This is a genomic window from Saccharopolyspora sp. MMCC62 (assembly GCF_057736575.1).
In genome coordinates this window covers 223362-336804 of sequence record NZ_JBYKCM010000001.1, presented here as the reverse complement: position 1 = coordinate 336804, position 113443 = coordinate 223362, and the positions used below count along the sequence as shown (strand labels likewise).

Genomic DNA, 113443 nt, shown 5'->3' with positions numbered 1-113443 from the left:
TGGGAGCCACGGCGATCCTTCCGGCCCGACTGAACTGTCCGGGCGAAAACCTACCCCAGCACCCCGACACACACCCCGCACCACCACGAACCCCGTGACGATAATGCCGCCCACACAGGTGTTTCCACCGATCACACGCGCCATGTGAGTGACGAAAGACCCTGCGATCTGCGCGCGGCGCCCCGTAGCCTCACCCACGGCGGCCCCGGCCGGGAACACCGGCCGCACGGTGCAGGGGGCACCACCCGCCGCCGAACCGGGGACACCAGCGGACACGGCCACCGGCCACCCGCACCGCACGCGCGCCGCACCTCCCACCGGCCCGCGGAACCGGGGGACGACCTTGCCCAGAACCGACGCGGTCGCACGCGAATTCCTGCGCTACCTCTACGCCGAAGACCACTTCCGCCCCGAGGTCGCCGCCTTCCTGCACAGCCCGCACGCCCACACCCTCACCCCACCACCCGAGCACCACGAACTCGCCGCCGCCATCGACGCCCTGCGCCACCACCAACTCGTCGCCACCGGCCACGAACACGCCGACGGACTCCCCCTCCGCGCCGGCCTCACCGGCACCGGACTCATCTGCGTCAGCGAACACGACGGCGACCTGCACACCTGGCAACGCACCGGCACCACCGTGCTCACCGCACCACCACCCACACCCCACGTCATCCACCCGCGCCCCGCCACCGAACCCACCACCGTCCCCCGCGACTCCCTCCACGGCATCGCCCGCGTCGCCCGCGTCTGCCTGCTCGCCCTCCCCACCGTCCACGCCCGCTACGGCGAAGACGAACTCGTCCACCGCACCGCCCGACAACTCTTCGACGCCACCCGCACCACCCACCCCGACCCCCGCCGCATCCGCCACCTCACCACCCGGCTGCGCACCGAACTCAGCACCGGCACCATCGCCAACACCCTCGGCGTCGTCCTCCTCGACAGCCTCGACGAAGCCGTCCGCGAAGCCCAACTCCCCTGAACCAGCACCAATCCCCCCACCCCGCCGCTACGAACCGGTCACGTGCACCCCGCCCACCCACACCGGATCACCCCGGCCGCCGCCACCTGGTGCGGCCTCGCCGCCACCGCCACCGCCCTCGGCACCGGACACCTCGTCGCCGCCCTCATCGAACCCCGCGCCTCCCCCTTCCTCGCCGTCGGCAACGCCGCCATCGACCGCACCCCCGAACCCGTCAAGCACTTCGCCATCACCACCTTCGGCCAAGCCGACAAACTCGCCCTGCTCACCGGCATGGCCCTCGTGCTCACCGCCCTCGCCGCCACCGCAGGACTCCTCTCCCGCCGCGCCCCCCTCCCCGGCACCGCCCTCATCACCGCCGCCGGACTCCTCGGCACCGCCGCCGTGCTCACCCGCCCCGACACCGGCACCGCAGGCATCCTCGCCCCACTCACCGCCACCCTCGCCGGCATCGCCGCCTTCCGCGCCCTGCACCGCACCGCACCCACCACCACGACCCCACCACCGCCACCCACCCACGACCCGCACGACACCCTCGAAGAACCACTCGACCCCGCACTCCTGCCCGGCACCACCCACCCCGACCGGCGCCGCTTCCTCGCCACCTCCGCCGCCATCACCGCCACCGCAGGACTCACCGCCACCACCGGCGCACTCCTCTCCGGCGGCCGCGACACCGAAACCGCCCGCCGCACCATCGCCCGCACCCTCCCACCCGCCAGCACACCCACCCCCGGCACCGACTTCGCCGACGCAGGCACACCCACCTTCATCACCCCCAACGACGACTTCTACCGAGTCGACACCGCGCTGAGCATCCCCCGCATCGACCTCACCGACTGGCGACTGCGCGTCCACGGCATGGTCGACCGCGAACTCGACCTCGACTTCACCGCACTGCGCCGCTTCCCCCAGACCACCCGCACCATCACCATGACCTGCGTCTCCAACGAAATCGGCGGCCCCTACACCTCCACCGCCGAATTCACCGGCGTCCCCATCCGCGACGTCCTCCTCGCCGCCGGAATCCGACCCGGCGCCGAGCAGGTCTTCAGCACCAGCACCGACGGCTTCACCGCCGGAACCCCCGTCGACGTGCTCCTCGAACCCGACCGCGGCGCCCTGCTCGCCTACGGCATGAACGGCGAACCCCTCCCCGCCGCCCACGGATTCCCCGTCCGCATGGTCACCCCCGGCCTCTACGGCTACGTCTCCGCCACCAAATGGCTCACCGACCTCGAACTCACCACCTTCGACCAACAGGCCTACTGGATCCGGCGCGGCTGGGGACGCCTCGCCCCCATCAAGATCCAATCCCGCATCGACACCCCCGGCGGATTCGGCCGCATCCCCGCCGGACGCACCACCATCGCCGGCACCGCATGGGCCCAACCCATCGGCATCGAACGCGTCGAAGTCCGCGCCGACGGCGGACCCTGGCACACCGCCCGACTGTCCACAGAGGTCAACCCCAACACCTGGCGCATGTGGCGCTGCGAACTCGACCTCCCACCCGGCGGCCACACCATCGAATGCCGCGCCACCGACCACAACGGCACCACCCAAACCCCCCGCCGCGCACCCGTCCTCCCCGACGGCGCCACCGGCTGGCACTCCGTCTTCTGCACCGCCCGCTGACCCCAGCCGCACATTCCGGAAAAAAACCACCGATCCGACCCGTCCAGAACCACCTCCGCACCGAACACACCACGACAACAACCGAAAGCGCCCCGGGCGAAACCCGAGAGGAACACTCCCCCATGACGATCCGCCGCCACGCCGCTGCGATCACCGGCACCACCGCCGCCCTCGCCCTCGCCCTCACCGCCTGCGGACAAGGCCAGCAGGACGACGCCCCCGCCGCCCAGCCGCCCGCACCCGCACCCGCGCCGGCCCCCGCCGCCGACGGCGTCACCACCGCCGACGACGTCTTCGGCCCCGGCTGCTCCCAGGTCCCCACCGACCCCAACGACCCCGGCTCCGTCCAGGGCATGATCGACGACCCGGTCGGCACCGCCGCGAGCAACAACCCCCTGCTCACCAAGCTCACCGCCGCCGTCCAGGCCGCCGGACTCGGCGACACCCTCAACAAGGGCGACGCGAACTACACCGTCTTCGCCCCCGCCGACCCCGCCTTCGACGCCATCCCCGCCGACACCCTCAACGCCATGCTCACCGACCCCGCCCAGAAGCAGCAGCTCACCGACCTGCTCACCTACCACGTCGTCCCCCAGCGCATGGACGCCGACGGCATCGCCCAAGCCGGCAAGCTCCCCACCGCCCAAGGCGACGAACTCACCGTCGAAGGAAGCGGCGACAACCTCAAGATCAACGGCGCCTCCGTGCTGTGCGGCAACGTCCCCACCGCCAACGCCACCGTCTTCGTCGTCGACAAGGTCCTCATGCCCGGCGAATGACACCCACCGGGGTGGCCCGGCCCACGTGCGGGCGGCGCTGACGAGCGCCGCCCGCACCCCGTGTGCTTCGATCTCCACCGTGGACGTGCCGAACCGGGAACACCGGCGCCCCGCCCGAGAAACCTCACCCACGGCGCGGCGCGAACTCGACGCCGCAGGCATCCACGACCCCGCGCTCCGCACCGCCTACCACCGCTGCCGCGCCCTCAACGCCCACCACGGCCGCACCTACTTCCTCGCCACCCGGCTCCTCCCCGCCGCCGACCGGCCCGCCGTGCACGCCCTCTACGGCTTCGCCCGCTGGGCCGACGACATCGTCGACGACACCACCACCCCCACCGACACCCGCGAACGCGAACTCCACCACCTCGACGCCGCCCTCCACCGCGCCCTGCACCACGGCGACACCGAACACCCCGCACTCGCCGCCGTCGCCGACACCGCGCACCGCTACCGGCTCCCCACCGGCCTGTTCACCGACTTCATGCGCTCCATGCGCATGGACCTGCGCATCGCCGAATACCCCACCCGCGCCGCGCTCGACGACTACGTCCACGGCTCCGCAGGCGTCATCGGCCTCCAAGTCCTCCCCGTCCTCGGCACCACCGGACCCCGCGAACACGCCGCACCCCACGCCGCCGCCCTCGGATTCGCCTTCCAGCTCACCAACTTCCTCCGCGACGTCGGCGAAGACCTCGACCGCGGCCGCGTCTACCTCCCCGCCGACGAACTCGCCGCCTTCGGCGTCGACACCGACCGGCTGCACTGGTGCCGCCGCACCGGACGACCCGACCCACCCGTCCGCCGCGCCCTCAGCGACCAGGTCGCCCGCACCCGCGCCCTCTACCGCGACGCCGAACCCGGCATCGCCCTCCTGCACCCCGCCGCCCGCCCCTGCGTGCGCACCGCGCACCTGCTCTACGGCGAAATCCTCGACCTCATCGTCGAATCCGGATACCAGGTCTTCGCCCACCGCCTCGCCGTGCCCACCCACCGGCGACTCGGCGTCGCCGCACCCCGGCTGCTCGGCGCCCTCACCACCCGAGCCCTCCGGCGCCGCCGATGACACCCCAGGTCACCAGCCTCTTCGACCACGGCGGCCGCGACTACGACGCGCTCGTCGCCGCCAACCCCGGCTACCACCGCGACCTGCACCGCGCCGCCCGGCACCTCCACCTCCCCGGCGACGGGCGCGGCCTGCACCTGCTCGACCTCGGCTGCGGCACCGGCGCCTCCACCCGCGCCCTGCACCAAGCCCTGCCCGCCGCCACCATCACCGCCGTCGACGGCTCCGCCCGCATGCTCGCCCGCGCCCGCGAGAAGACCTGGCCCACCACCGTCCGCTTCGTCCACGCCGACGCCCGCCACCTCACCGCCGCCGGCGTGCACGGCCCCTTCGACGGCATCCTCGCCGCCTACCTGCTGCGCAACCTCCCCGACCCGGACGCCGGACTCCACCTGCTGCACGACCTGCTCCGCCCCGGAGCACCCCTGGCCGTGCACGACTACTCGCTGCCCCACCGCCGCGCCGACCGGCTGCTGTGGCACGCCGTGTGCTGGACCGTGATCATCCCCGCCGGACGGTGGGTCACCGGCGACACCGCGCTCTACCGCTACCTGTGGCGCAGCGCCCTCGACTTCGACTCCCCGCCAGAACTCGCCGCCCGAATGCGCCGCACCGGCTTCACCGGCGTGCACGTCGAACACACCGCCGGGTGGCAGCGCACCCTCACCCACACCTTCCTCGGGAGGAGACCCGTTGCGTGACCCGCGCGCCGTCCGCCACCCCGCGCACCCCGGCGCCGAACGGCTCCGCGGCCCCGCACCCCGCGCCGCCGTCATCGGCGGCGGCATCGCCGGACTCGCCGCCGCCGCCTGCCTCGCCGACCGCGGTATCCACGTGCAGCTGCTGGAACGCGAACAGCACCTCGGCGGCCGCGTCGGCGGCTGGGACACCACCCTCACCGACGGGTCCGCGGTCGCCATGAACCGCGGCTTCCACGCCTTCTTCCGCCAGTACTACAACCTGCGCCGCCTGCTGCGCCGCGCCGACCCCGACCTCCGCGGGCTCGTGCCGATCCCCGAATACCCCCTGCTGAGCTCGGACGGCAGCACCGACACCTTCGCCGGACTGCCCCGAACACCACCGTGGAACGCGCTCGGCTTCGTCGCCCGCAGCCCCACCTTCCACTGGCGCGACGTGCCCGCCATGAACCTGCGCGCCGCAGCGACCCTCGCCGACGTGCGAGTGCCCGGCGTCTACGCCCGGCTGGACGGCACCAACGCCGCCGACTACCTGCGCCACATCGGATTCCCGCCCGCCGCGCGGCACCTGGCGTTCGAGGTGTTCTCCCGCAGCTTCTTCGCCCCGCCCACCGAACTCTCCGCAGCCGAACTCGCGCTGATGTTCCACCTGTACTTCCTCGGCTCCAGCGAAGGACTGCTGTTCGACGTGGCCGCCGACTCCTTCCCCACCGCCCTCTGGGAACCGCTGCGCGCCCACCTCGAAGAACGCGGCGTGCGGTTCCGGCTCGGCACCGAAGTCGCGGAGATCTCGCACCGCGGCCCGCGCGAACTGACCGCGCACCCCGTCGACGGCGAACCCGTGCCCGCCGACGCCGTGGTGCTCGCCACCGAACTCGGCGGGGCGCAGCGCATCCTCGACGCCTCCCCCGAACTCGCGCACCGCGGGTGGCGGGACCGGATCGGAGAGCTGCGCAGCGCACCGCCGTTCCTGGTCTCCCGGTTCTGGCTGGACCGGCCGGTGCGCGCCGACCGGCACGCGTTCCTCGGCACCAGCGGCTTCGGACCGGTCGACAACATCAGCGTGCTGGAGCGTTACGAGCGGGACGCCGCCCGGTGGACGCGCGCGCACGGCGGCTCCGTCGTCGAAGTGCACTGCTACGCCCTGCCGCCCGACGCGACCGTCGACGGGATGCGGCCCCGGGTGCTCGACGAACTGCACCGGGTCTACCCGGAGACCGCCGCGGCCGGCATCGTCGACGAACGCCACGAGCTCCGCGCGGACTGCCCGCTGTTCCCGCCCGGCGGATTCGCGCAGCGCCCCGCGATCACCACCCCGGAACTCGGACTGGTGCTGGCCGGTGACCACGTGCGCGTCGACCTGCCGGTGGCGCTGATGGAACGGGCCGCGACCAGCGGGATGCTCGCGGCGAACCGGCTGCTGCGGCAGTGGGGGCTGCGCGGGCACGACGTGTGGACGGTGCCGACAACCGGACGCTCCCCCCTGCTCCGGGTTGCCTCCGGCTACGCCTGAGGCTTCTCCTTCCACTCCTGTTGCTCGGGGAGCCGGTGGCGGAACCTCAGCGCTTTCCTCGCTGCGGGATCGTTTTCACCGGTGGCTCCGCCACAGGAGAAAACGCTGTCCTCGCGAGGAAAGCGCTGAGAACCCGCGGCGGTGCCGGTTGCGTGCGTGGTCGCTGCTCATCGGCTTCGCCGCTGACGAGCGGAAGGCGTTCGGTGTGGTTCCCGGGCTGACGGCTTGGCTTCCGGTGGTCCTGTGCGGGTGTTGGTTTTTGGTGTTCGAGCATTGATTTCAGTTGACACTGAAGACATTGTGCTTAAAGAATGCTTCGGACGGGCGGGTGTGCCCGGCCGAAGATCTTGGGGGCTGACGGGTCAGGCGCCGCCGGCACCGTCGACGGGGACGCTGGCGCCGGAGACCATCGAGGCCCGGTCGCTGAGCAGCCAGCCGGCCACCTCCGCGATCTCGCGCGGTTCCGCCATCCGCCCCAGCGGGGTCGAGGCCGTCACGTGCTCGATCACCCCGGGCGTCGCCGCTTCCCAGGCATCGATCATCTCGGTGGCGGTGCCGCCCGGGGTGATGCCGTTGACGCGGATGCCGTCCCGCGCCCAGCTCACCGCCGCCGTCTCGGTGATGCTATTGAGCGCGCGCTTCATCGCGCCGTAGGCGGGCAGCGCCGGATTCGCGCGGCGGCTGCCGATGCTGGAGGTGTTCACGATCGCCCCTCCCCCACCCCGCCGCATGAGCTCCGCCTCCGCGTTCATCGCGATCCAGTGCGCCCGGAAGTTCACCTCGAACTGCTGCTGGACGTCCTGGTCGCTGGTGGTGTCGAGCGGGCCGGGCCGCTGGATGGCCGCGCCGTTGTTGAACGCGCCGTCGAGGCGGCCGTGCAGCTGTGCGGCGCGGTCCACCGCCGCCCGGATGCTCGTCGGATCGGCCAGGTCCAGGGCGACCGCGTCGGCGATCCCGCCGTCGGCGCGGATCTCGGCGACGATCTTCTCCAGGGCTTCGGTGCCGCGGGACGCCAGCACGACGGCGGCGCCCTCCGCGGCGAAGAGGTGGCCTGCCGCGGCGCCGATGCCGCGGCTCGCGCCGGTGATGAGCACGACCTTGCCGCTGAGCAGGCCGAGGGATGCGTTGTCGTTGGTCATGCCGCAATACCAGCGCGGCCCGCGGACCGGATTCAGGTACAGCCGGTACCAGGATCAGCGGCGGCGCGACGTGCAGACTCGAGGTATGGACAAGCAGGAGCTGGGCGCGTTCCTCCGCAGCCGCCGCGAGCGGATCCGGCCGGAGGACGTCGGGCTCCCGTCCGGACCGCGCCGCCGGACACCGGGACTCCGGCGCGAGGAGGCCGCGGTCCTCGCGCACATCTCCACCGAGTACTACGTCCGGCTGGAGCAGGGCCGCGCACCTCGCCCGTCGGCCGAGGTCCTCGCCGGGATCGCCGGCGCGCTCCGGCTCACCGACGCGGAGGCCGACCACCTGCACGTCCTCGCGGGCACCGCCCCCAGCGGCACCCGGCTGCACCGGCGCGACGTGCGGCCCAGCATCCTCGCGCTGCTCGAACGGCTGCCGCGGACGGCGGGCATCGTCCTCTCCACCGCGTTCGAGGTCCTGGCGTGGAACCCGCTGGCGGCCGCGCTCATGGAGGACTTCGCGAGGGTCGAGCCTGCAGAGCGCAACCTCGCGCGGCGGGCGTTCCTCGACCCCGCCTCGGCCGCACCGTACGGGATCTCCGACGCGACCGAGTTCCAGCACCACGTGGTCATGGAGCTGCGGACCGCCGTCGCCCGCTACCCCGCGGACGCGGCGATCGGCGAGCTGGTGGACGAGCTCCACCGCGGCAGCTCCGAGTTCGCGCGGCTCTGGGCCAGGCACGACGTGCAGCCCGCGCCGGTGCTCACCAAGACCTTCCGGCACCCCGTCGTCGGCGAGGTCACCGTCGACTGCGACGCGCTGGCCCTCACCGACCGGGACCAGCACCTGGTCCTCTACACCGCGCCCCCGGGCTCCCCGGGCGCCGACGCCCTGGCCCTCCTGGACGTCCTGGGCACCGAGCACTTCACCCCGACCGGCCACTGATCCGGCGGAGCAGCGCGAGCGGCGGGACCGCCCGCGGGTTCCTCAGCGGGATCCTCGCGCGGACGGCGCTTCCTCCTGCGGCGGAGCCAGCGGTGACGACGATCCCGCAGCGAGGACCTCGCCGAGCTTCCGCCGCCCCACCCCGCTCACGACCCGCGGGAGCGGAGGTCGTAGCGGCGCTGGGCGTAGGCCAGGTCGTCCTTCCACAACCGCAGCGCCGCCCACCGCACCACCGGCCGCAACCCGCCCGCGGCGGCGCGGGCCAACCGGAACCCGGGCCGCGTGGAGTGCGCCACGACCGCCTCGATCACGGCCGTCGTCGGGCGACCGGCCGAGTTGCGGCCCAACGGGGTCGCGTGCGTTTCGACGACGCTGCCCTCCCCTTCCCCCTCGACGATGTGCATCACGACGGTGCGCGGTTCGGGGGCGGTGAACGTCGCGCGCACCGGCACCCCCACTCCCCCGGCGAGCCGGAACGACACGGCCACCTCGAACTCGTCGCGCTCCGGGTCGGGTTCGCGCAGCACTTCCAGGTTCGCGAACGAGTACGGGTGGAACCACGAGCCGTGCCACGGGTCGAGCCGGTTCGCGATCACGTCGCGCGGTTCGCACACGCCGACCGCGGTGGCCACCGCGTCGACGCTGCCCGCGAGCGGTGGCCTGGCCGGCAGCACGGGCGCGTCCAGCGGTGCTTCGCCGCCGACCGCGTCGAGGCGGACCCAGGCGAGGACGCCGTCGTCGTGCACCGGGAAGGTGCGCCAGCCCGCGGTCCCCTCCCCCAGGCACATGCCGTGCCAGCGGCACACCAGCCGGCCGTCGTGCAGCCGCGCCTCCCGCAGCGGGGCGCCCAGGTGCGGGCACGCCCCGGGGCCGGCGTGCAGCGCCCCGGAACCGTCGCGCCACGCCACCAGCTCGACACCGGCGACGGTGCGGCCGAACGGCCGCGCGGCGGAGATCTCCCGGCCTGCGGCCAGCACGTACCAGTTCCCGGACGGCCGGTCCTGCGCACGCCGCAGCGCGGCCGCGATCAGCTCCGGCCGGGCCTGCCGCCACGTGCCCGGCTGCTCCGCCCAGCGCGGCGCGCGGATCCGGCGCAGCGGGAACCTCGCTCCCGGTCCTCCCATGCGCACCCCCGTTCGTCAGCGGGCAGCGTAGCCGCGAGCACCTGCGCGGACCCGCGCCGCAACGCGGATTCCGTCGAACGCGCAAGGGAATTCAGCCCTCTCCCGCGGGTGTACCACCGCGGCCCCGCGGGTAGGGCTGAACCGGAACACCGCCTCGCCGGAGGAGGAACACCATGCCCGCCGGAGCGAACCGCAAGCAGGAACGCCAGTACGAGCACATCAAGCGCGGCGCCGAACGGCGTGGCAGCAGCGAGGGGCGAGCCGAGGAGATCGCCGCCCGCACGGTGAACAAGAACCGGGCGCAGGAAGGCCAGGCGAAGCAGCGCAGCGCCACCTCCGTGCACGACATCTCCCCGCAGCGCCGCGGCGGGCTGCGTTCCGGCAACAGCACCGGTCCGCTCGGCCGCACCAAGGCGCAGCTCTACGAGGACGCGCGCCGGGCGGGCGTCGACGGACGGTCCAAGATGAACAAGGCCGAGCTGGAGAAAGCGCTGGCGCGCGGCTGAGGTGGTCGCGGTTCCGCCTCACCGCTCCGCATCGTGCTGTTCGGCGATCGCGGCGGCCGCGGCTTGGACGCAGTTGCCGAGGTCCTCGGCGGCCGCGGCGGCTTGGTCGAGCGCCACGTGCGCGTCGGCGGGCCGCGCGGTGCCGGGCGTGGCGTGGCGGCGGGCGAGCCCGTCGAGCAGCAGCGCCAGTCGGTGACCGCGGACGGCCACGTCGAGCAGCGCGTCCCGCTCGGACAGCGCTTGTCCACCGGGTTCGGCGCGGGCGTCGGGGATCGACGCGGGCTCGACCGCCCGGTCGGCGCCGTCCACGGCGGCACCCATCTCCTCGCGCGCGCGGACCGCGTCGTCCACCGCCGCGCGCGATCGCCGCGACGCTCGGCCCCGGCCGCCCTCGGCGGCGTCGCCTCTGCTCATCGGTTCCCGTCCCCCCGGCCGATCACGTGCGGACACCCGCCGCTGATCGTCCGCGGGAGGCGGGGTCGGCGGGTCGGACCGGCTGCGCGCGGATTACCCGGGGCCGAGGAAGAGCACACCTGGCAGGACGCGGCGGCGGGCGCGCCGAGAGCGCACCCGCCGCCTGGGGACCTCGGATCAGGGGGCCTGCACGACGCCCGCACCGATGTCGGTGGACGCCAGCGGGAGCCGCTTGGCGCTCTGCGCGAGGCGCGCCCACAGGCCCCACGCCCGTTCCGGGAACTGCTGGGCGAGCAGCGCCGCGACGCCCGCGACGTGCGGGGTGGCCATGCTGGTGCCGCTGAGCTTCCGGTAGCGCTCCTGCCCCGGCCAGCTGGAGTAGACGTCCACCCCGGGCCCGACGACATCGACCTGTCCGATCTGGTCCACCGTGCCGGAGGAGAAGTCGGCGATCGCGCCCTGCTCGTCGATCGCCCCGACGGCGAGGATCGACGGGCAGTTCGCCGGGTGTCCGACGGGCGCGATGGCCCCGGCGGACCGCTGGCTCTCGTTGCCCGCCGCGGCGACGATCAGGGTGCCGCGTTCGATCGCGCGCTGTGCCACCCGTTCGAAGGCGTCGGAGAACGGCTGGCCCGGTTGGGTGGGCGCGCCCAGCGACATGGAGACCACCGAGCACCCGTTGGAGATCGCCCACTGGATGCCGGAGAGGATGCCGCTGTCCCCGCCGGAGCCGTCGTCGCTCAGCACCTTGCCCGCGTAGATCGACGCTTCGGAGGCGATGCCGTAGCCCGGCCCGGACTGGGTGGTGCGCGGCCCGCAGGCGGTGCCGATGCAGTGCGTGCCGTGCCCGTGCCCGTCGTGGGCGTCCTGGCCCTCCACGAAGGATCCGGTGACGACGTCGCGTCCGGCGAAGTCGGGGTGCTGCTCGTCGAACCCGGTGTCGAGGACGGCGACGCGGATGCCCTTGCCGGTGGGGGCGCTCTGGTCGGCGCGGACCGCGCGCAGCCCCCAGGTGACTTCGGCGTCGGCGACCGGTTGTGGTGATCCGATGGCGAAGACCCGGCGTTCGGGTTCGATGGCGGCCAGCGGGGTGCCGCGTTCGCGCACCGAGCCCTGCAGCGCGGCGATCTGGTCCGGGTCGGCGTCGACGAGCGCGACGCCGAGCTCGTGCAGCACGACGCCGCCCGCGCCGCTGAACAGGGCTCCGGGCGCGGCGCCCGCGGCGTCGGCGGTGCTGGCCGTGCGGATGCCGGCGAGCCGGTTGAGCTCCCTGGCACCGAGCACGGTCGCGTCGTCCTCCAGCAGGACCAGGTAGCGGCCGGTGGTTCCACTCTCGGCTGCGGTCATGATCGCCCCCTTGCTCTCGGTGAAACGTGGCCCCCCGAGGTAACTCCTGTCCCACCCGTCCCGGCAAGACGCCGGTCGTGTGCGGATTCGCGGTGGTTTTTCCCTTGCACAGCAGGAAATTCACCCTCACCCACTAGGCCGGGTGACCCCTGATCGGCGAGCACGCCACGGAGAGTTCCATTCCGAGCCGGAAGGGTTCCGCCCGACCGGGCGCGGCGGGGTTCCGGCGGACCACCGGTTCGTCGCACACTGGAGGGCAGCGGAGCGCGAGTCCCTCCGCCGCCGCGGCGGCGGACCACACCAACGAGGTGGCGCATGGACAGCACGACCGAGAACGTGATCATCGTGGGTGTCGACGGATCCGAACCCTCCCGGTCCGCGCTGCGCTGGGCGCTGCGGCAGGCCGAGCACACCGGCGCCGAGGTCCACGCCGTGGTCGCCTGGGAGTACCCGGCGTTCTACAGCTGGGAAGGCGGACCGATGCCACCCGACGACTTCCAGCAGGCCGCCGAGCGGAACATGAACGACGCGGTGGACGCCGTCGCCGGACCGGGCAGCGCGGTGCAGCGCGTGGTGGTGCACGGGCACTCCGCGCAGGCCCTGCTGGAGGCCGCCGAGGGCGCGCAGCTGCTGGTCGTGGGCAGCCGCGGCCACGGCGGGTTCTACCGGACCCTGCTGGGCTCGGTGAGCCAGCGCTGCGCAGTACACGCGAAGTGCCCAGTGGTCATCGTGCGGGACTGATCTCCACTCGCCTTACGAGGAGGGCGAGTGGCGGAACCTCAGCGGCGCCCTCGCTGCGGGATCGTTCTCACCGGTGGCTCCGCCACAGGCGAGAACGCCGTCCTCGCGAGGACACCGCTGAGAACCCGCTGCGGTGCCGGTGGCTCTGGTGGTCGTTCGCTCAGCGGCTTCGCCGCTGACAGGAAACGGACAGGACGGTCCTAAGTGGACTGCACCCCCTGGTGCGCCGGGTTTCCTCTCTGGCGGGTAAATCGCTTTCCCCGGTGGAGGTGACGCCGTAGCTTCGGCTGGTGTGAGCGATGAGAAGATCCTGGTCACCGGAAGCGCCGGCCACCTCGGGGAGGCACTGGTGCGCGGGCTCCGCGCCGAAGGCCGCGACGTGGTCGGGCTGGACCTGCTGCCGTCCCGGTTCACCACCGCCACCGGTTCCATCACCGACCGGGAGCTGCTGCGCCGCTGCCTGGACGGGGTCACCGGCGTGCTGCACGCGGCGACGCTGCACAAGCCGCACGTCGGCTCGCACGACCGGCAGGCCTTCGTGGACACCAACGTCGGCGGGACGCTCGCGCTGCTGGAGGAATCGGTGGCCGCCGGGGTGCGGAGCTTCGTGTTCACCAGCAGCACCAGCGCGTTCGGCCGCGCGCTGACCCCGGAACCGGGCGAGCCCGCGGCGTGGATCACCGAGGACGTGGTGCCGGTGCCGCGCAACGTCTACGGCGTCACGAAGGTCGCCGCCGAGCAGGTCTGCGAGCTGGTGCACCGCGAACACGGGTTGCCGGTGGTAGTGCTGCGGACCTCCCGGTTCTTCCCGGAGGACGACGACCGGGAGGAGGTCCGCACCGCCTACGACGGGCTGAACGCGAAGGTCAACGAGTACCTGTACCGGCGGGTGGAGCTGCAGGACGCGGTGGACGCGCACCGGCTGGCGCTGGCGCGGGCGCCGCAGCTGGGATTCGGGCGCTACGTCGTCAGCGCCACTCCCCCGTTCTCCCCGCAGGACGCGGCGCTGCTGCGCACCGATGCGCCCGCGGTGGTGCGGCGGCTGTTCCCCGACCAGGAGGCCGAGTACGCGCGGCGCGGCTGGCGGATGTTCCCCTCGCTGGACCGGGTGTACGCCAACGATCGGGCGCGCGCGGACCTCGGCTGGACGCCGCGGTGGGACTTCCGGCACGTGCTGGACCTGCTGCGTGCCGACGAGGACGTGCGCAGCACGCTGACCAGGGCGGTCGGCGCGAAGGGCTACCACGCGTACCCGCACGGGGTCTACACGCCGTCCTGACCAAGGACGGGCTCGGCGGTCAGAGGCCTTTGAACGGGTGTGCGGTCGCGACGAGGACGGCGGTCTCCCCCGACGCGATGCGGCCGGACTCGTGCAGCCGGTACAGCGCGGGGAGCACGATGGCGCTGGCGCCCTCGAGCAGGATTCCGCGGCGCGCCAGCAGGTCCGCCGCCGCGCCCCCGTCCTCGACGACGACCGGGTCCCCGCCGGATTCGGCCAGCACCCGCTGCGCTTGCACCGTGGTGCAGTCGCCGCCGATCGACGGCATGCCGGTGGCCGTCCCGGGGAAGGAGTCGTGCACGCTCGCGCCCGCGCGGACCGCGCTCAGCCGCGGGAACGGTTCGACCAGGTGCACCTGCGGTCCCGGCTCGTCGTGCCGCCGTGCCGCCTCCTGCAACCCGAGGTGCGCGCCGAAGGCGAGGTCGCCGCGCGCGGTCGGCAGCAGCACGTGCTCCGGGACGCGGCCGAGACCGTCCACCACCTCCCAGCCGAGCGGTCGCATCGCGTCCACGCCGAACGGGCTGCTGCCGACGGCGGGCCGCACGTAGTTCGTCACCGCGAGCCGTCCCGGCTCGGTGGCGCGGTCGCGCACGAAGTCCCAGCGCTGTTCGGCGTCGTCGAACACGTGCAGCCGCGCACCGGTGGCCCGGACCGCGTCGAAGATCGGCGCGGGCACGGCGGTGGTGACGGCGAGATCGCACTCCACCCCGTAGAGCGCGGCGTAGGCGGCCAGCGACACCGCGGCGTTGCCGGAGGACGCGGCGACGATCCCCGCGTAGCCCGCCGCGGCGGCCCGGCCGACCGCGCCCCAGCTGAACCGGTCCTTGTGCGAGCCGGTCGGGTTCGCGGCCTCGTTCTTCACCCACACCTCGACACCGTCCGGGGCGAGTTCGGCGGGCAGCGGGAACAGCGGGGTGCCGCCTTCGCCGAGGGTGCGGGCGCCGCGCAGCGGCAGCTGCCCGACCGGGTCTCCGTCGTAGCGGCAGCGCAGGTTCGCCGGCGTGCCGCGCTCCAGGCAGTCCGGGCAGCCCGCGGTCAGGTCGCCGACGGGGTGCGACCGCCCGCAGCCGAGGCAGTCGAGCGCGACCAGGCGTTCGTTCGTGGTGGCCTTCGAGGCGTGCGGCATGACGTGCTCACGATCGTGCGGGCGGACGGTTGACCACCGCGCACCCTAGCCGCCCGCGCGCGCACCCGGCGCCACCGAGGTGAATGGCCCATCGGACCGAGCTGCCTGGTCGAATGGGCCATTCACCTGGGGTGCGGTCAGGCAACCTCGGCGGCCGGGGAGTCGCCGAGGACCTCGCCCTGGGCGTCGAGCGCCTGGACGCCGACGAAGGCGGCGGCACCGGGCACGTCAACCCTGGTCTCGAAACCGGTGCGCGGCACGTCCTGCACCGGCGCGAGGCCCGCCTCGTCCGGCCCGGTCAGCACCCGCCACGCGGCGACCTCGGTGGCCCCGTTCCAGCTGGCGTACACGCTGGTGACGCCGTCCCCGGCCCGCCCGGCCACGGCGGGCCGGTCGAGCGGCCTGCCGACCCACGGGGACCGGAACGCGCGGTACGAGGTGATGGAGTCGACGAACTTGCCGTGGAACAGCACCTCGCCGTCGCCGTCGAACTCGGTGAAGTACGGCTCCCCGCCCCAGCCGACGAACAGGTGGCCCTCGTCGAGCAGCTGGGTGTTGCCCTGGTTCGGCGCCAGCAGCCCCTCCGGGCTCTCGTGGCTGCGCCGCACCGTCGCGGTGCGCGCCTGCTCGTCGACGTCGAGCACCAGCGCCCGCGAGCGCCCGCGACCGGGTGCGGCGGCGGCGTTGTCGAACAAGGTGATCGTGCCGTCCTCGCGGCGCCTGCAGTCGTGCTGCCAGGCGAACGCCGCGTCCGGCCCCATCTCGAAGTCGCTCTTCTTCCCGTTGAGCCGCCAGCCGACCTCGCCGGTGCCGCGGTCGATGCGGTAGACGGTGTGCGTGCAGCGGGCGGAGACGAGCAGCGCGTCGCCGTCCTCGCAGACCGCGTTGAGGTGGATGTAGTCGAACCACTCCTCCGGGTCCGTCGGCACCGGGTAGAAGGACTCCTCGATGGCGACGTGCTCCAGGCTGCGCCACTCGAACAGCAGGTCGCCGCTGGCGATGTCGATCTCCTGCACGACGCCTTCGAGCACCTTCGCGTTCGCCGCGCCACCGACGGGCGTGGTGTCGGCGCGGACCTCGGCGTAGACGATGATCAGCGCGGTGCCGCGCGGGGTGATCACGAACTCGTGCATGTCGCCTTCGAGGCCGTTGGCGGGTCGCACGGTCGCGATGCGCCGGTAGCTCTCGTCGAGGATCGCGAACTGCCCGGTGCCGAAGCCCGGCGGGATGTGGATGGCGCCTTCCCACCAGGTCAGCACCGGCTTGCCCTGGTACTCCTGCACCTGCATGTCGGCGATGACGCCCTCGGCGGGCCGGGAGAACCACACCGGCTGCCCCAGGTCGTCCATGATCAGCGCGCCGGGCTGGAAGTCGGCGCGGGGCGCGGCGGCCTCGGGGTTGAGCTTGTTCGCGCCTGCCGGGGTGAGCAGCACGTGGCCGGGCCGGACGCCCGCGGCGGGGGTGCTGATGTCCACCTGCGGCGGGTTGAGGTCGGGGCGGCTCACGAAGGTGTGGCCCGCTCGCGCCCCGGCGCGGGGCGCGGGGGCGGCCGCCGCGGCGGCGGTCGCGGCGGTGCCGGTGCTCACCAGGGCGGGGACGGCGGAGGCGGCGGCGAACATCCGCAGCACGCTGCGGCGGCCTAACTCGCGCGGGTGGGTCGTCATCGGTCGGCTCCTCGGGGTGGTTCGGGGGACGCGGGCGCGGGGCCGCGGCGCGCCGCCGCGGCACCGCGGGCCGGATCAGGCGTTGCTGAACGGGGAGGGGAATTTTCCTTCGTTCTGGACCTGCTCGGCGAGATCGCGGATGGAGGCGCTGTCGTTGACGTGCGGGAAGTCCTCGGCCGGGACCGGCACCTCGAGGAACTCGCACAGCGGCTCCCAGCCCTGGCCGGGCTGGTACTCCAGCAGCCGGTCGGCGGGGACGGCGGCGCGGACTTCGGCGTTGTGCCGCTCGAACACCTCGATGGCGTGCTCGCGGTCCTCGAAGCGGCCGTCGAAGGTGCCGTTCCAGATCAGCCGCTCGATGGTGGGGCGCAGCTCGGTGGTGAACGGGTCGTCCGAGTCGCCCGGCGGGTCCTGCACGAACTGGTAGATGGTGCCGTAGGTGCTGTCGTACCAGCGCTGCGGGTCGCGGGTGGTGAGCAGGACCTTCGCGTCCGGGTAGGCCTCCATCAGCTCGCGCCAGAACGTACAGCCCGGCCAGTCCACAGTGGACTGATACCCGCCGAGGACCTGGTCCCAGTCCACCGGCCCGTCCAGCGCGCGGGCCCAGTCCTGCATCCGCTCGGGCTCCGCGATGACCTCGAACATGTGGTAGCACGGCCCGAAGCCGAGGTGCTCCAGCGCCGCCTTCATCGACGCGGTCCCGGTGCGGCCGAAACCGGCTCCGATGATCTTCACCATGGTGCTGCTCCTAGTCGTGCTCGCTTCTTTCCGGTGACGCCTCCCGGCGCCGGGTCCTCACCGCGCTTCGGTGATCATCACGGCGCCGACGGTGGCGTGCGTGGCCTCGTCGACCAGCAGGCCGCCGCCGGTGAGCCGATTGCGCTCGTAGGGGTCGCAGAACACCGGCTGCGCCAGCCGCAGACCGACCTCGCCGATGTCGTTGAGGCCCAGCTCCGCGACCGGTTCGCGGTGCAGCGTCGTCACGTCCACCCGGTGGTGCACCTCGGTGACCAGGGCCTTGACGGTGCGCGTGGTGTGCTTGAGCAGCAGCAGCGTCCCGGCCCGCAGCACCGGGCTCGCCGCCATCCAGCACACCCGGGCGGTCAGCTCGGTCGCCGCCGCGGGCGGGGCGTCCGGGGCGCACAGCAGGTCGCCGCGGCCCACGTCGATCTCGTCGGCCAGCCGCACCGACACCGACTGCGGCGCCCTGGCCTCGGCGAGCGCGCCGTCCGCGGTGTCCACCGCGGTCACCCGGGTGCGCAGGCCCGAGGGCAGGTGCAGCACCTCCGCGCCCTCGTGCACCGAACCGCCGCTGATCTGGCCCGCGTAACCCCGGTAGTCCCGCTCGGGGGCGCGGATCACGTACTGCACCGGCAGCCGGAAGTCCCCGGCCGCGCGGTCGTCCTCGATGTGCACCTGCTCCAGGTGCTCCAGCAGCGACGGGCCCTCGTACCACGGCATCCGGTCCGAGCGGTGCACCACGTTGTCACCGCGCAGCGCCGAGATGGGGATGGCGGTGACCTCGGGCAGCTCCAGCTCCGCGGTGAACCGGGCGAACTCCGCGGTGATCGCCGCGAACACCTCCTGGTCGTGGTCGACCAGGTCCATCTTGTTCACCGCCAGCACCAGCCGCGGCACCCGCAGCAGCCCGGCCAGCACCGCGTGCCTGCGGCTCTGCTCGGTGAGCCCGTTGCGGGCGTCGACCAGCACGATCGCCAGGTCCGCGGTGGAGGCGCCGGTGACCATGTTCCGGGTGTACTGGGCGTGCCCGGGCGTGTCGGCGATGATGAACGCGCGATGCGCGGTCTCGAAGTACCGGTGCGCCACGTCGATCGTGATGCCCTGCTCGCGCTCCGCGCGCAGCCCGTCGGTGACCATCGCCAGGTCCAGCCCGTCGTCGCCGCGCTCGCGGCCCACCAGCTCCAGCATCTCCAGCTGGTCGGCCAGCAGCGAGCGGGAGTCGTGCAGCAGCCTGCCGATCAACGTGCTCTTGCCGTCGTCGACGGCCCCGGCGGTGGCGAACCGCAGCAGGCTGTCGGCGGGGGCGAAGGTCCGCTCCTCCGCATCGGTGGGCAGGCTCATCAGAAGTACCCCTCTCGCTTGCGGTCCTCCATGGACGCCGCGCTCGCGCGGTCGTCGGCACGGGTCTGACCGCGTTCGGTGACCTTCGTGGCGGCGATCTCGGCGATCACCTCCGCCACCGTGGACGCGGTGGACAGCACCGCCCCGGTGCAGGTCATGTCGCCGATGGTGCGGAACCGCACGGACTGCTCGGTGAGCACCTCGTCCGGATCGCGGTGCACGAACGGGTTGTCGGCGAGGTACATGCCGTCGCGTTCGAAGACCTTCCGCCGGTGCGCGAAGTACAGCGCGGGCAGCTCCACGCCGTCCTGGTCGATGTAGGTCCAGATGTCGCGCTCGGTCCAGTTCGACAGCGGGAACGCGCGCACGTTCTCGCCGGGGCCGATCAGCCCGTTGTAGAGGTTCCACAGCTCGGGGCGCTGGTTGCGCGGATCCCACTGGCCGAAGGCGTCGCGGAAGGACAGCATCCGCTCCTTGGCGCGGGCCCGTTCCTCGTCGCGGCGGGCGCCGCCGAACAGCGAGTCGAACCGGTGCTCGGCGATCGCGTCCAGCAGCGTCACCGTCTGCGCCCGGTTGCGGCTGGCGCCGCGGCCCTCCTGCTCGACAACGCGGCCCGCGTCGATGGAGTCCTGCACGGACGCCACCACCAGCCGCACGCCGAGCTCGGCGGCGCGGCGGTCCCGGAACTCCAGCACCTCCTCGAAGTTGTGGCCGGTGTCCACGTGCAGCACCGGGAACGGGATCGGGGCGGGCCAGAACGCCTTCTCGGCCAGTCGCAGCAGCACCGCGGAGTCCTTGCCGCCGGAGAACAGCAGCGCGGGCCGGTCGAACTCGGCGGCGACCTCGCGGATCAGGTGCAGCGCCTCGGATTCGAGGACGTCCAGGCGGGACAGGGCACGTCGGGCGGGCATCAGCTGCTCCCCTCGGAGGGTGTTCCGGGTGCGGCGGCCACCGCCGCCAGCAGCGGTTCGGCCAGTTCCGGGCGGCAGACCAGCAGGTCCGGCAGCCACGGGTCGGGTCGGTCGTAGCCGAGCGGGGAGCCGTCGAGTCGGGTGGCGTGCAGCCCGGCGGCCAGGGCCACGCCGATCGGGGCGGCGCTGTCCCACTCGTACTGGCCGCCGGCGTGCAGGTAGGCGTCGACCTCGCCGCGGATCACCGCGCTGATCTTCGCGCCCGCCGAGCCCATCGGGACGGTCTCCGCACCGAGCGTGGTGGCGACGGCGGCGACGAACTCCGGCGGGCGGCTGCGGCTCACGGCGATGCGCGGCGGCCCGCCGTCCGCGGCCGGGACCCGCGGCGGGCTGCCGGTGCCTAGCACCAGGCCAGCGGCGGGCAGCGCGACGGCGGCGGCCCGCACCCGGTGGTCCTCGGCGAGGGCCACGTGCACGGCCCAGTCGGTGCGGTCCGGTTCGGAGAACTCCCTGGTGCCGTCGAGCGGATCCACGATCCACACCCGGCCGCCGCCGGAGCGCTCCGGGCCCGCGGTGCCGTGCTCGGAGAGCACCGCGTCCTGCGGGCGCTGCTCGGCGAGCGCGGCCAGCAGCAGTTCGTGCGCGGCGGTGTCGCCTTCGTCGCCGAGCACCTTGCCGTCCACTTCGGACCGACGCCGCGCGCGCAGCTCCAGCAGGCACCGCCCGGCCTCGTCCGCCAGCCGCGCGGCCAGCTCGTGATCGTCCGCCTTCACCCGGTTCCTCCTTCGGCGCCGGCATCGATCCGCTCCCCCGCCGGGGCCGGCGCCCGACCGCGGGAGAACCGTCCGGACGACACCGCGGCGGCGACGAGCGCGACCAGCACGCCCAGCACCGCCGCCACGGCCGCCCCCGTTCCGGCCAGCATCGCCCCGCTGGCGGCGAGCATGCCGCCCAGCAGCACCCGGACCGGCCGGTCCGGGATGCGCGCCGACAGCAGCGACCCGGCGAGCACCCCGGGCAGCGAACCGGCCAGCAGCGAGCCCACCAGCCCGAGGTCGACCTGGCCGTGCAGAAGATGTCCCAGCGCGGCGACCAGCACCAGCGGCACCGCCTGCACCAGGTCGGTACCGACCAGTCGCGCCGAGCTCATCGCCCGGTCCAGCAGCAGCAGGCACACGATGACGATGGAACCGGAACCGACCGAGGTGGTGCCGACGACGAACCCGGCGGCCGCGCCCAGCAGCACCGCAGGGACCGGCCGGAGGCGGGGTGCCGCGCCGGACGCCGGACGCCCGCGGTCCAGGTGCATCCGCACCACCAGGGTCACCGCGGCCAGCAGCACCGCGGCCGCGCTCACGCCCTTGAGCACCGCGCCGGTGCCCGCGCCGAGCCGGCCCGCGAGCAGCGAACCGAGCAGCGCGCACGGCAGCGAACCCAGGCACAGCAGGCCGACCGTCGGCAGGTGCGCGGTGCGCCGGCGCAGGTGCACCGCCGCGCCCACCGGTTTCATCACCGCGCCCGCGACCAGGTCGGTCGACACCGCCGCCAGCGGCGGGACGCCGAACACGACGGTCAGCAGCGGCATGGTGAGGGCACCACCGCCCATTCCGGTCAGGCCGACCAGCGATCCGGTCAGCAGACCGGTCAGGGTCACTCCGAGGTCCACGGGCGCACCCAGCCCCGTTCCCGCAGCAGCGCCACGACCCGCCCGACGGCCTCGTCCTGGGTGAGCCCGGAGGTGTCCAGCGCCAGGTCGGCGTCGGTGGGCGGCTCGTACGGCGCGGACACACCGGTGAACTCGGGCAGCGCCCCGGCTCGCGCCTTCCGGTAGAGGCCCTTGCGGTCGCGGCGTTCGCACTCGCCGAGCGGGGTGGCGACGTGCACCAGCACGAACCCGCCGCAGTCGGACACCATCCGGCGCACCGCGTCCCGGTCGGCCGCGTAGGGCGCGATGGGCGCGCAGATCGCCGCGCCGCCGTGCCGGGTGACCTCGGAGGCGACGAACCCGATGCGGCGCACGTTGCGGCTGCGGTCGGCGGCGGAGAACCCGAGCCCTTCGCACAGGGTGCGGCGCACCACGTCCCCGTCCAGCAGGGTCACCGCCCGGTGGTCGTGCCTGCTGAGCTCGTCGCGCAGCGCGCGGGCCAGGGTCGACTTGCCCGCCCCGGACAGGCCGGTGAACAGCACGGTGAAACCGCGTTCGGCCAGCGGCGGGTGCAACCTGCGCTGGTGCTCGGCGATCGCCGGGGTGGTGAACCAGGTCGGCAGCGGGGCGCCTTCGTCCAGCCGGGCGCGCAGTTCCTCGGTGCCGAGGCCGCCGCGCCCGCAGCCGGGTTCGACCCGCTCGGCCCGGATCCAGGCGTCGGCGGAGTCGCGGAGCAGCTCGGGCGGGGCGACCACGGTGATCGGCGAGTCCTCGACCGGGTCTGCGGTGATCAGGTGGGTGGTGCCGTAGGCGGCGGCGACCTGCGCGGCCAGCGCGGCGTCGGCCTTCGGATCGGCGCGGCGGGCCAGCGGGACCGGCACGATCGTGGTGCCCGGGGGCAGTTGCGGGCGGGCGGCGAGCAGCGCCTGCACCAGCAGTTCCGGGCGCGGCCCGGTCATCCGCGGCAGCAGCAGCACGTGCCCGTCGAACTCGGCGGCGAGTTCGCGCAGCTGGGCGAGTTCGCGGTGGTGCAGCGGGGAGTCGGCGACGACGCCGAGCACCGGCCCGGCGGGCAGGTCCGCGCGGACGTCGGCGGCGGGCGGGCGCATCCGGCGCAGCGCTCCGGCGGGTGCGGCCGCGGCGCGCAGCGGTCCGGCCGCGTAGCGCGTGGTGCCGTCGGACCAGGGTTCCTCGTTGTGCAGCACGGCGACGGGGGCGCCTTCGGCGTCGCGCAGCTCGATCCGGGGCGCGTCGGCCAGCTCCGCGGGCACCGGGAGCACGATCGGCGCGGGCCACGGGGTGCCGTCCAGCAGCCGCCGCCGGGTGCGCACCGAGTCGACGTCGGCGGCGCCGAGGAATCCCGCCACGGGGTGGAACGCACCGTCGATCAGCAATTCCACATCGGACAGTTCAGCGGGTTCGGGGGTCCAGCCCGGAATCGTCCCGTCAGGACCGTCCGGACATTCAGGCTCCGCTCTGCTCGCGCTCACACGCACCTCTGTCCGCTGGTCGGGGCCGACTTGATGCATACCGTGCCGAAGAGGGATCGACGGGTGAACCCCGGTGTCCACTTCTCGCCACATCGCATTTTTCCCACCGCACCGGCACATTTCCAGCCTTGACGGATCGCCGATTCCGGCATTGTTCGCGAAGTTCACCGTCCCGTTCGGGACTCCGCACGGGGCAGCGTCGAGCGGAACGTGCGCTCCCCCGGTCCCAGCTCGAACACGCCGTGCCCGTCGCGGATCCGGTCGGCGCCGGTGATGCGGCCGGGCACGTGCACTTCGGCGGTGGTGTTCGGCGGAATCCGCACGGTCAGGGTGAAATCCCGCCCGTCGCGGTGCCAGCGGGACTCGACCCGGCCGGCCGGGGTGGTGTGGTGGCCTTCGACCCGGCGCAGATCGCCCACCACCTTGGGCCGGATGCGCAGCCGCCGGAAGCCGGTGGAGCCCGGCGCCTGGTCGATGCCGGCGAGTCCGGTGTGGAACCACTCGTCGAGCTGCGTGAGGATCATGTGGTTCAGCGAGTTGCGCAGGTCCCACTGCTCCGGGACGGTGCTGAGCCCGCCCGGGTTCGCCGGGGTGTCCCGGAAGAACGCGCCGTAGCCCGCGTCCTGGTGCAGCGCCTCCCACAGCAGCTCGTCGCGGTCGGCGTCGCGCAGCACCCGCACCACCGGACCGAGCCCCAGGTGCCCGGCGCGCAGCAGCGGGCCGCCGGAACCGCGGACGCGTTCGACCAGCGCGGCCAGCACCCGCGGCCGTTCGGCGGCGGGCACGATCCCGGCGTCCAGCGGCATCGCCTGCGCCGCCTGCGTCGCACCCCGCTCGGTGCCGTCGCCGCTGTAGCGGCCGAGGTCCGGCAGGTAGAACCGCTCGTGGAAGGCGCGGGCGACGCCCTCGGCGAGCGCACCGTACTCGCGCGCGTCCGCGGAATTCCCCAGCGCCGCGGCCACGTCCGCCATGGCGCGCGCGGTGGCGTGGTAACCCCAGGTGCCGGTGAGCTCCCCCGCGGTCTCCTCCGCCGCCACCCAGTCGCCGAGCGCGCCGACGACCAGGTGCCGGTGCGCCTTGCGGCGCCGCAGGTAGTCCAGGTAGGCCGTCATCGCCGGGTAGTACCGCGCCATCGTCTCGGTGTCGTCGTAGCGCCGGTGCAGCAGCCACGGCACCAGCACGATCGCGTTGCCCCAGTTGACCTCGTCGCCGAACCGGTCCCGGTAGCCCCAGTCGTAGACGGGCGCCTTCAGCGCCACGTTGCCCACGTCGGGCCCGCGCCCGGACTGCCCTTCGGCGAGGTGCCGCTGCATCGTCGGCAGGTAGGCGGCGAGGTCGAAGTGCCGGGACAGCACGCCCATCGGGTGCGTGTAGTCGGCGCCGTAGGCCAGCTTCTCCCGGCCGGGGCAGTCGGTGAGCACCGACATCAGGTTCGAGGCGACCGAGAAGTGCGCCATCCGGTGCAGCCGGTTCACCCGCTCGTCGGAGGTGCGCACCGCACCGGCGCGCGGCGCGTCGGCCCGCAGCTGCGACCCGACCACCTCGGGGCGCACCCCGGGCGGCGCCGTGACCTCCAGGAAGCGCATCGCGAAGTACTGGAACGCGGGCTGCCAGGTCTCCCCGCCGGGCAGGCCCGCCGCGGTGTAGGTGTGCAGCACGTCGGTGCCGCGCCGGTCGTTGCGCACGGAGGTCTGGTCGACGGAGCCGTCCGGCGCCAGCGATTCACCGGGCCGCAGGGCCACCTCGGTGCCCGCGGGCACTTCGGGCAGCCGCAGCCGCGGCCAGCCCGCGAGGTTCTGCCCCAGGTCGAACACCCACCGCCCCGGGTCGAGCTCGCGCACCCGCACCGGCGGCCACTCGCGCACGACCCGCACCGGCTGCGCCCGGCGCCACACGAGTTCGGTGCCGCCGTTCGGCGGGGTGGTGCGGATCGCGTCGGCCCAGCCGGTGCGCGTGCCGTCGCGGCGGGTCGCGGTCGCGGAGTGGTCGGCGCCGGGCGCGTCCCAGCCGGGCTGTTCGCGGCGGGCGTCGTGGTCGGTGCCGGAGAACCAGTTGTCGGTGATCGCGGGGCCGAGCGCGGTGCGCCAGTGCGGTCCGGTGACGACGTCGTGCCGTCCGCCGGGGCCGGTCAGCTCCAGGCGGGCGATCAGCCGCGGGGACACCGCGGCGCCCGCGGTGGGTTCCCACTGCGCCACCGGATCGCCGGAGCCTTCGACGGGGGTGCCCGCGGGGTACCGGTGCTCCAGCGGCGGGGCGATGATCAGGCCGTGCTCGTCGGTGGTGACGACCTGCCTGCTCTCCCAACGATCGCGGGTACCGATGGTGACGCTGCCGCCGATGTGGTGTCCGCGCGGGTCCGGGACGCGGATGCGGTCCGCGCCGGGGTACGCGGGCACCAGCAGCTCGCCGCGGGCGGGTTCGGTGCTGGTCCACCACGAGTAGGGGTCGCGCGCGCCGCCGCGGGTGCCGTGCCGGTGCACGTGCGCGGTGCCGTTGCCGAGCGCCACGCCGAGCACGTTCTCCCCGGGCAGCAGGAGTTCCCGCACGTCGTGCACCCGGTGTTCGGCGGAGCGCTGGTAGTTCGAGTTCCCGGGCGCCAGCACCTCGTCGGTCACCGGCCGCCCGTTGAGGGTGGCCCGGTGCAGGCCGAGCCCGCACAGGTGCAGCCGGGCGGTGCTGATCGGCCCGTTCGAGGTGAACGCCGTCGCGAAGATCGGCAGCGGGTCGCCGGGTCCGCGGCCGGGGTGCGCGATCCAGCTCGCCGCGCCCCAGTCGCAGCGGGTCAGCAGCCCGAGCTCCCACTCGAACGGTTCGCTCCAGGGGGACCACCGGTCGTGCTCGTCGCGGACCCGCACCCGCCAGCGCAACCGCTGCCGCGCGGCGGGTTCCGGCCCGCCGTAGCGGGTCTGCGCGCGGTCCGACCCGACGACCCCGGTGTCCCACCAGGTCCGGCCGTCCGGATCGGTGACCTCGACCTGGAAGGCGGTCTGCAGGCCACCGGGCTCCGCGTCCTCCGCGGCGAAGCCCCAGCTGAACACCGGGTTCTGGTCGTCGACGCCGAGCAGCGGCCCGGTGCGGCCGTCGAGGCGGAGGCGTTCCGGGCGGATTCCGGTCATCGGCTGCTCCAGCGCGGTCGTCTGCCGCTCTCGTTCTACGCACCGCGGCACCGCCCGTCAACAGTCCACAGTGGACGACTGCTCCGGGCGGCGGGGCGCCCTATCCTCGGTGCGTCGGCCGGACGGCGGCCGCGGAGAGGACCGCATGACCAGCCCTGACGACAACCCCACCGCAACGATCCCGCTGGCGAGCCGCACCGGGCGGTGGATCATCGCGGGCACCATCCTCGGCTCCGGGGTGGCGTTCCTGGACGGGTCGGTGGTGAACGTGGCGCTGCCCGCCATCGGCCGGGACACCGGCGGCGGCTTCGCGGTGCTGCAGTGGGTGCTCGACGCCTACCTGCTCACGCTGAGCGCGCTGCTGCTGCTCGGCGGAGCTCTCGGCGACCGGTACGGGCGGCGCCGGGTGTTCCAGGTGGGGCTGGTGGTGTTCACCCTCGCCTCCCTCGGCTGCGGGCTCGCGCCCACCGGGGAGCTGCTGATCGTGGCGCGGCTGGTGCAGGGCGTCGGCGGGGCGCTGCTCGTGCCCGGCAGCCTCGCGCTGATCAACTCCACGATCCGGTCCGAGGACCGCGGCCGGGCGGTGGGCACCTGGGCGGGGCTGACCGGGGTCTCCTCCGCGCTCGGGCCGTTCGTCGGCGGCTGGCTGGTGGACGCGGCGTCCTGGCGCTGGGTGTTCTTCATCAACGTGCCGCTGGCCGCGGTGGCGCTGCACGTCACCGCCCGGCACGTGCCGGAGACCCGCAGCGGGCGGGCCGGGTCCCCCGACCTCGCCGGGGCCGCCACGATCACGCTGGGCCTGGCCGGAGCGATCTACGCGCTGATCGAACTGCCCGCGCGGGGCTGGAACCCGATCACCATCGGCGCGCTCGCCGTCGGCGTCGCCGGGCTGGTCGCGTTCCCGGTGCTGGAGCACCGCGGGCGGAATCCGATCCTGCCGCTGAACCTGTTCGCCTCCCGGCAGTTCACCGGGGCGAACCTCACCACGTTCACCGTGTACGCGGCGCTCAGCGGCGCGCTGTTCCTGCTGTCCCTGCAGCTGCAGCAGACCCTCGGGTACTCGGCGCTGCACGCCGGGGTGGCGACGCTGCCGATCACGGTGATCATGCTGCTGATCTCCGGGCGAATGGGGGCGCTGGCGCAGCGGACCGGGCCGCGGCTGCCGATGACGGTCGGGCCGTTCGGGTGCGCGGCGGGGCTGGCGCTGCTGACCTGGGCCCAGCCCGGGTCGACCTACCTCACCGGGGTGCTGCCCGGGGTGCTCGTGTTCGGGCTGGGGCTCTCGGTGACGGTCGCGCCGCTGACCTCGGCGGTGCTCGCCTCGGTGACCGCCGATCGTGCCGGCGTGGCGTCGGGGGTGAACAACGCGATCTCCCGGCTCGCCGGGCTGGTGGCGGTGGCGGTGCTGCCGCTGGTCGCGGGGATGACCGGGCCCGGGGACACCGTCGGCGACGGGTTCGGGTTCGCCATGCTGGTCTCGGCCGCGGCGTGCGCGCTGGGCGGGGTGCTGTCCTGGTGCACCATCGGCGGCCGCCGCCTCGCGGTCGAACCGATGCCGCTGCCGGGGGTGCAGCAGGCCTGCCAGGACCCGTGCACCTGCACCGACGCCCACCGGTGATGCGAAGCCGCCCGGCCGGGCGGCCCCGAGGTCAGCCGACCCGGTCGAAGGTCCACTGGTGCGGGGGCCGCGCGACCAGGTGCGGCGGCGGGGACGGCAACCGCGGCGGGTCCTCGTCGTGGTGCGCGATGATCACGACGCGGTCCTCGGCCGAGCGGTACACCTCGACCGCACCGCAGCGGGGCACCGCGTGCTCCCGGACCCACCCGAGCAGTTCCGGCTGCGCGCCCGGCGCGGCCCGCACCTCCCACATCAGCGCGCGCCCGCTCACACCGCACCCCGCAGCGGCGGCACGGCGGGCATCTCGGTGGCCGATTCGACGTCCCGGCGGGTCATCCGGAACGCCTCCGGGTAGGACTCGCGGCGGGTGCGGCGCTCCGGTTCGGTGCTGCGCCAGAAGTAGTGGCAGCACTCGCAGCGGTGCACCTCCCACACCCCGGCGACCGGTGACACCGCCTGCAGCGTCACCTCGGTCGCAGCACAACGCGGGCACATATCGGGTTCTCCTCTCGTCGTCGGTTCAGCTCTCGCGCAGCAGAGCGCGCAGCTTCGCCACCCACTGCTCGGTCTCGGGCAGGTCCCGCACCGGCTGGCCGTAGTGCCCGCGCGCGTCCGGCGCCACCGGCGTCGTCGCATCGATCACCAGCTTGTCGCTGATGCCCGCGGGCTGGGACCCCGGATCGAGGCCCACCACCGACATGTTCGGCAGCACCACCAGGTCCCCGGCCGGGTTGACCTTCGTGGACAGCGCCCACATCACCTGCGGCAGGTCGAACGGGTCCACGTCCTCGTCGACGACGATCACGACCTTGGTGTAGCCGAGCCCGTGCGGCGTCGTCATGGCCCGCAGCCCCACCGCGCGGGCGAAGCCGCCGTAGCGCTTCTTCGTGGACACGATCGCCAGCAGCCCGTGCGTGTACATCGCGTTGACCGCCTGCACCTCGGGGAACTCCGCGCGCAGCTGCTGGTACAGCGGGACGCAGGTGGCCGGGCCGATCAGGTAGTCGATCTCGGTCCACGGTTTGCCCAGGTACAGCGATTCGAAGACCGGGTCGGTGCGGAAGGAGATGCGGTCGATGCGCACCACCGGCATGTTCCGGCCGCCCGAGTAGTGCCCGGTGAACTCGCCGAACGGTCCTTCGACCTCGCGGCGCCGCCCGACGACCACGCCTTCGAGCAGCACTTCGCAGCCCCACGGCACGTCGAACCCGGTGAGCGGCCCGGTGGCGATCGGCGCCGGGGCTCCGCGCAGCGCGCCCGCCATCTCGTACTCGGACTGCTCGTACCCGAGCGGGGTGCCGCCGACGATGGTGATCATCGGGTCGTTGCCGAGCGCGATCGCGACCGGCAGGTCCTCGCCGCGCTCCTCGGCCTTGCCCAGGTGCAGCGCGATGTCGTGCATCGGCACCGGTTGCAGGCCGAGTTCGTCGCGGCCCTTGACCTCCATCCGGTACACGCCGACGTTCTGCTTGGCGAAGTTCTCCGGGTCGTCCGGGTCGCGGGAGACGACGGCGGCCTTGTCCAGGTAGAACCCGCCGTCGCCGTCGTTGAGCCGGAACAGCGGCAGCACCTCGAACAGGTCGACCTCGGCGCCTTCCCGGGAGTTCGCCAGGAACGGCGGGTCCGCGCGGCGTTCGGGCGCGACCGGGAAGTCCTCCCAGCGCCGGATGAACTCCTGCACCTGCTCGCGGGTGGAGGTCTGCGGCGGCAGTCCCATCGCGATGGCGTGGTTGGGCCAGGACCCGTGCGCGTTGAGCACGATCCGCGGGTCGGTGAACCCGGTGACGTCGTCGAACCGCAGCGCGGGCGCCCCCTCGCCGAGCCGGGCCGCGGCGTTGGCGGCGGCGCCGAGGTCCGGCTCCGGATCGACCCGTTCGGTGATCCGCAGCAGCTGTCCCGCCGCGTCGAGCGCGTCCAGGTAGGAACGCAGGTCGTCGTGGGCCACTTCTCCTCCTCCGCTGGTCATCGTTCTGCGGGCGCGGTCCACGCCGCGCCGAGTCCCGCCCAGCGGCGCGCGTCCGGGGCGGGCAGGTCGAACTGGTCGAGCACCCGCAGCACGATGTGGTCGAGCACGTCGGTCACCGACCGCGGGTGGTCGTAGAAGGCGGGCATCGGCGGCACCAGCACGGCGCCCATCCGGGAGAGCGCGAGCATGTTCTCCAGGTGGATCTCGCTCAGCGGTGTCTCCCGCGGGACGAGCACGAGCTTGCGGCGCTCCTTGAGCACCACGTCGGCGGCGCGCCCGATGAGCCCGTCGGCGTAGCCGGTGCGGATGCCGGCGAGGGTCTTCATGCTGCACGGCACGACGATCATGCCGTCGGTGCGGAACGAGCCGGACGAGATGGCCGCGCCCTGCTCGGCGGGCCCGTGCACCACGTCGGCGAGCCCGGCGACCTCGTGGGCGCTGCGGCCGGTCTCGAGCTCGATGGTGGTGCGGGCCCAACGGCTCAGCACCAGGTGGGTCTCGACCTCGGGCAGGGTGCGCAGCGCTTCGAGCAGCCGCACGCCGAGCGGCGCGCCGGTGGCCCCGGTCATCCCGATGATCAGCCGCAACGCCACCCGCCTCCTTTAGTTCGTGGACGAACGTTCGTATGCAGACTACCACTGTCGCGACCCCGATCTCGCGGACGGCGACACCGGCTCCGCGCCCCGGCGCGATCTCGTAAGATGCGAGCCCACCGAACCGGCATGAGGAGTGCGTCGTGCAGCTGGAAAGCGCCGTCTTCCACCTGATGCGCCGGGTCCTGCAGGACCACGGCGCCCGCTGGCAGGCGCGATCCCCGCAGCTGACCAAGCCGCAGTACGCCGCGCTCACCGCGATCGAGGAAACCCCCGGCATCGAGCAGGCCGCGCTGGGCAGGCGCGCCGCGATCGACAAGGCCACGCTGGCCGCGATGCTCGCCCGCCTGGAACAGCGCGGGCTCGTGACGCGCACCGTCGACCGCTACGACCGCAGGCGCCGCGTGCTGGAGCTGAGCGGCGAGGGCCGCCGGGTGCTGCGCGAGACCACCGCGCTGGCCGACGAGATCAACAGCACCGTGCTGGACCGCCTCACCCCCGAGGAGTCCGACCGCCTCCGCGAACTCCTCACCACCCTCGCCGCCGACGAGACCGGCCAGCTGGCCCCACCCCCGGAAACCTGACCCCACGTCGTCCGCTCGTCAGCGGCGAAGCCGCTGAGCAGCGACCACCCGAGACACCGGCGAAGCGGCTGAGGTTCCGCCACCCCACCCCTCGTCAACAGGAGCAGCGAGCACCGGGCCGAGAACGACTCGCCGGCTTTGCGGTGTTGGGTCACACTCAGGTCACGCTCGACCCCGCGCCGACGGCACGCGGCCCGGCACCGGCGAGCACCGGCACGTGCACCACGACCGCGCCCCGGCGCGGCCGCCCCGGCGATCCGGCCCGCGCCTCCGGAGGCACCCGGCCGAGCGCGGGCGGCGCTCCGGCGACCCGCACCCGACGCCCTGCCGAAGCACTTCGGCGGGCCCCGCCGCACACCGATGGGTCAGCGATGTCCGAAGCCTCCTCCCACGACCCGGTCACCGACCGGCTGCAAGAGGTGGCCTCCACGTTGGGCGACCTCCGCCTCGACGAGCTGCTCGGCGAGCTCCAGGAGCGGCTGGCGCGGGTGATCAGCACGCGGGACCGGATGCAGGACCTGCTGGACGCGGTGCTCGCGATCGGCACCGAGCTGGAGCTCGACACGACGCTGCACCGCATCGTCACCGCCGCGACCGAACTGGTGCAGGCCCGCTACGGCGCGCTCGGCGTGCTCGGTCCGGACGGCGAGTTCACCCAGTTCGTGCACGTCGGCATCGACGAGGCCACCGCCGCGCGGATGGGGCCGACCCCGCGCGGTCGCGGGCTGCTCGGGCAGCTGACCAGGGATCCGCGCCCGCTGCGGCTGCGCGACCTCACCCAGCACCCGGCGTCGATCGGTTTCCCGGAGAACCACCCACCGATGCGCGGTTTCCTGGCCATCCCGATCCGGGTGCGGGACGAGGTGTTCGGCAACCTGTACCTGACCGAGAAGCTCGATGGCGGCGAGTTCGGCCAGGACGACGAGGTGGTGCTGCGCGCGCTGGCCGCCGCGGCCGGGGTGACGGTCGAGAACGCGCGGCTGTTCGACCAGGCGCGGCTGCGGCACCGCTGGCTGCAGGCTTCGAGCGAGATCACCACCGAACTGCTGTCCGGGGTGAGCACGGCCGACGGGCTGCGGCTGATCGCGCAGCGCGCCATGGAGATCTCCCGCGCCGACTGCGCGCTGATCGTGCTGGCCCGCCAGGGCACCTCCAGCGGGCAGGCGCGGGTGGAGGCCGTCGCGGGCGAAGCGGACATCGAAGTGGGCATCCCGGTGAGCACCGACGGCCCGGTGCTGGCCAGCCTCACCGGCGACACCCCGGTGCTGGAGTCGGACGTGTCGGCGGCCCCGGTCAGCGGGCTCAACCACGTGCTGCCCGGCTACGGCCCGGCGCTGGCGGTGCCGCTGCACTCCGGCGAAGCGGGCGCGGGCGCCGTGATCGCGTTGCGCCGCAAGGAGAGCAGGCCGTTCGGGCCGGGCCAGGTGCCGCTGCTGGCGTCCTTCGCCGACCAGACGGCGATCGCGCTGGAGCTCGCGGCGAAGAACCGCGCGCAGCGGCAGCTCGACGTGTTCGGCGAGCGGGACCGCATCGCCCGCGACCTGCACGACCACGTGATCCAGCGGCTGTTCGCGACCGGGTTGAGCCTGCAGGGCACGCTGCGCCGCGCCACCGATTCGGACGTGCGGCGGCGGGTGCAGCAGTCGGTGCAGCAGCTCGACGACACGGTCCGGGAGATCCGCACCGCGATCTTCGACCTGCACTCCTCGCCCGGCGCGGACGATCCGGTGAGCCTGCGCCGCCGGTTGCTGGACACGGTCGCGGATGTGAGCAGCGGCGCGGGATTCGCCCCGGCGGTGCGGATGTCCGGCGCGATCGACACCGCGGTACCGGGCGGCTTCTTCGAGCACGCGGAGGCGGTGGTGCGGGAGGCGGTGGCGAACGCGCTGCGCCACGGCGGGGCGACCGCGATCACGGTGTCGGTGGAGACCGGTGCGGCGCTCACCATCGAGGTGGTCGACAACGGCTGCGGGGTGGGCGGTGGTGCTCCCGGCAACGGCCTGCGCAACCTCCGCGCCCGCGCCGAACAACTCGCGGGCACCCTCGACCTGACCGCGCCCGAGGACGGCGGCACCCGCCTGACCTGGCAGGCACCCCTCCCCCACGGCGAACCCGGCTGACCGATCACCCTCGACCCGCGCCGCGTCCTCGCCCGAGCAGCGGATCGGGCGTTCTCCCGTCGGCTGCGACGCCGCTGGACCGGCGGGGCCCGAGCGACCGGCACCGCGGCGGGTTCTCGGCCGTCATCCTCGCGAGGACGGCGTTCTCGGGCGGGAACGACGAGCACTCAGCCGGGGACGGCGTCCCGCGCACGACGGAGCGAGCTCACCCGGAGGACGGCCGGGAGCGGAGTTCCGTTGCCAGGACCGCGGCTTGGGTGCGCCGTTGCATCCCGAGCTTCGCGAGCAGCTGGGAGACGTAGTTCTTCACGGTCTTCTCGGCGAGGAACATCCGCTCGGCGATCTGCCGGTTGGTCATCCCGGCGCCGATGAGCTCCAGCACGGCCCGCTCCTGTTCGGTGAGCCGCCGCAGCGGGTCCTCCTGGGAGTGCTTGCGCCGCTGCCGTTCCAGCACCGCGTAGGTGGTGGCCGCGTCGAGCAGCGAGCGGCCGGCCGCGACCTGCCGGATCGCCGAGCGCAGATCCGACCCGAGGACCTGCTTGAGCACGTACCCGGACGCCCCGGCCATGATCGCGTCCAGCAGCGCTTCGTCGTCGGAGAACGAGGTGAGCACCAGGCAGCGCACGCCGGGCAGCAGCGACAGGAGTTCGCGGCACAGCTCGATCCCGTTGCCGTCGGGCAGCCGCACGTCGAGCACCGCCACGTCGGGCCGGGCCGGCGGCAGCCGCACCAGCGCCTCCTGCACGGTGCCGACCTCGGCGACGATGGTGAAGTCGTCTTCGTCCTCGAGGAGGTCGGCGATCCCGCGGCGCACCACTTCGTGGTCGTCGACGAGGGCGATGCGGGTCGCACCGCCACCGTCCGCCGCCGGTTCGCCCGTGGTGTCCGCCCCGTCCGGTCGTGCCATCTCGCAGCCCCCGCTTCCACCCGCGGCGTGCGGGTGCGCCAGACCCCGTCGTTGCCAGGCTAAGGGCGGTGCGGCGGGCGGCGCAGGACCGGCGGCGGCGCCCGCTGATCCGGACTCCGGTGGTGGCGGTGGTGCCGGTCCGATGCGGTCCTGGCGCCGCGCGCCGAGCGCTCCCAGCTGTTCTCACCTGTTCGACGGTACGAACCGGACACGGCGGGTCACACGGCCGAAGGTCCCACCCCCGGCCGGATGACCACGATCCGGAAATGTTCCGCGACGGCGGCGCGCTGTGGTGTCATCGGTGCTGATCATCGTCGCGGCTCGCGGGAGCCGCGGCGCGGTACGAGTCGGGAGGGGCGGCGGGATGCGGCGAGGACGGCGGGGTCACCCGTGCGAGCCGGACGCGAGCAGGCTGGGCCCGTGGTACTGCCCGGAGTGCGGGCAGGAGTGGGAGATCCACGGCGTGGCCGGCGGCCGCCCCAAGATCCGCCGGGTCGGCCGGGTCGCGAAGTTCGTCGCCACCTGGCTCGGCGGCTGACTCGCGGCACGCCCCGCCCGGTGGTGCCGGGCGGGGCGCGGTCCGCGGTGGATCACGTGTACCAGGTGGGTTCCGGGATCTCGCCGAGCAGCGCGTAGCGGCCCACCTCGACCCGCTTGTAGGCGATCGGGTCGTGCAGCGTGTGGGTGCGCAGGTTGCGCCAGAAGATGTCCAGCCCCGCCGAGTTCGCGGTCGCGCGCGCCCCGGTCACCTCGTAGATCCGGGTGGCGATCTCCAGCCCGGTCTGCACGATCCGCTCCTTGGCGGCGGCGATGAGCACGGCGGCCTGGCCGCGCTGCACCTCGGTCACCGAGTCCCGTTCGGCGTGCAGCAGCTCGTCGATGCGCCGGACGGCGCGGTCGACGAGCGCTTCCGCGGCCCACAGCTTCGCCTGCAGGTCGCCGTAGGCGTCGAGGACGTAGAACTCCTCGGTGGCGCTGCTCTTGTCGTCGCCGCCGTAGGGCCACGGCCGGGTCTTGTCCCGGGTGTAGGCGGTCGCGGCGTCCAGCGCTCCCTGCGCGATGCCGAGGTAGAAGTTCGCGAACACCAGCTGGATGGTGGGCGTGTTCAGCGTGTTGTAGACCAGCGGCTGGAACTCCTTGTCCACGTAGCCCGCCGCCGATTCCCAGGGCACCCGCACGCCGCGGATCTCGACGCTGCCGGATTCGGTGAGCCGCTGGCCCAGGTTGTCCCAGTCGTCGCCGAAGACGATGGCCTCCTGGTCGGAGGGCACGATGGCGAAGATGTGCTTGTCGGTGCCGTCGAGGACGCCTTCCAGCACGGTGAGGTCGGAGACCTTGCCGCCGGTGGAGAAGGACTTCCGCCCGGTGTAGACGATCTCGTCGCCCTCGTCGGTGATGACCACGTCGGAGTCGCGCGGGTTCACCGCCCCGCCGAAGAACAGGTCGTTCTCGGTGTAGAGCCGTTCGACGGCGTCGATCTGCGCGTCGGTGCCGACCAGCCGCACCGCCCACGCCCACAGGTAGTGGTAGCCGAGCAGCTGGCCGATGGAGCCGTCGCCCTGGGCGACCTCCCGGATGACGCGGTAGGCGGTGTCCCAGCGCTGTCCGCCGCCGCCGTGTTCCACGGGCCCGAGGAGGGTGACGAGGCCGGATTCCTTGAGTAGCCGGACTTCGGCGTGCGGGGTGGCGCCGGCCCGGTCGCGTTCGACGGCGTCGACGGCCAGCAGCGCGGCCACGTCGCGGGCTCGGTCCAGCCAGCCCTCGGGGGTGTCGGGTCGCCGGGTCCAGCGGTCGGTGGTGGGTTCGGTGGTGCTCACAGGGTTCTCCTCGGGATGCGGTGGTGCGGGTGATCAGCGGGCGGCGGTGATCGGGTCGCCGGTGCGGTCCAGGTCCGCTTCGAGTTCGCGGACGATCGGCAGCACGTGGGTGCCGAAGTGCTCGACGTCTTCGAGGTAGTGCAGGAAGCCGAGCAGGATCAGGTCGGCGCCGCGCTTCTTGTACTCGACGATGCGGTGCGCGATCTGCTCCGGAGTGCCGATGAGCCCGGTGCGGAATCCGTCGTTGTACTGCACGAGATCGGCGAACTCGGAGTCCGCCCACATGCCCTTTCCGTCCGATGTGGACTTCCCGGCCTGCTGCACGGACTTCCGGAATCCTTCGACCGCGGACACGTCGGCCTTGTCCACGATCTCCTTGAGCACGGCCTTCGCCTCGGCTTCGGTGTCCCGGGCGATGTGGAAGCCGTTGAGGCCGAAGCGGACGGTGCGCCCGTGGGTGGCGGCCTGGGCGCGGACGTCGGCGACCTGCTCGCTGAACCCGTCGAAGTCCTTGCCGTTGCTGAAGTACCAGTCCGACACCCGGCCGGCGAGGGTGCGCGCCGCGGAGGAGTTGCCGCCCTGGAAGATCTCCGGGTGCGGGCGCCCGGGCACCTCGAACGGTTGCGGGCGCAGGCTGAAGTCGTGGATGCGGTAGAAGTCGCCGGACAGCTCGAAGTTCGGTTGCGTCCACAACCCGCGGAGCACGCGGATGAACTCCTCGGTGCGCCGGTAGCGCTCGTCGTGCTCCAGCCAGGGTTCGCCGAGGCCGGTGAACTCCTCCTTGAACCAGCCGCTGACGATGTTCACCGCGAACCGGCCCTGGGACAGGATGTCGGCGGTGATGCCGAACTTCGCCAGGATCGCCGGGTGCCACAGGCCGGGGTGGGCCGCGACGATGAGCTTGAGCCGTTCGGTGGCCAGCAGCAGTCCGAGGCTGAACGCGGCCGGGTCGTGCTGCTGAGCGGCCCCGTAGCTGGAGGCGTAGCGGACCTGGCTGAGCGCGTACTCGAACCCGCTGCGCTCGGCGAGCACCGCGAGTTCCTTGTTGTAGTCGAACCCGAAGTCGGTGCGCTGTTCGATGGTGCTGGTGACCAGGCCGCCGCTGACGTTGGGCACCCAGTAGGCGAACTTCAGCGGTGCGGCGGGGATGTCGGTGGGCACGGTCGTCTCCCGTGGACAGGTGGAGCCGGCGGTGCGCGCCGGACGGCGCACATCGCCGGGTGGGGTGAGCAGGGACCGGTGGCCGCGGCGCGGCGTCGACCGGATGCGAGGTGGACCGCGGCCGGACGCGGAGTCGCCGGGGCGATCACCGGGAGGAGCGCTGATGCCGCCGGAGTCGCGGCGGGACCATCAGATCAGCGACGACAACCTTGCGCACCGACGCGGACGAAGTCCACGTGGCGGCGCCGGGTCAGGCTGGTCGCGATGAGCACGGGATCATCGTGACCAGCGCGCACCGGGGTGTCAACGCCATCCCACTTCCGTTCCACCAGACGGGCATCATCCACAGTGGACAGTCACGGACAGGAGCCGGGCGTCGCGCGAATTCCCGCGCGGCGAAGCGGGACTCCGCGGCCGCCGGACGGTAGTGTGGCCGGTTCGACCACGCGGCGTCCGCCGGGGCACGCAGGGAAGGGGATTCCGCCATGGCCAAGTTCACCTGGCACACCTGCGCCGTGCCCGAGGGCCTACCCGTCCGGCAGGTGTACGGCTTCCTGTTCGCCCCGGACGGGCGGGTGCTGATCCGGGTGGACGGCGGCAAGCACTCGTTGCCCGGCGGGCGACCGGAACCCGGCGAATCCGCCTACGTGGACATCCTGCGGCGCGAGACCTACGAAGAGGTCACGCTCGACATCGCCGAACCGCACTACCTCGGCTACCAGTGCGTCGACGACGGGCACTCCCCGTACGCGCAGGTGCGGATGGCCGCCGAGATCAGCGGGGTGCACCCGTCGGAACCGGACCCGGACAACGGGCGCACCTACCTGCGGCTGCTGGTGCACCCGGGCAAGGCGGGCGACCTGCTCAACTGGGGCGAGACCGGCCACCAGCAGGCCGCGGCCGCGGCGAACGCCGCGATCGCCGTCCTGGGCCTCCCGCACGAGGGGCTCCCGGACACCGGCTACCTCTGATCCGCGGGCGGGGCGCGGGTGATCGCGCCCCGGCCGCCGCTCTTCCGCTCCACAGCTCCGCCGCGCCGTCGTGCCCGTCCGGCACGGCGGCGTCGTCGTGCTGCGCCACCGGCGCGAGCGGTTCGCAGGCCGCACCCGGGGACACCTCAGCCGCTCGCCGCGCCCTCTCGCGCACGAGAGCGGACGCCGTCCGAGCTCCCCTCACGCCCCCTCGCCTACCGCCGGCACGTTCGCCGGAACCGCGCCAGGGTGGCGTTCGGGTGCTTGACCGGGAAATCGCGACGGCACTAGTGTTCGCGGAAAGCACACGTGTTCACTATGCGCACGATCGGAGTGGATCGGTGGCACGCATCCTCGGGCTGGACGAGGCGATCGACGAGTTGGTCGCCGACGGCGACGTGATCGCGCTCGAAGGCTTCACGCACCTCATCCCGGTCGCCGCCGGGCACGAGATCATCCGGCAGCGCAAGCGCGATCTGGTGCTGTGCCGGATGACGCCGGACATCGTCTACGACCAGCTCATCGGCGCCGGGTGCGCGCGCAAGCTGGTGTTCTCCTGGGGCGGCAACCCCGGAGTCGGCTCGCTGCACCGGTTCCGGGACGCGGTGCAGCACTCCTGGCCGGTGCCGCTGGAGATCGAGGAGCACAGCCACGCCGGCATGGCCAACCGCTACGCCGCGGGCGCCTCCGGGCTGCCGTTCGCGATCCTGCGCGGCTACACCGGCACCGACCTGCCCGCGCACACCGACTCCATCAAGACCGTGACCTGCCCGTTCACCGGGGAAGAACTGGCCGCCGTGCCCGCGCTGAACCCGGACGTCGGCATCGTGCACGCCCAGCAGGCCGACCGGCAGGGCAACGTGCAGCTGTGGGGCATCACCGGCGTGCAGAAGGAGACCGTGCTCGCCGCGAAGCGCTCCCTGGTGACCGTCGAGGAGGTCGTCGACGAGCTCACGCCGCGACCCGGCGCCGTGGTGCTGCCGAAGTGGGCCGTCACCGCCGTCGCGGAGGTCCCCGGCGGCGCCCACCCCTCCTACGCGCAGGGCTACTCGGAGCGGGACAACGACTACTACCGGCGCTGGGACGAGATCTCCCGCGACCGCGCCGAATTCGAGGCGTGGCTGGACCGCGAAGGCCTGGCCGAGAGGAGCGCGCGATGACCTTCACCGCCGACGAGATGATGAGCGTCGCCGCCGCGCGCTCGCTCACCGACGGTGCCGCCTGCTTCGTCGGCATCGGGCTGCCCAGCACCGCCGCGAACCTGGCCCGCCGCACGCACGCCCCCGACCTGGTGCTGATCTACGAATCGGGCACGCTCGGGGCGAAACCGGACCGGCTGCCGCTGTCCATCGGCGACGGGGTGCTCGCCGACACCGCGGATTCCGTGGTGAGCGTGCCGGAGATCTTCAACTACTGGCTGCAGCCGGGCCGCATCGACTTCGGGTTCCTCGGCGGCGCGCAGATCGACCGGTTCGGCAACATCAACTCCACCGTGATCGGCGACGACTACGCGAACCCGAAGGTGCGGTTGCCCGGCGCGGGAGGTGCCCCGGAGATCGCCGCCTCCTGCAAGGAGGTGCTGGTGGTGATGCGGCAGAGCACCCGCAGCTTCGTCGACTCCGTCGACTTCACCAGTTCCGTCGGCTACGGCCGCGGCGCGGGCGATCGGGAGCGGCTGGGGCTGCGCGGGCGTGGACCGGTGAAGGTGATCACCGACCTGGGGGTGCTCGAACCCGACCCGCGGACCTGCGAGCTCACCCTCACCCGGCTCAGCCCCGGCGTGTCCGTCGAACAGGTGCGGGCCGCCACCGGCTGGGACCTGCGGGTCGCCGACTCGCCCACCGTCCAGGAACCCCCGAGCGACACCGAACTGCGGGTGCTGCGGGAACTCAAGGCCACGATCGGAGCAGCAGCATGAGCAACGGAGCTCACATCCTCGACGCGGTGCGCACCCCCTTCGGCCGCTACGGCAAGGGCCTCGCCGAGGTGCGCCCGGACGACCTGGCCGCGCACGTGGTGCGCACCCTCGTGGACCGCTCCCCGCGCCTGGACCCGGCGCGGATCGAGGACGTCGCGTTCGGCGACGCCAACGGCGCGGGCGAGGACAACCGCAACGTCGCGCGGATGGCCGTCCTGCTCGCGGGACTCCCGACCGGCGTCGCGGGCGCCACCGTCAACCGGCTGTGCGGCTCCGGGCTGGAAGCCGCCATCGGAGCCAGCCGGGCCGTGGAGACCGGCGACCACGAACTCACCATCGCCGGCGGCGTCGAATCGATGAGCCGCGCGCCGTGGGTGCTGCAGAAGCCGGAAGCCGGTTTCCCGCGCGGGCACGAGACGCTGCACTCGACCACGCTCGGCTGGCGGATGACGAACCCGCGGATGCCGGAGCGCTGGACCATCGGGCTCGGTTCCTCCGCCGAACTGCTCGCCGACCGCTACGGCATCAGCCGCGAGGCCCAGGACGAGTTCGCGGTGCGCAGCCACCGCCGCGCCGCCACCGCATGGGAGGCCGGGGCGTTCGAGCGCGAAGTGGTCGCGGTGCCGGGCACCGAGCTGACCGCGGACGAGGGCGTGCGGGCGGACAGCTCACCGGAGAAGCTGGCGAAGCTCAAGCCCGCGTTCCGCGAGGGCGGCACCGTCACCGCCGGGAACTCGTCGCCGCTCAACGACGGCGCCGCCGCGCTGCTCATCGGTACCGAAGCGGTCGCCGCCGACCTGGGCGTCACCCCGCTGGCCCGGATCGCCGGGCGCGGCGTCGCCGGGGTCGATCCGGACGTGTTCGGCATCGGCCCGGTGGCGGCGGCGGAGACCGCGCTGCGCCGCGCGGGCATCGGCTGGGGCGACCTGACCGCGGTGGAGCTCAACGAGGCGTTCGCCGCGCAGTCGCTGGCCTGCCTCGCCGACTGGCCGGACCTGGACCCGGAGATCGTGAACGTGCAGGGCGGCGCCATCGCCCTCGGCCACCCGCTGGGCGCGTCGGGCGCGCGCATCCTGGGAACCCTGGCGCACCAGCTGCGCGCCGCGGGCGGCGGCTGGGGCCTGGCCGCGATCTGCATCGGGGTCGGGCAGGGCCTGGCCGTGGTCCTGCAGGCGTGAGGAGGAGCCGACGATGAGCATGCTGCTGCCGCACTACCGGACCGACGACGCCTCGCACCCGCCGCTGGACAGCGCGGGCTACCGCTCCTCGGCGCTGCGCTACCCGAAGCAGCCGCTGCGGCTGCTGCCGCAGTACCTCACCGAGGTCACCGGGCCGCTGCTCGGCCACGACCGGGTCGGCGAGCACGACCACGACCTCACCGCCGGGCACGCGGGCGAACCGCTCGGCGAGCGGATCGTCGTCAGCGGCCGGGTCCTCGACTCCGGCGGGAAGCCGGTTCCGCACACGCTGCTGGAGCTGTGGCAGGCGAACTCGGCGGGCCGCTACCGGCACTCCGGGGACCGGCATCCGGCGCCGCTGGACCCGAACTTCACCGGCGTGGGGCGGGCGATGACGGACGCGGACGGGAACTACCGGTTCGTGACGATCAAGCCGGGCGCCTACCCGTGGCGCAACCACGACAACGCGTGGCGGCCCGCGCACCTGCACTTCTCGCTGTTCGGGCAGGCGTTCACCCAGCGGTTGATCACGCAGATGTACTTCCCGGGCGATCCGCTGTTCGGCCAGGACCCGATCTTCAACTCGGTGCGCGACCCGGCGGCGCGGGACCGCATGATCAGCCGGTTCGACCTGGCGAGCACCGTGCCGGAGTGGGCGCTGAGCTACAAGTTCGACATCGTGCTGCGCGGCGCGGACGCGACCCCGTTCGAGGACGACGAGGAGGACGACGACTGATGCCGGAGCAGGACGAGCTCACCACGCCGTCGCAGACCGTCGGCCCGTTCTACGCGCTGCCGGACGGGCTGCTGTGGCCGGACGGTCCCGACGTCGTCGCGGACGGCGCGCCGGGCGCGATCGTGCTGCGCGGAACGGTGTTCGACGGCGCGGGCGAGCCGGTGCCGGACGCGGTCCTCGAGATCTGGCAGGCCGACGAACGGGGCCGGTTCGCGCACCACGCCGACCCGCGCGGCGCTGCCGGTTCCTTCCAGGGCTTCGGGCGCTGCGGCACCGATCCGCAGGGCGGTTTCCGGTTCCGCACGGTCAAACCGGGCCCGCTGCCGACGCCCGACGGGCGCACCGAGGCGCCGCACCTGGACGTCACGGTGCTGGCGCGCGGCATGCTGCAGCGGCTGGTGACCCGGGTGTACTTCCCGGACGAGGCCGCCGCGAACGCCACCGACCCCGTTCTGTCCACTGTGGAAGAAGAGCGCCGGGGCACGCTGATCGCCACCGCCGAACCGGACGGGCTGCGCTTCGACGTCCGGCTCCAGGGCGACGGTGAGACCGTCTTCTTCGCGCTCTGAGGCCGCCGTGTTCACCCCCATGTTCAGCACCCCGGACGCGCAGCGGCGCACCGGCCCGGCCGCGTGGGCGCAGGCGATGCTCGACTTCGAGGCCGCCCTCGCCCGTGCGCAGGCCCGCGCCGGAGTGGTCCCGCCGGAGGCCGCCGACCTGATCGCGGCGCACTGCCGGGCCGAGGAGTTCGATCTGGACTCGATCGCGCGGCGCGCCGTCGGCTCGGCGACCCCGGTGATCGCGCTGGTCGCGGACCTGAGCGAGCTGGTGGACCCGTCGGCCCGGCCGCACGTGCACGTGGGCGCGACCAGCCAGGACGTGCTCGACACGGCCGCGATGCTGGTGGTCCGCCGCACCCTGCGCGGCGTGCTCGCCGACCTGCGCGGCGCCGCCGACCGGTGCGCCGAGCTGGCTCGGGAGCACCGCGGCACGCTCATGATCGGGCGTTCGCTGCTGCAGCAGGCGCTGCCGACGACGTTCGGCCGCCGCTGCGCGAGCTGGCTGACGGCGCTGGATGAGTCGACCGCCGCGCTGGAGCGGGTGGTCGACGAGCGGCTCGCGGTGCAGCTGGGCGGGCCCGCGGGCACGCTCGGCTCCCTCGGTGATCGCGGCACGGCCGTGCTCGGCCACCTCGCCGCCGAGCTGGGCCTGGCCGAACCGGTGCTGCCGTGGCACACCGACCGCACCCGCGTCGCCGAGCTCGCGGGCGCGCTGGGCGCGGTGGCGGGGGCGCTCGGCAAGATCGCGCTGGACGTGGAGCTGCACGCGCAGACCGAGGTCGGCGAACTCGCCGAGGGCAGCTCCGGCGGCTCGTCGGCGATGCCGCACAAGCAGAACCCGGCGGGCTCGGTGCTGATCACCGCTGCCGCGCACCGGGTCCCCGGCCTGGTGGCGACGCTGCTGGCCGCGATGCCGCAGGCGCACGAGCGCGCCGCCGGGACCTGGCAGGCCGAGTGGGAGCCGTTGACCGAACTGCTGCGCCTGGTCGCCGCGGCCGCCGCGGGCGCGGACCGGCTGCTGGCCGGGCTGCGGGTGCGCGCCGACCGGATGGCGGCGAACGTGGAGCTCACCGGCGGGCTGGTGCTGGCCGAGAGCGCGTCCGCCGCCCTGCGCGGCGCCCTGGGCGGCACCGAGGCGCGGCGGCTCGTCGCCGAACTGTGCGAGCAGGTCGCCGAACGCGGCGGCACGTTGCGGGCCGCGCTGCTCGCCGACGAGCGGGTGCGGGCGGTGCTGTCCGAGGCGGACGTCGTCGCGGCCACCGACCCCGCCGGGCGGCTCGGTTCGGCCGAGGCGTTCGTGGACCGCGCCCTGGCCCGGCACGACCTCGGAGGGAACCGATGATCCCGCACCACGACCTGACCGGACCGGACGACGCCGACGTGCTGGTGCTGTCCAATTCGCTGGGCACCGACCTGGGGCTGTGGAACGGGCAGGTGCCCGCGCTCGCCGAGCACTTCCGGGTGCTGCGCTACGACCAGCGCGGGCACGGCGGCACCGCCGCGCCACCCGGCCCGTACCGGCTGGGCGAGCTCGGCACCGACGTGCTGGAGCTGCTGGACCGGCTCGGCGTGGCTCGCGCGCACTTCGCGGGGGTGTCGCTGGGCGGCATGACCGGCATGTGGCTGGCGCAGCACGCGCCGGAGCGCATCGGGCGGCTCGCGCTGATCTGCACGTCCGCCGAGCTCACCCCGCGCCAGGCGTGGCGGGATCGGGCCGCGCAGGCCCGCCGGGACGGCACCACCTCGATGGTCGCGGGTTCGCTGGAGCGCTGGTTCACGCCCGCGTTCGCGGCCACCGACGCGGCGGTCCCGTTCGGCGCCGCGCTCAGCGCCTGCGACGACGAGGGCTATGCGAGCTGCGCCGAGGCCATCGCCGAGCTGGATCTCGTCGAGGGACTGCCCCGGATCACCGCGCCGACGCTGGTGCTCGCCGCGCGCGAGGACCCGGCCACTCCCCCGCCGCACGCCGAGCGCATCGCCGCCGCGGTGCCCGGCGCGCGCCTGGACGTGCTCGACGACGCCTCGCACCTGGCCGTCGCGGAACGGCCGGACGCGGTGAACGCCCTGCTGCTGGACCACTTCACGAGGAGCGCGCGATGACCGACGACCAGACCCGGCACGCCGAGGGCATGGCGGTGCGCCGCGAGGTGCTCGGCGACGCGCACGTGGACCGCGCCGTCGCCGCCACCACCGAGTTCACCGCCGGGTTCCAGGACTTCATCACCCGCTACGCGTGGGGCGAGCTGTGGACCGGCGACGGCGTGCCGCGCCCGACCCGCAGCTGCCTGACGCTCGCGATCCTCGCGGCGACCGGCTGCGAGGAGGAGTTCGCGATGCACGTGCGCGCCGCCCGCCGCAACGGCGTCGGCACCGAGGAGATCCGGGAGGTGCTGATGCACGTGGCGATCTACGCCGGGGTGCCGAAGGCGAACCGGGCCTTCGCCCTGGCCAGGGACGTGCTCGCCGCCGAGGACGGCTGACGGGTGCCGTGGTCGCCCCGGGCGTCGCATGTGGAACGGTAGGTGCGCGGGGCGACGGCCGTCCCGGGCGAGCGAGGAGAGCGATGGAACCGGCTTCGGAATCCGGCGGGTACGTGCAGTCGCTGGCGCGCGGCCTCGCGGTGATCCGCGCGTTCGACGAGACGCGGCCGGAGATGACGCTCAGCGACGTCGCGCGCGCGACCGACCTGTCCCGCGCCGCCGCCCGCCGATTCCTGCACACCCTGGTGCAGCTGGGGTACGTGTGGACGGACGGACGGCTGTTCGCGCTGACGCCGCGGGTGCTGGAGCTCGGCTTCGCCTACCTGTCCAGCGTGTCGCTGCCGGAGATCGCCCAGCCGCACCTGGAACGCCTGGTGTCGCGGGTGCACGAGTCGGCGTCGGTGTCGGTGCTCGACGGCGACGACATCGTCTACATCGCGCGCGTGCCCACCAGCCGCATCATGACGGTGTCGATCAACATCGGCACCCGGTTCCCCGCCTACGCGACCTCGATGGGCCGAGTGCTGCTGGCGAACCTGCCCGCCGAGCGGCTGGACGACTTCCTCGCGCGGGTGCGGCTGGACCCGCTGGGCCCGCACACCGTCGGCAGCGCCGAGGAGCTGCGCGCCGAGCTGTCGCGGATCCGCGAGCAGGGCTGGGCGCTGGTGGACCAGGAGCTGGAGGCGGGGCTGCGGTCGATCGCCGCCCCGATCCGGGACCGCGCGGACCGGGTGGTGGCGGCGGCGAACATCTCCTCGCACGCCAGTCGCACCACGGCCGAGCAGGCGCAGGAGAACCTGCTGCCGGCGCTGCTGGAGACGACCGGGGCGATCGGCGCGGACCTGCGCTCGGCGCCCGGTTCGGCCGCGACCGCGCGGTGAGCCGCTGAGGCTCGGTTCCCGAACGGACCTGCCCGGCACCCGTCGACCCGATATCGGTATCGTACCGGTATCGCCGGAACGCCGAGGAGGGACGAGACCGTGACCGACGCGCGACTCCCCCGCGCCACCACCGGCACCGAGCAGGGCTGCGACGCGATCGACACCGTCGAGTTCCAGACCGCGGTGCTGATGCGCAACCTGGAGATGCTGTGCCGCCGCGGCGAGCTGCACCAGGAGGTGGACCGCGCCGGATACCTGCTGCTGCGCACCCTCATCGCGCGCGGGCCCTCCGACATCGGCGGACTCGCCGCCGCGCTCGGCCTGGACCCGTCCACGACCGGCAGGCAGGTGCTCGCCGCGGAACGCGCCGGGCACCTCACCCGCAGCCCCGACGGCGCCGACCGCCGCCGCAGCGTCCTGGCCATCACCGACTCCGGCGAAGCCGCGGTGCGCGCGGTGTGCGAACGCCGCCGCGAACGCACCGCGGCCCTGCTGTCCGGCTGGAGCGAGCAGGACCTGCGCCTGCTGTCCGAGATGGTCAGCCGCTACAACGACGCCATCGCCGCCGAATTCCTGGAAACCGACCCGCCCGGAGGGGCTTCGTGACCGCACCACACGTCCCGCTCGACGTCCTCGACCTCGTCTCCGTCAGCGAGGGCTCCACCATCGCCGACGCGATCGCCTCGTCGATGGCCGCCGCCGAACTCGCCGACGAGCTCGGCTACCGCCGGGTCTGGTACGCCGAGCACCACAACACCCCGTACCTCGGCGCCACCGCGACCGCGCTGCTCATCGCGCAGGCCGCCGACCGCACCGAACGGATCCGCGTCGGCTCCGGCGGCATCATGCTGCCCAACCACGCGCCGCTGCAGGTGGCCGAATCGTTCGGCACCCTCGCCCAGCTGCACCCCGGGCGCATCGACCTCGGGCTGGGCCGGGCGCCCGGGACCGACCAGATCACCGCGCAGCTGCTGAGCCGGTCCGGGGCGGACGCGCAGAGCTTCGCCAACTCGATCTACGACCTCACCGGGTGGTTCGGCGATGAAGGCCGCGCGCACAGCGCACCGGTCACCGCGGGCCCGGCGACCGGGACCCACGTCCCGCTGTGGGTGCTGGGGTCGACGGTGAACGGGGCCTCCATCGCCGGGCAGCTGGGCCTGCCGTTCGCGGTGGCCTCGCACTTCGCGCCCGCCGACCTGGACGAGATCGTCGAGGTGTACCGCTCCGCGTTCTCCACCGAGGCACCGACCGCGCAGCTCACCGAGCCGCACCTGATGGTCGGTGTCAACGTCGTGGTCGCCCCCTCCGACGAGGAGGCGGCGCGGCTGTGGACCACGGTGCAGCGCATGTTCGTCAACGTCCGCAGCGGCAACCGGCGCGCCCTCGAAGCACCGGTCGACCCCGGCGCGGTGGACGAGCGGGAGCGGCACTTCGCCGACGCGATGCTCGGCATCAACGCCGTCGGCTCCCCGGAGACCGCGGTGCGCCGGTTGGAGGAACTGGTCGCCCGCACCGGTGCCGACGAGCTGATCACCGTCACCTACTGCCACGACCCCGCCGACCGCCTCCGCTCCCTGAAGCTCCTCGCCGACGCCTGGTTCTGAGGTCCGGTCAGTCCAGGGTGAGGACGTCGGCGAGGACGGTGCCTGGTTCGGGCAGGCGCGCCGGGGCGGGGCTGTCGTGGACGACGAGGAGGTCGCCGCCGGGCAGCGCGGTGATGCCCTCGGCGTGGTCGCGGCCGTCGCCGTGCGGCAGGTCGGCCACCCGGACCAGTTCGTCGCGGCGCACGACCTCCGGCAGGTCGGCGCGGGCGGCGCCGGGCCAGCGGTACAGCCGGACCGGGCCGGACAGCGCCATCGACGGGCCGGCGAGGACCAGCAGGTCGTCGCCGTGCGGGCACAGATCGCGGACGCCGAGGCCGTCGAGGTCCAGGAAGTGCTTCGCGTAGCGCCGCGGCCCGTCGACCTTGCGCAGCACCAGCTCCCCGTCCTCCTCGCGCGGCGCGAGCCGCAGCACCACGGCCCAGCCGCGCAGCACCGGGCCGCGCAGACCCAGCAGCACCCGCTCGGCCCCCGGCTCGCCGTGCACCGCGATGCCTTCGACGTCGAACCCGTTGTCCTTGCCGGGAATCGGCAGGAACGGCGCCAGGTGCGGATCATCGGCCAGCAGTTCGCGCAGCCCCGGTTCGCCGAGCGCCGCGCTGCGCGCCCCGTCGCGGGTGCGGCGCACCGGGACGCCGTCGGCGAGCGCCACCCGCGCCAGCACCCGACGGGCCGGTTCCGGCACCACGGTGGCGAGGCGCTTCGCGGCCTTCGCGTCCGAGTGGTGCGCCTTCGGCTTCTTGCGCTTGGCGCTGTGCGAACCGACGACCCACAGGTAGGGGCCGCGGCGGGCCAGGCCCTCCACGTCGACCTCGTCGTCGGCGTCGCCGGGCAGGTCCAGCACCTCGGCGAGGGGGAACGAGACGTGCTCGGCGTACTCGGGGCGCCGCGCGTCGGTGCGGGTGAAGCGCTCCACCGTGGCGGTCTCGTCGCCGCCGACCCACAGGTGGTGGCCGTCGGTCCGGACCGCGGACAGGTTGACGTGCGTCTCCGCGCGCACCGCGTCGGAGTGGAAGCGCAGCGCGGCCGAACGAGTGGTGCCCATGCGCCTTTTCTACACGGGTGCCTCCTCGCTCGTTGTGCGTGGCACGGGGTGGCGGAACCTCAGCGGTTCCCTCACTGCGGGATCGATTTCCCAAGTGCTCCGCCACGAGGGAAATCGCTGTCCCGCGAGGGAACCCGCGGGTGGTCCGGTTGCTCGGGTGGTCGCTGCTCATCGCCTTCGCCGCTGACGAGGAACAGACAAGACCCGCCGACGGGTTCGGGCGCTGAGGTTCCGCCACCCGAGCACGACGCAAACCGAGTTCAACGACAGGCGGTCACCCGACCGGTGCCGCGGATCGCCGGGGGAGCACGGAATCCGCGACTATCGCGCCGCGGTGGCGGATGACCGTGGCGGCCAGCTGCTGCGCGCGATGCGCGGCCGCGACCGGGTCGGCGCCGGTGAGCCGGGCCGCGAGGTAGCCGGCGTCGAACGCGTCCCCGGCGGCGGTGGAGTCCACGACGGACTCCACCGGCACCGGCGGCACCCGCACGCCGCGCTCCCCGTCGAAGACCACGCAGCCCGCCGCGCCGTCCTTCACCGCCACGTCCGCCACCCCGGCCGCCCGCAGCCGGTCCACTGTGGACTCCGCGGTGGGGTCGCCGAACAGCGCCTGCTCGTCGGAGAACGTGGGCAGCCCGACCGCCGTCAGCGACCAGAGCTCCCGCACCTGCTCGGCCGCCGCCGCGGCACCGTCCCACCCGGCCGGCCGGTAGTTGCTGTCGAAGGACACCCGTCCCCCGGCGTCGCGGAACCGCCGCAGCGCCGCGCGCAGCCGCGCCCGCGCGGGCGGTGCGAGGATCTGCAGGCTGATCGCCGACAGGTGCACCAGGTCGTAGCCGTCGAAGTCCGGTTCCTCGACCGCGAACAGGCCGCGCGCCGCGGACTGCGAGCGGTAGTAGGTGAACGACCGCTCGCCGAACTCGTCGGTGCGCACCAGGTACAGCCCCGGCTGCGCCCCGGCGACCCGGCCGATCCGGTCGGTACCGACGCCCTCCGCCCGCATCGCAGCCAGGATCCGGTCGCTGTAGTGGTCGTCCCCCACCAGGGTCAGGTAGTCCACCTGCAGCTCCGCGGGGCCGGTGAGCCGGGACAGGTAGGTCGCGGTGTTGAACGTGTCCCCCGCGCACCCCAGCGACAGCACGTCCGCTTCCCGGTGGGTCAGTTCGATCATGCATTCGCCGATGGCCAGTACCCGGATCACGCCCGGTCCTCCCCGTCTCGTCCCGCCCGGCGGCGCCGGGTGATCATCCGATTCCACCACGCTCACCAGTCGTGCATCGACCCGTCCCGCAACCGGTTCACCGGCAGGTACTTCGGCGAGTACGGATAGCGGGCCGCGGCCTCCTCGTCCAGCTCCACGCCGAGGCCGGGGGCGTCGCCCGGGTGCATGTAGCCGTCGCGGAACGAGTAGTTCACCTTGAACACCTCGCCCGCCGGGTCCAGATGCCCCATGTACTCCTGCACGCCGAAGTTCGGCACCGTCAGGTCCAGGTGCAGCGCCGCGGCGAACGACACCGGCGACAGGTCGCCCGCGCCGTGCGAACCGGTGCGCACCCCGTGCAGCGCGGCCAGGTCGAACACCTGCCGCAGGTGGGTGATCCCGCCGGTGTGCGACACCGAGGCGCGGATGTAGTCGATCAGCCGCTCGCCGATCAGGTGCTTGCAGTCCCAGATCGAGTTGAACACCTCGCCGACCGCGATCGGCGTGGTGGTGTGCTGCCGGATCGTGCGGAACGCCTCCTGGTCCTCGGCCGGGGTGGGGTCCTCGATCCAGAACATCCGGTACGGCTCCAGCGACTTGCCCAGCTGCGCGGCCTCCAGCGGCGACAGCCGGTGGTGCACGTCGTGCAGCAGGTGGAAGTCGTAGCCGAACCGCTCGCGCACGGCGCGCATCAGCTCCGGCGCGAACTCCAGGTACGCCGGGGTGTGCCACACGTTGTCCGAGGGCATCGCCGCATCGGCCGGTTCGTAGGTGGAACCGGTGCCCGGGTGGTGCAGCCCGTAGGTGCTCTCCAGACCGGGCACGGCCGCCTGCACCCGGATCGCCCGGTAGCCGCGCTCCCGGTAGGCGGCGACGTCGTCGAGCAGCTCCTCGACGCTCTGCCCGCTGGCGTGCCCGTAGATCAGCACGCCGTCGCGGGCGGCGCCGCCGAGCAACCGGTGTACCGGCAGCCCGGTCTCCTTGCCGAGCAGGTCCCACAGCGCGACGTCCACCGCGGCGATCGCGGTCATCGTCACCGGCCCGCGCCGCCAGTAGGCCCCGCGGTACAGGTACTGCCAGATGTCGTTGATGCGCCCCGAATCCCGGCCGATCAGCAGCGGGCACACGTGGTCGCGCAGGTAGGAGGCGACGGCGAGCTCGCGCCCGTTGAGCGTGGCGTCGCCGAGCCCGGTCAGCCCGTCCTCCGTGGTGATCTTCAGGGTGACGTAGTTGCGGCCGGGGCAGGTGACGACGACGTCGGCGGCGGTGATCTTCACGGGGTCTCCTCGGCGAGCACGGCGATCTTCAGATGATCGCGTTCGGTCAGTGCGGTGCGCAGCGCCCGATCGGCCTCAGCGAGCGGGAACCGGGCGGTGACCATCCGGTCCAGCTCCGCTCGTCCGGAGCGCAGCAGCGCCGCGGCGGTGGCGAACGCTCCCGGCCCGTAGCGGAAGCAGCCGCGCACGTCGATCTCCCAGCGCTGCGCCGCCGCCAGCAGGTCCGGGGCGGCGGGCCGGTTCGCGGGGATGCCGACCAGGGCGACGACGCCACCGGGCACCAGCGCGTCCGGGCGGACCGCCTCCGGCGCCCCGGAGCACTCCAGCTGCTGGTCGAACGCCCCCGGCTCGGGATCGGCGGTGGTGGTGTCCAGGACCTCGTCCGCCCCGGCCCCGGCGGCGAGGTCGAGTCGCCGCCGGTCGACGTCGGTGAGCACGATCCGCGCGGCCCCGGCGGAGCGGGCCGCCGCGACCGCCAGCTGACCGATCGGCCCCGCCCCGGTCACCAGCACCGACGCCCCGCTGAGCACCCCGGCGCGACGCACCGCCCAGCAGGCCACGGCGAGCGGTTCGACCAGCGCGGCCACCGCCGGATCCGTCTCGGCGGGCACCCGGTGCACCAGTTCCGCGTCCACCACCAGCGTGCCGCGGATCGTGCCGTGCACCGGCGGCGAACCGAAGCAGCGCCCCGCCGGGCACAGGTTGTACCGGCCCACCGCACACGTCGGGCAGCGGCGGCACGGCCGCGCCGGTTCCACCGCGACGGCCGCGTCGAGCAGGCCCGGGTCGACCCCCTCGCCCAGCTCGACGACCACCCCGGACGCCTCGTGCCCGAGCACCGTGGGGGCGCGCAGCACGTTCGACCCGTTGCGGCCGTCGGCGTAGTAGTGCAGGTCGCTGCCGCACAACCCGGTGGCGCGCACCGCCACCCGCACCGCGCCGGGCCGCAGCGGCTCCGGCTCCACCTGTTCCACCCGCAGGTCCCGGGCGCCGTGCAGCACGGCCGCTCGTTCGCTCACCACTACCTCCACTTCGTCGGCGTACCAGGCGGTTCCCGCTGCGGCCTCAGCTCCGGGCCGGCAGCGGCCCCACCTCGCGGATCAACACCCCGTACGAGAACGCACCCACCAGCCCCAGCACCCCGGACAGCACCAGCGGCGCCACGAACGACCCGCCGGTCGCCCCCTGCAGCACACCGGTGACGATCGGGCCGACGAACCCGGCGATGTTCGCCGCGCAGTTCTGGATGCCCGCCAGCGACGACACCTGACCGGGCTGCGGTGCCATGTCCGCGGGCAACGAGGCCACCGACGCCGCGCTGAACGCCAGGCTCGCGTAGGAGATCGACAGCAGCACCAGCGCCGTCGCCGCGTTCGGCACCACCACCGCCAGCGCGATCACCGAGCTCAGCAGCATGCCCGGGATCAAGCAGGTCTTGCGGGCCCGGGTGAGGCTCCACCCCCGCCGCACCAGCGAATCCGACACCCAGCCGCCGAGCAGGCTGCCCCCGATCGCCACCACGCCGGGGATCGCCCCGACCGTGCCCAGCTCCAGCAGGTCGAAACCGCGCGCCTGCACCAGGTAGCTCGGGAACCAGGTGATGAAGAAGAAGATGATGTAGTTCAGGCAGAAGAAGCCGAGCATCATCGCCCACACCGCGCGGTACCGGAACAGGTCCCGCCAGCGCACCTTCGCCGCTTCGTCCGAAGTGGACTCCTCGCGCGCCCCGCCTGCCCGGATGTAGGCGAGTTCCTCCTCCGTCACCCGCGGGTGGTCCTCCGGCTCGTGGTAGGCCAGCCACCACCAGCCCGCCCACAGCAGGGCGAGCACGCCGACCACGATGAACGCGGCCCGCCAGCCCTCCCACGCGATGATCGCGGTCACCACCGGCAGCGCCACCGCGGTACCCGCCCGCGCGCCGTTGTCCCAGATGCTGTTGGCCAGCGCGCGCTCCCGGCGTGGGAACCAGCGGGACACCACCTTCGCCGAACCCGGATACCCGGTGGACTCGCCGATGCCCAGCAGGAATCGGAACACCAGCAGCGACACCAGACCGGCGACCAGACCGGTCAGCATCGTCGCCACGCCCCACACCACGGCGCCGAGCGCGAACGCGCGCTTCGCCCCGATGCGGTCGATGAGCGCCCCCGCGGGCAGCTGGAACCCCGCGTACGCCAGGAAGAACGTACCGAGGATCAGGCCCTGCACTCCCGGGTCGAACCCCAGGTCGTGGTTCATCGACGGCAGCGCGACGCTCAGCGCGGAGCGGTCCACGTAGTTCACCGAGAGGCCGACGAAGCACAGCAGCGCCATGCCCCACCGCAGGTTGTTCGCGCGGCCGCGGGGACGGGTCGCCCCGGCCGCGACCTCGGTTCGCCCGGTCATCGCTCCTCCTCGAGCCGCCCGGCCTCCGCGTCGACGCTGTATCGTTCCGTTCCGCGGAATACCGTTCTGCTGATGCGAACGGTAGCGTAAGCGGGAGATCACCGGAAAATCAACGGCCGAGGAAGCGGTGCAGCCCCCATGAGCGCCACCGAAGGCAGCGCGTTGCGCACGCTGCGCGTACTCGAAGCAGTGGCCCGCACCGGCGGCCCGCACCGGCTCGGCGAGATCGCGAGCAGCACCGGGCTCGCCAAGCCCAGCGCGCACCGCATCCTCAGCGGCCTCAGCGGCGCCGGATACGTGATCAGCGACGGCGACGGCGCCTACGGGCTCGGCCCGCGGACCTACGCGCTGTCCGCCACCATCGCCTCCGCTGAGGACACCGGCGGCGACACCGTGCTGCGCCGGTTCCAGTCCGAGGTCGAGCAGACCGTGCACGTGGCGCTGCGCAGCGGCGATCACGCGATCTACGTGCGCAAGGTGGACAGCGACGGGCCCTACCGGATGGCCTCCCGGATCGGCGGCGTGCTGCCGCTGCACTGCACCGCGATCGGCAAGGCGATCCTCGCGCACCTGCCCGCGGACGAGCGGGCGCCGCTGCTGCGCGACCTCCCGGCCCGCACCGAGCGCACCACCACCGACCCCGACGTGCTGGAACGGGAACTGGCCCGGGTGCGGGCGGACGGCTGCGCGCTCGACGACGAGGAGAACGAACCGACGATCCGCTGCCTCGCCGCGCCGCTGCTGGACGGCGCGGGTCGGCCCATCGGCGGCGTGAGCATCTCGACGATCACCTTCCAGACGCCGAAGGACGCGCTGCTGGCGCACTCGGCCCGGTTGACCGAGACGGCCGCGCTGCTCGCCCCGCTCTACACCTGAAGTCCGCCGGGCATCCCGCGCCCGCGCGCTTTTCCCCCGGACGATGGGAAAAACCGGTCATCGCGGGCACGCACACCGCCACCGAATCGCAACCACCGGGCAACCGGATCGGAGTACGCTCGGTCACCACACCGGCGACGACGGTGACCCTCGGCCGTGCGGAAGGGGCGCACCACACCCCGGTTCCCGAATCCGATGATCCCTCGATCCGGTGAGTCCGGGAACCGCGTCGGCCGGGCCGGAGTCGGAACCGGTTGCCGTCAGGAGTCGGCGAAGGGAGTCACTGCAGTGGATCAAGTCCGCGCCCGGTTGCGCGGCGGGCCCGAGGACGGCCGCGAGGTCAGCGTCCCCGCCGATCCCACCGGCCATCCCGTTCCGCGCATCACCGTGCCCGTCCGCTTGCCGGAGCAGCGCCGCTGCGCGACCCCGCCGCCGCTGCTGGTCTACGAGCGGTCCGGGTCGAAGCACACCGGCACCTGGGACTTCGACTACGTCGGCGCCGAGTCCCAGACCTGAGCCGACGTGCTCACCGGCCGGCCACCCCGCGCCACATCGGGTGCAGCAGCGGGCCACCGGGCAGCTCGATCGGGTCGCCCAGATCGGCGAAGCCCAGCCGCTGGTACAGCGCACGGCTGGCGGTGCTGCTCGCCTCCAGGTAGGTCGGCAGCCCGGCCCGGTCGCACTCGCGCAGGCTCGCGGCCAACGCCGCCGTGCCCTTCCCGGCGCGCTGCCGGTGCGGTGGCACGCCGATCAGCGCCAGGTACCAGTGCTCGACCCGCGGGTGCCGCTGCTCGGTGAGCTCGTCGAAGGTGGCGAACCGGTCGGCGAACGGCCCGACCAGGTCGGCGAGCCGCCGCTCCCCCTCGGCGTCCAGCGTCCGGGGGGCTTCCCGCCCGTCGCCGCGGAACCACACCTGCACCGCCGAGCCGGTGGTGACCACGGCGCCGGTGCGTTCGGCGTGCGCCACGGTCAGCTCGAACCAGGCCTCGTACAGCGGTTTTCGCAGCGCGGGGTCCGGCACCAGCCAGCAGGACACCGCGTCGTGGACGAACGCGCTGACCAGCGTCCGGACGGGCAGGTCGACATCAGTTCGCATCGTGGAGCTCCTCGCTCGGCCGACCGGGGTCGGCTCGGTCGATCAGGGCGGATCGCGCTCCCATGCCGATCCGGGCGTAAGCGTCAGGGCGGCGCAGGCGCAGCACCACGCCCCAGCAGAGCCCGGCAAGCGCGACCACCAGGTAGGCGCCGGGCAACGCCCACGCCGCCGCCGATCCCGGTGGCAGTCCCAGCACGGTCCCGAACGACCGCAGCGTCAGCACCAGGATTCCGCTGAGCACCACCGCCGCGGCACCCGGCGCCCACAGCGTCCGCCACCGCCCGCACCCGTGCCCCGGCGTCCGCAGGAAGTAGCCGACGACGGCGAACGACGTGGCGGTGACCAGGCACAGCACTCCGAGCGCCCCGCCGGAGGCTCCCCAGAAGAAGAGGTGGACGATCGGGTCCCAGCCGGTCATCGCGAACACCGCGATCACCAGCGCCGTCACCGCGCTCTGCGTCACCGACCCCGCGGTGGGCGCCGAGGTGCGCGGGCTGGTGACGCCCAACGCGCGCGGTCCGATGCCCTCGCGGCCGAGCGCGAACAGGTAGCGGGCGCACACGTGGTGGAACGAGAGCATGCCCGCGAACAGGCTCGTCACGTACAGCGCGGAGCCGAGCGTGACCAGCGCGGCGGGCAGCCGTTCCGCGGCGAGCACGAACATCAGCTCGGTGGAGTGCTCCTCGGCGGCGGCCACGATCCGGTCCGGGCCGGTCGCCACGGTCAACGCCCAGGTGGACAGCCCGTAGATCCCGCCGATCAACGCCAGCGACAGGTAGGTGGCGCGCCCGACGGTGCGCGGATCGCGGGCCTCCTCGGCGAGCACGGTGGAGTTCTCGAACCCGATGAACCCGGTGAACGCGATCACCAGGATCACCCCGGACGCCGCGGTGCCGAGCTGCAGCGGGTTCAAGGTGGTCAGCGTGACCCCCGGTTCGGCGGGATCGGTCACGAACGCCAGGTCGTAGAACAGGATCATCGCGATCTCGGCGAGCAGCAGCACGCCCAGCACGCGCCCGTTGACGTCGATGCGCAGCACGCCCAGCACCGCGACGAGCGCGGTGCCCACCCCGGAGAAGACCCACCACGGCACCGCGGGGCCACCTGCCTGGTGCAGCAGGTCCGCCGCGCCGACGCCGCAGCCGCCGACCAGGCTGACCTGCACCATCACGTAGGCGAGCACGGCGACCCCGCCCGCGGCGGTGCCGGTGACCCGGCCGAGGCCCTTCGCGATGTAGGCGTAGAACGCTCCCGCGTTCTCCACGTGCCGGGACATCGCCACGTAGCCGACGGCGAACAGGCCGAGGACGACCGCGACTGCCAGGTAGCCGACGGGGATGCCGTTCACGCCCGAGACGGCGAACCCGCTCACCGCTCCCCCGCCGACGACGGTCTCCGGGGCCGCCGCGGCGACGGTGAAGAAGATGATCGACCACATGCCGAGCCGGGAGGCGGCGAGCGAGTTCGCGACCGGGCCCGGCCGGGGGGACTGCTCCGCCGATCTGGGCAGGGTGGACGGTGGCACGATCGGTTCTCCTCGCTGTTCGGGGCTGTTCGGGCCTGGTCGGGCCTGGTCGGGTACGGCTCGGGACTGGTCGGGTATGGCCCGGAGGTGCGCGGGGTTCCGCGCGGTCCGGTGTCGGGATCGGGTGCGAATCGCCGTCGGCGGCACGCTCGCCGCACCGTGCGGCGGCGCCGGGGAAACCGCCGGGTCGGCCGCCCGTGCGGCGGCGCGACCGGGAGCGGCCAGCCGGGTCATCTCCGTGGCGTCATGGCCCACTGCTCGCGGGCGGCGGTGACCTCCGCGACGACGGTGCGCAAGCTCGCCGGCAGCCGGGGCAGCCAGCTCTCGGCGCGCTGCTCCGCCTGCCGCTGCACCTGGCGGGACAGGCCGAGCCGACCGGCGATGCCGGTACCGGTGACCAGCAACGCCAGCGCCACCTCGGCCTGGGCGTCCGGAACGGTGATCATCCCGGATCGGATCGCGGCCGATTCGTCGTGCGTGAAGGTGTCCACGACGCCCTCCACCGGGGTGCGCTGGTCCAGCCGGACCGGGCGCCAGGCGACCGCGGGCCCGGTGCGCCACCCGCCCGCGACGGGCACCTCCCGGACCACGTCGATGATGGTGAGGCGGGCGCGGACCTTCTCCGCCGCGGTGCCCGACAGGTACTGGATCCAGGTGCGCACCGAGTGCTGCGGTTCGGACCGGATCTCGCGCAGCACCGACCAGGACAGGAAGTCCGGCGGCATGCCCTTGCCCGCGGGGCGCACGGTGGGCAGCACGCCGATCTCGTCCTCCAGCAGCAGTTCGGCGAGCAGGCCGCCCGCGCAGCCGAGCGCGACCAGCTTGGGGTCCACCCGCGCGGCGAGCCGGTCCGACCCGGTGTGCGCGACCAGGAAGTAGCGGTCCGCCAGCCGCAGCGGGATCCGCCCGGTGCGGGTGGCCCGTTCCCGGGACGCCCGCTCCGCGCGCGGGTCGGGTGCCCCCGCGTCCGGGACTCCTTCGTCCGGCGGGTCCGGTGACGTGGTCAGGACGGCTCGGGACAACCGGCGCGTCCGGCGCCCGTTCACCGCACCCTCGTGGATCGACATGAACACCCCAGTGACTCGGTTTCCCCCGGGAAACGCCCTCGCGACGATGACTCCGTAGCGTTTCCAACCCGGGACACAGCGTAATCGTTCCCGGTCCAGGCCAAGATCCTCCAGAAGCGCGATGTTCACTGTGATCAAGCCGACGCCACTTCGCTCGTTCGAGTGGTCATCGGCGATCGGGCGTCGGAAACCCCTTGACGTGGAACGACTTCCCCTTCGACAGCGAGGCGCTCGCGGCACGAGGGCGGGGCGCGCCGGAACACCCGGCCGCGCCCCGGCGTTTGACTTCGAGTTAACGCGAACTAGCACGATCGGCACCGACCCACCACGAGCAGTGGCGCGCCCGGCCCGACCCGCGGTCCCGTCCCAGGACGGCGCCCGCACCGGCCGCGCACCGCACCGGCCCGCGACCGACCCGAACCGGCCGCGGAGCCGCCACACCGAGAGGAACCACCACATGACCAGCTGGGAGACGATGCGCTCCTTCGCCAGCGACGACTCGGTGACCAGGCAGCGCCTGGCACCCGGGCTCGCCCGGCGGATCGCGCGCTACGCCCGGCCGTACCTGCGCGACATCGTCCCGTTCCTGGTGCTGGTCGCCGTGGCGGCGGTGCTCGGCGTGGTGACCCCGCTGCTGTTCAAGGCGATCATCGATCACGGCATCCTGCCGCGGAACCCGGGCGTGGTGCTGTGGCTGGCGCTGGCCGTCGCCCTGGTCGCGGTGCTGGAGGCCGGGATGTCGCTGCTGCAGCGCTGGTACTCCGCGCGTCTCGGCGAGGGCCTGATCTACGACCTGCGCTCCGAGGTGTTCGACCACGTGCAGCGGATGCCGGTCGCGTTCTTCGTGCGGGCGCAGACCGGATCCCTGGTCAGCAGGCTCAACACCGACGTGATCGGCGCCCAGCGCGCCCTGACCAGCACGCTGTCCTCGGTGGTGTCGAACGTGCTGAGCCTGGTGCTGGTGCTGGCGACGATGTTCACGCTGTCCTGGCAGATCACCCTGATCGCACTGGTCCTGCTGCCGCTGTTCCTGCTGCCGGTGCGCTGGGTGGGCCGCCGGTTGCAGCGGATCACCCGCGAGCAGATGAAGACCGACGCGGAGCTGAGCTCGCTGATGACGGAGCGGTTCGGCGTCGGCGGCGCGATGCTGGCAAAGCTCTACGGGCGCGCCGACGAGGAGGCCGGCATGTTCTCCTCGCGGGCCGCGCGGGTCCGCGACCTGGGCGTGGTCTCCGCGATGTACAGCCGGGTGTTCTTCGTGGCGCTGACCCTGCTGGCCTCGCTGGCCACCGCCGTCGTCTACGGCCTCGGCGGCGGGCTGGTGATCTCCGGGGCGTTCGAGCTGGGCACGCTGGTGGCGCTGGCGACCTTGCTGAGCAGGCTCTACGGCCCGCTCACCGCACTGTCGAACGTGCACGTGGACGTGATGACGGCGCTGGTCAGCTTCGACCGGGTCTTCGAGGTGCTGGACCTGCGGCCGATGGTCGAGGACAAGCCGGACGCGGTGGTGCTCGACGCCCGCGCCGAACCGGCCGCCGTCGAGTTCGACCGGGTGTCGTTCCGGTACCCGGCCTCCGCGGACGTGTCGCTGGCCTCGCTGGAATCGGTCGCCCGCCCGGAGAGCGCTCCGGCGCACGAGGTGCTGCACGACATCAGCTTCCGGGCCGAGCCGGGCCAGACCGTCGCGCTGGTGGGACATTCCGGCGCGGGGAAGACGACGATCACGCACCTCGCGGGCCGGCTCTACGACGTGGACGCCGGCAGCGTCCGGGTCGCCGGGCACGACGTGCGGGACGTGACGCTGCGCTCGCTGTACTCGACGGTCGGCGTGGTCACCCAGGACCCGCACCTGTTCCACGACTCGATCCGGGCGAACCTGGCCTACGCCCGACCGGGGGCGTCCGACGCCGAACTGCTGGCGGCGTTGCGCACCGCGCAGCTGCAGGAGTTGGTCGACGACCTGCCGGACGGGCTGGACACGGTGGTCGGCGACCGCGGCTACCGGCTCTCCGGTGGGGAGAAGCAGCGCCTGGCGATCGCGCGGCTGCTGCTGAAGGCACCGCCGGTGGTGGTGCTGGACGAGGCCACCGCGCACCTGGACTCCGAGTCGGAGGCGGCGGTGCAGCAGGCGCTGTCCACGGCGCTGGCGGGCCGCACCGCGCTGGTGATCGCGCACCGGCTGTCCACGATCCGCGAGGCGGACCGGATCCTGGTGATCTCCGGTGGCCGCATCGCCGAACAGGGCACCCACGCCGATCTGCTCGCCCGCGACGGCCTCTACGCCGAACTCCACCGCACCCAGTTCGCCGGTTCCGCGGAGGCCGTCTCAGCCACCTGATCCACCCCGGTGGGCGGACCGCCGCATCCGGCGGCCCGCCCACCGCGACCAACGCGACCACCGTGACCGGCGAGACCGGCGAGACCGGGCGCGCCTCCCCGACCGATTCCATCTCGACCCGCAACCGGTACTGACCCCTCAACACCTTCGAGGCCCGCCCCGACCCAGGCAACGGCCACCACGTTCCACAACAGGCAGGTTGACGCGAACGAACACCACCGATCGGTGACCGGTGGTCCGCCGAGCCGAACCACCGGCCACCCACCGTTGATCTTGCCAGCGGCGGTTGCGGTTTCTTCTCTCAGCGGCGAAGCCGATGACCTGACGACCACACACGCCACCGGCACCGCAGCGGGTTCTCAGCTGGTTCCTCGCGAGGACGGCGATTTCTCCTGTGGCGGAGCCACCGGTGACATCGATCCCGCAGCGAGGGACCAGCTGAGGTTCCGCCACCGCCCCCGTTAGCAGCAGGAGCCGAGACGACCAGCAGTCAGTCGGTGAGCGGGCGGGTGCCCTTGCGGCCGTCCGGGTCGATGCGGCGGAGCATCGCTCCGCAGATCTCCCCCATCTCCTGGAGCTGCGGGCCGGTGAGCGCGTCGAGCACCAGGTCGCGGACCCGTTCGACGTGGCCGGGCGCGGCGTCGACGACCTTGCGGTAGCCGGCGTCGGTGAGTTCGGCGAGGTTGCTGCGGCCATCGCAACTAGAGCGGGCGCGGCGCACCCACCCGTTCTTCTCCAGCCGGGCCACCACGTGCGAGACGCGGGACGGCGAGGCGCTGGCGCGAGCGGCGAGGTCGCTCATCCGCAGCGACCGGTCGGGGCGTTCGGACAGCATCGCCATCACCCAGTAGCCGAAGTGCGTGACGCCGGAGTCGCGCTGCAGCTGAGAGTCGAGCGCGGGCGGCAGCAGGGTCATGAGCATCGCGAGCTGACGCCATGCCTTCTGCTCTTCGTCGGTCAACCAGCGCGGCTCGTCCACCGGACCAGTCTAACCAGACCGGTTGAGTCGACCAGCGGCTTTGCCTACCCTAATATTTGAATCTTCAAGAAAAGGAGGCGGCGATGGCCGCAGCGCACCCCGGGCCGATGCCTGCCCTCTACCTCAGCCACGGCGCACCGCCACTGGTCGACGACGACCTGTGGACCGGCCAGCTCGCCGCGTGGAGCGCCGACCTGCCGCGGCCGCGCGCCATCCTGGTGATCTCCGCGCACTGGGAGGCGGCACCGCTGATGCTCGGTGCCACCGACACCGGGGTGCCGCTGACCTACGACTTCACCGGGTTCGCCGAGCGCTACTACCGCACGGAATACCGCAGCCCGGGAGCCCCGGAGCTCGCCGCCCAGGTCGCCGCGTTGATGCCCGATACCGAACCCGTTGCGCACCTGCCGGAACGCGGGCTCGACCACGGGGCGTACGTCCCGTTGACGGTGATGTACCCGGACGCCGACATCCCGGTGCTGCAGATGTCGCTGCCCACCTTGGACCCGACCCGCCTGCTGCAGGTCGGGCGCAGGTTGCAGCCGCTGCGCGACGAAGGCGTGCTGATCATCGGTTCCGGGTTCACCACGCACGGGCTGCCGTTCCTCACCGATCCGAGCCCGCGCGCCGCCGCACCGTCCTGGTCGCAGGAGTTCGACCTGTGGGCCGGGGAGGCGCTGGCCCGCGGCGCCGTGGACGAGCTGGCCGCGTACGCCGACCGGGCACCCGGGATGCCCTACGCGCATCCGACGGCGGAGCACTTCGCGCCGCTGTTCGTCACCCTCGGCGCGGCCACCGATCCGGCGGCCCCGCCGGAGCAGCTCATCGACGGCTACTGGATGGGCCTGGCCAAGCGCTCGTTCCAAGTGGCCTGACCGTCCGCGGCGGAGGTCGGTCCGGTCCGCGCGGCGAACGCACCTGCCGCCCTCGCCGCCGAGATCCGCGCATCCCGCGGACCAGTACCGGCGCACCGAGGAACGAGCCCGCCGAGCGCCTCGGCACGACCTCAGCGCGCGTTGATGATCCGTTCCACCGGGATGCCGCAGCGTTCCGCGCGGGCGCAGCCGTGGATCTGCCAGTCGAGCTGCCCCGGGGCGTGCGCGTCGGAGTCGATCGCGAACGAGCAGCCCAGCTCGGCGGCCTGCCCGAGCAGCTCCAGCGGCGGGTCCAGCCGCTCGGGCCGCGAGTTGATCTCGACGGCGACGCCGTGGTCGCGGCAGGCGCGGAACACCTCGGCGGGGTCGAACTCGGACGGCGGCCGCTTCGAGCGCAACCGGCCGGTGCAGTGCCCCAGCACGTCGACCTGCGGGTTCGCCACCGCCGCGCACAACCGGCGGGTCATCTCGCGGCGCGGCATCCGCAGCTTGGAGTGCACGCTCGCCACCACCACGTCGAGTTCGGCGAGCAGCCCGGGGTCCTGATCCAGGCCACCGTCGTCGAGGATGTCGACCTCGATGCCGGGACGGATGCGGAACGGGGCGAGTTCGGCGTTCAGCTCGGCCACCAGCTCCAGCTGGGCGCGCAGCCGCTCGGAGCCCAGCCCGCGCGCCACGGTCAGCCGCGGCGAGTGGTCGGTGAGCGCGATCCACTCGTGACCGAGGTCCCGCGCGGTGCGGGCCATCTCGGCGACGGGACTGCCGCCGTCGGACCAGTCGGAGTGGGTGTGGCAGTCACCGCGCAGTCGGGCCCGCAGCTCGCGGCCCTCCTCCGGTTCGGGCGCGGCGGCGCGCAGCCGCTCCAGGTAGTCCGGGGTGCGGCCGCGCACCGCCTGCTCGATGACGCCCGCGGTGGTGCGGCCGATGCCGGGCAGTTCGGTCAACCGGCCGTCGGCGGCGCGGCGTTCGAGGTCGTCGTGCTCGGCGACGACGTCGGCGGCGCGGCGGAACGCGCGCACCCGGAACGCGGGTTCGTCCGCGCGTTCCAGCAGGAACGCGATCTCCCGCAGCGCGGTACCGGGGTCCATCCCCCGTTGGTAGCCGGTCCTCGCCGCGGGCGCACTGCGGAGGGAGGATGCGCACGGGTCAGGACGGGAACGGGAGGCACGGTGGACGCGCGGCAGCTGGAGTACTTCGTCACGATCGTCGACGAGGGCGGGTTCCACCGGGCCGCGGAGCGCCTGCACGTCGCGCAGCCCTCGCTGTCGCAGGCGGTGCGGACGCTGGAGCGGGACGTGGGCGTGGCGCTGTTCCACCGCCTGGGCAGGCGGGCGGTGCTCACCGAGGCGGGCCGCGCGATGCTCGAACCGGCCCGCCAAGTGCTGCGCGACCTGGACACGACTCGGGCGAGCGTCGAATCGGTGCAGGGCCTGCGTTCCGGGCGGGTGCAGCTGGCGGTGCTGCCGTCGCAGTCGGTGCAGCCGCTGACCGCGATGATCGGCCGCTTCCACGCGGAGTGCCCGGACGTGCTGGTGTCGGTGCAGCCCGCGTTCACCCCGTCGGACGCCGCCGACCTGGTGCGCGGTGGCCGCAGCGAGCTGGGGCTGATCGGGGCGGCGGAGGACTTCGCGCTGCCGGGACTGCGCTCCCGCCTGGTGGAGCGGCAGCGGTTCGTGGTGGTCACCGCACCCGGCGGGCCGTGGGAGGCGGATCGCGCGGTGCTGCGCCGCGCGGACCTGGCGGGGCAACGGGTGATCACCTCGCCGGAGGGGAACCGGATGCGGCACGTGGTGGACGAGATCATCGCGCAGGGCGTGGACCTGCGGATCGTGGTCGAGACCGCGCACCGGGAGGCGATCCTGCCGCTGGTGCTGGCCGGGACGGGCATCGCCGTGCTCACCGCGGGGTGGGCGGAGTTCGCGCGGGCGGCGGGCGCCCGCGTCCTGGACCTGGAGCCGGCGGCGGAGCTGCGGATCTCGTTGATCCACCGCCCGGCACCGCTCACTCCGGCCGCGCAGCGCTTCCTGGACCTGGCGCTGGCGAGGGAGGAGCTCGCGCGGGCTAGGGAGGAACCGGCGCTAGGGCGAGAGGAACTGGGGAGATAGGCATCGCCTATCTAGCGGATGCGCAGCCGGTCTTGGACGCCGCCGCCCGAGCCGCGTTGGATGGCGGCATGTCCAGCTACGAGATCGCGGTCCTGCCCGGTGACGGCATCGGGACCGAGGTGATGCCGGAGGCGCTGCGGGTGCTCGACGCGGTGCGCGGCGAGTACGGCATCGATTTCCACTACCGCCACTTCGACTGGAGCTGCGAGACCTACCGGGAGACGGGCCGGATGATGCCTGCGGACGGCCTCGACCGGTTGCGCGACCACGATTCGATCCTGCTCGGCGCCGTCGGCTATCCGGGCGTGCCGGACCACGTGTCGCTGTGGGGCCTGCTGCTGCCGATCCGCCGCGAGTTCGACCAGTACGTGAACCTGCGCCCGGTGCGGCTGCTGCCGGGGGTGACGCCGCCGGTGCGGGACAAGGCGCCGGGCGACATCGATTTCTGGGTGGTGCGGGAGAACACCGAGGGCGAGTACTCGCGGCTCGGCGGGCGCCAAGGCGAGGGCACGCCGACCGAGATGGTGCTGCAGACGGCGGTGTTCACCCGGCACGGCACCGATCGCATCCTGCGCTACGCCTTCGAGTTCGCCGAGCGCATCGGGAAACCGCACGTGACGTCGGGGACGAAGTCGAACGGGATCTACCACTCGATGCCGTACTGGGACGAGCGGTTCCAGGCGATCGCGGCGGAATACCCGCAGGTGGCGGTGGACCAGGACCACATCGACATCCTGTGCGCCCGCTTCGTGATGTCGCCGGAGCGGTTCGACGTGGTGGTGGCGAGCAACCTGTTCGGCGACATCCTGTCCGATCTGGGGCCGGGTGTGACGGGCACGATCGGGGTGGCGCCGTCGGGCAACATCAATCCGGAGCGGCGGTTCCCGTCGACGTTCGAGCCGGTGCACGGTTCGGCGCCGGACATCGCGGGGCGCGGGGTGGCGAATCCGATCGGGCAGGTCTGGTCGGCGGCGATGATGCTGGACCACCTCGGCGAGCAGGAGGCGGCCGCGGACGTGGTGCGGGCGATCGAGTCGGTGCTGGCGGCGGGTGTCGTGCGCACCCCGGATCTGGGCGGGTCGGCGAGCACCGCCGAGCTCGGGAAGGCGATCGCCGCGGAGATCGGCGCGGCGTGACCGCGGCGGGCCGCGCACCCGCGAGGTGCGCGGCTCAGCCGGAGAAGTGGTGCTGGAGCCAGCCGGTGAGTTCCGCGCGCGCCGCGGCGAGCCGGTCCGGGGCGGGTGCGCCGGGACCGTTGGCGATGAGTGCGACGTGCACCGCGCCCGGTTCGTCGGGGGCCGACAGCAGCAGCCGGGAGTCCGCGGTGCGGCCGATGGCGTCGGCGTCGAGGTCGGAGAGCACGGTGGTGGTGCGCTCGCCGAAGGTCGCGGGCAGGTGCAGCTCGGTCGGCGCGGTCCCCGGCCCGTCCCGCCACACGAGCGCGCCGAACTGCCCGTCGCCGACGACCTCGCGCAGCGCGGGCAGTTCGGCGGGGATCCGGTTCCAGGTGAGGGTGGTGTCGCCGTCGCGGGAGCGGTCCTCGTAGCTGAACGCGAGCGTGCTGCCGTCCACCGCCCGCGGGTACAGCCGGTCCAGCACCCGGGGGTCGGCGCGCAGCCCGAGGGTGCCAGTGTCGTCGCGGTGCACGACGGAGAAGTCCTCGCCGTTCCACCCGTCGGCGGCGGTCTGCACCTTCTCCGGGTTCCCGTTCATCTCCTCGTGGTGCCTGCCGTGGTAGATGTCCCACTGCCACTGGGTTCCGGAGAGCACCGGTCCGGATTCGGCGGGCCGCTGCCACCAGTCGGCGCCGGGCAGCCGGGAGTCCATGCCCTGGTACAGTCCTTTGAGGACGGTCGGGAACCTGTCGGCGGTGCCGCCACCGAGCGGGTGCCCGAATTCGGAGACGAACCCGGTGGTGCCGAGGTCGGCGGCGCGGTCCCGGATCTCGGCGAAGTCCGCGGAATTCTCCCCGTCACGTGCCTTCCCGTACAGCCCGGATTGGGCGAGGGCGTGGTAGAAGTGCGCGTTGAACACGTACCGCGTGCCGAGCGCGTCGAGCTCGGTGAACCCGCCCGGCTCCCGCACGAACGGCACGTTGTTGTTCCAGAACAGGGTGGGTTCGACGTAGGCGGGTTTGTCCTGCCAGCCGGCGCGATCCATGACGGCGCGGAACTCCTGGAAGAACGGCCACAGCAGGTCGCGTTCCCACTCGGCGGCGTCCTGGCCGTCGTCGAGCTCCCCGGCGTGCGGTTCGTTCATCGGGTCGAAACCGAGGACGCGCTGGAACTGGGCCGGAGTGAGGTGGGTGGCCAGGTGGCGCAGCGTGGTCTCGGCCTGGTCCAGGAACGCTTGCCGCACGCCGACCGGGCCCGCTCCGGTGGGGATGCGGCGGTCGTGCCAGAAGTCGGCCTTGGCCTGCTTCACCGCCTCGTTGTTCATCATGTTCTGCCCCCAGTGGACGCAGATCCCGCAGCTCTCCGGCGGGTAGTCGCCGCCGTCGACGACCCAGTCCGGTGCGCCGTCGCCGGTGTACCAGCTGTCGGGGCGGAACAGGTGCCGGGAGTAGAGGTCCTGGTGGTAGTCGGGCAGCACCCAGAACCCGGCGTCGGCGAACGCGGCGATCTGCTCGGTGACCTGGCGCAGGTAGTCGTGGTCGATGCGGTCCGGTGCGGGCTGCACCCGTTCCCAGGACAGCAGGAAGCGGACGGCGTTGGCGCCGGTGCTCTCGCGGAGCGCGGCGGCGGACTCGCGGGCGTCGGCGGTGGTGGCGAAGGGCAGGTTGCCGTTCTCGGCGAGCTTGACCTCGCCGGAGACGTTGAAGCCGCGCAGCACGACCTCCCGGCCGTGGCCGTCGCGGTAGGACGCGCCGTTCGGGGAGGGCACGAGGGTGAGCGTCGCGTCCGCGGGCGCCGCGGCGCCGGACACCTCGGCAGGCGCTCCCGCGCCGGGCATCGCGACGGACGCTCCCCCGCCGGGTACCGCGGCCGGTGCGGCGTGCGCGTGCGCGGGCGGGAGCGGGAGCGGGAGCGCGGCCAGCGACAGCGCGCAGGCGATGCCGAGCGAGCGGATCATGCGCCACAAGCTACGAATCCCGCGGTCCAGCCACAAGCAGCCAACGTGAACGCTATTCATCTTTCATTCGTTCGGCGCAACGCGCACCGCGCGGCCCCCGGAGCACCGTCGACCCCGAGTCCCGGCACCGGGACCAGAGCGCCTAGGCTGGAGGTTTCCGGCCTCGTCTGTCCCCCGAGCGGGGCCGGAATCCCCGAACCCGGGCGCCCCTCCCCCGAACCGCAGGACGCACCCATGAGCACCGGACAGGAACCTCGGTACCCGCACGGCGTCGACCACCACGACGCGACCTTCGCCCGCGACCTGATGTGGGCGCAGCGGCTGCGCGAGCAGCTCGCCGAACTCCCCACCACCGACGGCGACGAGCGCTGATCACGCGCCGGGCCCGTTCCGCGGTCCCGGATCGAGCCCCAGCTGCTCGGCGAGCAGCCGCAGCAACCGCTCCGCGTCCACCGGTTTCGTGACGCACTCGGTCGCCCCGGCTTCGAGGCTGCGCTCCCGGTCTCCCGGCATGGCCTTCGCCGTCACCGCGATGATCGGCAGGTGCTGGTGCCGCGGGATCCGGCGGATGGTGCGGATCGTGGAATCCCCGTCCAGTTCGGGCATCATCACGTCCATCAGCACGATCGCCACGTCGTCGTGCTCCTGCAGCGCGCCGAGGCCGGCGATCCCGTTGTCCGCGTGCACCACCCGCAGGCCGCGCTGCTCCAGCAGGGCGGTGAGCGCGTAGACGCTGCGCGGGTCGTCGTCGACCACCAGCACGCGCTGGCCGGTGAACCGCGGCACCGGGTTCCGGCCGTTCCCCGCTTCGGCGCCGTCCGCGGTGAGCTCGCGGAAGGACGCGGTGGATTCCCGGTCCAGCAGCGGCGGATCGATGCCTTCGGCGGCGACGTCGAAGTGGACTTCGGCGCTGCTGGGGGCGATCGCGGGAGTCTGCGGCGCGGTGACGTCGGCGATCGCCGCGGGCGCCGGATCGTCGGGTTCCGGCTCGGCGTCGGGGCATTCCAGCGGCAGCAGCAGGGTGAACGTGCTGCCGCGGCCGGGTTCGCTGTCCACCGAGAGCCTGCCGCCGAGCAGCGCGGTCAGTTCCCGGCTGATGGACAGGCCCAACCCGGTGCCGCCGAATTCGCGCACGATGGTGCCGTCGCCCTGTTGGAACGCCTCGAAGATCCGGCCGAGCTTGCCCGCGGGCACCCCGATTCCGGTGTCCTCGACGGAGAACGCGACCTGGCCCGAGTGGTGGGCCCGGTCGATGCGCAGCCGCACCGAGCCGCGTTCGGTGAACTTCACCGCATTGGACAGCAGGTTGCGCAGGATCTGCTCCAGCCTGCTCTGGTCGGTGCGGATCGTCGCGGGCACCGAATCCGCCGCCACGGCGGTGAATTCGAGTCCTTTGTCGGCGGCGACCGGCCGGTACTGGGCGTCCAGGTGCCGGACGAGTTCGGCGGTGGGCACGTCCTCCGGCAGCACCGTCATCCGACCTGCCTCCACTTTGGACAGGTCCAGCACGTCGTTGATCAGCGCCAGCAGGTCGCTGCCCGCCGCGTGGATGGTGCGGGCCAGGTCCACCTGCTGCGAGGTGAGGTTGCCGTCCACGTTGTCGGCGAGCAGCTTCGCCAGCAGCAGCGAGCTGTTCAGCGGGGTCCGCAGTTCGTGCGACATGTTGGCCAGGAACTCCGATTTGTACGCCGAGGCCTGGGAGAGCTCGCCCGCGTGCTCCTCCAGCTGCTGGCGCGCCCGCTCGATCTCGCTGTTCTTGATCTCGATGTCCCGGTTGCGGGCCGCCAGCTGCTCGGCCTTCTCGGCGAGTTCGGAGTTGGAGCGCTGCAGCTCGTTCTGCTGCTGCTCCAGCTGTTCGGAACGGGCCCGCAGTTCCCGCGCGAGCCGCTGCGACTCCGCCAGCAGCTCTTCCGTGCGGGTGTTGGCGAGGATCGTGTTGACCTCCACCCCGATGGTCTCCTGCAGGCGCTGCAGCAGGTCCAGGTGCAGGGCGCTGAACTCGTGCACCGAGGCCAGTTCCAGCACCGCCAGCACCTCGTCCTCGAACAGCACCGGCACCACGACCACGCCGACCGGGGGCGCCGCGCCCAGCCCGGAGCTGATCCGCAGGTAGTCCGGCGGGGTTTCGCGCACCAGGATCGTGGTGCGGTCCGCGGCGGCCTGCCCGACCAGCGACTGCCCCAGTTCGAAGCGCTGCGGGGTGCCCGGGTGCGGCAGCCCGTAGGTGGCGGTGCGGGTCAGCTCCGGCTCGCCGTCCGCGCCCGGGCGCGCCAGGTAGAACGCGCCGTACTGGGCGGAGACCAGCGGCACCAGCTCGGTCATGATCAGCGAGGCGAGGGCGTGCAGCTCGGGGCTGCCGCGCAGCAGGCCGGACAGCCGGGTCAGGTGGGTCTTGAGCCAGTCCTGCTCCTCGTTGGTGCGGGTGGTCTCGGCCAGGTTCGAGATCATCGCGTTGATGTCGTCCTTGAGCTCGGCGACCTCCCCGCTGGCCGCTACGGTGATCTGGCGGGTGAGGTCGCCGCTGGTGACGGCGTTGGCGACCCCGGCGATGGCGCGGACCTGGGTGGTGAGGTTCCCGGCGAGCCGGTTCACGCTCTCGGTGAGCCGCTGCCAGGTGCCGGAGACGTCGGCGACCTCGGCCTGCCCGCCGAGCTTGCCCTCGGTGCCGACCTCGCGCGCCACCCGCGTCACCTCGGAGGCGAAACCGGACAGCTGGTCCACCATCGTGTTGATGGTGGTCTTGAGCTCCAGGATCTCGCCCTGCGCGTCCACGTCGATCTTCTTGGACAGGTCGCCGCGGGCGACGGCGGTGGTGACCTGGGCGATGTTGCGCACCTGGTTGGTGAGGTTGCGGGCCATCAGGTTGACGTTGTCGGTGAGGTCCTTCCACGTCCCCGCCACCCCCGGCACCCGCGCCTGACCACCGAGGATGCCCTCGGTGCCGACCTCGCGGGCCACCAGGGTGACCTGGTCGGCGAAGGCACCGAGGGTCTCGACCATGCCGTTGATCGTCTCGGCCAGCGCGGCGACCTCGCCCTTGGTCTGCACGGTGATCTTCTTGGACAGGTCACCGCCCGCCACCGCGGAGGCGACGGCGGCGATGTTGCGCACCTGCGCCGTCAGGTTGTCCGCCATCAGGTTGACGTTGTCGGTGAGGTCCTTCCACGTCCCCGCCACCCCCGGCACCCGCGCCTGACCACCGAGCTTGCCCTCGGTGCCGACCTCGCGGGAGACCCGGGTGACCTCGTCGGCGAACGCGGAGAGCTGGTCGACCATCGTGTTCAGCGTGTTCTTCAGCTCCAGGATCTCGCCGCGCGCGTCCACGTCGATCTTCTGGCTCAAGTCGCCCCGGGCCACCGCCCCCGCGACCTGCGAGATGTTGCGGACCTGCGCGGTGAGGTTGTCGGCCATCAGGTTCACCGAGTCGGTCAGCCCGCGCCACGTCCCCGCCACACCCGGAACCTGCGCCTGACCGCCGAGCCTGCCTTCGCTGCCGACCTCGCGCGCCACTCGCGTCACCTCGGAGGCGAACAGCGACAGCTGGTCGAGCAGGTCGTTGAACCGGGAGGCCACGTCGCCGAGCCCGCCGGGCAGCCGCTCCCCGGAACGGCGCGGCATCCGCTGCGACAGGTCTCCGGCGGCGACCGCGCCGAGCACCCGGCTGAGCTCGCCGACGGGCCGCAACAGCGACTCCAGCAGCTCCTCCACGGCCCGCTCGGCCTCCCGCCAGCCGCCGGTGCCGCCGAAGGCGACCGCCGGGTGCGGCCATTCGCCGCGCGCCGCCACGCCGGTGACCCGGCGCAGTTCGGCGATGAGCCGCTGGTTGCGCTCGGCGAGGTCGTTGAACGCGGCGGCCAGTTCCGCGTCCGGGCCCGCGACCGCGAGCCTGCGGCGGAAGTTGCCGTCCCGCAGGTCCCGCAGACCGGCGAGCAGCCGTTCCCGCCCGGGGTCGGCGGTCACCGTCAGCCCTTGTCCCGGGTGCCGCGGTCCAGCCGCAGCTCGGTGGCCAGCACGGCGGCCTCGCTGCGGTGGCGCATCGCCAGCTTCGCCAGCATCTGCGACACGTAGTTCTTGATGGTCTTCTCCGCGAGGTACATCCGCTGCGAGATCTCGCGGTTGGTGAGGCCTTCCCCGATGAGCTCCAGCACCTCCCGCTCCCGCGACGTCAGCTCGCGCAGCGGATCGGCCCGCTCCTGCTCGCGGCGCAGCCACGCCAGCATCGCCTCGGTCTTCTTCGGGCTCAGCAGCGACCGCCCGGAACCGACGGTGCGCAGCGCGCTGAGCAGCTCCTCGCTCACCACGCCCTTGAGCACGAATCCCGACGCCCCGGCCAGGATCGCGTCCAGCAGCGCCTCGTGGTCGTCGAACGAGGTGAGCATCAGGCACCGCAGGTCCGGCTGCCGCGACCGCAGTTCCCGGCACAGCTCGACGCCGTTGCCGTCGGGCAGCCGCACGTCGAGCACCGCGACGTCCGGGTCGTGCTGCGGCACCAGCGCCAGGGCTTCGGTCGCCGACGCCGCCTCACCGATCAGCTCGAGATCGGGATCGGATTTCACCAGGGCCGCCACGCCCCGCCGGATCACTTCGTGGTCGTCGACCACGAACACGCGCATCACCATTCGCTCGCCGGCCTCCCTCGTGGATCACCGCGGACACCAGGGCATCGACCAGCATAGGCACGAGCGGGCGTTATGCGCCCGGGGCGGCGTGGCGTCGATCTCGCAGTTCGAGCGGGGACATCGGGGCGACGGCCGTTCCGCTCAGCCCCGGGCTGAGGCGGCGGGCGTACCAGGACAGCTGGCACTGCTCGCGGCAGAAGTCATCGGACGGGCTGGAGGACGGGATCGGTTCGCGGCAACTCGCACAGGTCATCATCGCTGCACCGCCTCCTCTGGAGGGCACCGTGAAAAGGTTCGTGCACCCCAGTGCACCCCCCGGTTGTTCCACCGCGGTTGCGCCCAGGTCACGGAACGGCGGCCCCTGCGCGGTGCAGCGGGCGATGCCGGGCGGGGTCAGTCCTCCCGCATCATGCGGTCGAAGGCGGCGTTGGCGTGCGCCCATTCGGCGGTGAGCACCGCGTCGCCGCGGGTGGAGCCGGAGGTGACGACGAAACCGGGTTCGGCGACGCGGCGGCGCAGCTGCACGAGGTGCCCCGCCGCGGACCGGCCCAGCCGTTCGCCGTTGTCCCGCGAGATGCTCTGCCCGGGGACGAGTGCGGTGGTGTCGGTGTCGGCCATGCTTCCGTTGTAGTCACCCGCGGGCGGCGCCGCAGGCCAGCGGCGAGGCGCGTGCGGCGATGGCGCGGCAGTGGTGCGCTGGGGGCCGGAGAGGTGACCGGGACGGCGGATCTCGGGACGACGACGCGGACGAGGAGCGACGGATGGCAGCCGAAGAGGTCGACGTGGTCGTGATCGGCATGGGGCCCGGTGGGGAGGACGTCGCCGGGCGCCTGGCCACGGCCGGTCTGGACGTGGTGGCCGTGGAGGCCCGGCTGGTCGGCGGCGAATGCCCGTACTACGCGTGCATCCCGACGAAGATGATGGTGCGCGCCGCCGACGCGCTCGGCGAAGCCCGCCGGGTGCCGCGGCTGGCCGGTTCGGCGACGGTGCGGCCCGACTTCACCCCGGTCGCGGATCGCATCCGGGACGAGGCCACCACCGGCTGGGACGACACGGCCGCGGTGGAGCGGTTCGAGAAGACCGGCGGCCGGTTGGTGCGCGGTCGCGGCCGCATCACCGCCCCCGGCGAGGTCGTGGTGACCGGCGGTCCGGAGCCGCGGACGTTCCACGCCCGCAAGGGGATCGTGCTCAACCCCGGCACCGAGCCGCTGGTGCCGCCGGTGGAGGGCCTCGCGGACACGCCGTACTGGACGAACCGGGAAGCGGTGGCGGCGCGGGAGGCACCGGATTCGCTGCTGGTGCTCGGCGCGGGGCCGGTGGGGCTGGAGTTCACCCAGGTGTTCGCGCGGTTCGGCAGCGCCGTCACCCTCGTCGACAACGGGGAGCGGGTGCTCGGCCCGGCCGAACCGGAGGCCTCCGCGGTGCTGGAGCGGGTGCTGCGCGCCGACGGCGTCGACGTGCGCACGGGGACCGCGGTGCGGCGGGTCTCGCACGACGGGGAGCTGTTCCGCGTCGAGTTCGACCGGGGCGAGCCGGTGCGGGTGCGGCGGCTGCTGGTGGCGACCGGGCGGCGGACCGACCTGGCCGGGCTCGGCGTCGGCGCGGTCGGGCTCGACGAGAACGCCCGCACGATCCCGGTGGACGAGCGGTTGCGCGCCGCCGACGGGGTGTGGGCGATCGGCGACGTCACCGGGCACGGCGCGTTCACCCACACCTCCGTCTACCAGGCGCCGATCGCGGCGGCCGACGTGCTCGGCACCGGCGGTCCCGCGGCCGACTACCGGGCGGTGCCGTCGGTGACCTTCACCGATCCGGAGGTGGGCATGGTCGGGCTCACCGAATCCGCCGCGCGGCAGCAGGGGGTGCGGGTGCGCACCGGGCTCGCCGAGCTCTCCTCGACGCCGCGCGGCTTCATCCACGGGCCGGGCGGCGACGGGCTGGTCAAGGTGGTGGCGGACGCGGACCGGGACGTGCTGGTCGGGGCGACCGCGGTGGCCCCGGGCGGCGGCGAGGTGCTGGGGGCGCTGTCGGTGGCGGTGCACGCGGAGGTGCCGATCCCGGTGCTGCGGCAGCAGATCTGGGCGTACCCGACGTTCCACCGAGCCATCTCGGCGGCGCTGGAGGCGCTGGGGGCGGGCTGAGCTCGCGGGACGGGCTCACCAGGCCCGGCGCTCCCTCGGCCCACCCGAGTCGGCCGAGCGGCCCACCACCTCGCAACCACTCCGAGGTGAGCGGCCCATTCGCCCACCCTGGTCGGTCGAATGGGCCACCCACCCGGTGACCTCTTCGAGGTGAGTGGGCCATTCGCCCACTCTCGTTGGTCGAATGGGCCACTCACCTGGTGATCTCTTCGGGGTGGGGGACGTGGCCGGGTCGGACCGGGGCCGGAGGTTTGAGCGGGCGCGGCACCGGGGAGGCCGCCAGGTGGAACCGATGTTCGGAGGCCCCGTTGTGACCTACGTGATCACCGAACCGTGCGTGGACGTGCTGGACCGCTCCTGCGTGGACGAGTGCCCGGTGGACTGCATCTACGAAGGCGGCCGGATGCTCTACATCCATCCGGACGAGTGCATCGACTGCGGCGCCTGCGAACCCGTCTGCCCGGTGGAGGCGATCTACTACGAGGACGACGTCCCGGAGGAGCAGGCGGCCTACACGCAGGCGAACGCGGAGTTCTTCGCCGAGCTCGGCTCCCCCGGCGGGGCGGCGTCCGTCGGCAAGGTCGACCGGGACGTCCCCCCGATCTCGGGGCTGCCGCCGATGGCCTGACCCCTCCGAGGTGAATGGCCCACTCACCCCGTCCGCCGGGGCGAGTGGGCCATTCACCTGCCGGTGTCAGGGCGCGAGTTCGCGGCGGAGGTCGCGCTTGAGGACCTTGCCGGTGCTGGTGCGCGGCAGCGGGCCGGTGCGCAGGTGCACGTGCTCGGGCACCTTGAACGCGGCGAGGCGTTCGCCGACGTGCGCGCGCAGGTCGTCGGCATCGGTCTTCGCGCCCTCGTGCAGCCGGACCACGGCGGCGACCTGCTCGCCGAGTTCGCGGTGCGGCACGCCGACGACGGCCGCGTCGGCGACGTCGGGGTGCTCGAACAGGGCGGCCTCCACTTCGGCGCAGTAGACGTTCTCGCCGCCGCGGATGACGATGTCCTTGATCCGGTCCACCACGTGCACCCGCCCGTCGGTGACGTGGCCGAGGTCGCCGGTGCGGAACCAGCCGTCGGTGAACGCGGCCGCGGTGGATTCCGGGTCGTTCCAGTAGCCGCGCACCACGTTGGGTCCGCGGAACCACAGCTCGCCGATCTCCCCGTCCGGCAGGTCCTGCTCGGTGCCGGGGTCGACGACGCGCAGCTGCGCGCCGGGGACGCAGCGGCCGACGCTGTCGGGGTGCTCGACGTACTCGGGACCGGTGTTGTTCACCACCGCCGAGGTGGTCTCGGTGAGCCCGTAGCCGTTGCCGGGCGCGACGTCCGGGGCGAACGCGGTGTGCACCAGCCCCACCAGGTCCGGCGGGATGGGCGCCCCGCCCATGCTCACGACTTCCACTGTGGACAGATCGCCGCCGGCGTGCCGGGCGAGGTCGCGCAGCACGGTCGGCACTCCGGCCAGCGTGGTCAGCCCCTCCCGCCGCACCAGGTCGATGGCCGCTCCGGCGTCCCAGCGGTACAGGGTCGCGAGCTTCGCCCCGGCCAGGGTCGCCGAGCACATCCCGGACAGGCCCGCGATGTGGAAGATCGGGAAGGTGAGCAGCACGCCGATCCGCGCGTCGGGGTCGGGTTCGATTCCGGCGGCGAGCTGCCCGGCGCGGCGGCCGAGCGCCATGTTCCACAGGTTCGTGCAGTGGTTGCGGTGGCTGGCGACGGCGCCCTTGGGGCGTCCGGTGGTGCCGGAGGTGTACATGATGGTCGCGTCGTCGTCGGGCGCCACGACCACGTCGGGCAGCGAGTCCGCGAGTTCGAGGCCTGCGAGCAGTTCCGCCCAGCAGCGCACCCCTTCGGGCGGGCTGTCGCCGCGCACCTGCACGACTTCGAGGGCGCCGAAGTCGGGGGCCAGCTCGGCCACCCGTTCGGCGTCGGCGAACAGCACGCGGGCCCCGGAATCGGCGAGCGCGTAGCGCAGTTCGGGCCCGGTCCACCACGCGTTCAGCGGTACCGCGACGAGGCCGGCGGCCTGCACGGCCCAGAAGATCGGCGCCCATTCCGGGTAGTTGCGCATCGCAATGGCGACGCGGTCGCCCGCGTCGAGGCCGAAGTCGGCGCGCAGGCTGCGGGCCAGTCCGACGGCGGTCCGCAGGTGTTCGGCGTAGCTCCAGCGCTGCTCGCCGAACACCAGGTAGTCGGCGTCGCCGTGGGCCGCGGTGCTGATCAGCACGTCGCGGAGGGTCTGCGGTCCGGTGGCGTAGACCCGCATCGGGATGCCGCGCACCTCGGCGTCGACGAGTTCGAACTCGCCGCCCGGCCCGGTGAGCTCCGCCAGCAACCGCTCCCGATCCGCCATGCCGCGACTCCTCCCCGGTCCACGCCGACCGGTCGACTCCACGATCGGATCCAGTCTGCGGTACCGGCCGGTCTCGGGACCAGCCCCCGAACCGCCGCAGCGGCGGGCACCTCCGGGCGAACGGGACGATCACGGCCAGGGCGGGAGGAATTCCGGGTAGTCGGCGGAGACGGAGCCGGGGAAGTCGGCGGGGCGCTTCTCCAGGAACGCCCGGACTCCTTCGGCGACGTCGGGTCCGGCGCCGAGGTGGTGGATGGTGCGGGAGTCGAGGCGGTGCGCGTCGAAGGGGCTCGCGGCGCCGAGCATGCTCCACAGCAGTCGGCGGGTGGCGGCGACGGCGACGGGCGCGGTGCCGTGCACGATCTCGGCGGCGATGCCGTGCGCGGTGTCGAGGAGTTCGCCGTCGGGGACGACGCGGGAGACCAGGCCGCCCGCCTTCGCTTCGGCGGCGTCGAAGACGCGACCGGTCACGGCCCACTCCATCGCCTGCGAGATGCCGACGATGCGGGGCAGGAACCAGCTGGAAGCCGCTTCCGGGACGAGACCGCGACGGGCGAACACGAAACCGAAGCGGGCGGATTCGGCGGCGATGCGGATGTCGGCGGGCAGCAGCATGGTCGCCCCGACGCCGACGGCGGCCCCGTTGACGGGTTTCTTCGCGGCGGCGATGCGCAGTGCGCAGGTGCCGCCGCCGTCGCGGGGCACGCCGTCCGGGGTGTTCTCGGGCAGGTCGGCGCGTTCCCGCGCGTCGAAGGTGCCCGCGCCGCCGCTGAGGTCGGCTCCGGCGCAGAACGCGCGGCCTTCCCCGGTGAGCAGCACGACCCGCACGTCGTCGTCGGCGTCGGCCCGGTCGAACGCGTCGATCAGCTCCCGCCGCATCACGTCGGTGAACGCGTTCAGCGCCGCGGGCCGCGCCAACCGCACGGTCGCCACCCGCTCCACCACCGAGTACGAGATCTCCGAGTACTCCACAACCACCCTCCAGCCACCCCGCAACGCCTTCCTGTCAGCGGCGAAGCCGCTGAGCAGCGACCACCCGATCACCCGGCACCGCCGCGGGTTCTCAGTCGACTTCTCGCGAGGACAGCGATTTCTCCTGTGGCGGAGCCACCGGTGAAATCGATCCCGCAGCGAGAAGTCGGCTGAGGTTCCGCCACCCGACCCCCGAAGCAGAACGACCTCAGACCAACTCCAGAACAGTCGCGTTGGCCTGGCCGCCTCCTTCGCACATGGTCTGGAGTCCATACCTCGTCCCGGTGTCCCGCATGTGGTGGACGAGCGTGGTCATGATCCGGGCCCCGCTGGCGCCGAGGGGGTGCCCGAGCGCGATGGCGCCGCCGAGCGGGTTGAGGGTCTTCGGGTCGGCGCCGATCTCGGCGAGCCAGGCGAGCGGGACGGGCGCGAAGGCTTCGTTGACCTCGAAGGCGCCGATCCGGTCGAGCTCGATCCCGCTGCGCCGCAACGCTTTGCGGGTGGCGGGGATGGGTGCGGTGAGCATGATGACGGGGTCGTCGCCGGCGAGCGAGGCGGTGTGCACGCGCGCGAGTGGGCGCAGCCCGAGCTGGACGGCCTTCTCGCTGGTGGTCATGAGCAGGGCGGCCGAACCGTCGCTGATCTGCGAGCTGTTGGCGGCGGTGATGACGCCGTCCTCGCGGAAGGCGGGTGTGAGCCCGGCGAGCTTGTCGGTGGTGCCGCCGCGGCGGATTCCTTCGTCGCGGTCGACGATGGCGCCGTCGGGTGCGGTGACGGGCAGGATCTGCGCGTCGAAGGCACCGGCGTCCTGCGCGGCGGCGGCCTTCTCGTGCGAGGCGAGGCTGAACTCGTCGAGCTGGGTGCGACTGAGCCCCCAGCGCTCGGCGATCATCTCGGCGCCGATGCCCTGGTTGGGCGGGTCGCCCTGGTAGCGGTCGAGCAGCCGGGGCCCGAAGGGGTCGGCGCCCTGCGCGGAGGTGCCCATGGGGACGCGGCTCATGGATTCGACGCCGCCCGCGACGACCACGTCGTAGTGCCCGGCGATGAGCCCGGCGGCGGCGAAGTGGACGGACTGCTGCGAGGAGCCGCACTGCCGGTCGACGGTGACGCCGGTGACGGTGTCCGGCCAGCCCGCGGCGAGCACGGCGTTGCGGGCGATGTCGAGGGTCTGCTCGCCGACCTGGCCGACGCAGCCCCAGATGACGTCGTCGACCTCGCCGGGGTCGAGGCCCGCGCGGTCGACGAGTCCGCCGAGGACCTGGGCGGACAGGTCGACGGGGTGCACGCCGGACAGCGCGCCACCGCGCTTGCCGACGGGGGTGCGGACGGCTGCCACGATCACCGCGTCACGCATGGTGTTCCTCCCACCGATAAAAACGGTCAACTCTGACCGTCAACGACGTGGCACGGTCCGGCGTGACGGTCACGCGGACGCGTACCGGGATTTCAGGGCGCCCTTCACCAACTTCCCGGTCGGCGTGCGGGGCAGTTCGGCGAGGAAGTCGACGCTGCTGGGCGCCTTGTAGTGCGCGATCCGGGCGCGCACGAACTCCAGCAGCTCCCGCTCCAGCGCCGGACCGGGTTCGGCACCGGGCGCGGGCTGCACCACGGCCTTCACCGCCTCGCCCATCTCCGCATCGGGCACGCCGATCACCGCCACGTCGGCGATGCGCGGGTGCAGCGCCAGCAGGTCCTCGACCTCCTGCGGGTAGATGTTCACCCCACCCGAAATGATCATGAACGCCTTGCGGTCGGTGAGGAACAGGAAGCCCTCGTCGTCGAGGTAGCCGACGTCGCCGACCGTCGCCCAGCCCGGATGCGCCGGGTGCCGCGCGGAGCGCGTCTTCTCCGCGTCACCCCAGTACTCGAAGGCCTGCTCGTCGCGCGCGAAGAACACGGTGCCGACCTCGCCGGGCGCCAGCTCGCGGCCCTCGTCGTCGCAGATCCGCACTTCGCCGAGCACCGCGCGGCCGACCGAACCCGGTTTCCGCTGCCACTGGGCGGAATCGATGAACGTCATGCCGATGCCCTCGGTCGAGGAGTAGTACTCCAGCAGGATCGGTCCCCACCAGTCGATCATCGCCTGCTTCACCGCCGCCGGGCAGGGCGCGGCCGCGTGCACCGCGACGCGGTGGCTGGAAAGGTCGTAGCGATTGCGCACCTGCGCGGGCAGCTTCAGCATCCGCACGAACATCGTCGGCACCCACTGGCTGTGCGTGACGTGATGGCGTTCGATGGCGCGCAGCGCGTGCTCCGGGTCGAACTTCTCCATCAGCACCACGGTTCCGCCGAGCGCGTGCGTCGAAGCGCAGTAGCGCAGCGGTGCCGCGTGGTAGATCGGAGCGGGCGACAGGTACCGCGAGCCGGGCCCGATCCCGTACAGCTGCGCGACGACGGGGGTGAGCACGTCGCCTTCCTCGTGCACCTGCCGGTCGGGCAGCTCGGGCCGGATTCCCTTGGGACGCCCGGTGGTTCCGGAGGAGTAGAGCATGTCGGCGCCGCGCGGCTGATCGTCCGGCGGGCGCGGCGAGGATGCGGCCAGCACCGCCTCGTAGTCCGCGAACCCGGCGACCTCGCCGCCGAAGGCGAGCCGCACCCGCACCCCCGGCACCAACGCGCCGACCTCGGCGGCGACCTCCGCGAGGGCGGCCGAGACGACCAGCGCGTCGGCGCCGGAATCCTCGACGACGTAGGCGACCTCGGACGCGGTGAGGTGGCTGTTCACGGCGGTGATGTAGAGCCCGGAGCGGACCGCGGCCCAGTACACCTCGAACGCGGGCGGGGTGTTGTCGGTCAGCAGCGCCACCACGTCGCCGCGGCGCAGCCCGGCACCGCGCAGCGCGTGCGCCAGCCGGATCGACCGCTCTTCCAGCTCCCCGTAGGTCAGCCGCTCGCCCGAACCCGCCATGATCACGGCGGGCCGGTCCGGGTCGGTCGCGGCGTGGGCACCTGGGTACATGCGGTTCCTCCTCGAACCTCGACCACGCCGCGGGCCTCCGCCACCCGGCGAAGCGGCGGAGGCCACGGCGGAACCCGGTGCGGGCACCGGGCCCGGCCCGAGCCTGGCACCGCCGCACCACGACGGTCAATGCCGACTGCTACGGCTACGGGACGGTTTCCCCGCCGGGTACGCTGACCGGGTGGTTCGGTCCGATACGGCTAAGACGACGGCTCCCGGCGCACCGCGCACCCGCGAGGAGCGCACCGCCGACAGCAGAGCGCTGATCCTCGATGCCGCGGTGGACTGCCTCATCGAGCACGGTTACGCGGGCGCCTCCACCTTGGTGATCCAGGCGAAGGCGGGGGTGTCGCGCGGGCGGCTGCTGCACCACTTCCCGTCCCGGGACGGCCTGCTGGTGGCGGCCGCGCAGCACCTGGCGAACACGCGGCTCGCCCAGACCAGCGTGCACGCCGAGCAGAAGCTCGCCGACGAACCGGACGGCCCCGCGCGGGTGGACCGGTGCATCGAGCTGCTGTGGGAGACGTTCCAGGAACCGCACTTCTGGGCGGCCATGGAGCTGTGGACGGCGGCACGCACGAACCCGGCGCTCGGCGCGGCGCTGCTGCCGGAGGAACGCGGGCTGCGCGCCGCGATCCGGACCGCCACCGACGAGATCTGGGGCCCCGCGGTGCGCGCGCACCCGCGGTACGAGCTGCTGCGGGAACTGCTGTTCACCAGCATGCGCGGCGCGGCGATGCCCTACGCCTTCGAGGACCGGTCGCCCGCCACGGATCCGCATCTGGCGCTCTGGAAGGACTTGGCGCGCAGGCTGCTGTTCGACGAGGACTGAGTTTTGGGGATGCCCACCCTGTCGCGTAGGGGTGGGGCGCCGGAACCTCAGCGGGGTTCGCGCTGCGGGATCTTTTTCCCGAGTGGCTCCGCCATGAGGGAAAAGCCGCCCTCGCGAGAATCCCGCTGAGAACGCGCGGCGATGCCGGTGTCTTCGGTGGTCGTCGGCTCAGCGGCTTCGCCGTTGACAGGAAGACGGCACGAACCGGCACGCGCGTTCGCGGGCCGAGAATCAGGGTTCGGCTCGGGAGAGGGCTGGTGGGAGTGCTGCGGCGGTGAGGAGGGCCAGCTTGTCGGCCGAGTCGGTGCCCGCGTCCGGGTGGTACACCACCAGCATGATCCCGTCGGTGCCGGTGATCAGCAGCTTCTCCCGGTTCAGCGTGAGCTCCCCGACCTGCGGGTGGGTGAACCGCACCGCGGCCCCGGCCCGCGGCCGCACGTCGTGCCGCGCCCACAGCCGCCGGAACAGCGGGCTGGCCAGCGACAGCTCCCCGACCAGTTCGACGCAGCGCGGGTCGTCCGCGTCGCCGCCGACGGCCTCGCGGAACCCGGCCAGCAGCGCGGCGGCCGCACCCTCCCAATCCGGGAACAGCGCCTGCTCCCCCGGTTCCAGGAACACGTCGTGCAACCGGTTGCGGCCCGCCGTCAGGAACGGGGACAGCGCCGTGGCCGGCGGGTTCGCGGCGAGCACGTCGCAGCAGCGGCCCTCGACGAACGCGGGCAGCGGCAGCGAGTCCACCAGCTTCGCGGTGCTCGCCGGGACGACCTCCTTGCGGCGGCGGGTGCGGCGCGGCTTGTCCGCGGCCAGGCCCAGCAGGTACTGCCGCGCGTCCTCGTCGAGCTGCAGCACGCGGGCCAGCGACTCCAGGACCTGCACCGACGGATTCCGGTCCCGGCCGCGTTCCAGGCGCAGGTAGTAGTCGGCGCTGATCCCGGCCAGCATCGCGACCTCCTCGCGGCGCAGCCCGGGCACCCGCCGCACACCCAGCACCGGGATGCCCGCGTCCGCCGGGGTGACGAGTTCGCGGCGGGCGCGCAGGAACGCGCCGAGCAGATTCTGGTCGCTCATTCCCCCACCGTAGGCCGCGGGCCGGACCGCAGCCGGGGTCCTGCCGGTCCCCCCGCTGAGCAGGGCTCTGGTCCGGTACCGGGACCGGTCGGATCGTGGTCGGTGGCAACTCCACGACCTTCGGAGCGAACGACATGACTCAGCAACGCGTCCTCGTCACCGGCGGGTCCGGTTTCCTCGCCGGGCACTGCCTCCTCGAGCTGCTGCGGCACGGCTACCTGGTGCGCACCACCGTGCGGTCGGTGCGGCGGGAGCGGGCGGTGCGCGCGACGCTCGCCGAGGCCGGTGCGGTGCACGACGAGGCGCTGAGCTTCGCCGAAGCCGACCTCACCTCCGACGCGGGCTGGGCCGAGGCCGTCGCCGGGTGCGACTTCGTGCTGCACGTCGCCTCCCCGGTGCGGCCCGGCCCGGTGGCCGACGAGGACGACCTGATCGTCCCCGCCCGCGAGGGCGCGGTGCGGGTGCTGCGGGCCGCCCGCGACGCCGGGGTGCGGCGGGTCGTGCTCACCTCCGCGTTCCACGCCGTCGGCTGGGGACATCCGCGGACCGGACGCACCTTCACCGAGCAGGACTGGACGGTCCTCGACGGGCCGGGGGTGGACGCCTACGGGCGGAGCAAGACCCTCGCCGAGCGGGCGGCCTGGGACTTCATCGCCACCGAAGGCGGGGCGACGGAGCTGGTGACGATGCTGCCGGTCGCCGTGGTGGGGCCGGTGCTGGGCGAGGCGATCTCCGGACCGAACCACATCATCAAGCGGGTGCTGGACGGGGCGCTGCGCGGCTTCCCGGACCAGTGGATCCCGTTCGTCGACGTGCGGGACGTGGCCGCCGCGCACGTCGCGGCGATGACCTCGCCCGACGCCGCGGGCGAGCGGTTCCTGCTCGCCGGTGATCCGCCGATCTCCCTCGCCCAGGTCGGCGCGGTGCTGCGGGAGCACCTCGGCGACGCGGCGCGGCACGTGCCGCGGCACCGCATCCCGAGCGGGCTGCTGCGGTTCGCCTCGGTGTTCTCCCCCGGGCTGCGGCCGGCGCTGGCCGACCTCGGCCACGCCCGCCAGGCGTCCGGCGAGAAGGCCCGCCGCGTGCTCGGCTGGCGGGCGCGCGGCGCCGAGGAGGCGATCGTAGCGGCGGCGGAGAGCCTGGTGGCGAAGTCGCTGGTGAGGGCCTGATCCGCGCGTCAGGCTCGGCTCGGCTCGGCTCGGCTCGGCTCGGCTCGGCTCGGCTCGGCTCGGCTCGGCTCGGAGTGAGCGGACCGTTCGTGCCGTCCGGTTGTTCGAACGGCCCGTTCACCCGATGCCCGGTGAGCGGCCCGCTCCCTCTCCCGCCGCGCACCTGGGTGAACGGACCGTTCATCCACTCCCGTCGGTCGAACGGACCGTTCACCCCACCCCGGGCGCAACCGGACGTGCACGACCCGCTGTCCGGCGTGACGGGACCGTTCAGCCCGTATTTTGGCGAACGGTCGTTCGCTCAGCGCGGGGCCATCCGGATGGCGCCGTCGAGGCGGATCACTTCGCCGTTGAGCATCGGGTTCGCGACGATGTGCTCGGCGAGCGCGCCGAACTCGTCGGGTTCGCCGAGCCGCGAGGGGTGCGGGACCTGTTCACCCAGCGAGGCCTTGACCTCTTCGGAAGCGCCCGCCAGCAGCGGCGTGTTGAACAGGCCGGGCGCGATGGTGACCACCCGGATGTGGTGCTCGGCGAGGTCGCGGGCGATCGGCAGGGTCATGCCGACGACGCCGCCCTTGGACGCGGAGTAGGCGGCCTGCCCGACCTGGCCGTCGAAGGCGGCGGCGGAGGCGGTGTTGATGATGACGCCGCGCTCCTCCCCCACCGGGTCGTGCGCGATCATCCGTTCGGCGCCGAGGCGCAGCACGTTGAAGGTGCCGATCAGGTTGATGTTGATGATCTTCGTGAAGGCGGCGAGCGGGAACGCGCCGTGCTTGCGGCTCACCACCCGCAGTGCGTTGCCGAGCCCCGCGCAGTTCACGACGACCCGCAGCGGCCCGAGCTCCTGGGCGGCGTCGAGCGCCGCGGCGACCTGGTCCTCGTCGGTCACGTCGGCGGCGGCGAACCGAGCCCGCTCGCCGAGCTCGGCGGCGACCTGCTCGCCCGCCGAGGTGGGCAGGTCCAGCAGCACGACGCTGCCACCGGCTGCGACCAGCCGCTTCGCGGTGGCCAGCCCGAGCCCGGACGCTCCTCCGGTGATGACTGCGACGCCGCCGGCGATGTCCATGCGCTCCTCCTCGTCCCGGCGAGGCCACCCGAGCCCCGACCAGTCAGCAATGACCGTTTTCTACGGCACCCGGCACGCCGACCGCAAGAACCCGCCGCGAACCGAGGCGAACGGACCGTTGAACCGACCAGATCGGACGAGCGGCCCGCTCACCCAGCCCGCCAGGCACGAGTGAACGGACCGTTCGACCAACCGGATCGGACGAACGGTCCGCTCACCCACCCCATCGCCGAGATGATCTCAACCGCTCCCTGAGTGAACGGACCGTTCGACCAACTAGATGGGACGAACGGTCCGTTCACTCCGCTTCCCCCTCGTACTGGAGTGAACGGGCCCTTCTGCCAACCAGATCGGACGGACGGTCCGCTCACCCACCCCGCCGCCGAGACGGTCTCCGGCGGGGTTCGGGTGAACGGACCGTTGAACCAGCTAGATCGGACGAACGGTCCGTTCACTCCGATCCGCGGGGTGGGGCGACACATTTCGGGGTGGCGTCTCGTTGTTCTCAGGTCACCCGGACCCGTCGTCAACGCCGAGGAATCGCCGATGCACAGCACACGCCCCACCGGTACCGGCATGACCAGCAGCGACCAGATCGCGCGGCACGCCCGCAAGATCCCCGACGCGATGGCGTTGCGGTTCGGCGACGCGAGCCGCACCTACCGGGAGCTGGACGAGCGGTTGAGCAGGCTGGCGAACGCACTGCTGGCACGCGGGGTGTCGGCGGGCGATCGGGTCGCGGTGCTGGGCTTGAACGGCATCGAGGTGGTGGAGGCCTACCACGCGTGCGGCCGGCTGGGCGCGATCTGCGTGCCGATCAACTTCCGGCTGGTGCCGGACGAGGTGGCGTACGCGCTGACCGACAGCGGCGCGGTCGCGGTGGTGGTGGACGCGGCACTGGCCCCGGTGCTGGCCAAGGCGCGCGAGCAGGCGCCGGAGCTGCGCGCGGTGCTGGTGATCGGCGAGGCCGACGCCGACGCGGAGGGCTACGAGGAGGCGCTGGCGGCGGCCGACCCGGACTCACCCGGTATCGACGTGGCCGAGGAGTCGCCCGCGTTCATCATGTACACCTCGGGCACGACGGGCCGCCCGAAGGGCGCGGTGCTGACGCACCACAACCTGCTGATGCACTCGTTCAGCATGATGGCGCACCTGGGCACGCCCGCCGGGGAGCGGGTGGGGATCTCGGGTGCGCCGCTGTTCCACATCGCCGGGGTCTCCGGGATGATGCCGAACGTGCTGCTGGGGGGCTGCACGGTGCTCTCCCGTTCGGGCCGGTTCGATCCGGCGGAGGTGGTGGACGTGCTGGAGCGCGAGCGCGTCACGGACTGCTTCTTCGTTCCGGCGCAGTGGCAGGCGATCTGCTCGGTGCCGGGCGTGGGCGAACGGGACTGGTCGGCGCTGCACCGCTTGTCGTGGGGCGCGGCGCCCGCATCGACTCCGTTGCTGCGCCGCATGATCGAGCTGTTCCCGGACGCGGAGGTGGTGACCTCGTTCGGCCAGACCGAGTGCAGCCCGGTGACGACGCTGCTGCGCGGGGAGGACGCGCTGCGCAAGATCGGGTCGGTGGGCACGCCGATGCTCAACGTCGAGGTCCGCGTGGTGGACGAGGAGATGAACGACGTCCCGCGCGGCGAGGTCGGCGAGATCGTGTACCGCGGCCCGACGGTGATGCAGGGGTACTGGGGCAAGGAGGCGGAGACCGCGGACGCGTTCGCGGGCGGCTGGTTCCACTCCGGCGACCTGGTGCGGGAGGACGAGGACGGCTACTACTTCGTCGTCGACCGCAAGAAGGACATGATCATCTCGGGCGGGGAGAACATCTACTGCGCCGAGGTGGAGGACGTGCTGGCCGGGCATCCGAAGGTCGGCGAGGTGGCGTTGATCGGCGTGCCGGACGAGCGGTGGGGCGAGACCCCGCTGGCGGTGCTGGTGGCCCGCGATCCGGCGGATCCGCCGACGCCCGCGGACGTGGAGGCCTACTGCCGCGAGCACCTGGCGGGCTACAAGCGCCCCCGCCACATCTCGGTGATCGCGGAGCTGCCCCGGAACCCGAGCGGGAAGATCCTCAAGACGAAGCTGCGCACCGCCCGCGCGGACGGCGAACTCCCGGACACCTGATCCGGGTGGACGGCCCGCTCGCGGGCCGGGCGGGGCGTCCACCTGCGGGAGCTACTCCTCGGACCACCGCGACGGCGGGTTGTCGCCGAAGATCCGGTTGGCCTGCTCGGCCGTGGGGATCACGAAGATCCCGCTGGCCTCCACGAGGACCCGGTCCGGCTCGTCCTCGGTGGTGATGGTGGCCTTCGGCCCGGTGCGCCGTTCGGTGATCGAGTCCTCCGGCACCCAGGCGGTGAGCCGCAGCGGCGTTTCCAGCGGCACCGGCCTGCGGTAACGCAGCGACAGCGACACGGTCATGCCGGGCCGCCCCTGGGCGGCGTGCGCGTGCCCGAGGATCTGGTCGATGAGCATCGCGCTGACCCCGCCGTGGGTGTAGCTGTGCGGGCCTTCGTAGGCGAGCCCGAGCGTGCAGGTGCCGGTGGCGACGCCGTCGGCGACCCGCACTCGCATCGGTGGTGCGATCGGGTTTCCGGGCCCGCTGGCGGGGTTGTACATCCGCCTGCCGGGTTTGGCCTCGTCGAGCGTCGGCGGCACGTGCCGGGTGCGGCTCGCTTCGGTGAGCGGGCCGACGAGGTCGCGGGCCTGGTCGGCGGTCTTGCGCAGCGTGGCCGCGTCCACTTCGGTGCCGGTGGCGGCCTGGACGAGTTCGCGGAGCGCGTCGCCGAGTTCGCGCGCGGCGCGGGCTCGGTCCTGGGCGTGGTCCTCGCCGGAGCCGTCGGGCTCGCGTTCGGCGTCGGACTGGCGGTATTCGCTGATGACGGGTGTCTCCTGGTCGTTCCGGTGCTGCGGTGCGGTCACTCGCCGCGCCACACGGGGGCGCGCTTCTCGGCGAACGCGCGGGCACCTTCCTGCGCGTCGGCGGAGGCGAACACGGGTGCGGCGATCTCGGACTGCTCGGCGAACGCGTCGGCGTCGGTCCAGCGCAGCGCACCGGAGACGATCTGCTTGGTGGCGCGCACGGCGAGCGGCCCGTTGGCGGCGACGCGCGCGGCGAGTTCCTTCGCCCCGTCGAGGGCACCGCCGGGTTCGGTGAGGGTGTTGACCAGGCCGTGGGCGTGCGCCTTCTCGGCGGTGAGCGGGTCGCCGGTGAGGGCGATCTCCATGGCCAGCTGGTACGGCAGCGCCTTCGGCAGCCGCAGCAGCCCGCCCGCGGCGGCGACGAGTCCGCGCTTGACCTCGGGCAGCCCGAACTTCGCTTCGCGGGAGGCGACAACGAGGTCGGCGGACAGCGCGAGTTCGCAGCCCCCGGCCAGCGCCCAGCCTTCGACGGCGGCGATGAGCGGTTTCTGCGGCGGCCGTTCGGTGAGCCCGCCGAAGCCGCGGCCGGGCACGTGCGGCCGTTCGCCGCGGGTGAAGGCCTTGAGGTCCATGCCCGCGCAGAACGTGCCGCCGGCGCCGGTGATGATGCCGATGACGAGGTCGCTGCGGCTTTCGAGTTCGTCGACGGCGGCGGCGATGCCTTCGGCGACGGAGGCGTCGACGGCGTTGCGGGCTTCGGGCCGGTCGATGGTGATCACGGCGATGCCGTCGCCGAATTCGGTGCGGACGCTCTCGCTCACGTGCTGCTCTCCTCCTGCTCCGCGCCGCCTGGCGGTGGCGTTCTCCCTGGCAGTGTTACTCGCCCGCGAAAAAACGGTCAAGGCAGACCGTCGCGGGTCACTGTGCGGTCGGCCACCTCGCGATGCTCCCACGCGGGACCGGATCGTCGGTGGTGGCGGGCATGCTGTGTCGTGACCGGAGGAGGTGCGCGGTGCGGCAACGGCAGATCGCCCTGCTCCGCGGGGTGAACGTGGGCGGGCACAACAGGATTCCGATGGCGCGGTGGCGGGAGGTGCTGGCCGGTCGCGGTTTCGGCGAGGTCGGCACGCTGCTGCAGAGCGGCAACGCGGTGTTCACCGCGTCCTGCCCGCCGGCCGAGTCGGAGCGGCTGGTGGCGGCGGACATCGCCGCGGAGTTCGGATTCGAGGTGCCGGTGCTGGTGCGCACCCGCGACGAGCTGGCGGCGGTGGTGGCGGCCGATCCGCTGGGCGAGGTGGCGAGCATCCCGGCGCAGTACCTGGTGACGTTCCTGTCCGCGCGCCCCGATCCGGCGGCGCTGGCGGAGCTGGACGTGGCGGGCTGCGCGCCGGACGTGGTGCGGTTCGGCGAGCGCGAGGTCTACGTGTGGTGCCCGGAGGGCGTGCGGAACTCGCGGGTCCCGCAGTCCTGGTGGGAACGCCGCCTCGGCCTGCGCGCCACCTCCCGGAACTGGTCGACGGTGACCCGCCTGCTGGACCTCGCCGATTCCGGCGGGTGAGCTCGTCTCGGGATGTCGGCCGGGACGTTGTCCCCTACCGATGTGCTGCGGCGACGTCTGACGCTGGGCTGCGGGAGCCACGTGGTGGCGCCGCGCGGCCGGGCTGCGGCGCAGCCGAGCGAGGAGGGCGCAATGGGGCGAGCGGTGGGCATCGACCTGGGCACGACGAACTCCGTCGTCGCGGTGCTGGAGGGCGGCGAGGCGACGGTCATCGCGAACTCGGAGGGCGCGCGCACCACGCCGTCGGTGGTGGCGTTCGCCCGCAGCGGTGAGCTGCTCACCGGCCAGCCCGCGAAGAACCAGGCGGTCACCAACGTGGATCGCACGATCCGGTCGGTGAAGCGGCACATGGGCACCGACTGGAAGACGGAGATCGACGACAAGGCCTACACGGCGCAGGAGATCAGCGCCCGCGTGCTGATGAAGTTGAAGCGCGACGCGGAGACCTACCTGGGCGAGGACGTCACCGACGCGGTGATCACGGTCCCGGCGTACTTCGACGACGCGCAGCGGCAGACGACGAAGGAGGCCGGCCAGATCGCGGGCCTCAACGTGCTGCGCATCATCAACGAGCCGACGGCGGCCGCCCTCGCCTACGGGCTGGAGAAGGGCGAGAAGGAGCAGACGATCCTGGTGTTCGACCTCGGCGGCGGGACGTTCGACGTGTCGCTGCTGGACGTCGGCGAGGGCCTGGTCGAGGTGAAGGCGACCTCGGGCGACACCGACCTGGGCGGCGATGACTGGGACCAGCGGATCGTGGACTGGCTGGTGGAGCGGTTCAAGGCGTCATCGGGCATCGACCTCACGAAGGACAAGATGGCCTTGCAACGCATCAAGGAGGCCGCGGAGAAGGCGAAGATCGAGTTGTCCAGCTCGTCGACGACGAACATCAACCTGCCGTACATCACGGTGGATTCCGAGAAGAACCCGATGTTCCTGGACGAGACGCTGTCCCGCGCGGAGTTCCAGCGCATCACCTCGGACCTGCTGGAGCGCACCCGCAAGCCGTTCGAGAACGCGGTGCGGGACGCGGGGATCTCGGTGCAGGACGTGGACCACGTGGTGCTGGTGGGCGGGTCGACGCGGATGCCCGCGGTGACCGAGCTGGTCAAGGAGCTGACCGGCGGCAAGGAACCGCACAAGGGCGTGAACCCGGACGAGGTGGTGGCAGTGGGCGCCGCCCTCCAAGCCGGCGTGCTGCGCGGCGAGGTCAAGGACGTGCTGCTGCTGGACGTGACGCCGCTGTCGTTGGGCATCGAGACCAAGGGCGGCATCATGACCAAGCTGATCGAGCGCAACACCACGATCCCCACGAAGCGCTCGGAGACGTTCACGACGGCGGACGACAACCAGCCGTCGGTGCAGATCCAGGTCTTCCAGGGCGAGCGCGAGATCGCCGCGCACAACAAGCAGCTGGGCAGCTTCGACCTGACGGGCCTGCCGCCCGCGCCGCGCGGGGTACCGCAGATCGAGGTGTCGTTCGACATCGACGCGAACGGCATCGTGCACGTGAACGCGAAGGACCTCGGCACCGGCAAGGAGCAGTCCATCCAGATCTCCGGTGGTTCGGCGCTGCCGAAGGAGGACATCGACCGGATGGTCTCCGACGCCGAGGCGCACGCCGACGAGGACCGCAGCCGCCGCGAGGAGGCCGAGACCCGCAACCAGGCCGAAACCCTCGTCTACCAGACGGAGAAGGTCCTCACCGACAACGACGACAAGCTGCCCGCGGAGCTGAAGGAGCGGGTGCGGTCGTCGATCGGCGCGGCGAACGAGGCGCTGCGCGGCGATGACGTGTCGGCGATCCGGACGGCGGTGGACCGGTTGGCGTCCGAGTCGCAGGAGCTGGGCCAGGCGATCTACGGCAACGCCGGCGGCGGCGCGGACCCGTCGGCGGGCGCGGCCGGTGCGGGCGGCTCGGATGCGGGTGGTTCCGGCTCGGGTGGTTCCGGCGGTGCCGGCTCGGGGGACGACGACGTGGTGGACGCGGAGATCGTCGACGACCCGGACGACAAGAGGTGAGCGATGGACGACGATCGCCGGAACTCGTTGCCGGTGCCCGCGATACCGCGCGGCGGCCGTCCGCGCGGGGTGCCCTCCTCCCCCGCCACCGACGAGCCCGAGCGGCCCGCCGCCGAACCCGATCCGGCGGAGCAGATCGTCCGGTTGCAGGGTGAACGGGACGCGCACCTGGAGATGCTGCGCCGGGTGACGGCCGAGTTCGACAACTACCGCAAGCGGATGTTGCGGGAGCAGACCACGCACCTGGACCGGGCCGCCGAGGGTGTGCTCAGCCAGCTGCTGCCGGTGGTGGACGCGGTGGAGATCGGCGCCCGGCACAATCCGGAGGCGCTGGGCCCGGTGCACGAGCAGCTGCAGCACACCCTCGCCGCCGAGGGCCTGCACCGGTTCGACCCGCTGGGCGAGCCGTTCGACCCGGCCGTGCACGAGGCGGTGGCGCCGGACGAACCGCCCACCGTCGTGCCGCTGCGCCCTGGCGAACCGGAACCGGATGCCGTGGTCGCCGAGGTGCTGCGGCCCGGCTACCGCGTGCACGGCCACCTGCTGCGCCCGGCGCTGGTCCGCCTCGCCCCTGCCCCGGCTGCCGGGTGAACGGACCGTTCGTCCAGCTCTACCGGACGAACGGTCCGTTCACCCGTCTCAACCCCGAGACGATCTCACCGGCTGCTGGAGTGAACGGACCGTTCGTTCCGTCCGGCCGGACGGCTGGTCCGTTCACTCCGAGCGCCGGTGCGACGGTCTCAGACGCGGGCGGGGTGAACGGACCGTTCGTCCCGTCCGGTCGGACGAACGGTCCGTTCACTCGCGTCCGCGGGTGCGCGGGTGGTGCGCCGACTCGTCGCCGTCGTTCCCCGCGCAGCGGGTAGAGCCGAGTTCGTCCGCCCAGATCAGGTGCACCTGGTCGTGTCGGGCCAGGTGGGCCCGCGCGGCGTCGGCGGACCGGAACCGGGCGCGGCCGCGCCCGTCCTCGGCGCTGAACACTTCGGCCGCGTCGCCGAAGTCGAGACCCCAGCACCGCACGAACCCGTCCTCCCGCACGCCGATCTCCTCGCACACCGCGAACAACCGCGGCCGGTGTGCGGCCACCAACTCCCCCAACTCCCGCCGGAACTCCTCGACGGTCGGGGTGGTCGTGCTCGTCGATTCCACATTTCTCCTCAGCTGGACACCGGTGCATCGTTTCCACTGTGGACATATCGCCCGATCGGGAGGGATGCGCCGCGGATACGATCACCGCTTCTGGAACGCCGGGAACGTAGCAATGCCGGAACCGGCCGGGAAATCGCAGATCACCACGACACGTTCAGGGGTTGCACGCGCGACCGGGTCGCCGAGGGAGGTCAGCAGTGCCGAAGTTCGCCGGTTCCCAGGCAAGGGCGATCGGAGCTGAGATGCGCCGAGCCCGAGATTCACTCGAATGGACCTTGGAGACGTTGGCGGCGGCGACGGACATATCGCGATCCACCCTGTCCCGCATCGAGACGGGCGCACGCCGCGCGGACGTCGGCGAAGTCGCCTCCATCCTCACCGCCCTAGCCGTCACCGGCCCCGCCAAACAACGCCTGCTGCGGCTGGCGGGTGACACGTCGGAGACGTGGGTGGGGGTCGGGAGTGCGGTGACCTCGCAACTGAGCGCCGTTTCCTCCTACGAGGCGGAAGCCCACGAGATTCACGAGTTCCAGGTGTCGGTCATCCCGGGGTTGCTCCAGACAGCGTCATACGCGCGGGCGCTCTTCGGCAGCACACCGCTGGGCTCAGCCGAGCGTGAACGCGGCGTGTTCTACCGCGTGGAGCGGCAAGCCACGCTCAGGAGGTCGACGCTGCGGAGCTACAACGCCTTTCTCGACGAGACCGCGCTGCGCCGCAAGGTCACGACCGACGAGAAGACCATGTCACAGCAGTTCCACAACCTGCTCGCAGTAGCAGCTTGCCCCGGAAGATCGGTTCGCGTCATCCCGTTCTCCGCAGGCGCTTATTGGGGCTGCGAAGGTCCCTTCATCTTGTACGCATTGAACGATCACCACGTGGCATACCATGAAAACCAGTCGAGTGGCGTTTTCATCGACGGCGAAGCTACGGACGTCTACCAGCAAGTCCTGAACAATCTGGACAACGTCGCCCTCGATCAGGATGAATCGAACGAGCTGATCACCAGCTACCTGAAGGAGCAGGATCATGGTCTTCGAGTTCCGCAAGAGTAGCTACAGCACCGGAGGCGCCAGCGGCACCTGCGTCGAGGTCGCCCTCAACGTCCCCGGCACCCGCGCCATCCGCGACAGCAAGAACCCCGGCGCAGCACCACTGATCTTCGCCCCCTCCGCGTTCGCCGCGTTCCGAACCGCGCTCAAGCACGGCTCGCTCGACGGCCGACGCACCGGCCAGGAGTGACGAGCATGCCGAGCTCTCCGTCGACGAACTGGCGGAAGTCCAATTACAGCAGTGCACAGACGAACTGCGTGGAGGTGGGCCGATCGGGCGATCTCGCGGCGGTGCGCGACAGCAAGGACCGCAACGCGGGACACCTCGCGGTGCATCCCGACCGCTGGTCGAGCTTCCTCACCGCACTCAAGTCCGACCACTACCCCACCCCCTGATCCACCAGGTGAATGGCCCACCCGCCCCAGCACACTGGGCGAATGGGCCATTCACCTGCGGTGGTGGCGGTGATCAGGAGAGGAAGCGCTCCAGGGCGTCGGCGCCCGCGGGGGCTCCGCCGCTGGTGAGGACGGCTTCGCGCATCTCGGCGAGGTTGGCGCGGATCCGCTCGTCGGCGGCGACCTCGTCCACCGTGGCGCGCAGCAGTTCCGGCGTGACCTCGTCGGCTTGCAACCGCTTGCCGAGCCCGAGCTCCTGCGCGCGGTCGGCGTTGGCCTCCTGCTCCGGCATCTGCGGGAACGCGATCGGCGGCACGCCGTAGTACAGCGTCTCCATCGTCGAGTTCATGCCGGTGTGGGTGAGGAACGCGGTGGCGTGCTGGAGCACCGCGAGCTGCGGGAAACTCTTGCGCACCTCGAAGTTCTCCGGGATCTCACCCAGGTCGGCTTCCTGCACGACCTTGCCGATGGACATCGCGACCTGCCAGCCGGAGTCGCGGAACGCCTCGATGCACAGCCGGAAGAACTCGGGGCGCTGGTTGAACACGGTGCCCAGCGAGATGAACAGCAGCGGCTGGTCGCCGTGCTTCGGCTTCCAGTCGACGATGCCGCGCTGCCCGACGGACGGGCCGATGAACTCGAAGCGGTCGTCGAAGGTCTCAGCCCGCAGCTGGAACTTCTTCGGCAGGAACACCAGGTTCAGCGGCGACGGCTTCGCCTGGCCGAACGAGGACGGGTCGAAGGTGACGCCGAACTCGGTGGTGAGCTCCTTCATCCGCTTCGCGAAGTCCTGGAGCACCGGGTGGTTCGGGTCGAAGGGGTTCTCGTCGTCCTTCTTCACCATCAGGTCGCGCAGCGAGAAGTGCTCGTTGCCCGCGAAGTGCGGGATGAGCGACACCTCGGGCACGCCCAGCTTCTCGGCGAGCATCGGGCCGGTGGCCTCGGCCTGGTCGAAGCACACCGCGTCCGGCAGGTCCTGGCGGAAGTGCTCGACGAGCTTCGGGAACGACCGCTGGATGTCCTCGATGCGGAACTCCAGCATCGGGGCCATCGCCTCGGGCGTGAACTTCGCGAAGTTGGTGGGCATCTCGGGCATCACGGTGCCGGTGTCGAACAGGGTGGCGCCGGCGGCCTGGACGGCGTCGTGGAATTCGGGACCGATGGCGTAGGTGACGCGGTGGCCGCGGCGGACCAGTTCCTCCACCAGCGGCAGCGTCGGGTTGACGTGTCCGTGCGCGGTCATGCTGACGAACGCGAAGTGCTTGCTCATGTTCCCCTCGGATGAAGCTTGCCCGGACCGGCCCATCACCGCCGCGCCCGATCGACCTACCCCATGGTCCTCCGAACGCGCCGGTGAAAAAAGGTGTTTTCCGCAACCAATTACTTTCACGGCGCGGCGCGGAGTGCGACAGTGAGCCGTTGACCTGCGAGAATACCCAGCCTCAAGCGGCTGGTGTGATCCGCGCCGCTGCCCGGACGAGGCCGGACGAACCGGACGGCGACCCGGCTCGCCCGGGCGGGAACATGATCGCGGAGTAGCGTTCCGGCATGCCGACACCAGCCCAGCAGTTGATCCCCGGCGCCCTGCAGCGCTTCGGCGCCCGGGTGCACGCGATCGAGGACCACCAGTGGCGCGGCCCGACGCCGTGCACCGCGTGGACCGTCCGCGACCTCGTCGGCCATCTCGTCGGCGAACACCGGTGGGCCCCGCACCTGCTCGCCGGGGAGACCATGGAGCAGGTCGGCGACCGCTACGACGGCGACCTCCTCGGCGACGACCCGGTGCGCGCGTGGGACGCGGCCGCCCGCGACTCCCGCGCGGCGTGGGAGGCCGCCGACCTGTCCGGGACCGCCCGGTTCTCCTTCGGCGAAGCGCCGATGACCACCTACGCCGAGCAGATGCTCATCGACCTCACCGTGCACGGCTGGGACCTGGCGCGCGCCACCGGGCAGCCCGAGGACCTCGACCCGGCCGCCGTCGACCTCGGCCTCGCCTACGCGCGGCCCAACGCCGACCGGATGGCGGGCCTCGGCATCATCGCCACCCCCGTCCCCACCAACAGCCCCGACCCGGCCGTGCAGCTCCTCGCCCTCCTCGGCCGCCGCGCCTGACCGCCCGACGCCGAAAACCCGCCCGGCGGGCCATGGCTCCTTCCTGTCAGCGGCGAAGCCGCTGAGCAGCGACCACGCACGCAGCTCGACCACCCGCGGGTTCTCAGCGGTTCCCTCGCGAGGACAGCGTTTTCTCATGTGGCGGAGCCACCTGTGAAAACGATCCCGCAGCGAGGGAACCGCTGAGGTTCCGCCACCCGCGCCCCGCCCAGCAGGAGTGGAACGGTCCGCGAACGCGAAGCGCCCCGGGACGTGGTCCCGGGGCGCTTCGCGACGCGCTCGATCAGACCAGCGGGCGGTCCGTCGGGGCGATCGGGGCGGGCAGCACGTCCCGGCCCGTCAGGTAGCGGTCCACCCCGGCGGCCGCGGACCGGCCCTCCGAGATCGCCCACACGATCAGGGACTGGCCGCGGCCCATGTCCCCGGCCGTGAACACACCGTCCACAGTGGTCATGAAGTCCGAGTCGCGGGCGACGTTGCCGCGCTCGTCGAGCTCCACGCCGAGATCGGTGAGCAGGCCCTCCTTCTCCGGGCCGACGAAGCCCATCGCCAGGAACGCCAGCTGGCACGGCAGCTCCCGCTCGGTGCCCTCGACCGGCACGAAGCGGCCGTCCTCGCGGCGCACCTCCGCGAGCCGCAGCGCGCGCAGGTTCCCGTCCTCGTCGGCGAGGAACTCCTGGGTGTTGACGGAGAACAACCGCTCCCCGCCCTCCTCGTGCGCCGAGGTCACCTTGAACGTCATCGGGTACGTCGGCCACGGCTGGCTGTCCGGCCGCGTCGACGGCGGCGTCGGCATGATCTCCAGCTGGGTGACCGACTTCGCGCCCTGGCGGTGCGCGGTGCCGACGCAATCCGCACCCGTGTCACCGCCGCCGATCACCACGACGTCCTTGCCCGCGGCGTCGATCGGCGAGGACGTCAGGTCGCCCTCCTGCACCCGGTTCGCCAGCGGCAGGTACTCCATCGCCTGGTGCACCCCAACCGCCTCGCGGCCGGTGATCGGCAGGTCCCGGGCGGCGGTGGCGCCACCGGAGAGGACCACCGCGTCGAAGTCCGACTTCAGCTGCTCCACCGACACGTCCACGCCGACGTGCACGCCGGTGTGGAACTCGGTGCCCTCGGCCCGCATCTGCCCGAGCCTGCGGTCCAGGCGCCGCTTCTCCATCTTGAACTCGGGAATCCCGTAGCGCAGCAGCCCGCCGATGCGGTCCGCCCGCTCGTAGACCACCACGTCGTGGCCCGCGCGGGTCAGCTGCTGGGCGGCGGCCAGGCCCGACGGACCCGACCCGATCACCGCGACCCGCTTGCCGGTCTTCGATGCGGGCGGCTGCGGCGGCACCCGGCCCTCCGCCCAGGCGCGGTCGATGATCTCGATCTCGACCTGCTTGATCGTCACCGGATCGGAGTTGATGCCGACCACGCACGCCGCCTCGCACGGGGCGGGGCACAACGTCCCGGTGAACTCCGGGAAGTTGTTCGTGGCGTGCAGCCGCTCGATCGCCTCGCTCCAGTCGTCGCGCCAGGTGAGGTCGTTCCACTCCGGGATCAGGTTGCCCAGCGGACAACCGTTGTGGCAGAACGGGATGCCGCAGTCCATGCAGCGGCCCGCCTGCTCCTTGACCCGGCCCGGCTCGAAGTCCAGGTAGACCTCGCGCCAGTCCTTGATCCGGATGTCCACGGGGCGGCGCTCGGGCGTCTGGCGCGCCGTGGTGATGAAGCCCTTCGGGTCAGCCATGAGCCGCCTCCATGATCGCCTGGTCAACGTCGCGGCCGTCGCGCTCGGCGGCGGTCTGCGCGGCCAGCACGCGCTTGAAGTCGCGCGGCATGACCTTCGCGAAGCGCGCCACCGCGCGGTCCCAGTCCGCCAGCAGTTCCGCGGCCACCTGCGACGCCGTCTGCTCGTGGTGCCTGCGGACCCGGTCGTGCAGGAACTCCCGGTCGGCCTCGTCCAGCGGATCGAGGTCCACCATCTCCGGGTTGACCCGCTCCTCCCGCAGGTCCAGCACGTAGGCGATGCCACCGGACATCCCGGCCGCGAAGTTGCGGCCGGTACCGCCGAGGATCACCGCGCGGCCACCGGTCATGTACTCGCACCCGTGGTCGCCGATGCCCTCGACGACGGCGACCGCGCCCGAGTTCCGCACGCAGAACCGCTCGCCCACCACGCCGCGCACGAACAGCTCACCGGACGTCGCGCCGTACAGCAGCACGTTGCCCGCGATGACGTTGTCCTCGGCGGTGTAGGCGGCGCCCTCCGGCGGCCGCACCACGATCCGCCCGCCCGACAGGCCCTTGCCGACGTAGTCGTTGCCGTCGCCGAGCAGCCGCAGCGTGATGCCCCGCGGCACGAACGCCCCGAAGCTCTGCCCGGCCGAACCGGTGAACGTCACGTCGATCGTGTCGTCCGGCAACCCCTCGCCGCCCCACCGGCGGGTCAGCTCGTGGCCGAGCATGGTGCCCACCGTGCGGTTGACGTTGCGCACCGGCAGCTCCAGCCGCACCGGTGTCGCGTCCTTCAGCGCACCCTCGCTGAGCTGGATCAGCGTGTGGTCCAAGGCCTTGTCCAGGCCGTGGTCCTGGGTGGTGGTGTTGTGCAGCGCCGCGCCCGCCGCCAGCTCCGGCACGTGGGTGATCGCCGAGAGGTCCAGCTCCTCGGTCTTCCAGTGCCGCACCGCGTCGTCGGTGTCGATCAGCTCGGCGTGCCCGACGGCTTCCTCGATGGACCGGAAGCCGAGTTCCGCCAAGTACTCCCGCACTTCCTGGGCGATGAACTCGAAGAAGTTCACCACGTACTCGGCCTTGCCGTCGAACTTCGCCCGCAGCTGCGGGTTCTGCGTGGCCACGCCCACCGGGCAGGTGTCCAGGTGGCACACCCGCATCATGATGCAGCCGGACACGACCAGCGGGGCGGTGGCGAAGCCGAACTCCTCCGCGCCCAGCAGCGCCGCGATCACCACGTCGCGGCCGGTCTTGAGCTGCCCGTCGGTCTGCACCACGATCCGGTCGCGCAGGTCGTTGGCCAGCAGCGTCTGCTGCGTCTCGGCCAGCCCCAGCTCCCACGGGCCACCCGCGTGCTTGATCGAGGACAGCGGGGAGGCACCGGTGCCGCCGTCGTGCCCGGAGATCAGCACCACGTCCGCGTGCGCCTTGCTCACGCCCGCCGCGACCGTGCCGACGCCGACCTCGCTGACCAGCTTGACGTGGATCCGCGCCTTCGGGTTGGCGTTCTTCAGGTCGTGGATCAGCTGGGCGAGGTCCTCGATGGAGTAGATGTCGTGGTGCGGCGGCGGGGAGATCAGCCCCACGCCCGGCGTGGAGTGCCGGGTCTTGCCCACCCACGGGTACACCTTGTGGCCGGGCAGCTGCCCGCCCTCGCCGGGCTTCGCGCCCTGCGCCATCTTGATCTGGATGTCGTCGGCGTTGACCAGGTACTCGCTGGTGACGCCGAACCGGCCGGACGCGACCTGCTTGATCGCCGAGCGGCGCGAGTCGCCGTTGGCGTCCGGGGTGAACCGGTCGGCGTCCTCACCGCCCTCGCCGGTGTTGGACTTCCCGCCGAGGCGGTTCATCGCGATGGCGAGGGTCTCGTGCATCTCCTGCGAGATCGAACCGTAGGAGATGGCGCCGGTGGCGAACCGCTTCACGATCGACTCGACCGGCTCGACCTCGTCGATCGGCACCGGCCGCCGCGCGCCCGCGCGGAACTTGAACAGGCCGCGCAGGGTCATCAGGTCGCGCGACTGGTCGTCGACGGCCTTCGTGTACTCCTTGAAGACCTCGTAGCGGCCGGACCGCGTGGAGTGCTGCAGCTTGAACACGGTGCGCGGGTTGAACAGGTGCGGGTCGCCCTCGCGCCGCCACTGGTACTCGCCGCCCACCTGCAAGGTGCGGTGCGGGGCCTGCACGCCGTCGTCCGGGTAGGCGCGGCGGTGCCGCTCGGCGATCTCCTTGGCCAGCAGGTCGAAACCGACCCCGCCGAGCCGCGAGGTGGTGCCGGCGAAACATCGGTCGATGACCTCGGCGCCCAGCCCGATCGCCTCGAAGATCTGCGCGCCGGTGTACGAGGCCACCGTGGACACGCCCATCTTCGACATCGTCTTGCGCACGCCCTTGCCGAGCGCCTTGATCAGGTTGCCGGTGGCCTTCGCCGGGTCGAGTCCCTGGAGCACGCCGTTGTGCACCAGGTCCTCGACGCTGGCCATCGCCAGGTACGGGTTGACGGCCGCGGCGCCGTAGCCGATGAGCAGCGCGACGTGGTGCACCTCGCGCACGTCACCGGCCTCGATCACCAGGCCGACGTGGGTGCGGGTCTTCTCCCGCACCAGGTGGTGGTGCACCGCACCGGTCACCAGCAGCGACGGGATCGGCGCGTGCTCGGCGTCGGCGGCCCGGTCGGACAGCACCAGCACGTGCGCGCCGTCGGCGACCGCGGCGGACACCTCGGCGCAGATCTCGTCGAGCCGCTCCCGCAGCGCCTCGCCACCGCCGCGCACCCGGTAGGTGCTGGAGATGATCGCGGGCTTCAGGCCGGGACGGTCGCCGTCGTCGTCGATGTGCACGATCTTGGCGAGCTGGTCGTTGTCCAGCACCGGGAACGGCAGCACCAGCTGCTTGCAGGCGTCCGGGTCGTGGTCGAGCAGGTTGTGCTCCGGCCCGACGTGGGTCGCCAGCGAGGTCACCAGCTCCTCGCGGATGGCGTCCAGCGGCGGGTTGGTGACCTGCGCGAACAGCTGCGTGAAGTAGTCGAACAGCTGCCGCGGGCGCTTCGAGAACGCCGCGAACGGCACGTCGTTGCCCATCGAGCCGATCGGCTCCGCCCCACCGGCGGCCATCGGCTTGAGCAGCACGTTCAGCTCTTCCTGCGTGTAGCCGAACACCTGCTGGCCGTGCACCAGCGACGCGTGCGAGGGCACCTCGCGGTCGCGGTCGGGCAGGTCGCCCAGGTGCACCACGCCCTCGTCCAGCCACTGCTGGTACGGGTGCGCGGCGGCCAGCTCACCCTTGATCTCCTCGTCGTCGACGATGCGCCCGGCACCGGTGTCGACCAGGAACATGCGGCCCGGCTGCAACCGGCCCTTGCGCACCACGCGCGCCGGGTCCAGTTCGAGCACGCCGACCTCGCTGGCCAGCACGACGAGGCCGTCGTCGGTCACCCAGTAGCGGCCGGGGCGCAGGCCGTTGCGGTCCAGGACCGCGCCGATCTGGGTGCCGTCGGTGAACGCCACCAGCGCGGGGCCGTCCCAGGGTTCCATCAGGTAGTTGTGGAACTCGTAGAACGCGCGGCGCTGCGGGTCCATCTCGGCGTGGTTCTCCCACGCCTCCGGGATCATCATCAGCACCGAGTGCGGCAGCGACCGCCCGCCCAGGTGCAGCAGCTCCAGCACCTCGTCGAAGGTGGCCGAGTCGCTGCCGTCCGGCGTCGCGATCGGGTACAGCCGTTGCAGGTCACCGGGGATGAGGTCGGTCGCGAGCATGCTCTCGCGGGTCCGCATCCAGTTCCGGTTCCCCTTCATCGTGTTGATCTCGCCGTTGTGCGCGATGAAGCGGTACGGGTGCGCCAGCGGCCACGACGGGAACGTGTTCGTGGAGAACCGCGAGTGCACCAGGCCGATGGCGCTGGTGAACCGCTCGTCGGCCAGGTCCGGGTAGAACGAGCCCAGCTGGGTCTCGCTGAGCATTCCCTTGTAGACGAAGGTCCGCGCCGACAGGCTCGGGAAGTACACCGCGGCCTCGTGCTCGGCGCGCTTGCGCACGCAGAAGGCGCGGCGTTCGAACTGGAGGGCCGATTCGGACTCGGCTCCGTCGCTGCCGTGCCCGATGAACAGCTGGCGGAAGCTCGGCATCACCTCGCGGGCGGCCCGCCCGGCGTTGTCCGGCTCGATCGGCACCTCGCGCCAGCCGAGCAGGGTGAGGCCCTCCTCGGCGACGATCCGCTCGACGACCTCGGCCGCCTCCCGCGCCTCGTCGGCGTCGGCGGGCAGGAAGGCGGTCCCGGCCGCGTACCCGCCCGCTTCGGGCAGGTCGAACGGGACCACGGCGCGGAAGAACTCGTCGGGGACCTGCGTCAGCACGCCGACGCCGTCCCCCGTCTCCGGGTCGGCACCCTTGGCGCCCCGGTGCTCCAGGTTGCGCAATGCCGTGAGGGCGTTCTGCACCAGTGCATGGCTGCGCCGCCCGTGCATGTCGGCCACGAACGCCACTCCGCAGGCGTCGTGGTCGTGAGCCGGGTCGTACAGACCCCGCTCGGCGGCGCGACGTTGCGCCTCATTTCTCAAATACTGGGAATCCGGCATCGATCCTCCCGTCGCCAGGCCCGGATCGCGGCGAGGGAATTGTGAGCACTCGCAAGCGATCCGCGAAAACCTTTCGGGCACTGACAAAAGGATGCGCCGTTGCATCGTCGGTCAGTTCCGGGCACTGTACAGACGGATCGGGCCCACGGCTACGCCTGAGTAACACGGATGAAAATCACATGGCGGCGTCCCGGAGCGTGGAACGGGCCACCCTCCGGCGGCTCGCCGCAGGTCAACTTCGATCAACCCCCTGACCAGGGGCGGCGCGGCCGGAGCCCGGATTCCGGGGCGGCGGCGGGGACATCGGGGCTGATCACGACGGCTTTTTCGGTCCAGTCCGACTCCCGCGTGATGTAGCACACATCGCAGGAAGGGTTGCCTGCCCCGGAACCCGTCGAAGCCGTCCTTTGTGGAGTCTCGGCTTCCCGGGCCGCTGCGCCAAGTTCACACAGATGACGCAGCGCCACGGTCGGATTTTCGCGCAGCGCGCCGAATCGCGAGTCCGGATGAAACGTTCCATTCGGACATCGGGCCCGCGACCGGCGAGGATGCACCGAGCACCGCTCCCCCGCGCGGCACGACCACCGGCGATCGCGCTCCGCGAGCGGCCGTGCGCCCAGCGTGCCCGATCCCCGGCCGGATCCTGAATTCCGCGGAACGGCGGGAAATCGTTCGGCTCCGCACCGTCACATTTCGATTCCCCGCCGGACGATCAATCGCGGGAGAGCTCGCCGCCCGTCGCGGGAACCGGCACCGGTTCCGCCGCATAACGCGACAGCAGCAGAAGCATTGCGATTCCGATCAGCAGATAGGAATCCCCGAACAAGTGCTGTAGCGCATTCCAGTTCCCACTGGCCGGAAGCATCCGGAACGTCGCGACGAACGCGGCCACCACGAGCACCCCCGCGGCCACCAGCCAGCCGCGGCTGCGCCTGCGCAGCGCCGTGCCGACCGCGACCAGCAGCCCCGGCGCCACCCACACCCAGTGGTCCGACCAGGACGTCGGCGAGATCAGCAGCGCCAGCAGCGCCGTCGCCAGCAGCGCCGGAGCGACCTCGGCCGTGCGCAGCACCCGCACCGCGACCAGCGTCAGCACCAGCGCCGCCAGCGCCCACAGCGCGTGCTCGGTCAGCACCGGCAGGTCCAGCCGGGACAACCCACCCATGATCGACTGGTTGGTGTGGTACGAGGAACCGCTCACGCCCGCGGCCGGCCCGCTGCCGAACCAGTAGTCCATCGACGCCGAGTGGTTCAGCACGAACCCGAGGCAGGTCCCGGCGGCCGCCGTGACCGCCGCGACCGCGGCCGCCCGGTAGTCCTTGCGCACCAGGAAGAACAGCAGGAACGCGGCGGGCGTCAGCTTGATCGCCGCGGCCAGGCCCACCAGCAGCCCTCGCGGCCAGCGCGGGTGCTCGGTCAGGCAGTCCACCGCGACCAGCGCCATCAGCAGCACGTTCACCTGGCCCAGGCCGAACGACGCGTACACCGGCTCCAGCAGCAGCGTGCCCGGCAGGCCGATCGCGGCCACCGCCAGCGCGCTCTCCCGGCTCAGCAGCGGCCACATCCGGCGCGCCACCAGGTACAGCACCACGCCGATCGCGGCCAGGTCCGTCAGGTAGATCAGCCACAACCCCGCCACGTACGGCAGCACCGACGGCACCGCCAGCGGCAGCAGCGCGAACGGCGGGTACACCCACGGCAGGATCCGGTCGGCGCTCGTCATCGGCCCGCCGACGGTGATGTCCCCGCCGCTGAGCCAGGTGTGCACCGCCCAGCGGTACACCTGGTAGTCGACGCCCGATCCGTGCCCCAGCCCGGCCCGGCGCATCAGGAACAGCGCCACCAGCGAGATCAGCAGGGCGACGCCACCGGCGGCGATGACCGACCGCGGCTGGACGAGCACGTGGGCCCGCAGCTGCGCGAACAGCCGTTGCGCGGTGGCGAGGGAGCGGGTGAGGGCGGTCTGCCGAGGCCCCGGTAACCGGGGGCTGCGTAGCGGGGTGGCCAACGAGATCCTTCCGTCGCGCGGCCACCAGCATCGGCTGCCCGATCCCCGACGAGGAGCATCCGGCCGCAGGGTGCACCTGGATACAGGCGCAGAACTCTATCCAACCGGCCGGAGTGCCCCGCCCCACACCCCACATCCCGCCAGGTGAATGGCCCATTCACCCAAGCGGAGTGGGCGAATGGGCCATTCACCTCGGTGCGGGGAGCGGTCAGAGCGCGTAGAGCTCCGGGAGGTTGACGACGATCGCCTCCTGCGTGCTGCGGGAGATCACCACGACGGCCTTGTGCTCCGGGTCCGGGTTCTCCTCCCGGTGCGGCACGTAGGGCGGCACGAAGATGTAGTCGCCCGGCTCGGTCTCGATCCGCACTTCCTCGGTGCCGTCGTGGAAGACGAACCGCGGGTGGCCGCTGACCACGTAGATCGCGGTCTCGGACTCGCCGTGGTGGTGGTTGTCGGAGGCCGTCGCGGGCGCCACGTGCGTCTCGCCGGTCCAGATCCGCTCGGACCCGACGGTGTCGCCGCTGATGGCCGCGAGCCGCTGCATGCCCTCGGTCTGCGCGGTGTTGCGGTCCAGCTCGCTGCCGCGGATGTGGTGCAGCCGGGAGCGCAACGACTGCTTCTCCGCGGGGTCGACCTTCGAGGTCAGGTCGGGGTGGAATGCGTCCGCCATGGAACTGCTCCGTTCTGGGTCAGGCCGCCGCGCGCTGTTCGGCGGCCAGGTCGGCGATGGTGATCCGTTCGAGGAAGTCCGCGACGGCGCCGCCGAGCCGCGTCCACACCGCGTCCCGCTCGGCGTCGTCGTGCCGGGAGGTCACCGCGCCTTCGACGACGCGGACCACGTCGGCGAGGCTGATCTCCGCGGCGTCCCGCGCCGGCCAGTAGCCGCCTTCGCAGCCGCGCTGGCTGTGCACGAGGCCGCCGCGCCGCAGCTCCACCATCAGGTTCACCAGCGAGTTCAGCGGGATCCCCTGGGTGCGGGCCATCGATTCGCAGGTCTGCTGCCTGCCGCTGCTCGCCAGCTCCACCAGCGCGCGCACCGAGTAGTCGACGCGGGCGGAGATGTGCACCGGCGCGGCCCGGCGCACCCGGGTGCTCTTCGCGGCGGTGACCTCGGGCAGCACCACGGCGCCCTTGGCGATCTCCTCGCAGAACAGCACGATCCGGGCGGCGACGCTGCGGTGCACCTTGTCGTTGAGCACGTCGTGCACGCCGTCCTTGAACACCGCGGTGCTCGCCTGCGGGTGCGCGGCGCCGAGCCGGGTGACCGGGTCGACGGGCGCGATCGCGTCGGCGTCGCCGTGCAGCAGCAGCACCGGCACGTCCGGGAGCCGCCGCGGCGGTTCGGCGGTGCCCGCGTCGAGCTCGCCCCAGTGGAAGTCCGGGTCGGTGCTGAGCCGTTCGCGGTGGATCGGGCAGGAGGTGCGGGCGGCGATCTCGTCCTCGCGCCCGGCGGGCGCACCGGGTGCCGCCGCCAGCGGGGTGCCCGCCAGCACCAGGCCGTCGACCTCGGTCTCCAGCGCGGTCTCCCAGGCGCGCAGCGCGCCGGTGTCGGTGCCGACCAGGATGCGGGCGGTGTCGCCCGCCCCCTCGAACCAGTCGGCCGGTCCGGTGCCGAGGTCGGGGACGACGACGGTGTAGCCGTCGACGGCGAGCCTGCGGCCGAACCGCTCGTACACGCCGGGGTGCTCGCCCCGCCCGTGCAGCACCACGACGTGGCCTCGCGAGGCGCTCTCCGGCACCCAGCTGCGGGTCATCTCCACTCCATTCGTTCCGTGCCCGGCATCATGGCACCCGTGGACGGCCCGGCGGTCACGCCGAGGTCCGCTCGGCGGCGGCCGAGCGGCGCGCCACTTCCTCGCGGACGGCGGGGATGAGCTCCCGCCCGTAGTCGACGGCGTCGTCGAGCGGGTCGTAGCCGCGGATGAGCAGCGTGGTCACCCCGATGTCCACGTAGTCGGCGAGCGCCTTCGCGACGGTCTCGGCGGTGCCGACGAGCGCGGTGGAGTTCCCGGCAGCGTTGGTGGCCTGCGAGGTCGGCGTCCACAGCGCCCGGTCGTGCAGCTCGCCCTTGGCGGCCGCGGCCAGCAGCCGCTGCGAGCCGACGTTGGCGACCTCCGCGTCCTTGCCGAGCGTCTTCGGGCCGGTGAACGAGCCGAACCCGCCGCGGGCGGCGCGGATCCGGTCCAGCACGGAGTGCGCGCGTTCCCAGGCGAGTTCCTCGGTGGCGCCGAGGATCGGCCGGAACGACACGCTGATGCCGGGCGCGTCGGTGCGCCCGGCGGCGCGTGCGGCGGCGCGGACGGAGGCGATCTGCTCGGCGGTCTCGGCCAGCGGTTCGCCCCACAGCGCGAACACGTCGGCGTGCTTGCCGCCCACCCGGTAGGCCGCCGCCGAGGAACCGCCGAAGTACAGCGGGATCCGGGGCCGCTGCACGGGTTTCACCGCGGTGCTGAAGTCCTCGATCCGGTAGTGCGCGCCGTCGTGGTCGATCGGCCCGTCCTCGGTCCACGCCCGCTTGAGCACCTCCAGGTACTCGTCGGTGCGGGCGTAGCGCTGCTCCTTGTCCAGGTGGTCGCCGTCGCGGCGCTGGTCGGCGTCGCTGCCGCCGGAGATGACGTGCACCGCGACCCGCCCGGCGGACAGCGCGTCCAGGGTGGCGAAGGTGCGCGCGGCCAGCGTGGGGGCGACGAAACCGGGCCGGTGCGCGACGAGCAGCCCGAGCCGGTCGGTGTGCGCGGCGACGTGCGCGGCCAGCTGGGTGCCGTCGGGCGATCCGGAGCCGTGGCCGATGAGGACGCGGTCGAAGCCGCCGTCCTCGTGGGCGCGGGCGAAGCGGCGCAGGAACGCCGGGTCCACGGCGGGACCGCTCGCCGGGCGGATCTCGGAGACGTGCTGGGCGCCGATCATGCCGACGATCTCGACACTCATTCGAACACTTCCTGTCTGGTTTCCCGGGGCCGCCGCGCGGGCGCGCGGGACCGCGCCCGGGGCCGGGCGGCCGGGGCGGTGCGGGTGGTGCGGGTGGTGCGGAGGTCAGTGCACGCCGAGCCACGAGAGGAGCTCGGCCCGCTGGGCGACGAACGCGGGCGCGGACACGTCGCGCGGGCGGGGATGTTCGACGAGCTGGTCGTGCACGATGCCGCCGCCGTCGAGCACCAGGACCCGGTCGGCGAGCAGCAGCGCCTCTTCGACGTCGTGGGTGACGAGCAGGATGGCGCAGCCGTGCCGCTGCCACAGCTCCCCCACCAGCGCCTGCACCTTGATCCGGGTGAGCGCGTCGAGCGCGGAGAACGGTTCGTCGAGCAGCAGCAGGTCCGGCTCCCGCACCAGGGCGCGGGCCAGCGACGCGCGCTGCGCCTCACCGCCGGAGAGCACCTTCGGCCACTCGTCGACCCGGTGCCCGAGCCCCACTTCCTCCAGCGCCGCCACGGCCTTGGCGCGGTCGGGCCTGCCGCGCAGGCCGAGGACCACGTTGCGCCACACCCGCTTCCACGGCAGCAGCCGCGGCGCCTGGAACGCGACGGCGCGCCGCCGGGCCACCCGCACCTCGCCGCTGATCTCGTGGTCGAGGTCGGCGAGGATGCGCAGCAGGGTGCTCTTGCCGCAGCCGCTGGGGCCGAGCAGGGCGACGAACTGGCCCGGTTCGATGTCCAGGTCGAGGCCGTCGAGCACGGTCCGGTCGCCGAAGCTCTTGGTGAGGCCGCGGACGGAGGCCGCCAGTTCGGCCGGCGCGGTCCGCACCGCGGCAGCGGTCCCGTCGGAACCGTCAGCCCGCGGGGCGGCGTCGGTTCCGGTGCCGGTCGCGGTGTCGGTTCCGGTCGCGGTGTCTGGGGCGGATTCGGTCACGCTCCGCGGAAAGCCGGTCGCCATGCCAGCACGGTCCTTTCGAGAAGTCGGACGAGGAAGTCGGCCACCAGGCCGAGCAGGGCGTAGAGCACCAGGCACACGACGATCACGTCGGTCTGGAAGAACTCGCGGGCCATGTTCATCTCGTAGCCGATGCCGGCCGTCGCGTTGATCGTCTCGCCGAACACCAGCGCCAACCACGCCGAGCCCAGCGAGAACCGCAGCCCCACCAGCGCGTTCGGCATAGCCGCCGGCAGGATCACGTGCCGCACCTGGGCGAACCAGCCGAGCCCGAGCGTCTTGGCCGCTTCGACCAGCCCGGCGTCCACGTTGCGGATGCCGCCGAAGATGTTCATGTACAGCGGGAAGGTCACCGCCAGCGCGATGAGCACGATCTTCGGCGTCTCCCCGATGCCGAACCAGATGATCAGCAGCGGGATGAGGCCGATCACCGGGACCGTGCGCAGCATCTGCATCGGCGCGTCCGCGATGTCCTCACCGCGCCGGAACAACCCGGAGATCGTGGCGAGCACGACGGCGGCGACCAGCCCGAAGACCAGGCCGATCGCGACGCGCTGCACCGAGGCGAGCACCGCGTCCTGCAACCGGCCCTCCTGCCACATCTCCCAGGCGGTGGCCGCGACCGTGCCCGGCGAGGCGAGCGTGTCGTCGTCCAGGACGCCGGTCGAGCTGAGCACCTGCCACAGCACGATCAGCGCGATCGGGCTGAACGTCTTGACCAGCCAGCGGGGCAGCCGCTGCTCCCCCTTGGCTCGGTCGGTGCGCACCGTCGCGACGGGTATCGCGCCGGTGTCGGATCGGGCGCTCTCAGGCGCGGGCAAGCTCATCGTCACGCTCCACGGGCATGGGAGGGGAAGGCGGCACCCGCCGGATTTCGGCGCGGTGCGGCGGAGTTCGGTGGCGCATCGGCACCGGGCGCGCTCCGGTGCGGGAGCCGCCGTGCGGTGCGTGCGGGAACGCCCGGGACCGGGCGCGGAGGAAGGGCTCAGGCGCTACAGAGCGCGGAGGACACTCGGGCGAAATCCACGTATCCGCGCGTGGTGAGCGTCGACGTCCGGGCCATGCGATCACGGTAGCGACGCGCCGCGGCCGATGTAAACCCAACTCGGAACGACAGGATTGAGCTCCCGGATGGTGGGACTCCGGTCCGGCTGAACACCGCCATCCGGGCGAGTGCCGCAGAGCCCCGGAAACCAGGGAGTGCGCACCGCGCGACCTCCCTAGCTTGATCGAGATGAAGCCGGTCGTCCACATCGATCCCGTCCACGCGGAACTGCGGAAGGTCGACCAGACCTGCACGTACCTGCGCCGCGGCCTCTGGGCCGCCGAATTCGTGTTCGTCGCCGCCGTGCTGCACGCCATGATCGCCAGCTGGGCGGGGTCCTCGTCCGTGATCGGAACCGCTTTCCTCGCCGGGATCGTCGGGCGGGTGCTGCTGACCGCGTTCACCAAGCGACGCCGCGCCTTGCACGAGGTGATCGAGGCCCGGTACGGATACCGACCGGATCTCCGGGCCGGCTACGGGATCAGCATCGTGCTGCCGTGGCGCGCGGCCAAGGCGCTCTTCAAACCCGTGCAGGGCAAGACCAGGAGGGCGCGAGCGCTGGAGCGGCTCGCGTTCTGGCGGTCGGTGGCAGGACTGCTCACGGTCGCCGCCGTGACGGCCACCTACGCCTCCATCCAGGACATCGCGAGGGACGCGGTTCAGAAGATGGCCACGAACGCGCTCATCGCCATGCTCGCCGCACCGGGTGTCCTGCTCGTCCTGTTCTTCATCACCCAGCCCGACTTCCTCCTCCGGTTCCGATCCGGGGTCGCCCAGCTGCTGTGGCGACTGCTGTTCGGCGTGATCAGCATCGCGGTGCCGTTCGGCATCGTGGCGGGTTCCGGGATCTTCCTGGAGTCGCGCACGGAGGATCGGGGTTCGGACCAGGTGACCGGTGGCGTCGAGACGACGGTCGCCATCGTGCTGGTGCTGTTGCTCCTCTGGCTCTCGGTCTACGCCGCGTGCACCGCCTACTGGGCGGCGCGTACCTCGTTCTGGATCAGCGACGTCCACCCGCTCCTCGCTCCGACCGGCTCGATCCTGATCGCGGTGGCGGCCTTCGGCGCAGAACTCGTCGGACGGGTCACCAGCGACGCGGACCAGGTGCCCAACCCGCTCTGGCTGGTGCTCAACGCGTGCGGACTGGTGACGACGCTGGCGCTCGCCATCGCCGAGTACCGCCACCTGCGCGGGGGCGGAATCGGCTGGTCGACCGGGCCGGATCCGGTGGAACCGATCACCGAGCGGATCCTGCTCCCCGGCCTGATCACCGACCGGTCTCCGGAGCACCCGCCGTCCGACTCGACCCCGACGCAGCCGGACATCCCGCGGCAGCGGCGGCCGGACGGGCAGGAGAACCCCTAGAAGACCCGCGGAACGGCCGGGTGGGCCGCGCACCTCGGATATGATCGGCGGATCATGAGCTCCACTTCCGGTGAACTGCTGGCCGTCAGCGACCTGCACGTCGCGATGGCCGAGAACAAGGACATCGCGCGCGGGCTGCGCCCCCGCACCGACCAGGACTGGCTGATCGTCGCGGGCGACGTGGGCGAGCTGTCCGAGGACATCACCTGGGTGCTGGGGATGCTCGCCGAGCGGTTCGCGAAGGTCATCTGGGTGCCCGGCAACCACGAGCTGTGGACGCCGAAGCAGGACCCGCTGCAACTGCGCGGCGAAGCCCGCTACCTGGAACTGGTGCGCCGCTGCCGCGAACTCGGCGTCGTCACGCCGGAGGACGAGTTCCCGGTATGGACCGGGCGCGGCGGACCCGTGACGATCGCACCGCTGTTCGTGCTCTACGACTACACCTTCCGCCCCGCCGGGACCTCCACCAAGGAGGAGGCGCTGGCGGTCGCGCACGAATCGGGCGTGGTGTGCAGCGACGAGTTCCTGCTGCACCCGGACCCGTACCCGACCCGCGACGACTGGTGCCGGGCCCGGCTGGCCCACAGCGAGCGGCGGCTCGCCGAGTGCGATCCGGAGCTGCCGACGGTGCTGGTGAACCACTACCCGCTGGTGCGCGAACCCACCGACGTGCTCTGGTACCCGCAGTTCGCGCAGTGGTGCGGCACCGTGCACACCGCCGACTGGCACCTGCGGCACCGGGCCGCCGCGGTCGTCTACGGGCACCTGCACATCCCGCGCACCACCTGGCACGACGGCGTGCGGTTCCAGGAGGTGTCGGTGGGCTACCCGCGCGAGTGGAAGCGCCACGGGCTGCCGGACGATCCGCTGCGCCTGGTCTTCCCGGAGGGGACGTCGTGATCGAACGCCTGCTGCCCGGCGAGCTCGCCTGGGAGGAGACCCGCACCGACCCGCCCGAGGCCTGGCTGTTCGACGAGGAGGCCGCGGTCATCGCGCGCGCCGTGGACAAGCGGCGCCGCGAGTTCACCACCGTGCGGCACTGCGCCCGCACCGCCCTCGCGAAGGTCGGGGTGCCCGCCGCTCCCCTGCTGCCCGGTGAGCGCGGCGCGCCCGGCTGGCCGGACGGGGTGGTCGGCAGCATGACGCACTGCGCCGGCTACCGGGCCGCCGTCGTCGGGCTGCGGGACTCGGTGCTCACCGTCGGCATCGACGCGGAACCGCACGACGCGCTGCCGGACGGGGTGCTCAACGCGGTGACGCTGCCGGCGGAACGGCCGCGGATCGCGGCGCTGTCCACCGCGGACCCCTCGGTGCACTGGGACCGGATCCTGTTCAGTGCCAAGGAATCCGTGTACAAGGCGTGGTTCCCGCTCGCCCGGGAGTGGCTGGGGTTCGAGGACGCCGACCTCACCCTGGACCGGGACGGCACGTTCAACGCGCGGCTGCTCAAGACCGGGCCCGAGGTGGAGGGCGAACCGCTCAGCTCGTTCACCGGCCGCTGGCTCGCCGACGACGGGCTCATCATCACCGCCATCACCCGCCTACCGCGCTGATCTCGCGCACCCCACCGCAGGTGAATGGCCCATCGGACCACGCAGCGTGGGCGAATGGGCCGTTCACCTGCGACGCGTCGGATCAGTCGGCGGTGAGCACGAGCCCGCTGGTGGGGACGCCGGTTCCGGCGGTGACCAGCACGTTCGGCACGTCGGTGAGCTGGTTGGCGGCGGTGCCGCGGAGCTGGCGGACCGCTTCGGCGATGCCGTTCATGCCGTGCACGTAGGCCTCGCCGAGCTGACCGCCGTGCGTGTTGACCGGCAGCCGCCCGTCCAGCCCGATGCCGCCGTCGGCGATGAAGTGCCGCGCCTCCCCGCGCCCGCAGAACCCGAGTTCTTCCAGCTGCACCAGCACGAACGGCGTGAAGTGGTCGTAGAGCACCGCCGTCCGCACGTCCTGCGGCCCGAACCCGGCCTGCCCCCACAGCTGGCGGGCGACCAGCCCGAGCTCCGGGAGCGCCGCGAGCTCCTGGCGGTAGTAGCTGGTCATGGTGAACTGGTCCGGCCCGCTGCCCTGCGCCGCCGCGGCCACGACCGCGGGCGGGTGCGGCAGGTCCCGGGCCCGTTCGGCGCTGACCACGACGAGCGCGACGCCGCCGTCGCTCTCCTGGCAGCAGTCCAGCAGGTGCAGCGGTTCGGTGATCCACCGGGACGCCTGGTGCTCGGCGAGGGTGATGGGGCGGCCGTGGAACCAGGCGTTCGGGTTGGTGGCCGCGTGCGCGCGGTCGACGACGGCGACCCGGCCGAAGTCCTCGCTGGTGGCGCCGTACTCGTGCAGGTAGCGGCGGGCGAACATGGCGACCTGCGCGCCCGGGGTGCCGAGCCCGACGGGGTAGCTCCAGCTGTTGTCCACTCCGGACGAGGTGGGTGCGGCGGCCGCGGCGGCCTGCACCTGTCCGAACCGGTGCCCGGAGCGCTCGTTGAACGCTCGGTAGCACACCACGACGTCCGCGATCCCGGCCGAGACGGCGAGCGCGGCCTGCTGCACGGTGGCGCAGGCGGCGCCGCCGCCGTAGTGCACCCGGCTGAAGAACCGCAGCTCCGGCACGCCCAGTTCGCGCGCCACCGCGATCTCAGTGTTCTCATCCATCGTGAACGTCACCAGTCCGTCCACATCGGACGGTTCGAGCCCGGCGTCGGCGATCGCGGCGCGCGCGGCTTCCGCGGCCAGCTGGAGTTCGCTGCGGCCGGAGTCCTTGGAGAACTCGGTGGCGCCGATCCCGGCGATGGCGGTCCGTCCCGCGAAGCTCATGCGTCCCCCTCCGGCAGCGCGACCCGGACGGTGCCGCGCAGGTGTTCGCCGAGTCCGTTGCGCCCCAGCACCTCCACCTCGAACTCGCCGTCGTCCGAGCGGGACAGCACCTGCCCGAACAGCGCCAGCACGTCGTGCGCGTAGCAGGGCGCGCCGAGCCGCACCGCCACCCCGCGCACCAGCGCCTCCGGTCCGGCCCAGTCGGTGACGTAGCGCTGCGCGAGCCCGGTGCTGGTGAGGATGTTGACGAAGATGTCCGCGGATCCCTTGGCCTGCGCCAGGTCCCGGTCGTGGTGCACGTCCTGGAAGTCGCGGGTGGCCAGCGCGCTGCTGACGATGAAGGTGGGCGTCATCGCCACCCGCACCTCCGGCAGCGACTCCCCCACCCGCACCTCGGTGGCGGTCCGGGTTCGTGGCAACGTGGTCATGCGGCACCTCCGGTCGGCCGCCAGAACGGCGTGGTGATCTCACCTTCGGCCCGGTAGTCCACCTGCACCCGCAGACCGATCTCGACCCGGTCCGGTTCGACGCCGTGCAGCTCGCCGAGCATCCGCACCCCTTCGTCCAGCTCCACCAGCGCGATCACCAGCGGCAGCGCCTTGCCGGGCAG

The 113443-nt window shown here is 72.8% G+C and carries 104 protein-coding genes (2 of these 104 only partly in view); 48 read left to right on the top strand and 56 right to left on the bottom strand.

Annotated elements, in window-relative coordinates; translation table 11 throughout:
- A protein-coding gene (locus tag AC29IT_RS01570; RefSeq protein WP_358443558.1) for a PPOX class F420-dependent oxidoreductase crosses the window boundary here: on the bottom strand, window positions 1-10 show its beginning. Its footprint begins 455 nt before the window's first position; the window shows 10 of its 465 coding nt (coding positions 1-10); it begins with the start codon at window positions 8-10; its stop codon lies beyond the left edge, outside the window.
- Window positions 11-343: 333 nt separating this feature from the next.
- Between AC29IT_RS01570 and AC29IT_RS01565 the strand changes: the two genes are divergently transcribed.
- The 6 genes from AC29IT_RS01565 (at window position 344) to AC29IT_RS01540 (ending at window position 6679) form a co-directional block, all read left to right on the top strand.
- The gene (locus AC29IT_RS01565; RefSeq protein ID WP_488217561.1) at window positions 344-985 is read left to right on the top strand and encodes a hypothetical protein; all 642 of its coding nucleotides are present in this window, start codon (window positions 344-346) and stop codon (window positions 983-985) included.
- 42 nt (window positions 986-1027) lie between these two features.
- A complete protein-coding gene (locus AC29IT_RS01560; protein WP_488217560.1) occupies window positions 1028-2623 on the top strand; it encodes a molybdopterin-dependent oxidoreductase in 1596 nt (531 codons plus the stop codon).
- A gap of 122 nt (window positions 2624-2745) precedes the next feature.
- Window positions 2746-3402, top strand: a complete 657-nt coding sequence (locus AC29IT_RS01555; RefSeq protein ID WP_358443550.1) for a fasciclin domain-containing protein — start codon at window positions 2746-2748, stop codon at window positions 3400-3402.
- 85 nt (window positions 3403-3487) lie between these two features.
- Entirely contained in the window at window positions 3488-4468 is a 981-nt protein-coding gene (locus tag AC29IT_RS01550) for a phytoene/squalene synthase family protein (protein WP_488217905.1), read from the top strand.
- The gene (locus AC29IT_RS01545; protein WP_358443548.1) at window positions 4465-5169 is read left to right on the top strand and encodes a class I SAM-dependent methyltransferase; all 705 of its coding nucleotides are present in this window, start codon (window positions 4465-4467) and stop codon (window positions 5167-5169) included. The genes AC29IT_RS01550 and AC29IT_RS01545 overlap by 4 nt, the downstream gene beginning before the upstream one ends.
- Window positions 5162-6679 carry an FAD-dependent oxidoreductase gene (locus AC29IT_RS01540; RefSeq protein ID WP_488217559.1) on the top strand — a complete coding sequence of 506 codons (1518 nt, stop codon included), beginning with the start codon at window positions 5162-5164 and terminating at the stop codon, window positions 6677-6679. The genes AC29IT_RS01545 and AC29IT_RS01540 overlap by 8 nt, the downstream gene beginning before the upstream one ends.
- 362 nt (window positions 6680-7041) lie before the next feature.
- Here AC29IT_RS01540 and AC29IT_RS01535 read toward each other — a convergent pair whose 3' ends face one another.
- Window positions 7042-7818 carry an SDR family NAD(P)-dependent oxidoreductase gene (locus AC29IT_RS01535; protein ID WP_488217558.1) on the bottom strand — a complete coding sequence of 259 codons (777 nt, stop codon included), beginning with the start codon at window positions 7816-7818 and terminating at the stop codon, window positions 7042-7044.
- An 85-nt stretch (window positions 7819-7903) separates the two neighbouring features.
- On the opposite strand from AC29IT_RS01535, the gene AC29IT_RS01530 reads away from it, so the two are divergent.
- Window positions 7904-8752, top strand: coding sequence for a helix-turn-helix transcriptional regulator (locus AC29IT_RS01530; RefSeq protein ID WP_358446794.1), 849 nt, complete (start codon window positions 7904-7906; stop codon window positions 8750-8752).
- Between the two features lie 146 nt (window positions 8753-8898).
- Here AC29IT_RS01530 and AC29IT_RS01525 read toward each other — a convergent pair whose 3' ends face one another.
- Window positions 8899-9876 carry a DUF5914 domain-containing protein gene (locus AC29IT_RS01525; RefSeq protein ID WP_488217557.1) on the bottom strand — a complete coding sequence of 326 codons (978 nt, stop codon included), beginning with the start codon at window positions 9874-9876 and terminating at the stop codon, window positions 8899-8901.
- 173 nt (window positions 9877-10049) lie between these two features.
- Between AC29IT_RS01525 and AC29IT_RS01520 the strand changes: the two genes are divergently transcribed.
- A complete protein-coding gene (locus AC29IT_RS01520; protein ID WP_488217556.1) occupies window positions 10050-10382 on the top strand; it encodes a plasmid stabilization protein in 333 nt (110 codons plus the stop codon).
- A gap of 18 nt (window positions 10383-10400) precedes the next feature.
- Here the strand turns inward: AC29IT_RS01520 and AC29IT_RS01515 are convergent, their stop codons facing one another.
- Window positions 10401-10796, bottom strand: a complete 396-nt coding sequence (locus tag AC29IT_RS01515; protein WP_488217555.1) for a hypothetical protein — start codon at window positions 10794-10796, stop codon at window positions 10401-10403.
- A 177-nt stretch (window positions 10797-10973) separates the two neighbouring features.
- Window positions 10974-12143 carry a S8 family serine peptidase gene (locus AC29IT_RS01510; protein ID WP_358446783.1) on the bottom strand — a complete coding sequence of 390 codons (1170 nt, stop codon included), beginning with the start codon at window positions 12141-12143 and terminating at the stop codon, window positions 10974-10976.
- 315 nt (window positions 12144-12458) lie between these two features.
- Here AC29IT_RS01510 and AC29IT_RS01505 point away from each other — a divergent pair, with 315 nt between their 5' ends.
- Window positions 12459-12884 (top strand): universal stress protein, encoded by a 426-nt coding sequence (locus AC29IT_RS01505; RefSeq protein ID WP_488217554.1) that lies wholly within the window; start codon window positions 12459-12461, stop codon window positions 12882-12884.
- 292 nt (window positions 12885-13176) lie between these two features.
- Entirely contained in the window at window positions 13177-14163 is a 987-nt protein-coding gene (locus AC29IT_RS01500; protein ID WP_358446777.1) for an NAD-dependent epimerase/dehydratase family protein, read from the top strand.
- A 19-nt stretch (window positions 14164-14182) separates the two neighbouring features.
- Here AC29IT_RS01500 and AC29IT_RS01495 read toward each other — a convergent pair whose 3' ends face one another.
- From AC29IT_RS01495 to AC29IT_RS01455, 9 genes are all read right to left on the bottom strand, one after another.
- Window positions 14183-15289, bottom strand: coding sequence for a threonine synthase (locus tag AC29IT_RS01495; RefSeq protein WP_488217553.1), 1107 nt, complete (start codon window positions 15287-15289; stop codon window positions 14183-14185).
- Window positions 15290-15426: 137 nt separating this feature from the next.
- Entirely contained in the window at window positions 15427-16953 is a 1527-nt protein-coding gene (locus tag AC29IT_RS01490; RefSeq protein WP_488217552.1) for an arylsulfotransferase family protein, read from the bottom strand.
- 75 nt (window positions 16954-17028) lie between these two features.
- Window positions 17029-17691, bottom strand: coding sequence for a sulfotransferase family protein (locus AC29IT_RS01485; protein WP_488217551.1), 663 nt, complete (start codon window positions 17689-17691; stop codon window positions 17029-17031).
- 57 nt (window positions 17692-17748) lie between these two features.
- Window positions 17749-19035 (bottom strand): sulfate adenylyltransferase subunit 1, encoded by a 1287-nt coding sequence (locus AC29IT_RS01480; protein WP_488217550.1) that lies wholly within the window; start codon window positions 19033-19035, stop codon window positions 17749-17751.
- Window positions 19035-19946 (bottom strand): sulfate adenylyltransferase subunit CysD, encoded by a 912-nt coding sequence (gene cysD / locus AC29IT_RS01475; protein WP_358439081.1) that lies wholly within the window; start codon window positions 19944-19946, stop codon window positions 19035-19037. Before cysD ends, AC29IT_RS01480 begins: the two co-directional genes overlap by 1 nt.
- Entirely contained in the window at window positions 19946-20719 is a 774-nt protein-coding gene (locus AC29IT_RS01470) for an inositol monophosphatase family protein (protein WP_488217549.1), read from the bottom strand. Before AC29IT_RS01470 ends, cysD begins: the two co-directional genes overlap by 1 nt.
- Window positions 20716-21600 (bottom strand): sulfite exporter TauE/SafE family protein, encoded by an 885-nt coding sequence (locus AC29IT_RS01465; protein WP_488217548.1) that lies wholly within the window; start codon window positions 21598-21600, stop codon window positions 20716-20718. Before AC29IT_RS01465 ends, AC29IT_RS01470 begins: the two co-directional genes overlap by 4 nt.
- Entirely contained in the window at window positions 21597-23120 is a 1524-nt protein-coding gene (gene cysC, locus AC29IT_RS01460; RefSeq protein WP_488217547.1) for an adenylyl-sulfate kinase, read from the bottom strand. Before cysC ends, AC29IT_RS01465 begins: the two co-directional genes overlap by 4 nt.
- A 125-nt stretch (window positions 23121-23245) precedes the next feature.
- Window positions 23246-26197, bottom strand: a complete 2952-nt coding sequence (locus tag AC29IT_RS01455) for a family 78 glycoside hydrolase catalytic domain (RefSeq protein WP_488217546.1) — start codon at window positions 26195-26197, stop codon at window positions 23246-23248.
- Window positions 26198-26342: 145 nt separating this feature from the next.
- On the opposite strand from AC29IT_RS01455, the gene AC29IT_RS01450 reads away from it, so the two are divergent.
- Window positions 26343-27815 carry an MFS transporter gene (locus AC29IT_RS01450; protein ID WP_488217545.1) on the top strand — a complete coding sequence of 491 codons (1473 nt, stop codon included), beginning with the start codon at window positions 26343-26345 and terminating at the stop codon, window positions 27813-27815.
- 31 nt (window positions 27816-27846) lie between these two features.
- Here the strand turns inward: AC29IT_RS01450 and AC29IT_RS01445 are convergent, their stop codons facing one another.
- From AC29IT_RS01445 to AC29IT_RS01430, 4 genes are read right to left on the bottom strand one after another with little or no spacing between them, the layout of a single operon-like run.
- Window positions 27847-28086 carry a hypothetical protein gene (locus AC29IT_RS01445; RefSeq protein WP_488217544.1) on the bottom strand — a complete coding sequence of 80 codons (240 nt, stop codon included), beginning with the start codon at window positions 28084-28086 and terminating at the stop codon, window positions 27847-27849.
- The gene (locus AC29IT_RS01440) at window positions 28083-28310 is read right to left on the bottom strand and encodes a non-oxidative hydroxyarylic acid decarboxylases subunit D (protein WP_488217543.1); all 228 of its coding nucleotides are present in this window, start codon (window positions 28308-28310) and stop codon (window positions 28083-28085) included. Before AC29IT_RS01440 ends, AC29IT_RS01445 begins: the two co-directional genes overlap by 4 nt.
- A 25-nt stretch (window positions 28311-28335) precedes the next feature.
- Complete coding sequence (locus AC29IT_RS01435; protein ID WP_488217542.1) at window positions 28336-29760, bottom strand: non-oxidative hydroxyarylic acid decarboxylases subunit C; 1425 nt, start codon at window positions 29758-29760, stop codon at window positions 28336-28338.
- Between the two features lie 17 nt (window positions 29761-29777).
- On the bottom strand, window positions 29778-30374 hold the full coding sequence (locus tag AC29IT_RS01430; RefSeq protein WP_358439056.1) for a non-oxidative hydroxyarylic acid decarboxylases subunit B: 597 nt from the start codon (window positions 30372-30374) through the stop codon (window positions 29778-29780).
- 143 nt (window positions 30375-30517) lie between these two features.
- Here AC29IT_RS01430 and AC29IT_RS01425 point away from each other — a divergent pair, with 143 nt between their 5' ends.
- Both AC29IT_RS01425 and AC29IT_RS01420 read left to right on the top strand, forming a co-directional pair.
- On the top strand, window positions 30518-30958 hold the full coding sequence (locus AC29IT_RS01425; RefSeq protein WP_488217541.1) for a MarR family winged helix-turn-helix transcriptional regulator: 441 nt from the start codon (window positions 30518-30520) through the stop codon (window positions 30956-30958).
- Window positions 30959-31329: 371 nt separating this feature from the next.
- The gene (locus tag AC29IT_RS01420) at window positions 31330-33078 is read left to right on the top strand and encodes a sensor histidine kinase (RefSeq protein WP_488217540.1); all 1749 of its coding nucleotides are present in this window, start codon (window positions 31330-31332) and stop codon (window positions 33076-33078) included.
- Between the two features lie 205 nt (window positions 33079-33283).
- Here the strand turns inward: AC29IT_RS01420 and AC29IT_RS01415 are convergent, their stop codons facing one another.
- Complete coding sequence (locus AC29IT_RS01415; RefSeq protein WP_488217539.1) at window positions 33284-33985, bottom strand: response regulator; 702 nt, start codon at window positions 33983-33985, stop codon at window positions 33284-33286.
- A 364-nt stretch (window positions 33986-34349) separates the two neighbouring features.
- Here AC29IT_RS01415 and AC29IT_RS01410 point away from each other — a divergent pair, with 364 nt between their 5' ends.
- Entirely contained in the window at window positions 34350-34523 is a 174-nt protein-coding gene (locus tag AC29IT_RS01410; protein WP_358439045.1) for a hypothetical protein, read from the top strand.
- A gap of 52 nt (window positions 34524-34575) precedes the next feature.
- Here AC29IT_RS01410 and AC29IT_RS01405 read toward each other — a convergent pair whose 3' ends face one another.
- Both AC29IT_RS01405 and sfnG read right to left on the bottom strand, forming a co-directional pair.
- Complete coding sequence (locus tag AC29IT_RS01405) at window positions 34576-35802, bottom strand: acyl-CoA dehydrogenase family protein (RefSeq protein ID WP_488217538.1); 1227 nt, start codon at window positions 35800-35802, stop codon at window positions 34576-34578.
- Between the two features lie 33 nt (window positions 35803-35835).
- Window positions 35836-36963, bottom strand: a complete 1128-nt coding sequence (gene sfnG, locus AC29IT_RS01400; RefSeq protein ID WP_358439039.1) for a dimethylsulfone monooxygenase SfnG — start codon at window positions 36961-36963, stop codon at window positions 35836-35838.
- Between the two features lie 485 nt (window positions 36964-37448).
- On the opposite strand from sfnG, the gene AC29IT_RS01395 reads away from it, so the two are divergent.
- From AC29IT_RS01395 to AC29IT_RS01340, 12 genes are all read left to right on the top strand, one after another.
- Window positions 37449-37934 carry an NUDIX hydrolase gene (locus AC29IT_RS01395; protein ID WP_488217537.1) on the top strand — a complete coding sequence of 162 codons (486 nt, stop codon included), beginning with the start codon at window positions 37449-37451 and terminating at the stop codon, window positions 37932-37934.
- A gap of 341 nt (window positions 37935-38275) precedes the next feature.
- Window positions 38276-39094 carry a CoA transferase subunit A gene (locus AC29IT_RS01390; protein WP_358439033.1) on the top strand — a complete coding sequence of 273 codons (819 nt, stop codon included), beginning with the start codon at window positions 38276-38278 and terminating at the stop codon, window positions 39092-39094.
- Window positions 39091-39852, top strand: a complete 762-nt coding sequence (locus AC29IT_RS01385) for a CoA-transferase subunit beta (protein ID WP_488217536.1) — start codon at window positions 39091-39093, stop codon at window positions 39850-39852. The genes AC29IT_RS01390 and AC29IT_RS01385 overlap by 4 nt, the downstream gene beginning before the upstream one ends.
- Window positions 39849-41030: a thiolase family protein gene (locus tag AC29IT_RS01380; protein WP_488217535.1), complete on the top strand. Its 1182-nt coding sequence runs from the start codon at window positions 39849-39851 to the stop codon at window positions 41028-41030. The genes AC29IT_RS01385 and AC29IT_RS01380 overlap by 4 nt, the downstream gene beginning before the upstream one ends.
- 13 nt (window positions 41031-41043) lie before the next feature.
- On the top strand, window positions 41044-41766 hold the full coding sequence (gene pcaH / locus AC29IT_RS01375; protein ID WP_488217534.1) for a protocatechuate 3,4-dioxygenase subunit beta: 723 nt from the start codon (window positions 41044-41046) through the stop codon (window positions 41764-41766).
- Window positions 41766-42335 (top strand): protocatechuate 3,4-dioxygenase subunit alpha, encoded by a 570-nt coding sequence (gene pcaG / locus AC29IT_RS01370; RefSeq protein ID WP_358439022.1) that lies wholly within the window; start codon window positions 41766-41768, stop codon window positions 42333-42335. Before pcaH ends, pcaG begins: the two co-directional genes overlap by 1 nt.
- A 7-nt stretch (window positions 42336-42342) precedes the next feature.
- Entirely contained in the window at window positions 42343-43668 is a 1326-nt protein-coding gene (pcaB, locus tag AC29IT_RS01365; RefSeq protein ID WP_488217533.1) for a 3-carboxy-cis,cis-muconate cycloisomerase, read from the top strand.
- A complete protein-coding gene (gene pcaD, locus AC29IT_RS01360; RefSeq protein ID WP_358439016.1) occupies window positions 43665-44426 on the top strand; it encodes a 3-oxoadipate enol-lactonase in 762 nt (253 codons plus the stop codon). Before pcaB ends, pcaD begins: the two co-directional genes overlap by 4 nt.
- On the top strand, window positions 44423-44806 hold the full coding sequence (pcaC, locus tag AC29IT_RS01355; protein WP_358439013.1) for a 4-carboxymuconolactone decarboxylase: 384 nt from the start codon (window positions 44423-44425) through the stop codon (window positions 44804-44806). The genes pcaD and pcaC overlap by 4 nt, the downstream gene beginning before the upstream one ends.
- Before the next feature lie 83 nt (window positions 44807-44889).
- Window positions 44890-45687 carry an IclR family transcriptional regulator gene (locus tag AC29IT_RS01350; RefSeq protein ID WP_488217532.1) on the top strand — a complete coding sequence of 266 codons (798 nt, stop codon included), beginning with the start codon at window positions 44890-44892 and terminating at the stop codon, window positions 45685-45687.
- 99 nt (window positions 45688-45786) lie between these two features.
- The gene (locus AC29IT_RS01345; RefSeq protein WP_358439007.1) at window positions 45787-46293 is read left to right on the top strand and encodes a MarR family winged helix-turn-helix transcriptional regulator; all 507 of its coding nucleotides are present in this window, start codon (window positions 45787-45789) and stop codon (window positions 46291-46293) included.
- Window positions 46290-47291, top strand: coding sequence for an LLM class flavin-dependent oxidoreductase (locus AC29IT_RS01340; protein ID WP_358439004.1), 1002 nt, complete (start codon window positions 46290-46292; stop codon window positions 47289-47291). The genes AC29IT_RS01345 and AC29IT_RS01340 overlap by 4 nt, the downstream gene beginning before the upstream one ends.
- Window positions 47292-47298: 7 nt before the next feature.
- On the opposite strand, the gene AC29IT_RS01335 is transcribed toward AC29IT_RS01340, so the two are convergent.
- The 5 genes from AC29IT_RS01335 to AC29IT_RS01315 all read right to left on the bottom strand — a co-directional run bounded on the left by AC29IT_RS01335 (window position 47299) and on the right by AC29IT_RS01315 (window position 53196).
- Window positions 47299-48333, bottom strand: coding sequence for a DUF3616 domain-containing protein (locus AC29IT_RS01335; protein WP_488217531.1), 1035 nt, complete (start codon window positions 48331-48333; stop codon window positions 47299-47301).
- A gap of 274 nt (window positions 48334-48607) precedes the next feature.
- Complete coding sequence (locus AC29IT_RS01330) at window positions 48608-49534, bottom strand: sugar kinase (protein WP_488217530.1); 927 nt, start codon at window positions 49532-49534, stop codon at window positions 48608-48610.
- Window positions 49535-49596: 62 nt separating this feature from the next.
- Window positions 49597-50811, bottom strand: coding sequence for a D-mannonate dehydratase ManD (gene manD, locus AC29IT_RS01325; RefSeq protein WP_488217529.1), 1215 nt, complete (start codon window positions 50809-50811; stop codon window positions 49597-49599).
- Window positions 50808-51830: an alcohol dehydrogenase catalytic domain-containing protein gene (locus tag AC29IT_RS01320; protein WP_488217528.1), complete on the bottom strand. Its 1023-nt coding sequence runs from the start codon at window positions 51828-51830 to the stop codon at window positions 50808-50810. The genes manD and AC29IT_RS01320 overlap by 4 nt, the downstream gene beginning before the upstream one ends.
- A 46-nt stretch (window positions 51831-51876) precedes the next feature.
- Entirely contained in the window at window positions 51877-53196 is a 1320-nt protein-coding gene (locus AC29IT_RS01315) for an MFS transporter (RefSeq protein ID WP_488217527.1), read from the bottom strand.
- Between the two features lie 138 nt (window positions 53197-53334).
- Here AC29IT_RS01315 and AC29IT_RS01310 point away from each other — a divergent pair, with 138 nt between their 5' ends.
- Both AC29IT_RS01310 and AC29IT_RS01305 read left to right on the top strand, forming a co-directional pair.
- Window positions 53335-54072 (top strand): IclR family transcriptional regulator, encoded by a 738-nt coding sequence (locus AC29IT_RS01310; protein WP_488217526.1) that lies wholly within the window; start codon window positions 53335-53337, stop codon window positions 54070-54072.
- A 288-nt stretch (window positions 54073-54360) separates the two neighbouring features.
- Window positions 54361-54588, top strand: coding sequence for a hypothetical protein (locus tag AC29IT_RS01305; protein ID WP_358438986.1), 228 nt, complete (start codon window positions 54361-54363; stop codon window positions 54586-54588).
- A gap of 10 nt (window positions 54589-54598) precedes the next feature.
- On the opposite strand, the gene AC29IT_RS01300 is transcribed toward AC29IT_RS01305, so the two are convergent.
- The 3 genes from AC29IT_RS01300 to AC29IT_RS01290 all read right to left on the bottom strand — a co-directional run bounded on the left by AC29IT_RS01300 (window position 54599) and on the right by AC29IT_RS01290 (window position 57760).
- On the bottom strand, window positions 54599-55168 hold the full coding sequence (locus AC29IT_RS01300; RefSeq protein WP_358438983.1) for a GNAT family N-acetyltransferase: 570 nt from the start codon (window positions 55166-55168) through the stop codon (window positions 54599-54601).
- A complete protein-coding gene (locus AC29IT_RS01295; RefSeq protein ID WP_358438980.1) occupies window positions 55158-56693 on the bottom strand; it encodes an APC family permease in 1536 nt (511 codons plus the stop codon). The genes AC29IT_RS01300 and AC29IT_RS01295 overlap by 11 nt, the downstream gene beginning before the upstream one ends.
- Window positions 56694-56923: 230 nt before the next feature.
- Complete coding sequence (locus tag AC29IT_RS01290; protein WP_358438977.1) at window positions 56924-57760, bottom strand: GPP34 family phosphoprotein; 837 nt, start codon at window positions 57758-57760, stop codon at window positions 56924-56926.
- Window positions 57761-58217: 457 nt separating this feature from the next.
- Here AC29IT_RS01290 and AC29IT_RS01285 point away from each other — a divergent pair, with 457 nt between their 5' ends.
- Window positions 58218-60098 carry an ABC transporter ATP-binding protein gene (locus AC29IT_RS01285; RefSeq protein WP_488217525.1) on the top strand — a complete coding sequence of 627 codons (1881 nt, stop codon included), beginning with the start codon at window positions 58218-58220 and terminating at the stop codon, window positions 60096-60098.
- A 490-nt stretch (window positions 60099-60588) separates the two neighbouring features.
- Here the strand turns inward: AC29IT_RS01285 and AC29IT_RS01280 are convergent, their stop codons facing one another.
- The gene (locus AC29IT_RS01280; RefSeq protein ID WP_358438974.1) at window positions 60589-61077 is read right to left on the bottom strand and encodes a MarR family winged helix-turn-helix transcriptional regulator; all 489 of its coding nucleotides are present in this window, start codon (window positions 61075-61077) and stop codon (window positions 60589-60591) included.
- 83 nt (window positions 61078-61160) lie between these two features.
- Here AC29IT_RS01280 and AC29IT_RS01275 point away from each other — a divergent pair, with 83 nt between their 5' ends.
- Window positions 61161-61952, top strand: coding sequence for a dioxygenase family protein (locus tag AC29IT_RS01275; protein WP_488217524.1), 792 nt, complete (start codon window positions 61161-61163; stop codon window positions 61950-61952).
- Window positions 61953-62083: 131 nt separating this feature from the next.
- Here AC29IT_RS01275 and AC29IT_RS01270 read toward each other — a convergent pair whose 3' ends face one another.
- The gene (locus tag AC29IT_RS01270) at window positions 62084-63040 is read right to left on the bottom strand and encodes a PHP domain-containing protein (protein WP_358438968.1); all 957 of its coding nucleotides are present in this window, start codon (window positions 63038-63040) and stop codon (window positions 62084-62086) included.
- A gap of 81 nt (window positions 63041-63121) precedes the next feature.
- Between AC29IT_RS01270 and AC29IT_RS01265 the strand changes: the two genes are divergently transcribed.
- A complete protein-coding gene (locus tag AC29IT_RS01265; protein WP_358438965.1) occupies window positions 63122-64057 on the top strand; it encodes a LysR family transcriptional regulator in 936 nt (311 codons plus the stop codon).
- Window positions 64058-64125: 68 nt separating this feature from the next.
- Entirely contained in the window at window positions 64126-65193 is a 1068-nt protein-coding gene (locus AC29IT_RS01260) for a tartrate dehydrogenase (RefSeq protein ID WP_358438962.1), read from the top strand.
- 34 nt (window positions 65194-65227) lie between these two features.
- On the opposite strand, the gene AC29IT_RS01255 is transcribed toward AC29IT_RS01260, so the two are convergent.
- Window positions 65228-67129, bottom strand: coding sequence for a cellulase family glycosylhydrolase (locus AC29IT_RS01255; protein WP_488217523.1), 1902 nt, complete (start codon window positions 67127-67129; stop codon window positions 65228-65230).
- Window positions 67130-67363: 234 nt separating this feature from the next.
- Here AC29IT_RS01255 and AC29IT_RS01250 point away from each other — a divergent pair, with 234 nt between their 5' ends.
- Window positions 67364-67501 carry a hypothetical protein gene (locus AC29IT_RS01250; protein ID WP_488217522.1) on the top strand — a complete coding sequence of 46 codons (138 nt, stop codon included), beginning with the start codon at window positions 67364-67366 and terminating at the stop codon, window positions 67499-67501.
- Here the strand turns inward: AC29IT_RS01250 and AC29IT_RS01245 are convergent, their stop codons facing one another.
- The 3 genes from AC29IT_RS01245 to AC29IT_RS01235 all read right to left on the bottom strand — a co-directional run bounded on the left by AC29IT_RS01245 (window position 67502) and on the right by AC29IT_RS01235 (window position 72366).
- Window positions 67502-71095, bottom strand: coding sequence for a HAMP domain-containing protein (locus AC29IT_RS01245; RefSeq protein ID WP_488217904.1), 3594 nt, complete (start codon window positions 71093-71095; stop codon window positions 67502-67504). It abuts the gene before it with no gap.
- A complete protein-coding gene (locus AC29IT_RS01240) occupies window positions 71092-71748 on the bottom strand; it encodes a response regulator (protein WP_358438954.1) in 657 nt (218 codons plus the stop codon). The genes AC29IT_RS01245 and AC29IT_RS01240 overlap by 4 nt, the downstream gene beginning before the upstream one ends.
- A gap of 393 nt (window positions 71749-72141) precedes the next feature.
- Complete coding sequence (locus AC29IT_RS01235; RefSeq protein WP_358438952.1) at window positions 72142-72366, bottom strand: hypothetical protein; 225 nt, start codon at window positions 72364-72366, stop codon at window positions 72142-72144.
- Between the two features lie 143 nt (window positions 72367-72509).
- Between AC29IT_RS01235 and AC29IT_RS01230 the strand changes: the two genes are divergently transcribed.
- Together AC29IT_RS01230 and fdxA are read left to right on the top strand one after the other, a co-directional pair.
- Window positions 72510-73889, top strand: coding sequence for a dihydrolipoyl dehydrogenase family protein (locus AC29IT_RS01230; protein ID WP_488217521.1), 1380 nt, complete (start codon window positions 72510-72512; stop codon window positions 73887-73889).
- A 310-nt stretch (window positions 73890-74199) separates the two neighbouring features.
- A complete protein-coding gene (fdxA, locus tag AC29IT_RS01225; RefSeq protein ID WP_488217903.1) occupies window positions 74200-74517 on the top strand; it encodes a ferredoxin in 318 nt (105 codons plus the stop codon).
- Between the two features lie 66 nt (window positions 74518-74583).
- Here the strand turns inward: fdxA and AC29IT_RS01220 are convergent, their stop codons facing one another.
- From AC29IT_RS01220 to AC29IT_RS01205, 4 genes are all read right to left on the bottom strand, one after another.
- On the bottom strand, window positions 74584-76239 hold the full coding sequence (locus tag AC29IT_RS01220) for a class I adenylate-forming enzyme family protein (protein ID WP_488217520.1): 1656 nt from the start codon (window positions 76237-76239) through the stop codon (window positions 74584-74586).
- Window positions 76240-76368: 129 nt separating this feature from the next.
- Entirely contained in the window at window positions 76369-77211 is an 843-nt protein-coding gene (locus tag AC29IT_RS01215; protein WP_488217902.1) for an enoyl-CoA hydratase-related protein, read from the bottom strand.
- A 208-nt stretch (window positions 77212-77419) separates the two neighbouring features.
- Window positions 77420-78565, bottom strand: coding sequence for a thiolase family protein (locus AC29IT_RS01210; RefSeq protein WP_488217519.1), 1146 nt, complete (start codon window positions 78563-78565; stop codon window positions 77420-77422).
- A 69-nt stretch (window positions 78566-78634) separates the two neighbouring features.
- On the bottom strand, window positions 78635-80170 hold the full coding sequence (locus tag AC29IT_RS01205) for an acyl-CoA synthetase (protein WP_488217518.1): 1536 nt from the start codon (window positions 80168-80170) through the stop codon (window positions 78635-78637).
- Between the two features lie 181 nt (window positions 80171-80351).
- Here AC29IT_RS01205 and AC29IT_RS01200 point away from each other — a divergent pair, with 181 nt between their 5' ends.
- On the top strand, window positions 80352-81002 hold the full coding sequence (locus tag AC29IT_RS01200; RefSeq protein ID WP_358438937.1) for a TetR/AcrR family transcriptional regulator: 651 nt from the start codon (window positions 80352-80354) through the stop codon (window positions 81000-81002).
- Between the two features lie 231 nt (window positions 81003-81233).
- Here the strand turns inward: AC29IT_RS01200 and AC29IT_RS01195 are convergent, their stop codons facing one another.
- On the bottom strand, window positions 81234-82070 hold the full coding sequence (locus tag AC29IT_RS01195) for a helix-turn-helix domain-containing protein (protein WP_488217517.1): 837 nt from the start codon (window positions 82068-82070) through the stop codon (window positions 81234-81236).
- Between the two features lie 134 nt (window positions 82071-82204).
- Here AC29IT_RS01195 and AC29IT_RS01190 point away from each other — a divergent pair, with 134 nt between their 5' ends.
- On the top strand, window positions 82205-83239 hold the full coding sequence (locus tag AC29IT_RS01190; protein WP_488217516.1) for an SDR family oxidoreductase: 1035 nt from the start codon (window positions 82205-82207) through the stop codon (window positions 83237-83239).
- Window positions 83240-83540: 301 nt separating this feature from the next.
- Here the strand turns inward: AC29IT_RS01190 and AC29IT_RS01185 are convergent, their stop codons facing one another.
- Window positions 83541-84305, bottom strand: coding sequence for a 3-hydroxyacyl-CoA dehydrogenase (locus tag AC29IT_RS01185; RefSeq protein WP_358438928.1), 765 nt, complete (start codon window positions 84303-84305; stop codon window positions 83541-83543).
- 546 nt (window positions 84306-84851) lie between these two features.
- On the opposite strand from AC29IT_RS01185, the gene AC29IT_RS01180 reads away from it, so the two are divergent.
- Complete coding sequence (locus AC29IT_RS01180; RefSeq protein ID WP_488217515.1) at window positions 84852-86426, top strand: long-chain-fatty-acid--CoA ligase; 1575 nt, start codon at window positions 84852-84854, stop codon at window positions 86424-86426.
- 51 nt (window positions 86427-86477) lie between these two features.
- Here the strand turns inward: AC29IT_RS01180 and AC29IT_RS01175 are convergent, their stop codons facing one another.
- Together AC29IT_RS01175 and AC29IT_RS01170 are read right to left on the bottom strand one after the other, a co-directional pair.
- Window positions 86478-87224, bottom strand: a complete 747-nt coding sequence (locus AC29IT_RS01175; protein WP_488217514.1) for a PaaI family thioesterase — start codon at window positions 87222-87224, stop codon at window positions 86478-86480.
- Window positions 87221-87985 carry a crotonase/enoyl-CoA hydratase family protein gene (locus tag AC29IT_RS01170; protein WP_358438919.1) on the bottom strand — a complete coding sequence of 255 codons (765 nt, stop codon included), beginning with the start codon at window positions 87983-87985 and terminating at the stop codon, window positions 87221-87223. The genes AC29IT_RS01175 and AC29IT_RS01170 overlap by 4 nt, the downstream gene beginning before the upstream one ends.
- Before the next feature lie 191 nt (window positions 87986-88176).
- Here AC29IT_RS01170 and AC29IT_RS01165 point away from each other — a divergent pair, with 191 nt between their 5' ends.
- The 3 genes from AC29IT_RS01165 (at window position 88177) to AC29IT_RS01155 (ending at window position 91335) form a co-directional block, all read left to right on the top strand.
- Window positions 88177-88722, top strand: coding sequence for a DUF1697 domain-containing protein (locus AC29IT_RS01165; RefSeq protein WP_488217513.1), 546 nt, complete (start codon window positions 88177-88179; stop codon window positions 88720-88722).
- A 132-nt stretch (window positions 88723-88854) separates the two neighbouring features.
- Window positions 88855-90744 (top strand): molecular chaperone DnaK, encoded by a 1890-nt coding sequence (gene dnaK / locus AC29IT_RS01160; protein ID WP_488217512.1) that lies wholly within the window; start codon window positions 88855-88857, stop codon window positions 90742-90744.
- Window positions 90745-90747: 3 nt separating this feature from the next.
- Complete coding sequence (locus AC29IT_RS01155; RefSeq protein WP_488217511.1) at window positions 90748-91335, top strand: nucleotide exchange factor GrpE; 588 nt, start codon at window positions 90748-90750, stop codon at window positions 91333-91335.
- 207 nt (window positions 91336-91542) lie between these two features.
- Here AC29IT_RS01155 and AC29IT_RS01150 read toward each other — a convergent pair whose 3' ends face one another.
- Complete coding sequence (locus AC29IT_RS01150) at window positions 91543-91893, bottom strand: hypothetical protein (protein ID WP_358438908.1); 351 nt, start codon at window positions 91891-91893, stop codon at window positions 91543-91545.
- Between the two features lie 197 nt (window positions 91894-92090).
- On the opposite strand from AC29IT_RS01150, the gene AC29IT_RS01145 reads away from it, so the two are divergent.
- The 3 genes from AC29IT_RS01145 to AC29IT_RS01135 are packed head-to-tail and all read left to right on the top strand — an operon-like array spanning window position 92091 to window position 93338.
- Window positions 92091-92945 carry a helix-turn-helix domain-containing protein gene (locus AC29IT_RS01145; protein ID WP_358438905.1) on the top strand — a complete coding sequence of 285 codons (855 nt, stop codon included), beginning with the start codon at window positions 92091-92093 and terminating at the stop codon, window positions 92943-92945.
- A complete protein-coding gene (locus AC29IT_RS01140) occupies window positions 92920-93132 on the top strand; it encodes a DUF397 domain-containing protein (protein WP_488217510.1) in 213 nt (70 codons plus the stop codon). The genes AC29IT_RS01145 and AC29IT_RS01140 overlap by 26 nt, the downstream gene beginning before the upstream one ends.
- Window positions 93133-93137: 5 nt before the next feature.
- Window positions 93138-93338 carry a DUF397 domain-containing protein gene (locus AC29IT_RS01135; protein ID WP_488217509.1) on the top strand — a complete coding sequence of 67 codons (201 nt, stop codon included), beginning with the start codon at window positions 93138-93140 and terminating at the stop codon, window positions 93336-93338.
- Window positions 93339-93411: 73 nt separating this feature from the next.
- On the opposite strand, the gene AC29IT_RS01130 is transcribed toward AC29IT_RS01135, so the two are convergent.
- A complete protein-coding gene (locus AC29IT_RS01130) occupies window positions 93412-94608 on the bottom strand; it encodes a macrolide family glycosyltransferase (protein ID WP_358438896.1) in 1197 nt (398 codons plus the stop codon).
- A 278-nt stretch (window positions 94609-94886) separates the two neighbouring features.
- Between AC29IT_RS01130 and AC29IT_RS01125 the strand changes: the two genes are divergently transcribed.
- Window positions 94887-95450 carry a TIGR03086 family metal-binding protein gene (locus AC29IT_RS01125; RefSeq protein ID WP_358438893.1) on the top strand — a complete coding sequence of 188 codons (564 nt, stop codon included), beginning with the start codon at window positions 94887-94889 and terminating at the stop codon, window positions 95448-95450.
- Between the two features lie 283 nt (window positions 95451-95733).
- Here AC29IT_RS01125 and AC29IT_RS01120 read toward each other — a convergent pair whose 3' ends face one another.
- From AC29IT_RS01120 to AC29IT_RS01085, 8 genes are all read right to left on the bottom strand, one after another.
- On the bottom strand, window positions 95734-97185 hold the full coding sequence (locus AC29IT_RS01120; protein WP_488217508.1) for a glutamate synthase subunit beta: 1452 nt from the start codon (window positions 97183-97185) through the stop codon (window positions 95734-95736).
- Complete coding sequence (gene gltB, locus AC29IT_RS01115; RefSeq protein ID WP_488217507.1) at window positions 97178-101743, bottom strand: glutamate synthase large subunit; 4566 nt, start codon at window positions 101741-101743, stop codon at window positions 97178-97180. Before gltB ends, AC29IT_RS01120 begins: the two co-directional genes overlap by 8 nt.
- Window positions 101744-102455: 712 nt before the next feature.
- Entirely contained in the window at window positions 102456-103751 is a 1296-nt protein-coding gene (locus tag AC29IT_RS01110; protein WP_488217506.1) for a glycosyltransferase family 87 protein, read from the bottom strand.
- Window positions 103752-103959: 208 nt separating this feature from the next.
- Window positions 103960-104421, bottom strand: coding sequence for a cupin domain-containing protein (locus tag AC29IT_RS01105; RefSeq protein ID WP_358446736.1), 462 nt, complete (start codon window positions 104419-104421; stop codon window positions 103960-103962).
- Window positions 104422-104440: 19 nt separating this feature from the next.
- Complete coding sequence (locus tag AC29IT_RS01100; RefSeq protein WP_488217505.1) at window positions 104441-105505, bottom strand: Rrf2 family transcriptional regulator; 1065 nt, start codon at window positions 105503-105505, stop codon at window positions 104441-104443.
- A 55-nt stretch (window positions 105506-105560) separates the two neighbouring features.
- Entirely contained in the window at window positions 105561-106679 is a 1119-nt protein-coding gene (locus tag AC29IT_RS01095; RefSeq protein ID WP_488217504.1) for an LLM class flavin-dependent oxidoreductase, read from the bottom strand.
- 105 nt (window positions 106680-106784) lie between these two features.
- Complete coding sequence (locus tag AC29IT_RS01090) at window positions 106785-107492, bottom strand: ABC transporter ATP-binding protein (protein WP_358446727.1); 708 nt, start codon at window positions 107490-107492, stop codon at window positions 106785-106787.
- A gap of 101 nt (window positions 107493-107593) precedes the next feature.
- Complete coding sequence (locus AC29IT_RS01085) at window positions 107594-108385, bottom strand: ABC transporter permease (protein ID WP_358446724.1); 792 nt, start codon at window positions 108383-108385, stop codon at window positions 107594-107596.
- Window positions 108386-108852: 467 nt separating this feature from the next.
- Between AC29IT_RS01085 and AC29IT_RS01080 the strand changes: the two genes are divergently transcribed.
- The 3 genes from AC29IT_RS01080 to AC29IT_RS01070 are packed head-to-tail and all read left to right on the top strand — an operon-like array spanning window position 108853 to window position 111581.
- On the top strand, window positions 108853-110028 hold the full coding sequence (locus AC29IT_RS01080) for a hypothetical protein (protein ID WP_488217503.1): 1176 nt from the start codon (window positions 108853-108855) through the stop codon (window positions 110026-110028).
- 54 nt (window positions 110029-110082) lie between these two features.
- Window positions 110083-110928: a metallophosphoesterase family protein gene (locus AC29IT_RS01075; protein ID WP_358446719.1), complete on the top strand. Its 846-nt coding sequence runs from the start codon at window positions 110083-110085 to the stop codon at window positions 110926-110928.
- The gene (locus AC29IT_RS01070) at window positions 110925-111581 is read left to right on the top strand and encodes a 4'-phosphopantetheinyl transferase family protein (RefSeq protein ID WP_488217502.1); all 657 of its coding nucleotides are present in this window, start codon (window positions 110925-110927) and stop codon (window positions 111579-111581) included. Before AC29IT_RS01075 ends, AC29IT_RS01070 begins: the two co-directional genes overlap by 4 nt.
- An 82-nt stretch (window positions 111582-111663) precedes the next feature.
- Here AC29IT_RS01070 and AC29IT_RS01065 read toward each other — a convergent pair whose 3' ends face one another.
- The 3 genes in view from AC29IT_RS01065 to AC29IT_RS01055 are tightly spaced (each overlapping or abutting the next) and all read right to left on the bottom strand, a layout consistent with a single transcriptional unit that may run on beyond the window.
- Window positions 111664-112833 carry a lipid-transfer protein gene (locus tag AC29IT_RS01065; RefSeq protein ID WP_488217501.1) on the bottom strand — a complete coding sequence of 390 codons (1170 nt, stop codon included), beginning with the start codon at window positions 112831-112833 and terminating at the stop codon, window positions 111664-111666.
- Entirely contained in the window at window positions 112830-113261 is a 432-nt protein-coding gene (locus tag AC29IT_RS01060) for a hotdog family protein (RefSeq protein WP_488217500.1), read from the bottom strand. Before AC29IT_RS01060 ends, AC29IT_RS01065 begins: the two co-directional genes overlap by 4 nt.
- A protein-coding gene (locus tag AC29IT_RS01055) for a bifunctional MaoC family dehydratase N-terminal/OB-fold nucleic acid binding domain-containing protein (RefSeq protein ID WP_488217499.1) crosses the window boundary here: on the bottom strand, window positions 113258-113443 show its final stretch. 786 nt of this gene lie beyond the right edge of the window; only the last 186 of its 972 coding nucleotides appear in the window; its start codon lies beyond the right edge, outside the window; the stop codon is at window positions 113258-113260. Before AC29IT_RS01055 ends, AC29IT_RS01060 begins: the two co-directional genes overlap by 4 nt.

Excerpts from the sequence above, each read along its gene's own strand:
- AC29IT_RS01555 (WP_358443550.1), top strand. The coding sequence starts at position 2,746 with ATGACGATCCGCCGCCACGCCGCTGCGATCACCGGCACCACCGCCGCC.
- AC29IT_RS01545 (WP_358443548.1), top strand. The coding sequence starts at position 4,465 with ATGACACCCCAGGTCACCAGCCTCTTCGACCACGGCGGCCGCGACTAC.
- AC29IT_RS01535 (WP_488217558.1), bottom strand. The coding sequence starts at position 7,818 with ATGACCAACGACAACGCATCCCTCGGCCTGCTCAGCGGCAAGGTCGTG.
- AC29IT_RS01530 (WP_358446794.1), top strand. The coding sequence starts at position 7,904 with ATGGACAAGCAGGAGCTGGGCGCGTTCCTCCGCAGCCGCCGCGAGCGG.
- AC29IT_RS01525 (WP_488217557.1), bottom strand. The coding sequence starts at position 9,876 with ATGGGAGGACCGGGAGCGAGGTTCCCGCTGCGCCGGATCCGCGCGCCG.
- AC29IT_RS01520 (WP_488217556.1), top strand. The coding sequence starts at position 10,050 with ATGCCCGCCGGAGCGAACCGCAAGCAGGAACGCCAGTACGAGCACATC.
- AC29IT_RS01515 (WP_488217555.1), bottom strand. The coding sequence starts at position 10,796 with ATGAGCAGAGGCGACGCCGCCGAGGGCGGCCGGGGCCGAGCGTCGCGG.
- AC29IT_RS01510 (WP_358446783.1), bottom strand. The coding sequence starts at position 12,143 with ATGACCGCAGCCGAGAGTGGAACCACCGGCCGCTACCTGGTCCTGCTG.
- AC29IT_RS01505 (WP_488217554.1), top strand. The coding sequence starts at position 12,459 with ATGGACAGCACGACCGAGAACGTGATCATCGTGGGTGTCGACGGATCC.
- AC29IT_RS01495 (WP_488217553.1), bottom strand. The coding sequence starts at position 15,289 with ATGCCGCACGCCTCGAAGGCCACCACGAACGAACGCCTGGTCGCGCTC.
- AC29IT_RS01490 (WP_488217552.1), bottom strand. The coding sequence starts at position 16,953 with ATGACGACCCACCCGCGCGAGTTAGGCCGCCGCAGCGTGCTGCGGATG.
- AC29IT_RS01485 (WP_488217551.1), bottom strand. The coding sequence starts at position 17,691 with ATGGTGAAGATCATCGGAGCCGGTTTCGGCCGCACCGGGACCGCGTCG.
- AC29IT_RS01480 (WP_488217550.1), bottom strand. The coding sequence starts at position 19,035 with ATGAGCCTGCCCACCGATGCGGAGGAGCGGACCTTCGCCCCCGCCGAC.
- cysD (WP_358439081.1), bottom strand. The coding sequence starts at position 19,946 with ATGCCCGCCCGACGTGCCCTGTCCCGCCTGGACGTCCTCGAATCCGAG.
- cysC (WP_488217547.1), bottom strand. The coding sequence starts at position 23,120 with ATGCATCAAGTCGGCCCCGACCAGCGGACAGAGGTGCGTGTGAGCGCG.
- AC29IT_RS01455 (WP_488217546.1), bottom strand. The coding sequence starts at position 26,197 with ATGACCGGAATCCGCCCGGAACGCCTCCGCCTCGACGGCCGCACCGGG.
- AC29IT_RS01450 (WP_488217545.1), top strand. The coding sequence starts at position 26,343 with ATGACCAGCCCTGACGACAACCCCACCGCAACGATCCCGCTGGCGAGC.
- AC29IT_RS01440 (WP_488217543.1), bottom strand. The coding sequence starts at position 28,310 with ATGTGCCCGCGTTGTGCTGCGACCGAGGTGACGCTGCAGGCGGTGTCA.
- AC29IT_RS01420 (WP_488217540.1), top strand. The coding sequence starts at position 31,330 with ATGTCCGAAGCCTCCTCCCACGACCCGGTCACCGACCGGCTGCAAGAG.
- AC29IT_RS01415 (WP_488217539.1), bottom strand. The coding sequence starts at position 33,985 with ATGGCACGACCGGACGGGGCGGACACCACGGGCGAACCGGCGGCGGAC.
- AC29IT_RS01410 (WP_358439045.1), top strand. The coding sequence starts at position 34,350 with ATGCGGCGAGGACGGCGGGGTCACCCGTGCGAGCCGGACGCGAGCAGG.
- AC29IT_RS01395 (WP_488217537.1), top strand. The coding sequence starts at position 37,449 with ATGGCCAAGTTCACCTGGCACACCTGCGCCGTGCCCGAGGGCCTACCC.
- AC29IT_RS01385 (WP_488217536.1), top strand. The coding sequence starts at position 39,091 with ATGACCTTCACCGCCGACGAGATGATGAGCGTCGCCGCCGCGCGCTCG.
- AC29IT_RS01380 (WP_488217535.1), top strand. The coding sequence starts at position 39,849 with ATGAGCAACGGAGCTCACATCCTCGACGCGGTGCGCACCCCCTTCGGC.
- pcaH (WP_488217534.1), top strand. The coding sequence starts at position 41,044 with ATGAGCATGCTGCTGCCGCACTACCGGACCGACGACGCCTCGCACCCG.
- pcaG (WP_358439022.1), top strand. The coding sequence starts at position 41,766 with ATGCCGGAGCAGGACGAGCTCACCACGCCGTCGCAGACCGTCGGCCCG.
- pcaD (WP_358439016.1), top strand. The coding sequence starts at position 43,665 with ATGATCCCGCACCACGACCTGACCGGACCGGACGACGCCGACGTGCTG.
- pcaC (WP_358439013.1), top strand. The coding sequence starts at position 44,423 with ATGACCGACGACCAGACCCGGCACGCCGAGGGCATGGCGGTGCGCCGC.
- AC29IT_RS01350 (WP_488217532.1), top strand. The coding sequence starts at position 44,890 with ATGGAACCGGCTTCGGAATCCGGCGGGTACGTGCAGTCGCTGGCGCGC.
- AC29IT_RS01335 (WP_488217531.1), bottom strand. The coding sequence starts at position 48,333 with ATGGGCACCACTCGTTCGGCCGCGCTGCGCTTCCACTCCGACGCGGTG.
- AC29IT_RS01315 (WP_488217527.1), bottom strand. The coding sequence starts at position 53,196 with ATGACCGGGCGAACCGAGGTCGCGGCCGGGGCGACCCGTCCCCGCGGC.
- AC29IT_RS01310 (WP_488217526.1), top strand. The coding sequence starts at position 53,335 with ATGAGCGCCACCGAAGGCAGCGCGTTGCGCACGCTGCGCGTACTCGAA.
- AC29IT_RS01300 (WP_358438983.1), bottom strand. The coding sequence starts at position 55,168 with ATGCGAACTGATGTCGACCTGCCCGTCCGGACGCTGGTCAGCGCGTTC.
- AC29IT_RS01290 (WP_358438977.1), bottom strand. The coding sequence starts at position 57,760 with ATGTCGATCCACGAGGGTGCGGTGAACGGGCGCCGGACGCGCCGGTTG.
- AC29IT_RS01285 (WP_488217525.1), top strand. The coding sequence starts at position 58,218 with ATGACCAGCTGGGAGACGATGCGCTCCTTCGCCAGCGACGACTCGGTG.
- AC29IT_RS01275 (WP_488217524.1), top strand. The coding sequence starts at position 61,161 with ATGGCCGCAGCGCACCCCGGGCCGATGCCTGCCCTCTACCTCAGCCAC.
- AC29IT_RS01270 (WP_358438968.1), bottom strand. The coding sequence starts at position 63,040 with ATGGACCCCGGTACCGCGCTGCGGGAGATCGCGTTCCTGCTGGAACGC.
- AC29IT_RS01260 (WP_358438962.1), top strand. The coding sequence starts at position 64,126 with ATGTCCAGCTACGAGATCGCGGTCCTGCCCGGTGACGGCATCGGGACC.
- AC29IT_RS01255 (WP_488217523.1), bottom strand. The coding sequence starts at position 67,129 with ATGATCCGCTCGCTCGGCATCGCCTGCGCGCTGTCGCTGGCCGCGCTC.
- AC29IT_RS01250 (WP_488217522.1), top strand. The coding sequence starts at position 67,364 with ATGAGCACCGGACAGGAACCTCGGTACCCGCACGGCGTCGACCACCAC.
- AC29IT_RS01240 (WP_358438954.1), bottom strand. The coding sequence starts at position 71,748 with ATGGTGATGCGCGTGTTCGTGGTCGACGACCACGAAGTGATCCGGCGG.
- AC29IT_RS01235 (WP_358438952.1), bottom strand. The coding sequence starts at position 72,366 with ATGGCCGACACCGACACCACCGCACTCGTCCCCGGGCAGAGCATCTCG.
- AC29IT_RS01230 (WP_488217521.1), top strand. The coding sequence starts at position 72,510 with ATGGCAGCCGAAGAGGTCGACGTGGTCGTGATCGGCATGGGGCCCGGT.
- AC29IT_RS01220 (WP_488217520.1), bottom strand. The coding sequence starts at position 76,239 with ATGGCGGATCGGGAGCGGTTGCTGGCGGAGCTCACCGGGCCGGGCGGC.
- AC29IT_RS01210 (WP_488217519.1), bottom strand. The coding sequence starts at position 78,565 with ATGCGTGACGCGGTGATCGTGGCAGCCGTCCGCACCCCCGTCGGCAAG.
- AC29IT_RS01205 (WP_488217518.1), bottom strand. The coding sequence starts at position 80,170 with ATGTACCCAGGTGCCCACGCCGCGACCGACCCGGACCGGCCCGCCGTG.
- AC29IT_RS01195 (WP_488217517.1), bottom strand. The coding sequence starts at position 82,070 with ATGAGCGACCAGAATCTGCTCGGCGCGTTCCTGCGCGCCCGCCGCGAA.
- AC29IT_RS01190 (WP_488217516.1), top strand. The coding sequence starts at position 82,205 with ATGACTCAGCAACGCGTCCTCGTCACCGGCGGGTCCGGTTTCCTCGCC.
- AC29IT_RS01185 (WP_358438928.1), bottom strand. The coding sequence starts at position 84,305 with ATGGACATCGCCGGCGGCGTCGCAGTCATCACCGGAGGAGCGTCCGGG.
- AC29IT_RS01180 (WP_488217515.1), top strand. The coding sequence starts at position 84,852 with ATGCACAGCACACGCCCCACCGGTACCGGCATGACCAGCAGCGACCAG.
- dnaK (WP_488217512.1), top strand. The coding sequence starts at position 88,855 with ATGGGGCGAGCGGTGGGCATCGACCTGGGCACGACGAACTCCGTCGTC.
- AC29IT_RS01155 (WP_488217511.1), top strand. The coding sequence starts at position 90,748 with ATGGACGACGATCGCCGGAACTCGTTGCCGGTGCCCGCGATACCGCGC.
- AC29IT_RS01140 (WP_488217510.1), top strand. The coding sequence starts at position 92,920 with ATGGTCTTCGAGTTCCGCAAGAGTAGCTACAGCACCGGAGGCGCCAGC.
- AC29IT_RS01135 (WP_488217509.1), top strand. The coding sequence starts at position 93,138 with ATGCCGAGCTCTCCGTCGACGAACTGGCGGAAGTCCAATTACAGCAGT.
- AC29IT_RS01130 (WP_358438896.1), bottom strand. The coding sequence starts at position 94,608 with ATGAGCAAGCACTTCGCGTTCGTCAGCATGACCGCGCACGGACACGTC.
- AC29IT_RS01125 (WP_358438893.1), top strand. The coding sequence starts at position 94,887 with ATGCCGACACCAGCCCAGCAGTTGATCCCCGGCGCCCTGCAGCGCTTC.
- AC29IT_RS01120 (WP_488217508.1), bottom strand. The coding sequence starts at position 97,185 with ATGGCTGACCCGAAGGGCTTCATCACCACGGCGCGCCAGACGCCCGAG.
- gltB (WP_488217507.1), bottom strand. The coding sequence starts at position 101,743 with ATGCCGGATTCCCAGTATTTGAGAAATGAGGCGCAACGTCGCGCCGCC.
- AC29IT_RS01105 (WP_358446736.1), bottom strand. The coding sequence starts at position 104,421 with ATGGCGGACGCATTCCACCCCGACCTGACCTCGAAGGTCGACCCCGCG.
- AC29IT_RS01100 (WP_488217505.1), bottom strand. The coding sequence starts at position 105,505 with ATGACCCGCAGCTGGGTGCCGGAGAGCGCCTCGCGAGGCCACGTCGTG.
- AC29IT_RS01095 (WP_488217504.1), bottom strand. The coding sequence starts at position 106,679 with ATGAGTGTCGAGATCGTCGGCATGATCGGCGCCCAGCACGTCTCCGAG.
- AC29IT_RS01080 (WP_488217503.1), top strand. The coding sequence starts at position 108,853 with ATGAAGCCGGTCGTCCACATCGATCCCGTCCACGCGGAACTGCGGAAG.
- AC29IT_RS01075 (WP_358446719.1), top strand. The coding sequence starts at position 110,083 with ATGAGCTCCACTTCCGGTGAACTGCTGGCCGTCAGCGACCTGCACGTC.
- AC29IT_RS01065 (WP_488217501.1), bottom strand. The coding sequence starts at position 112,833 with ATGAGCTTCGCGGGACGGACCGCCATCGCCGGGATCGGCGCCACCGAG.
- AC29IT_RS01060 (WP_488217500.1), bottom strand. The coding sequence starts at position 113,261 with ATGACCACGTTGCCACGAACCCGGACCGCCACCGAGGTGCGGGTGGGG.